Source organism: Acrocarpospora pleiomorpha (assembly GCF_009687885.1).
GTDB classification, from domain to species: Bacteria; Actinomycetota; Actinomycetes; order Streptosporangiales; family Streptosporangiaceae; genus Acrocarpospora; species Acrocarpospora pleiomorpha.
In genome coordinates, this window is record NZ_BLAF01000069.1 from 1 (window position 1) to 108,833 (window position 108,833).

Consider the following 108,833-nt stretch of genomic DNA (forward strand, 5'->3'; position numbering starts at 1 on the left):
GATCCACGGCAACCCCCGCCCCCGTCACAGCGCCCAGACACTACCCTGGGCACGTGGGCGTGTTCGATGATCTTGTAGGCCAAGAGCAGGCTGCCGTCGTCCTGAGACAGGCCGCCTCAGCCGCGGCCGAGGTGCTCGCCGGAGGCCGAGGGGCCGGCATGACCCACGCCTGGCTGTTCACCGGCCCGCCAGGCTCAGGCAGATCCGCCGCCGCCAAGGCCTTCGCGGCCGCACTACTCTGCCCCCACCAGGGCTGCGGCCACTGCGACTCCTGCCACCAGGTCGAGGTCGGCTCCCACCCCGACCTCGAGTCCGTACGCCCCCAAGGCCTCTCCTACAGCGTTAAACAAACCAGGGAACTGATCCTGAGGGCAGCAGGCCGAGCCACCCTCGGCGGCTGGCGCATCGTCCTGTTCGAAGACGCCGACCGCGCCACCGAACAAGCCGCCAACGCCCTACTCAAAGCCATCGAAGAACCCCCGCCCCGCACCGTCTGGCTCCTCTGCGCCCCCGCCGCCGACGACATGATCATCACCATCCGCTCCCGCTGCCGAGTGGTAACCCTGCGCACCCCCTCCACCCAAGCCGTCACCCACGTCCTGACAACCCGCGACAACGTCCCCCACCCCATCGCCGAATCAGCCGCCCGCGCCTCCCAGGGCCACCTCGCCCGCGCCCGCCGCCTCGCCCTCGACGAATCGGTACGGCAACGCCGCGACGCCGTACTCTCCCTCCCCAAAAACCTCACCGGCGTAGGCGAATGCATCACCGCCGCCGAACGCCTGGTCAAAACGGCCGACGAGGACGCCGCAGCCGCGACCACCGAACTCAACGAAACCGAGATCTCCGAACTCCGCGCCCTCTACGGCGAAGGATCCTCCGGCAAAGGCCTCAACAAAGGCCTGATCCGCGGCGGCGCCGGCGCGTTGAAGGAATTGGAGAACGCACAGAAATCCCGCGCCACCAGAATCAAACGCGAATCACTCGACCTCGCCCTCCTTGACCTGATGGCGCTCTATCGCGACGTCCTCGCCGTGCAGTTCGGCGCCCAGGTCGAACTCGCCAACGAGGACCGACGGTCAGACCTCAACGTTCTCGCCCGGGCAGGCACCCCGGAAGACACCCTGCGGCGGGTGGACGCGATCATGCTGTGCCGGGAACGCCTGGCCGCCAACGTCAATCCGCAGATGGCGGTGGAAGCGATGACCCTCTCCCTCAGAAACCCCCGAGGATAAACAAGCAACCTCGGCCCGGTTTCCGCGTCTCTGGAACATGCAGGCCGAAATCATGGACCTCCACAAACCCCCCGGGGAGCACGATGAGGCGATCACCGGGCTCTACGCCGAGCACGCGGTCGGCCTGGCGCGGCTCGCCCTGCTCATGGTCGGGGACCGGGAGAGCGCCGAAGACGTGGTGCAGGATGCGTTTCTCGGCCTGCACCGGCGGTTTCGCCATCTCAAGGATCCGGATAAGGCGCTGGTTTATCTGCGCAGTGCCGTACTGAACAATTCCAGGTCGGTGTTGCGGCGTCGGCGGCTGCCGTCGATGTTCGCCGGGACGTACGAGCCGCCGGTCTGGTCGGCCGAGTCGGCGGCGCTGCTCGGGGCCGAGCGCCGCGAGGTCATGGCCGCCCTGCACCGGCTGCCCGCGCGGCAGCGCGAATCCCTCCTGCTGCGCTACTACGCGGAGCTGTCGGAGGAGGAGACCGCCCAGGTCATGGGGGTCAGCCGGGGCACCGTCAAGTCCACCACGTCCCGGGCGCTGGACGCGCTCGGACGGCTGCTGGGAGAACGCTCGTGAACGACATCATCGACCGGCTGCGCGACGCGACTCGGGCGACCGGGGGGACCATTGACAGCGTCCGTCCGCTGGAGTTGGGCGCAAGCCGTACCAGAACCTGGTTCGTGCCGGTCGCGGCGGCCACCGCGGTGACGGCGGCGATCGCGGGCGGCAGCATGTTCGTCGCCGGCGGCGGGCTCAACGCGGCCGCTTCGGCGCCGGCGCCGCCGAAGTTCCTCGTCGACGCGCGGGACGGCATCGTCGTCAGAACGGTCGACGGCGGCGTCGAAACCGATCGCTATGACGATCTGGGGAAAGAGGAATGGTTCACCAGCGTTCAGGCCGCTCAGGACAATCGACTCTTCTACGTAGCCAGCTCCAAATACATGTGCGGATCCAACCTCTATCGGCTGCTGCTGGATGAGAACGGCAAAATCCTCGAGTTCGGTACGGCTCCGAGCACGCCGCCCGAAGGGAACAGGGTGAGCGGGCTGGCGGTGAGCGGGGACGGGACGAAGCTGGCGTACGCGCTGCAACCGTGCGCCCCGGGGCAGGTCGCCGGCCTCGTGATCGCGGATACAGCGACGGGGGAGAGCCGGACATGGAAGTCGCCGGACGGGTTTGGCGTGACAGATCTGTCCATGAGCGCCGATGGCAGGCATGTCGCCTTCCGACCGGGACCTCCGGCGGGGATGGCTATTGCCGAACCGCCCGTGGTTGTGGCGACACCTGTGCCTAGTTCGAGCATCGTGCCGCTTCCGAGCGGTTCGGCGCTGCCCTTCCCTGAACCGGCGGTCACGCTCACCCCCGTCCCGGGAGAGGCCGGGATTACCGTTTTCCCCCCGACGACCCCGCCGGATGCCACGGCCACGATCACGGTCATCCCCACGCCGCCCCTGCCAGACGCCTCGATCATCCCCACGCTGCCCCCGCCAGACGCCTCGATCACGGCATTTCCCGCCCCGGCTATTACGGTCACCGTTACCCCCACGCCGATGGAAGAGGGCAACCGGGAGAGCAGCAGCCTCCCTCCGACGGCGCTGCCGACACCCAAGCCGATCACGCCCTATCCGACCGATGGGCAGGTATACATGGGCACGCCATCGGGGATGTCGTCGTGCCGGTTTGTCACCCTGCCACGCACATCCGCGCAGTGGATGTGCTCGGAACCCGGGAACATCAGAGTCCTGGACACCGACGCGCCTGGCGACAATTTGGACAAAGCGCGCACGGTATCCCTGCCCGACTCCTACGAAGGTCTCTCCGGCGGGCTGTTCGGCGTCCAGCTGTCCCCGGACGGCAGCCGCCTGCTCGGAATGATGGGATTCAACGCGGTTGAGGTGGTGGACGGCACGGTTAGGCGGAAGGAAAGCATCTCAGGAATCGTCGCCTTCAGCGCCGAGGACGGGCATGCCGAGGAGGTCCTCTACCGGACCACGCAGACAGTCTTCGCGCAGCTCCTGGACCTGGACGGAACGGGTGAGAACCTGCTCGTCCAGCAGGGCGCCAAGATCGGAGCGGTCACCGAGGGCGCGTACCGTCCGCTGACCACGGGCGAAGCCGCCCCTGTCGGCCTGTTCGCCGGGGAACTCGCATGGTGATCGGACTCCACGTATGGTGGCCGTGAGGCGTACCAGATAGAGGAGGCCGGCTCGTTGGGCATGATGATGGCCGTGAGCTTCACCCGATATGGGCGGCTCTACTACCTGGATCCGGGCGACCACAGCCCGAAGGTCGGCGACAAGGTGCTGGTGCCGACCGACGCCGGCAACGAGGTCGCCGAATGCATCTGGGCGCCCCAATGGGTGAGCGAGGACGTCGGCGGGCTGCCGGTCTGCGCCGGGATGGCCGGAGACGAGCATCTCAGCCGCGACGAGAGCAACCGCCGCCGCCGCGCCGAGGCCAGAAGCGTGTCCAAGCGCCTGATCAAACGCCATGAACTGCCAATGAAGGTGATCGGCGTCGATTATGTGGACGAGGAGAATGTCTACACCGTCTACTTTTCGGCGCCGCACCGGGTGGATTTCCGGGCACTTGTCCGCGATCTCGCGCGTAACCTGCGTGCCCGGGTCGAACTCCGTCAAATCGGCCCGCGGGACGAAGCACGCCTGCAGGGCGGAATCGGCCCGTGCGGGCGCGATCTGTGCTGCGCCACGTTCCTGAAAGACTTCGAACCCGTTTCCGTACGGATGGCGAAGGATCAGGACCTTCCGGTGAATCCGCTACGGATTGCCGGGGCTTGCGGGCGATTGATGTGCTGCCTGAAATACGAGCACCCGTTGTACGGGGAGTTCCGGGCGACCGCACCCCGGACCGGACTCGCGGTCGACACGCCCGAAGGGCCCGGGGTGGTCGTCGGACATAACGTGCCGTCGGATTCGGTGATCGTTCGGTTGAACGACGGCGGAAGGCGGTGCGCGTGCTCGAAGGCGAGCGTGTGCGCGCCGCGTCAGGCGTACGAGGCGGAGTATGCGGAGCCTGTGGATGACGCGGCCGAGGACTGAGTGACCTGTGGATGACGGGGGCGAGTACTGAGCGGGGCTGGGTAGTGTTCTGAGGGTGAAGCGTCCCCTCATGGTTCTGGCTCTGGTCGCTCTGGTGGGCTCCGGGTGCAGCGGTGGAGAGACACCGCGGGCGTCGACGGCGCCCAGCTCCGGCCTGGCGGATTTCTACACCCAGCAGCCGGACTGGGAGGACTGCGACGACGATTTCGAGTGCGCGCTCGTCATGGTGCCGCTCGATTATGACGACCCCGGCGGCGAGCGCATCGAGATCAGCGCCATCCGACTGGCGGCCACAGGCGACCGTATCGGGTCATTGCTCGTCAATCCCGGCGGCCCAGGCGGATCCGGCATCGAATACGCCAGAGCGGCCCGAAGCCAAGTGAGCGAGGACGTGCGAGCCCGCTTCGACATCGTCGGCTTCGACCCTCGCGGAGTGGGCGAATCCACCGCCGTGCGGTGCATGAGCGGCGGCGACCTCGACGCGTACATGAGCATCGACATGAGCCCCGACTCCGCCGCCGAAATCGCCAAAATAGAAGAAGGCTCCCGTGCCTTCGCCACCAAATGCCAGGAAAAGTCCGCAAAACTCCTCCCCCATGTGGGTACGGCAGACGCCGCCCGCGACATGGACGTCCTCCGCGCCGTCCTCGGCGACGAAGGCCTGACCTTCCTCGGCAAGTCCTACGGCACCTACCTCGGCGCGACATATGCCGACTTGTTCCCCAAGCGGGTCCGCGCCCTCGTCCTCGACGGCGCCGTCGATCCCGCCGTATCCGCCATCGAAATGAGCGAAGTCCAGTCCAAAGGCTTTGAAGTCGCCCTCACCGCCTTCATCAAGGACTGCCTCAAAGCCACCGGCTGCCCCTTCACCAGCACCACCGTCCAGGGCGCCCTCAACGAGATCACCGCCCTACTCCAGCGCGCCGACCAGCAACCCCTCCGCAACACCCTCAACGACGGCCGCAAAATCAACGACACCTGGCTGGCCTACGGCATCGCCACCCCCCTCTACGACCGCAAATCCTGGGAAGTCTTCCGCGAAGCCCTGAAACTCGCCTTCCAGGGCGACGGCACCTACCTCCTCCGCTTCGCCGACCTCCTCCTCGGCCGCCGCGAAGACGGCACCTACACCAACCAGTCAGAAGCCAACAAAGCCGTCAACTGCATAGACCACGCCTTCCCCTCCAGCACCCCCACCTACCAGCGGGCCGCCGCCAAAGCCGCCAAACTGGCCCCCCGCTTCGGCGAGTTCATCATGTGGGACTCCCTCACCTGCGCCTACTGGCCGGTCAAGGGCCCCGACCCCGACCGCAAACTCACCGCCCCCGGCGCGCCCCCCATCGTCGTCGTCGGCACGCTACGAGACCCCGCCACGCCGTACGAATGGGCCGAAGGCCTGGCCACCCAACTCACCTCCGGCGTCCTCCTCACCTACGACGGCGACGGCCACACCGCCTACATGTCCGGCTCCACCTGCATCGACGCCGCCATAGACAACTACTTGATCAACCTCGCACCCCCCGCCGCAGGCACCCGCTGCTAACCCAGGCGCGACAACCACTCCAAACCCTGTAGACTCGACCTCGCTGTCCACAGCACCGCCGCCTTAGCTCAGTCGGCCAGAGCGACGCACTCGTAATGCGTAGGTCTGGGGTTCGATTCCCCAAGGCGGCTCCACTCATAACCAGGGCGTCTTCCCTACTGGGAGACGCCCTGCATCGTTTCCGTCGCATTCTCCGTTGCAGTTTGGCCCTGGCGTTGACAGCCAAGTTAGACAGCCTACGCAGTGCAAGATGGTGCCAGGAGGAATGTCGAGCCGGTCGCACACGACACCAGCCGGAATACGCCAGCCGCTGTTCTGATTCGGCCCATCGCTGGCTCGCTCTCAGCCGATCGAGACTCTTGTGCGGAAGAGACGCACTAAACCTGTGGCGGCGGGTAGCGGTGGATCTCCGCTCGGTGTCCCGTCGATCCGGCGAACTTGGCATCGTCGGTGAGCAGTGGCAGTTTGAGCAGTTCGGCTAGGGCCACGTACATGCCGTCATAGGCGGTGAGGTTGTTCCGCAGTTCCAGCGCGCGCGGTTGGAGAGGCAGCATCGGATGGCGGACGATCTTGAGTTGGGCGTAGCGCTCCAGCATGATTTGAGCGCGCCCCTCGGAGATGCGTACCTCCGGTTTGTTGGTGATCACGTGGCCGCGCACCACGGCAGCGATCTCGACATCGATCAGGGCCGGGGCGTGTACCTTGCGGGCCAGCCGCTGACGGAGGAGATCGTCGCCCTTCACGTTCGCCAGGAGACGGAACACGATCGAGGCGTCTACGACCAAGCTCACCGGCGCCCCTCGCGCATCGTCTCGCGTACAAAGTCGGGATCGTACGGCACCGGTTCATCGGCGGCGATCTTGGCCATCACCTCGTCCAATGCCGGGGTTGCTGCCTCCTCGTTCAGGAGGTCACGCACATAGGCCGTCAACGACTTGCCTTCTCGCTCGGCCCGCGCCTTCAACGTCCGCTCTGTTGCCTCGGGGACGTCCCGGATCTGAATAATTCCCATGCAACCACTTTAGCATGCAGCTTGCATGCATCATGGTCGGAAGTGATCTGGCGGATGAGAACTTTCTCCACGTCTTTAAGCGGCCCGCCTGCGGCGTGCCACGCGCTCGGCGGTCGCGTGCCGCGCTGCGGCTCTTCGGCCGGTCGCGGCCCGCCCCACCCACGCGCTCACGTCCACTGAGCTGGACAACTCCATGACCGGCAGAAACTCTCGGCAGCCCGGTGAACTGTCTGTAAGGCTGCCGCCCCGCTTCCGGCGCTGAGTCCTGCGCTCAGGGTTGGGTTGCCTCTGAATAAGTCGGGTGCCGCCGTATATGCCAGGCAGACTGCGCGTGGACGGCGGTCCAGAGCGAACCGGAGCCACAACCGGCGCGGTTCGTTCGCCGTGAAACAGGCGATCAGGCGACGCTCTATGGACCGATTCACTGATTATGGGCAATCGCCCGAGTTTCGCGCAACGATGATCCATCATTAAGGCATGAGCAACAAGCGGCGGGCACTGGCCTGGGCCAGCGGAGCGGTGTTTGTCCTGATCAGCACTGTGGTGGGGGTGCTGCTGTTCAAGGGGGGGCTTGAGGACGCCGACAAGTGGTCGAGTGTCATCGGCATGACCGTAACGGTGCTGATCGGCGTGCCGCTGTCGCTCTATCAAACGGTCCTTGCTCGACGCGCTCTGATGTCTAGCACACCAACGGCCGGTACTCACATCGCCGCACGCGGAAACCGCTCGATCGCCGGGCAGAACATCGGATTCGCCTCAACGGGAGACGGATCCTTTCTTGTCCATGAAACGACATCATCGGCACCTAGTCCCGCGCCTCAGGACGATCTCGCGCAAAGGTCAGACTCTGCAGTGTCCGATCCCCCCGCTCATGTACAAATCGAAGCGAGTGGTGAGCGCTCGATCGCTGCGCAGAACATCGGATCCGCCTCCACTGGTGACGCCCTTCCGACTTCTACGGCGGGTTGAACGTATGGCCGACCAGATTTCCTCCTTCGACGGGATCATCCGTGCTGTGGGTGACCGCTCGATTGCTGGCCAGAGCATCGGGGCAGCGACAGCCGGGGACCATTCACCGATTATCAATCTGGAGTGGGACACGCTGAAGGCCCCATCTCAGGTGAAGTTGGCCGGTAAAATGAAGAACCTGCCGCAAGCGCCCTCGGCGGTGTTTGTCGGAAGGGAAGACGTCCTTGCCGTAATGACGGAGACGCTTACTGGTACGTCCGTTCAGATGGCTATCGGCCAGGTGATCCACGGCATGGGAGGTATCGGCAAGAGCGAAGTGGCACGTCAGTACATCGCGAGGCATTCGCAGCGGTATCAGTTGGTGTGGTGGATCACCGCAACCAGCGACGAGGAGATCAAAGCTGATCTTGCATCGCTCGCTGAGCGCGTGCATCCACCGTTGCCGGAGGCTCTGGCGCTGTCGACGGCCCTCGGCGTCGAACAGGCGGCTCATTGGGCACTGAGCTGGTTGCAGGCTCATGACGACTGGCTGCTCGTGCTCGATAACGTCGAAGACCCCAAGCACGTGAGCAAGCTCCTGGCCCAGCTTCGCAACGGGCACATCGTCATTACCACCCGGCGTCTAGTGGCCTGGCCGGCCGAAGTCACCCGGTTGCCGCTGGACCTTTTGGCCAAGGACGCTGCCACTGAGCTGATCGCCTTAACCAGCGAACGCACCATTGATCCGCGTGAGCGATCAGCGTTCGAGGTGATCGCTGCAGAACTGGGCTATCTGCCGCTGGCCTTGGAACAAGCCGGTGCCTATATCCGCGAGTCACGGATCAGCCCGGAAGAGTACCTGTCCCTTCTGGCTGGATATCCCGCGCACATGTACGCCGCGTCTTCTGAAGGTGGCGATGCCGAGCGTACTATTGCCCGGCTCTGGCGCACGCATTTGGACGCTATCCGCGAGCGCAATGCTTATGCGGTGCGCCTGCTTCAGGTGCTAGCTTGCTACGCTCCCAACGATATCCCTCGTAGCATCCTGGGAGCTGACAGTGACAGACTCGTGGTGTTGGACGCGCTACGACTACTGTCTTTCTACAGCCTCATCACTTTGGATAAGGAAACTGTTTCCGTCCATCGACTTATACAGGCTGTGGTATCAGCCGAGGACGAGACCCGATCAGCTATCGAGGAGGATTCTGCTCCGGAACTTGCTTTGGCTTGGCTGGCCGATGCATGGTTAATCTCTACAGAGCAACCTCCCTCAGATAGGGTCGCGCGGCGGCGGATGCTGAGTCCTCATGTGGAGAGTTTGATCCGTCATTATCCGGTCACTGCTGAGTTTCGAGAGAATGCTGGCATATTTCATGCAGCTGCTGCTCACGAGCGAGACGACGGCAACTATATTCGCGCCCATAGGCTGATTTCATGTGCGTTATCTATTAGTGCTGCTGCGCTTGGTGGCGAGGATCCAAGAACGCTAGAAGAGCGAAATAATTTGGCATTGCTCTTGGGTCGCTTGGGGCGATGGAAGGAGTCCAAGGACGAACATCAGGTGGTGTTGCAGATCCAAGAGAAAGTATTAGGTAAAATGCATCGGACAACGCTTACCAGTCGATCTAACCTCGCAGTCGTGTTGGGAGATCTGGGTCAACTGGAGGAGGCTGAGGCTGAAAATCGAGCGGTGTTGCAGGCCCGAGTTCAAGTGTTGGGTGAGGGGCATCCAGAAACGCATATTAGTCGAAACAATCTAGCGCACATACTGGAGCGCAAAGGGGATCTGGAAGAGGCGGAATCGGAGTACTATTTAGCATGGCTGGCCATGGTGAGTATACGGGGTGAGGAACACCCGGAAACGTTGATCAGTCGAAATAATCGAGCGAGTGCACTTTGGCGTATGGGGCGGGTCGAGGAGGCTGAGAATGAAAGCCGTGCAGTATGGGAGGTGTCACGAAGAGTTCTGGGTGATGAACATCCGGTAACATTGGCGAGCCGTAATAGTAGGGTTGTTCTCCTGTTGGAGATGGGGCGAGCTGAGGAGGCCGAGAAAGAAGGCTATGCATTGTGGGAGGTTTTGCGAAGGGCTCGGGGTGATGAGCATCCAGAGACATTAACTGTCCGAAGCAACAGGGCAAGCGCGCTGTTTGAGATGGGGAGAACGGAAGAAGCTGAGAAAGAAGGGAGATTGGTGCGCGATGCAATGGTGCGGGTGCTGGGTGAGACTCATCCGCTGACATTGATGAGCCAGGGGAATTTAGAGCATTATGAGCGTAGCATAAAACTGTTAGCATCCACAAATATCCGCAAATCATTTGGCAATCTCGAGGCGAATTCTCTCTGCCCCTGTGGATCCAATAAGAAGCGAAAGCGCTGTTGCTGCGAGAGCTCGTAAGACGCTGATTTGGTGATGGGCTACCTGTAACGGACGTCGATTAGCCGAGCGCGGGATGTTCGCCTCCCTGCTCTCCTCCTGTGGTTTCTCCGCAGGCCGGAGCCAGTGCGAATGTGGAAATAGTAGTGGTCTTGAAAACCGTTTAGACCGGTTGGCTGGTCTTATGGATTTAATCCAACGCTCTCTGTCCGGCCTTTTTTTGATGCCGCTTGTCGAGTGATTTCTAGCACCATTAATTCCCCGTAGGAGATAGGTGCTAATTCACTCAGTAATTTGTTCCTGAGCCTTGGCCCTCGCCCCTCCGGCCATGTGTTCGGCAGCTAGCCCGACGATCTTGCTCTTGAACTCCGGTGTGAAGGAGCGTCGTGGACGTCTCTTCTTGCCTCTGCTGTCCATCATGGACACCCTTCCGGCGACGAACCCCGGATCAAAGCCCAGGTCGACCACGCGGAGCCCCATCGACACTGGCAAGACACGCTACATCTGCGTCGTCATGAACGACCGAAGGATGAATGCGTCTAAAGGTCTTCGGGAGTCTTGCCACTGTCGAGCCAGATCTCGCTCGGGACGATGCCGCCGCCCCTACCTGCGATGCGCGACCACGCAAGTTCGCTGCCGATCTGGCCGAGGCGATGCTCACAGCGCGGAGTGCTGTGGCGAAACTGCGAGGTTCATCTGCGAGACCAGCTGCGACCAGTGGATGAGAGTCGAGTTCGATCTCAAGGTCATCGGCCAGCCGCTCAGCGAGAGGACTTCGGTACGCTTCAGACAGATGGGCATCTGCAGTCAGTACGTGGAGACGCCCGGGGCGTGCCACCTTGACCAGACTCCAGATATCGAACTGGATCGGGTCAGGGTTGACTGTAGCGAAGGAATTGATGATGTCGTCGAACTCGGGACGCTCCATCAGCGCCATCGTGAGTCTCAGCAGTTCGAACCGCTGCCATGCCTCGTCGAGCGGGTCGGCGCCGATTGCAAGCGCTTCACGGAGGATCGGAACGAGCAGTCGATACAAACGGATTGAATCGCCAAAGGCGTCATCGGCTCGCAGTGCAGCGACAAGTGATTCCCGTTCGTCCTTGTAGGGATTGATCCGGCTGGTACAAAATATTCGGTACAGTAAGTCGTATCGACGGGCTGAAACGGCAGCGACCCCGGCCGCGTAGAACAGGGCCGTACCGGCCAACGTCCGTACAGCTAGAAGCTTGGTCAGCCCACCGCCCTTGGCCTGTGTAGCGAACCGCTCCAATTCATCCAGCCACCAGGCGTCCGTGCGATCGCTACCCCAGTAAGCCAGGGTCGCCACTAGTCCGCAGGAGATCTTGCTCGCCTCCTCAACGCGTCCCACGATTGCTTCATATCCGCCATAGGGATTGTCAGAGTGATAGTTCGGTAGGTGGAAGTCATCGTGTTCTTCCAGGCGGGCGAACTCCCTGCGCACAGTGTCATGGAGTCCTATGGCGACTCGTCCGCCCGACAGTTCGCGTTTGGCGGTCTCCACCGCCACTGACAGTGTCAGCGGATGGCGGGTGTTCCGTACCTTCAACGTGTCGACCGCGTCAGCGAGCCATCCGAACCCGGTGTCGGCATCGGCTGGAATCAGCACACCCTTCTTCAAGACTCTCAGTTCTGCAGCCTGGTCCGTCACTGCCCCGGGTTCGATCCACGCCAAGGTGTACCGCGTGGAGTAATGGGTGGTGATGGCTTCTCGTAGCGCAGGATCGTACTGGGAGGACCAACCAGCGATGATCAGACCATAGTCCTCAAGGATGCGGTGCAACAGCTTCAGCGTGCTGGGGTTGTAAGTCTCGAGTTCGGTAGTGGTGTTGAGCATCGATGTCGGGTTGAGGTAGTCGCCGTGCAGGTGAACTACACAGCTGTCCAGCGTGTGCAGCGGCGCCATGCCGATGACGTCGGCTGGCGTTGCCACGACGGTTGGTTCGATGCCTTCTTCGCGAAGCGCCTGCTCGATGAGGCGGTCGAAGTTCAAGGTCACGATGACCTTGACCACACCCCTCCGTACGAGGCGTGCAATCGCTCGATGCGCAGCGGTCGGCTGTCTGCGTCCCGCCTCTACATCCTCAGCCGAAGGCACGAAGTATCCCCGGAGCAGACGCTGACGCTCCAACTGACTTGGCGCGAGCTTCTCCAGCAGAGTCTCATACCGCGGCTGCTCGCCATATCGAGCCTCGTACCACTGGAGAGGATCACCATCATCGGCACCCACCATCTCGGCCAGGCGGTCGGTCAGATCCGTGAGTACACCCCAAGCGGTGGGAATCCCGCTTGGAGCGGAGACGCCGGCACCGAGGAGGAGCGCATACGCTCCTGGGCTTGAATGCAGGGAGAACGCCAGTGTTAGCAGCGTGTCTTCGTCATGCGTGGATCCCATCATGGCTGCGACACTACCGCCCGAGAGGTCGGTCTTACTCACTATGAGAACATCTCTACATAACGTTTTCGGCGTGGGTTCGCGTGCTAACGCCTCGAGTCGCCGGGGTCGCCCATGCTGGAAGTACTCGGGCCGATCTTGCTAATGCGACTGCTAACAACGATCCTGGACGGCTCTCTCATGAGTAGCCCCTGACCAGGGATTTCCAGGTCAGGGGCTCTTTGTCTATCACGACAATCTCGTGATCTTGCTAGCACCATTGCTAACAGGCGTCCGTGATGGCCTTCGCGAAGATGTCGGCGCATGACGTTTCGGCCCGATGCCGGCGTGCTCGTGACGGCCCGCTCCATCGGCCCCAAGCAGATCATCAAGGTAGAGGATTCCGGCTTCTGCCCTGCCCGCTCCCGCATCACGGTTGAGGGCTGGGCGTTAACAGTGTCAGTGCGTCGGGAGTGACGGAGCGAACAAGGGAACTTAACGTAAGGCCGTGTCGATCTCATGGCTTGAGAAGTTGCGTGCGTGGCGTCGGGCCAAGATCGCGGAGCTCGACGCGAACTCGTATGGGCGGCCTCCCAAACGTCCAGACACCTCCCGAGCGGTTCTCGGGATCATCCTCGCGGCAGCGGTGATCGTCTGGCTTCCGTGGGCCTACATCTCCCTGATCCCCCGCGACGATTGGACCTTGCTGCTCGCAGATGGCCGACCCCGACCGCCGCACCCGGGCGAAGATCCCGCCCGAGACGGCGTTCCAGACCAAGCCGCAACTACTGCGGGCGATGATCGAACGCGCACTCGCCGCCGCCGTGCCCTTCAGATGGGTCGCTGCCGACGAGGCCTACGGTGACAACGGGCCACTGCACCACTTCCTGGAAACCACGCAGATCGGCTACGTCCTGGCGGTCTCACGGGACCACCAGATCACCACCGAGGCGGGCAAGGTCCGCGCCGATGTCATGGCCACGCAGATCCCCGGCCAGGGCTGGCAACGACTGTCATGCGGAGCCGGCTCCAAGGGCGTGCGGTGGTATGACTGGGCGCTGGTCGCCACCTCCAGCCCCGATCACCGGCTGCTGATCCGCCGCTCGATCAGCGCACCCGGCCAGCTGGCGTTCTACCTGACCTACAGCCCGCACAACCCGCACAACCCGGATCACGTGCCGCTGCGCGAACTGGTCCGCGTGGCCGGGATCAGATGGACCGTGGAAGAGGCGTTCCAGGCGGCCAAGAACGAGGCCGCGCTGGATCACTACCAGGTGCGGCTCTACCAGGCGTGGTACCGCCACAGCACCCTGGCCATGCTCGCCCTGGCCTTCCTGGCCGTCACCCGCGCGGCCCATCTCCCGCCCAGCGATCCACCCGATCGCCTCACCCCAGCGGACTCGGACAGACCGCATCCCCAGCCCACACCGGATCCACCCGCGACAATCCGTCACGATCAGACGATCGTGACCTCGGCAAATGAAATCCGCCGCCTGTTCGCTCTACTGACCCGGCCACCTATCGATCTCGCACATATCCGGCACTGGTTCCGCTGGCGGCTACGCCATCAATCCCGTGCCCGACGATGCCACTACCAGCAACGACAACTCAGATGATCACTAAATGAGGCTGCCCTACTAGCAGGTCATACAGGGGCCACAGATCGACTACCACACGCCGTTCCTGGGTTGTGAACCCTGTACGTCGGTGCTGCTGAGGTCAGGTGCTGGATGTCCCAAAGGTTTCGATCACGCAGCGTGCTGCTCCGCTGCGCTCGATTCTGGCGTCACTGGTGATCAGCGGAACGCCGAAGCTCTCGGCGAGGGCCACATAGTGTGCGTCGTAGACGGAGAGGTTGTTCGACAGCTCGCGTACGCGCTGCCACAGGACCAGCGTTGGGTGAAGGTCGAGATTGAGGGCCTGGTAGTCGGTGATCGCCTTCAGCGCCTCCTTTTCCGTGATCTTCGGCTTTCCCCCTCGCTGGCCGCGGGCCAACCCGAAGGCGGCCGAGGTGATCTCGTAGTCCAGCAGGCCCGGCGCTGCGAGAGTATCGGCGCGGCCCACCCGCTCACGGATCGCGGTGCCGGTCTTGCCGTGGTCGAGGAGGACATGCATAAGGCTGGAGCAGTCAATGACGATCAACGTCGGTTCCGCCCGTCCTCGATGGCGTCGAGGATGTCGGTCGTACTGAGCTCGGTGCGGGTTTCACGCTCCAGGCGTGCGGCCATCTCCGCGAGGGTGGGCTTGGCGGCTTCCCGGGAGAGAAGGTCCAGGGCGTACGCCTGGAGCGACTTGCCTGCCTGTGCGGCGCGGACCTTCAGGGCGTTGACTGTGTCATCCGGGACATCCCGGATCGTGATCGCGGTCATGCCTTCATTTTAGCAGCAATGCAGGCGATATGCAGTCCTCGTGGGGCCTCCTCCGCGTCGCGAGTCCTGCCACCGGGGTGGGCGCCAAGGTAGAGCTGCCTCGCGGTCGCTACGCGAGCCTTCATGGCCACCCCTCCAGCTTGGGATCGAACAACGCTGATCTACCTGACGTTGGGGACCGCGTTCGGCACCCCCGGAGGTGGTTGCCGCCGGGCGGGTGCTGCCGGACCAGCTTGGCGATGTGCCGGACAAACATGTCCGTACACCTCTGGGTACCGCAGGTGGAGTTGCTGCCCACGTCGATGTGGTCGTACACGACGGTGGCAGCGCACTAAACTCGGCGAGCTCGCGGTCGGCGCCCCTCCATACAGCACACGCTCGCGCCGATCTTGCTAACGGGCCTGCTAACAACAACGCCAGACGATCACGGACGGTGGGAGACAAGTATCGGTCCAGATGCGGTGCTGACCTGGGCGGGAAGATGCGTGTGGACGCCCGTGAACGGTCCGATCACTCCTCGTAATGCGTGGGTCTGGGGTTCGATTCCCCAAGGCGGCTCCCGTTTACCAGGGCGTTCTCTCTTCAGAGAGCGCCCTGACACGTCTCTGGTTGCAGTTGCGGTTGCACTTCCGAGCCGGGGCTTCCGCAAGATGATGGACGTGTTACCGATCCGCTGATGAGTTTTGGCGAACGAGTTGATCAGTCGCTCGTCAGTGCCATTCGCCAGCTGTTGAACTGAGATCGGAGGAGGTGGATCTCGGTCTCCGTCAGGCCATAGGCCAGGAATTCACTATCTGGGTAGAGATCCAGCGCGGACAACATCTGAGCGAAGACGGTGCGGTCGAAGCCGAGGTCGCGGGATGCGGCGAGCTGCAGCAGGCGTTCGCGAGTGAACCTGCCGCTGGACAGGAATGCGTTGATATCGATGAAGTCGCGGACTTCGGCCCGGGTGAACAGGGCTTCGACCTTGCCTCCCGCGACGTCGTCGAGGTGGATGACGGGGCCGATGTCCATGGTGACCGGTGGGTGCGAGCGGAGGTCGGCGGCCAGTTCCACCTTGCTGGCTCGGTCTGTTGCGTGGTCGGAAACGGTGAGCCTGACGAACTGCGGGCTGTCGATGTCCACCTTGACTGCCAGGCCGTGTTCGGCATAGGCGTCACAGATCTTTCTAACGCCCTCCGCGAAGTCGTCGCGAACACTGGATGTGAACAGATCAATGTCCTCGCTGGGGCGCTGAAGTATGCCGTACGCCTGTACGGCATAGCCGCCGGCCAAGGCGAAACCATGGTCAGCTGCTGCCGCCAGAGCCACGCGGGCCAGACGTTGGTGGAAGTCGTCCATCAGGCCGCTTGACGTTGGAGTTCGGGGAAGCGGTCGAGCCACATCGCACGGACCCGCGGAGGCAGGATCAACTCATGCCAGAGCTTGCGCAGAAGCGACGCGTTGAGGAAGCGACGCAAGTCGTCAGGTGTGGCACTTTCCCGGATCACCCGCATGTACAGCAAGCGTGCGTCGGCGATCTGGTCGAGGTTGTAGAGCCGCTTAGGCCCCCAGTCGAGATGCTTGGGCAGCGTTATGGTGCCTGTGACGGGTCCGTTGAGCTCTTCCAGCGTCACAGGGACGACGTAAGGGCGGAGTGCTCCGTATCCCTTGGCATCCATGCCTACCAGTGTGGCCGATGCAAGGCCGATCGTCAGGTCGATCTTGCTAACACGGTTGCTAACAACAGCTTTGGACATCGTTGACATCGCTGCGCTTGGAATCCGCCGCAATGGCTCGAGACGACCTACACCAGCGGTGGCGGGTAGCGGTGGATCTCCGCTCGGTGTCCCGTCGATCCGGCGAACTTGGCATCGTCGGTGAGCAGTGGCAGTTTGAGCAGTTCGGCTAGGGCCACGTACATGCCGTCATAGGCGGTGAGGTTGTTCCGCAGTTCCAGCGCGCGCGGTTGGAGAGGCAGCATCGGATGGCGGACGATCTTGAGTTGGGCGTAGCGCTCCAGCATGATTTGAGCGCGCCCCTCGGAGATGCGTACCTCCGGTTTGTTGGTGATCACGTGGCCGCGCACCACGGCAGCGATCTCGACATCGATCAGGGCCGGGGCGTGTACCTTGCGGGCCAGCCGCTGACGGAGGAGATCGTCGCCCTTCACGTTCGCCAGGAGACGGAACACGATCGAGGCGTCTACGACCAAGCTCACCGGCGCCCCTCGCGCATCGTCTCGCGTACAAAGTCGGGATCGTACGGCACCGGTTCATCGGCGGCGATCTTGGCCATCACCTCGTCCAATGCCGGGGTTGCTGCCTCCTCGTTCAGGAGGTCACGCACATAGGCCGTCAACGACTTGCCTTCTCGCTCAGCCCGCGCCTTCAACGTCCGCTCTGTTGCCTCGGGGACGTCCCGGATCTGAATAATTCCCATGCAACCACTTTAGCATGCAGTCTGCATGCGTCATGCTCCGGAGTCCTCTGACGGATGAGAACCTCTCCACGTCTTCAAAGCGCCGACGCTTCGCGCCGTCGCGACCGTCGCCCACGGCGGGCGGGAAAGCGGTCGGGCATGCGGCCTTTCGGCCGGTCCCAGCCCGCGCCCACCCGGCGCGGACAACGGCCCGTCAGGCGTCGAGATCGATCGCCTGACCGGTGAGAAGAGCGACTACCACCGCCGCACCGAGCAGCCCTAACGATCGCCCGAGGTGGCTTGCCGGCGTGGATGGGCCATCAGACCAGGTCGCCGCCAATCTCGGTATCGATCTGCTGGCCATGACGCGGCAGATGGAGTCCGCCCAGCCGGCCGAACTCATCGAGCTGCAACGCAACATGGCTGCTCTGTCCGCAATCTACGCCAACGTCCTCATCCATCTGGCCGACCATGGCGGCACCGTCCGCTGGTGGCGTACGGCCCGACAGGCAGCGGACGCATCCGGAGACTGCTCAATGAGCCTACTCATCCGGGCAGAGGAAGCAGGCCACGGCCTCTACGGGCAAAGAGCACCCGAAGCGGTGCTTCGTCTTGTCAAGTCGGCTCAGCAACTCGCCGGCGGTCCGAGAATGGACCTGTTGCAGCACGAGACCAAAGCGCTAAGCCTGGTAGGCCGCCACAAGGAAGCCTTGACGGCTATACGCCTTCTCCACGATCTTGCGGGAACAAAGATGGATCCGATCGGCTTCTGGACGCCAGAACAGATCCATTTCGCCGCATCGTGGGTCTACGCCGCAGGGGACGAAACCCGCGCTGACATGGAAAGAAGCGCCGTTCTCGATCGAACAAGAAGCCATACATACCGCTCGAATTGGCCCTACACGGAGCCATGTGCACGGTTGCCAATGGCGGCATCGCCGAGGGCGCACGGAAGGCATCGACGGGAAGGCCGCAGCTGGCCGCCCGTCCTGGTGGCTGGAAGAGGCCTTCCGCGGCCACTGCGCCGGAGTCAGGCGACCAGACGGAAGCGCTGGTTGCGGGTACCCGGGGCGAAGCAGTCCCAGGTCTGCATGTACGCGCCATTGGCCGTGGACGCGCCGGTCACGTCCAGGCAGCGCTGGCCCACGTCAGCCTTGATGCGGTACGCGCCCATGCCAGCGTCCCAGGTCAGCCACCACTTCTGGTTGTACCCACCGGAGCAGGTCCACTGCTGCACTACGGCCCCGTTGCCCGAGTTGCCATCGCGCAGGTCGAGGCAGGCGCCGCTGTGCGCCGACACGATCGTGTACAGCTCGCCGCTGACGTGGCCCGCGCTCCGGATGTACCACTTCTGCTGCGAGTTGCCGCTGCACGTCCACTGCTGGATCCGGGCGCCGTTGGCCCGGGACCCGTTGACGATGTCCAGACACTTGCCGCTGTTCAGCGGCCGGAGCTCGTACTTGATCTCGGCCGCGCTTGCCGGTGTGGAGGCGGCGAAGATGGCGACGACGGTCACAGAGCTGATGAGGCGTTTCATCGAGGTCCCTCACTGTCCTTCGAATGGGCACTGGTGCCGATTTCCATATCCCTCGGGCTGAGTCTCGGACATGTCGGTATACGTGGGGTATAGGCCCTGCTAAGAACGCGCTTTGGCGCTGCGACGGCGGCCACCTGTGCCGTGGTGCGGTTGCCCGGCCCTTTCCGACAGAGATCATCGCGGCATGCCAGACGCTATTACCGCCGGAATGCTGAAGGCGACTCCTCGTAGACGACTGAAGGGTTGGAGAGGCTCTGCGCGAGGCTGTGATCAAATCAGGACACTTTGGCTATGCACCAGAAATTTCCGGGTCAGGGCTCTTTGTTTGTCAGGACAAATCCGCGATCTTGCTAACACCCTTGCTAACAAGCGTCCGCGATGGCCTTCGCGAAGATTTCGGCGCATGACGTTTCGGCCTGGCGGATGACGTGGGCGTACACGCGCAAGGGTGATCGCCGGGTCGGCGTGGCCGAGGCGGGCCGCGACGATGTGCACGGAGACGCCCGCGAGGAAACTGGTAGAGAGCATTGTTCTAGCTCTGCGAGTACCTCAGCGCTCCGTGCGGGCCGTAGCGGCTCCTGCCCTCGTCTAGGACACCTTGAACAGATCACCGATCAGTTCGGGATCCGGGCCAAGGTCCAGCGCTGGTCCTCCCGCCATCCGTGCGCCTCCCGTCCCTGCTCCAGCGCGGTATCCAGTGCCTTGAGCTGCCGGTCGGTCAGCTTGTACCTCTCCCGCCCGGCCCTTTGGACGCCAGCGCGTCCGTCCCGCTCTCGTCGAACGCGCGGTGGCAGCGGTTGGCCGACATCCGGCTCACCCGGAATTGCTCGGCGACCTGCCGATCGCTCGCCCCCACCGCGAACATCTCCCCGGCCGCGAACCGGACCTGCTCCCGGCGAGCCCGCGCCTGCGCGCTCAACCCCGCCGCTGTCGGGATATCTCATACTTCCGGTGTGAACCACGACCAGCCGAGTGTCATCAAGCCGTGACGATACAAATAAATAGCGTCAGCCTTTGAAACTCTCTAAACGGGCATGGCCCCTTGTGTTTAGTCATGTAGTCGAAGATTCGCGGCCAACAGTGAAAATCAGGATTAGGTCGAGGTCAAGCGTCTAGACGAGCGCAGAAATCGACTCGCATGATGGGAGGGAACGAGAGGCTAGGAAGGAGGAAGTAGAGACCTTCACAGCTCGCTTTGCCTTCATGAGATCGGCTCTCTCGAGCCATTCCCAGGCGCTATGTCCTCGGCTGGATCACCTTGGCCGAGATGGCGCCGGAAGGAGACGAAGATGCGCGGAAAACGTCTACTCTTCGCCAGTCCGCTGATCGCCGCTCTGGCGTTCGGGACGGTCGACATCGCACAAGCCTCGGCCGCTCCGACCTCGGCAAGCGCTGGCAACAGTCACCTCACGACGACCTCGAAGATGGCACCGCCCACGTGCAAGCAGAACTTCAAGGGCGACGCCAGGAAGACGTGCGCGAGCGGCTTCAACGACGGATTCACGGCAGGGAAAGCCTCGTGCAAGCCTGGCTTGCGCGCGTTGGAGCCCGCGCTTGAGGATGCGATTTACCTCCATGGCTACAACGCCGGGTTTGATGCGGGTAAGGCCAGGTGCTAGCCACTGCGGAGTCGCAGCCATACATGGCGTGCACCATCCCGTAAAGGGTCTCAAGCCTTCCAAGGTGGGCCTGTCCGGCCTACAGGCCGGACAGGCCCACCTCCCATTGAGCTATCCGCCCGACCAAACCGATCGTGCTGTCAGAGTAGGCAATCCTTGCGCCAATTGCTTCTGCGTCAGATTGCGGCCCACGCGAAGCCTGCGCAGTTCGAAACCGAGTAGCGCTGGCTCGTCAGTACTCCTGCTTCAGAACAGCGGCGCGAATCTCACAGCGACACGGAGTCTGCCATCCGACTATCCGTTGATGCCCACGGTCCTAGAAGACGCGGAGCGAGCAGACGGACGATTCATGGAGTGCCTGAGCCGTGCCAGGATCCACCGGAACCTGCGGGGCGGAGCTAGCCGCGATGTTTTTTCGCTAGGTCGGCGAACAACGTGACCGTGCGGACTTGGTCCTCGGGAAGCCCGACCGGGAAGATGATCAGCTCGGTCGCTCCGGCGTCGGCGAAATGGCGTACCGCCTGCTCGGCGGCCGCTTCGTCACCGGCGATCAAGGTGTCTGCCGGGCCCGTGGAGCCCTGCCGCTCGAGCAAGGCGCTGAAAGTGGGCAGCGTCGCGGCCTGGCGGAAGTCCGTGTTGACGCGTTCACGTGCTCCGTCCACATCGGAGGTCACGGACGCGAGTAGTCCGACGACGATGCGCGGTGCCGCTCGCCCCGCCGCCGCGGTCGTGACGGCCGGAACCACGGCCTCGGCGAGGAATCGGGGTGTCGTCCACATCGTGAGGGCGCCGTCGGCCAGTTCACCCGCGAGAGCCAGCATGCGAGGTCCGTTCGCGGCGAGTAGGAGGGAGGGCGGAGCCACGCCCGGTGCGGCGACACCGCCGGCCGCAGTGACCACTTGGCCGCGGAACTCCACGTCCTCGCCTCGCAGGACGGGGTTGAGCACGTCCAGGATCTCGCGCGTGTGCCGCACGGGCGGCTGCCACGTCAGTCCGTACCGGCTCTCGACGACCGGTGCGTGGCTCGGGCCGATGCCGAGCGTCAGCCGCCCGCCTGTGGCGGCGTGCGTGGTCAGCGCTTGGGCGGCGAGGGCGAAGGGGATGCCGCGGGTAGGTTCCCATGACAGACGTGGCCACCTGGATGTTCGGTGCGCGGTTGCCCAGTGCGGCGAACACGGTCAGCGGATCCCATCCGCCGTGCTCGCCCAGCCAGAAGCGCGAGAAGCCGTCCGCCGCCGCGCGTTCGATCTCGGTCAGAAGTCGCGGGATGGGCGCGGCGCCGTAGTTCGACAGGCCGATTTCCATGCGCTCAGCTCCCTGGTTGCGGGGGTGAGTCCGGCAGGGCCTCGGGGTTCCAGACCACAAGTCCTCCAAGCAATGTGGTAGTTATACTTCCGTTTTCCAACGTAGCGAGAAAGTGGGAGTATTGCTACCGTTTCTTTGGGAGGTACGTCACTGATGCGCTCGCCACGCAAGGACCAGATCCGGAACCGTCAGCGCCTCGTGACCGCCGCGCGTGAGGCGTTCGGCGAGCAGGGCCCCGGCATCTCACTCGAAGAAGTCGCGCGGCGCGCGGGGGTCGGGCCGACGACGCTGTACCGGCACTTTCCGGGCAAGGAGGAACTCCTTGAAGCGGTGCTGGACGACCTGGTCGAGGCGGTACGGGAGAACGCGGAACGGGTCGCCCAGATCGGGGACCCATGGCAGGCGTTCCGGGCGGTGTTCACCCGAAGCTGTGACATGTCCGAGCAGGAGGTGGCCACCTTCGCCCGGCTGGCCAACGCCGGCGGTCGCGCTGGCGAGCACGCTCAGCGCCTCATCGAGAGTGTGGTCGGGCCGGCCACATCGCGGTTGCGGGAGATCGGCGGACTGCGTCCTGGCATCACCGTCCAGGACATCGCCGTGTTCGTCCGCATGACGCTCACCACGGACAGCCCGGAGAGCCGGGTGAAGGCGATCGACACCATCCTCGACGGCCTCATGCGGGACCCGCGCGTTGGCCGGCTCTTATGAATTCGGTACGGCCAGGCCGGCCCGGATCACGGGATAGACCCGGCGCATCAACTCGCCGTCGCCGCGGAAGCGGCGCATCGCCTGCAGGCCGACGATCAGGGTCTTGATGTCGGCGGCGTCAAGGTCGGGCCGTACGGTGCCCGCGCGCTGGGCCTGGGCGAGGATCTCGGCCACCATCCCCATGAACTCGTGCTCGGCGTCAGGCAGGGCCTCCGCCAGGTCGAAGCCAACCCCCGCGAACGCGTCGGTCAGTCCGAGGTCGCTCGCGCCCTGCTCGGCCATCTGGATCAGGAACGCGTACAGTCCTTCGCCCGGGTCGGCTGCCGCCTGGGCGCGGGACCGCTCGACGACCTGGCGCATCCGGTCGGCCACGATCGCCTGGAACAGCGATTCCTTGGTCGGGAAGTGCCGGTACACGGTTCCCGCGCCCACGCCTGCCCGGCGGGCGATCTCGTCGATCGGGACCGTGGCCCCCTCCTCGGCGAAGGTCTCGTAGGCGACTTTCAGCACGCGTGCCCGGTTGCGGGCGGCGTCCGCGCGCAGCGGGCGGGAATTCTCGGTCAACGAGCCTCCTAGACAAACGGGGCGTGCGTTCCGGTAATGTCTCCATAACCGGAACGTGCGCCCCGATTATATCTGGAGGGACTTATGTCCAGACAGCGCTGGACCAGCGACGATGTACCCAGCCAGCATGGCCGTGTCGCGGTGGTCACCGGAGGCAACACCGGCATCGGCTTCGAGACGGCCAAGGTGCTCGCCGCACGGGGGGCATCCGTGGTGCTGGCCGTACGGGACGTCGACAAGGGCAAGCAGGCCGCGGCCCGGATCGCCGATGCCTACGCGGACGCCGACGTGGCGGTGCTGCACCTCGACCTGGCCTCGCTGGCCTCGGTCCGCGCGGCCGCCGCCGAACTGCGGGACACGCGGGCCGGCATCGACCTGCCGATCAATAACGCCGGCGTGATGTACACGCCGCACATGACCACCGTGGACGGCTTCGAGCTGCAGTTCGGGACCAACCACCTGGGACATTTCGCCCTCACCGGGCTGCTGCTCGACAAGATGCTGCGCGTCCCCCGCTCTCGCGTCGTCACCGTCAGCAGCGCGGGGCACCGGCAGGGCGGACCGATCGACTTTGACGACCTCGACTGGAAAACCAGCACGTACAGCCGGGTCGCCGCGTACGGGCACTCCAAACTGGCCAACCTGATGTTCACCTACGAACTCCAGCGCAGGCTCGCGGGCAAGAGCGAGACCGTCGCCGTCGCCGCGCACCCGGGGGGATCCGACACGGGAGGGTCCAGAACGTCGGTCTCGCTGCAGCCTGTGTACTTCCGCGCGCTGTTCGCCCTGGTCCGGCCATTGCTGATTCAGCCTGCCGAGATGGGGGCGCTGCCCCTGCTACGAGCAGCCACGGACCCGGACGTACAGGGCGGTCAGTACTATGGCCCTGCCGGTTTCCAGGAGAGCAAGGGGCTTCCCAAGGTCGTCAAGTCAAGCGCGCGATCGTACGACGTGGCGGCTCAGCGTCGGCTATGGACGATCTCGGAGGATCTGACCGGCGTCACCTTCCCGGTCCGATGACCCTTGCGCGAAAGAGACGGCCTACACCAGCGGTGGCGGGTAGCGGTGGATCTCCGCTCGGTGGCCCGTCGATCCGGCGAACTTGGCATCGTCGGTGAGTAGCGGCAGTTCGAGCAGTTCGGCCAGGGCCACGTACATGCCGTCTAGCATGCAGTTTGGTCTGGAGTGTTCGGTCATCGGCGATGGCCCGAGCGGCTAGGACTCGTACAGGTCCGTCTCGCTCAGGACCGGGCTGCCGTCGTCGGAGCGTCTCAGGCGGGCCGCGGAACCGAACATGGGTCCGCGAGCGCGCTGGATCCCAGCGAACCGTCCAAACCCGAGCGGCTTGGGCACGTCGTCGTAGACGGCCTCCATGCCACCCTTGACCGAGTACGTCTCGTGCCAGAAACCGGTGCCGCCCGAGTCCCGCAGGAAGCCCAACCACCAGTCCCGATGCGGCTCGGACCGGGCGAAGGCGAGCAGCGACGGCAGGTCCCGCCAGTACTGGCGCATGCCCATGTTCATCGGGAAGAACGAGTAGTACACGGGCTCGTGCAGCAACAGCCCGTCCGGCTTGCCCGCGACCGACTCACTGATTTTCCGGCCGAAGCTGAAGAAGGTCCGGATCCCGTACAGACGATTCACCCGCATGCCGAGGTACAGGACCATGAGGTCTGGGTAGGCGGACAGATCGACGGTCTGCCGGTTTACGCGAGTTGGCATCCAACGCTCCTTATGGCTCCGGTCACGCATGGGCAGCCTTAACGTACGAATGCGAACTTGACTAGCACTGAACGAAAACCCGAGAGTAGTGAACGGCGACTTCCCTGTCGGCAGGGAAGATCGTGATTCTCTGGCTCGCCTCAGCGGACTACGGTCGTGAGCGTGATCGAACACGATGCCCTCAGTGTTACCCGCGAGGCCTACGACGCTGCTGCCCCCATGTACGCGCAGCTGTTCCGCGACGATCTGCGTGACAGGCCTTTGGACCGCGCGATTTTGAGTGCCTTCGCCGAGGTCGTACGTGCGAGTGGGGACGGTCAGGTCGCAGATCTGGGGTGTGGGCCTGGCCATATCACCGCTTACCTGGATGAGCTGGGGCTGGCGGCGTTTGGCGTTGATGCCTCTCCTGCGATGATCAAGTTAGCTCGACAGGCTTACCCGGGCCTGCGGTTCGACGTGGGCTCGATGGCCGCGTTGAACATCGCTGACGGCGTGCTGGGCGGCGTACTCTCACGTTGGTCCATCATCCACACTCCGCCGCAGGAACTCCCCGTCATCGTGGCGGAGTTCCACCGTGTGCTGGCACCTGGCGGCCACCTTCTGGTCGGCTTTTCGGCCAGCGATGATCCGTCTCACTCTTCGCAGGTCTTCGATCACGCAGTCGCGCCGGCCTATCGGTGGTCGCCGGATCACCTCGCCGCGATGTTGCGTACGGCCGGTTTGGCCGAGGTAGCCCGGATGGTTCGCGAGCCTCAGCCCACCGACCGGCGGCAGTTCCAGGCGATTCACCTGCTCGCTCGCAAATCCGAGGCAGGGTCTGCCCAGTCGAACGCATGACCGCATCCAGCCTGCCGGACGGGTAACCGTTGGTCGACGGCGGGCTGGCGACTCGCTCACAGGGATAACGGTCGGTGATTTTCACAGCCGTCGGACGCGCAGCACGCAGGTCAGCATCGGGAGGGTGAACTCGCCGTCGGCGGTCTCAGGTCGGCTCGCGAGGTAGGCGCGGACCTGACCGAGCGTAGCTTCTCGTTCCTGTTCGGGCATGACCAGCATCCCCGCTCTCGTCGCGAGGGTCTCGACGAGTGAGTCGGCGGTGCGGCGCTGCCCGTGCGGGAACGCCGCCTGCTCCGGCGAGCCGAACCGGGCGGCCACGCCTGCCTTGGGAAGGTGCATGTCCGCCGTCTCGGCGTGCCAGCTGGTGGGCGTGTCGCGTGGGCCGATGGCTGCGCTCCCGCCGACCCGCGCGAGCCCGGCAACCCAGTCGACCCGGTCGTCGAGGACGTTCCACAGGCCGGCCAGGATGCCGCCGGGTGCGAGGACCCTGGCTATCTCGGGTCCCGCGACGGCCATGTCGAACCAGTGCATGGCGTTGCCGGCCAGCACCGCATCGACGGACGCGTCCGGCAGCGGTATCGCCTCGGCACTACCTGGCAGGGCGCGGACATCCGCCAGCGCGCGGTGCAGCTCGGCCAGCATCGCCGGGTCGGGCTCGACCGCGACGACGTCGACGCCCATCGCGACCAGCGTCGCGGTCAGCTTGCCGGTGCCGGCACCGAGGTCGAGCACCCGCAGCCCGGGCGCGGGCTCAAGCGCCCAGCGCACCGCGGCCTGCGCGTAGTCCGGGCGGTGCTCGGCGTAAGCGGACGCCGCTGCACCGAACGACGAGCTGAGAACTAGCTGGTCATCCTGTTCCACGCGATCACCTTATGCGTGCCGCTCGTCCTGAGTGCCGGGGTGAGCTCACTCCTGGTCTCTTTTCGGCGGGCAGGCTCCGGAATGGGAGGAGGCCCGGCCATAGGTGGTTCCGTGGCCGCGTTGCTCTCGGTCAGGCTCGACCAGCGCATCGGGTGAGCGCGTCCAGGATCCGGACGCGCTGCCCGCCCGCATGGTCGGCGGCCCCGCCCCAGCCTGACGGACAGGGTTCCCAAAATCACGGACGAATACCGGCCGATCGGGCACGCGCGGGCGCTCCGGGAGGTGAACTGGTGTTCGCAATGTCCGCGATCGAAACGGAGCAATCATGATCAGAAAGCTCGTCGCGACGACCGCCGCATTACTGGCAGGTGCGACGCTGTTCGTCACCCCGGCGTCGGCCGGGGCCGCCGCGTTCGACCCGAACCCCACCATCGGAGGCAACGGCCAGGCCGTTCCGGCGCCGCACTACGCGACGGGAGCACGTGGAGTCAGCGCACCCTCCTACCTGCCGAGCTGCCCGTTCCAGCGGGTCTGCATCGCGGTCCTCGACTACCAGGACGCCAACATCAACACCTGGAAGATCTACGACCTGTACCAGTGCGGCGACTACTCGTTCTACGACTGGCACGCCCGCGGCTGGATCCGCAACAACCAGTCGGGCGGCGCGGTGGCGGTCCGGCTGAACTCCACATGGAGCGTTCTCAGCCCGACCCACCCGGTGGACAACCGCTGGCTGGACGTGAACTGGGAGCCCGCCTACCACTTCCGCCCTTGTTGATCCAAGTCCTTCGCCGTGCCCGATAGGCGGCGACGTGCATCCGGTTCCCGCATGTACGGCTGTCGCAGTACACGCGGGACCGGTTGCGCGACTGGTCCGTAGCGGGGCCCGCTACACCCTCAGGTTTTCACTGGTCAGCAAGGGTGCCTCTCGAAAGAAGGGCACCCTTGCTGCATTCTGAGGGACTATCGCTCTGGTCACGTAAAGTCCATTGCTTCGGCGCCGCCGAGGAGCACCGGGCGGATCTGTTTCCGGTAGAGCGCCTCGTGACCGCGGTTCCGCTGTGACCGACGAGCCGGGCCTCGGCTCCAAGATCAAGCCCATCCTTTTCGGTGGACCTCGTGCCGTGCCCGTGCGTCCATGCCCGCCGCGTCGTCGTGAACCAGGCGACCCCGGCACGCGCCAGACGGTCGCGCACCCGCGCCCACTCCGGCGGACCCGCGCCCTCCTCGCCGTACCGGGCGTCGTGCTCCGCCACCGGATCCGTCACTGGATCAGCCATGCCGACCGGCCCTAGTGATGAGTTGTCGCGCCCGTACCCGTCACACCTACGACGGGACACGACGAGGCGGAAGGATGACGTGATGAGTGCGGACACGCGGCTGGAGGAACTGGGCGTGAGCGGTCTGGGTGAGGTCGACGAGCCGGCGTTTTCGGGGCTGGCGGAGCGGCACCGGCGGGAGCTGCACGTGCACTGCTACCGGATGCTCGGGTCGTTCGAGGACGCCGAGGACACCGTGCAGGAGACGTTCCTGCGTGCCTGGCGGCGGCGGGAGACCTTCGAGGGGCGGTCGACGTTCCGGGCCTGGCTGTACCGGATCGCCACCAACGCCTGCCTGGACCTGCTCGCCAAGTGCCGCCCGGAGCCGGCGACCGGCGGCGAGGTGCTGTGGCTGCAGCCCTACCCGGACCGGCTGCTCGACGAGCTGCCCGCCGGCGACGCCGACGAGCCGGAGACCCTCGCCCTCGCGCGGGAGACGATCGAGCTGGCGTACCTGGTCGCGGTCCAGCACCTCGCGCCACGCCCGCGGGCCGTGCTGATCCTGCGGGACGTGCTCGGCTGGCCGGCCAAGGACGTCGCGGAGCTCCTCGGGGACTCCGTCAACTCCGTGAACAGCGCGCTGCAGCGGGCCCGCGCCGGCATGCGGGAGCACCTGCCCGCCGAGCGGCAGGACTGGACCGGCGGGGAAGAGGACGCCGGGACGCGCGAGCTGGTGCGCCGCTATACCGACGCCAGCGTGGCCACCGACATCGACGGGCTCGCCGCACTGCTGCGGGACGACGTCCGCTGCTCGATGCCGCCCACGCCGGGCCTGTACGTCGGCCGCGAGACGGTGGTGAACGACTGGGTCGAGAGCGGCTTCTTGGACCTGAAGCACCTGCGCACCGTTCTCACCTCCGTGAACCGGCAGCCCGCCGTCGCCTTCTACCTCTGGCGGAAGCGGGAGGGCGCGTACCTGCCGCTGACGATCGACGTCCTGCGCGTCACCGGCGGGGCGATCACCGAGATCGTCACGTTCCACGACGACCAGTTCCCGCGGCTTGGACTGCCGGAGCGCCTGCCGGCGGACGGCACGGAGTAGTCCCGGTGTGGACGCTCGTGTTGCGCGGCGGCGCGCGTGTCCCGGTGGTTGCGGCGCAGTGGTGCGACGCGTTCGGCGTCGTCACCCACGGGCGGGTGCAACTGGAGTTGCGCGACGGCGAGCCCGGGCCGGTCCTCGGACGCGACGCCGGGTTCTGGCTCCGCGGCACCGGCGTCCGCGCCCTGCGCAACCCCGGCCGTCGCACGGCGAGGGTGCGCATCCTCACCCCCAGGGCCAGGACCGTCACACACCCCGTACGCCAGCCACCGAACAATGGAGTAACGACATGAACAGCATGAATGACACCGGGGTCGTCGCAGGCCCGGCATCGGGCCAGACCAGCCACCCCCATCGACTCCGCAAGCTCGCCGGCACCGGCTTCATCGCCACGCTCGCAGCGATGGCGGCCACCACCCTCGCCGCTGCGCTTGCCCAGGCCGTTGGCGTCGACTTCGAGATCCCCGATGGTGGCGAGACGATCCCGTTGCCCGGGTTCGCCGTGGTGACCGGCTTCTTCTCGGTCGTGGGCATCGTCATTGCCGTGGCTCTTCTTCGTTGGAGCGCTCGCCCCGCCGAGCGATTCGTGTGGACGGCAGTGTCGCTGACCGCGATCTCGTTGGTCCCGCCCTTCCTCTCCGGGGCGAACACCGCCACCACCATCGCCCTCCTCGGGCTACACCTCGTCCCTGCGACGGTGATGATCCCCACCCTGGCGCGGAGCCTCCGCACCCGGACCGATTGACGATCCCGCAACAGGACAACGCGCGGCGCAAGGGGCGTGCGCAAGCGCACTAACGCGCCTCCCACGTGGATTCGGCTCCTGCGCGGCGGCTTGAGCCGGGATCTGACCCTCTCTCGGGTCGACGTCAGGCTCAAGCCGCGCCAGGACGCGCTCGCAGCCGAGCCCTGACACCTACGCCCGCGGGAGGCTGCCACGCTCCTACCTGATCGCAATCACCTGCTGTTGATCATGGCGCCCAGGAATCGCATGTCGAGCATGTCCTGAGAGAAGGGAAATCCGGTGATCTTTCTTGCCAGAGCGAAGGAACGTGGGAATTCCGTACCAAGGTCTGGGTCATCCACATCCACATCCAGGTCTAGGTCCAGGTCGGGATCCAGATCAGGGTCCAGCCCGACTTCGCGCATCATGTCGACCAATCGGTCCGGATCACTGCCCGCGCGTGCATCGGGACCCAGCAGGTCGAACCATGTGACCAATTCGCCGTCAGCCGCGTAGACGAAGAAGTCCGAGGCATGGATATTGCGGTTGATCGACACGACCTCAGTCGCCTGAGAAAGTCGCATCAGCAGGTGACGATCAACGGCGATCGATGCCCACCAGAGCTGGATGAGCACTGTCCAGCCGTCCATCTCCAGTGTGCCTACGTAACTGGTGCGCATGTCGTTGGAGTCGACGCACTTCATCGTCCGTTCCTGTAGCTCTTCGAAGGTCGCTTCTTCGATCCCCCCGACCTCCGCTCCGAGACGAGTCAGCGCCTCGACCGGGGAGAGGGATCGAACGAAGGAGACGCAGGAGACGTCGGAGAACGGCCCGAACTCCGAAAGCCAGCCGAACTCCTCGTGCAGGTCTGTCACTGTGACTCCATTGATCGGTTGCGCGTCATGATGCCAGTCGTCACCGACAAGGATGGTGCCGCTCATGAGGGTGCTGACAGCGTTCGTCCGGTGGGCCTGAACCCTCGAGTTGGGCGTTCAAGGTCGACGCGCACATGGAGGTGTGGGCGGCCGGGGTCACCTACGAACGTTCCCGGGCCGTCCGCATGGTCGAGAGCGAGGGGGCGGCCGACGTCTACGAGCTGCTCTACGACGCCGACCGGCCCGGGTTCGAGTTGGCCGCCTGGCGGGTGAACGGCCACGGCGAGTCGGTACGGAACCGGGCGGACCCGGAACGGCGCAGCGTTAGTGGTACGAGTAGATGTTGGGCTCCGGGTCGTTCTCCTGGAGTTCCCGGCGGTTGCCCTCCGGGCCCCACAGTGACTTGTACGACTGGATGTTGTTCTGGTGAGCCTTCGCGTGCTGGTTGAAGATGACCCAGTTCACCGGCTGGAAGTAGGAACCGGTCTCGTCCGGCGTCGTGAGGGAGCCGGTGTAGCGGTAGGTGACGCGGCTGTCGGGCAGCATGGCCCCGAGGTCGACGCCGTAGACGCTCCTGGACTCGCCGAGAGCGGGGGGCGACTTGATCAGGCGGTCGTGCTGGGACAGGCCTTGGAAGGTCCTGGCGTCGATGAGGACTGAGAAGACCACGTAGCCCTTCGGCTCGGTCGCCCGCTCGTGGACGAAGTGGGCCTCGAGGGGAGCGAACGGCTGGCCGGCGAACTTGTGCTCGGCGTGGCCGTGGAAGTGCACGTTGTTCAGGTTGTACCGCTGGCCGCCGTAGGTGATGTACGGCTGGGAGCCCCCGGTGCCGATGATGAACCTGACGTCGTCGTGCTCGCTCACCTCGTCCAGCGGAGGTTTGTCCTGGAAGAGGAGCGTCCCGCCGACCCTGTCCGGGTAGTGGATGGCGAACGCGGACTGGGTGCCCGGGCATGCCACCGAACGGTCGATCTCGACAGGACTCTGGACCGCGCTGTCCGTGCCGGTGCCCTGGCACGGCTTGACCTGAGCCTGTACGGGAGTGGAAAGGGAAATGAACGGGAGGGAAAAAACGGCAGCCACCGCAATGGGCGCAAGACGGTTCCGCACCAGTCGCCTTTCGTACGAGGGGACGTCGAAGATGTCGTCTACGGAGAACCAAGGGGGCGATGTCCGCATTAGGGACGACATAAAGGCATTGGCGAGGATAGTCGAAAAAAGTGAACTTACACTCTGTTTTTTCTGTGGCCAAAACGACCAGAAGTAAACAATCGATTACTTGATGTCGAGACACCGCGCCCGGAGCCTGGTCGTCAGCCGCCATGGCGAGATCGCCGGATACACCGTGGTCAACGACATGAGCTCGCGCACCACATGCCAAGGTCTGCCTCGGCGGGTGCGCGGTTGCCCGGCCATCCGCCCGGCGTGGGAGGTGGCCGAGCGAGGGCGTCTACCCCGACGGGTGGGTCTGGCGACCGGCACGTGCCTGGTCCCGGAGTTGCCCTTCACCCTCCGCGAGGGCGACGAGATCACCGATCTCCATCTCCGAGGTCGGTACGCTCACCAGCACGGTCGTGGCGACCGCGACCAAGGCCCACCGCCCCCGCCGCCGCCTTCGTCGACTACTCCTCGATCAAGCCGCCCGACAACTTCTGGGAACTTCGCGGGACATGGGAGCAACTCCGAGTCCCGTCCCCGCCATCGGCGCCTTCGCCACGGTTCTGCTGTTCCAGCAGCGTGGCGAGCGCCTGCCCCGTACCCCGATCATGATGAGTACACATGATCGCTGATGAGCCGGGCCGCGCCCACGACACCAGCGATGTCCTCCAGCTCCGACAGGACAATGGGCAGGTTCCCGGTGGCCAGCGGCAACGACCGCCGGTAGACGACGCTCCGGATCTCAGCCAGCAGGACGTGGCCCAGCCGGGCCACCCCGCCCGCGATGATCACGAGCCCGGGGTTGAAGAAGCTGACGAGCCCGGCGAGCACCTGGCCGACCCGGCGGCCGCCGTCCCTTATCAGCTTGATGGCCACCGGGTCGCCCTGGGCGGCGGCGATGGCGACGTCCTCGGCGGTCAGTGATCCGGCGGCGGCAAGCCGTTCCGCCAGGTAGGGAGACGCCTCGCTACGCGCGGCCGACTCCGCCTGGGTGGCCAGCGCGGAACCGCCGAAATAGGCCTCCAGGCAGCCGGTGTTGCCGCACGGGCACACCGGGCCGTTCTCGTCGACCCCGATGTGGCCGATGTCGCCGGCGCTGCCGGACACCCCGCGATAGATCTTGCCGTCGACCACGATGCCGCAGCCGACGCCGGTGCCGATCTTGACGAGCAGGAAGTCGTTGACCTGGCGGGCCACCCCGGCATGCAGCTCCCCGAGCGCCATGATGTTGACGTCGTTGTCGAGCATCGCGGGGCAGCCGAGCTCCTGGCTGATCGTCTCGCGCAGCGGATAGCGGTTCCAGCCCGGCATGATCGGCGGCACGACCGGCACGCCCTCGGCGAAGCTCACCGGCCCGGGGACGCCGATGCCGGCCCCGATGAGCTGCGTGTAGAGCCCCTGTTCTCGGAGTTTCCCGACGAGGTCGAGCACCCGGTCGAGCACCGGGGCCGGGCCGGTTCTTATGTCACACGGCTCGCTCACGTGCCCGAGCACGTTGAGTTCGCCGTCGGTGATGGCCACGTCGACCGAGGTCGCGCCGATGTCGATGGCCGCGAACCGGGTGGTGCTCGACAACCTGACGCGGCCGGAACGGCGTCCGCCCCGTGACTCGGCGAGGCCGTCGGGTTCGACCAGGCCCAGGTCGACCAGGCGGTCAAGGGAGGCGTTGAGCTTCGAGCGCGACATCCGCCAGTTGGAGGCGCCGTAGGACTGGCCGGACGGTGCGGCGGCGTCGGAGGTGAGGTCGTTGAGTTCGGCTCGCGACCGGGGCCCGTCCCGCAGGAGGCGCAGCAGGGCTGCCTGGTGCGGGTTCTCCGGCCGGTTGGTCTTCACGTGGGGACGGTATCTCGCTTCCGCCATAACCGGGAAGAGGAACTTTTGTCCAAATCGACAAAAGTTATGTTGAGTTAGTCGTAACATCTAGACACCTCTCCTGAAACAATTTAACCTTCGATCGCTAGTGAAGCCCGGATGGCCCAAAGGGCGCGGGGGTGCGATGCGACCACAACACCGGCTCCTGCGGCCCGCGTGCCGGAGTCGCCGGCACCGGCTTCCTCGCCAGCGACCACGCCTTCGCCGAGGCGTCATGACGGCCGAATCGCCATTACCCCCTAGCCCCGGAGGTCGCCCGTACCCGAGGAGATAGGCCGGGCCGGAAGGTCGGTGCGCAGACCGACCTGTCGGTCTCGCCCGCTCGCCATCCGATGGAGGCCAGGAGGCGCCGACCGGAAGCCGAATCCACCGTCACGGCGAGCAGGCCCCTGCCAGCAGGGTCGATGGGACGGACGCCGACCGACCCACCGGCCCCCTGCCGGCCGGGTTACGCATGGTTCAAACATCCGTAATACCGGACACCCCCCACTGGCTCCGGAAGGAAATGATGAATCCTCGCCGCTGGTGGCTGACCGCCGCCGCCTTACTGCTCGTCTCGACAGGCGTTACCGCCACCGCCGCCCAGGCCCACCCCATCAACGCGACCGACTTCCAGCAGGTCACCCTCGCCAAGGGGGTGGCCGAGACGGGCGAGCCGATGTCGCTCGCGGTGCTGCCCGACCGGTCGGTCCTGCACACCGCGCGCAACGGGACGCTGCGGCGGACCGACGCCGCCGGAAACACCTCCGTCGTCGCCACGCTCTCCGTCTACACGCACGACGAAGAGGGACTCCAGGGCGTCGCGGTCGACCCCGACTTCGCGACCAACCGGTTCATCTACCTCTACTACGCGCCACCGCTGAACACCCCGGCGGGCGACGCGCCCGCCACCGGCACCGCCGCCACCTGGACCACGTGGACCGGTGTGAATCGCCTGTCCCGGTTCACCCTCAACGCCGACTTCACCGTCAACATGGCCAGCCAGGTCAACGTCCTGGACGTACCCGCCAACCGGGGCATCTGTTGCCACGTCGGCGGTGACATGGACTTCGACGCGGCCGGCAACCTCTACCTGTCGACCGGCGACGACACCAACCCGTTCGAGTCGGCCGGCTACTCGCCGATCGACGAGCGGACCGACCGCAACCCGGCCTACGACGCGCAGCGCAGCGCGGGCAACACCAACGACCTGCGCGGCAAGGTCCTGCGGATCAAGGTGAACGCCAACGGGACCTACTCCATCCCGGCTGGCAACCTGTTCGCGCCGGGCACCGCCAACACTCGCCCCGAGATCTACGCGATGGGCTTCCGTAACCCGTTCCGGATCAGCGTCGACAAGGCCACGGGCATCGTCTACGTCGGCGACTACGGCCCCGACGCGGGTACCACCAGCTCGACCAGGGGCCCGTCGGGCCAGGTCGAGTTCAACCGCGTCACCAGTCCTGGCAACTACGGCTGGCCGTACTGCACCGGGACGAACACCACGACCGAGACGTACAACGAATGGAACTTCGCCACCAACGCGACCGGTCCGAAGTACAACTGCGCGGGCACCCCGACGAACAACTCCTTCCGCAACACCGGCCAGCAGACGCTGCCCCAGCCGCGCGCGGCCTGGATCCGATACGGCGGCGACGCCGGTACGCCTGCCGCGTTCGGCGGCGGTAGCGAGTCGCCGATGGGCGGCCCGGTCTACCGCTACAACGCCGCGAACACCTCGGCGACGAAGTTCCCGCAGTCGTTCGACGGCCAGTTCTTCGCCGCCGAGTTCGGCCGTGGCTGGATCAAGCCCATCCACCTGAACGCCGACGGTTCCCCGGGCACGATCGACACGTTCCCGTGGAACGGCAAGCAGGTCATGGACTCGGCCTTCGGCCCCGACGGCGCGCTCTACGTGCTCGACTACGGCACCGGCTACTTCAACGGCGACGCCAACAGCGCTCTCTACCGGTACGACTACGTCGCCGGCGGCAACCGCGCTCCGACAGCCGTGGCCGGCGCCAACCGGACATCGGGCACGGCCCCGCTGGCCGTGACGTTCTCCTCGGCGGGCAGCAGCGACCCCGAAGGCGGTGCCCTCACCTACTCGTGGGCCTTCGGCGACGGCACGACGTCGACAGCGGCGAACCCGACCAAGACGTACACCGCAAACGGCACCTACACGGCCACGCTGACCGTGCGCGACCCGCAGGGCGCGACCGGAACCGCGAACGTCGTCATCAGCGTCGGCAACACCGCCCCGACGGTGACGATCAACCTGCCGTCCTCCGGCCAGCTCGTCTCGTTCGGCGACAGCGTGCCGTGGAGCGTCACCGTCACCGACCCCGAGGACGGCACGATCACCTGCTCCCGGGTGACGATGGCTTACGTGCTCGGCCACGACCAGCACGCCCACCAGATCACCTCGCAGACCGGCTGCTCCGGCACGATCACCGTCCCGGTCGACGGTGAGCACGACGACGCGGCCAACATCTTCCCGATCTTCGACGCGTCCTACACCGACAACGGCGGCCTGAACGTGCACGCGCAGAACATCCTGCAGCCGCGCAAGCGCCAGGCCGAGCACTTCAAGACGTCGTCGGGAGTGTCGCTGATCACGAAGACCACCGCCGAGGGCGGCCGGACCGTCGGCGACATCCACAACGGCGACTGGATCCAGTTCGACCCGTACAACCTGAACAACGCGACGTCGTTCACCGCCCGGGTCTCCTCGGCCGGTACGGGCGGCACCCTCCAGTTCCGCACCGGCTCGGCCACCGGCCCGGTCATCGGCCAGGCGACCGTCGCCCCGACCGGCGGCTGGGAGACGTTCGCCAACGTCACCGGCACGATCACCGGCGCTCCCGCCGGGACCACCTCGCTCTACGTGACATTCGCCGGTACGGGCACCGGTGCCCTCTTCGACGTCGACAGCTTCACCTTCACGACCGGCTCCGCGCCGGGCGGCAACGGCCGCATCACCGGCCTGGGCGGCAAGTGCCTGGACGTGCGCGGCGCCGCCACCGCCGACGGCACCCAGATCCAGATCTACACGTGCAACAACACGGCGGCGCAGACGTGGACCCGGACCGGACAGACCTTCCGGGCCCTCGGCAAATGCCTGGACGTGTCCGGCGGCAGCGTCGCCGACGGTGCGAAGATCCAGCTCTACACGTGCAACGGCACCGCCGCCCAGAACTGGACCGCCAACGCCGACGGCACGATCCGCAACGCCGGATCAGCCAAATGTCTCGACGTGACGGGCGGCAACACCGCCGACAGCACCCCTGTGCAGCAGATGACCTGCACAGTCGCCGCGAACCAGAAGTGGACCCTTTCCTGACCCTCCCTGGAGGATCCATGCGCAGACTCCTCACCGGCGCGGGGGCGATAGCCCTCGCCGCCTGTGCCCTGACCGCGTCCCCGGCCGACGCCGCCGACGCCCCCTACGATGTGCTCGTCTTCTCCAAGACCGCCGGCTTCCGGCACGACTCCATCCCGACGGGCATCCAGGCGATCCGCGACCTCGGCGCGGCCAACAGCTTCACCGTGACCGCGACCGAGGACGCGGGCGTCTTCACCACCGCGAACCTCGCCCAGTACGAGACGGTCGTGTTCCTGAGCACGACCGGAGACGTGCTGAACGCGGCCCAGCAGACGGCCTTCGAGAGCTACATCCGAGGTGGCGGCGGCTACGTGGGCGTGCACGCCGCGGCCGACACCGAATACGCCTGGCCGTTCTACGGCCAGCTCGCCGGGGCCTGGTTCGCCAGCCACCCGGCGATCCAGCAGGTGGCGTCCCGGACCGAGAACCGGGCCCACCCCGCCACCGCGCACCTGCCGCAGACGTGGACCCGGACCGACGAGCTGTACAACTACCAGACCAACCCGCGCTCGACGGCGCGCGTCCTGGCGACGCTCGACGAGTCGACGTACACGGGTGGGTCGATGGGGGTTGATCACCCCATCACCTGGTGTAAAACGATCGACAACGGGCGGTCGTTCTACACCGGGTTCGGGCACACCCAGTCGACGTACGCGGAGGCGCCTTTCCGGAGCCAGCTGCTTGGCGGCATCCGGTACGCCGCCAAACGGGCCGACGCCGACTGCCGTCCCGAGACGGGGTACACCACCCTGTACAACGGGTCCACCACCGGGTGGTCGCAGTCCGGGCCTGGAAGTTTCTCCAATACCGACGCGACCCTGTCTTCTGTCGGGGGGATGGGGCTGCTCTGGTACAACACCAAGCAGTACACGTCGTACTCGCTGAAGGCCGACTGGCGCTTGACCGGCGACAGCAACTCGGGCATCTTCGTGGGGTTCCCCAACCCCGGGGGTGACCCCAACGTGGCCGTCAATCAGGGGTACGAGGTCCAGATCGACGCCACCGACGCCGCTGATCGGACCACCGGGTCGATCTACTCGTTCAAGTCGGCGGACATCGCCGCTCGTGACGCGGCGCTCAACCCGCCTGGGGAGTGGAACACCTACGAGCTCCTCGTCGAGGGACAGCGGCTTCGGGTCTACCTCAACGGGGTGTTGATCAACGACTTCACCAACACCGACCCGAACCGGAATCTCGACGGATACATCGGGCTGCAGAACCACGGCAGCGCCGACCAGGCTTCGTTCCGGAACGTGCGGATCAAGGAGCAGGGGACCCCGACCGGGGACGTGACGGTCCAGGCCGAGTCGTTCACCTCAGTGAACGGGGCCGAGGCCTTCACGAAGGCCGGGGCCAACAACGGGCAGACCCTCGGGTACATCGATCCCGGTGACTGGGCGGGATACAACAACGTCAACGTCGGCGGCGCCACCTCATTCCGGGCGCGGGTCGTGTCCGGCGGGGCCGGCGGCCAGATCCAGGTCCGCACCGGCTCCCAGACCGGGCCGATCCTGGGTACGGTCGCGGTGCCCAACACCGGCGGGTGGACCACCTTCGCCAACGTGACCACCACCCTCACCGGCGTTCCCGTCGGCAGCGCCAACCTGTTCCTGACCTTCACGGGGACCGGCACCGGCTTGTTCGACGTGGACGACTACACGCTGGTCAAGTCAGGTACGCCGCCTCCATCGACTAACCTCGCCCTCAACAAGCCGGCCACGGCGTCGAGCGTGGAGTCGGCGCAATACCCGGCCTCGGCAGCCGTCGACTCCTCGACCACTACCCGGTGGTCGAGCGGCTTCTCCGACCCGCAGTGGATCCAGGTGGACCTGGGCGGGACGTACACGGTCAACCGGGTACGGCTGGTCTGGGAGGCGGCCTACGGGTCGGCCTACCAGATTCAGACCTCTCCCAACGGGACGACCTGGACCACCGTCCGGTCCGTGACCGGCGGAAACGGCGGTGAGGACGACAACACGGGGCTGAACAACTCGGCCCGGTACGTCCGCATCAACGGGACCGCCCGAGGGACCGCGTGGGGGTACTCGCTGTTCACCTTTGAGGTTTATGGCAGCTAGGAACGTCGGTAGAGCCCACTGCGGTGATCGCAGTGGGTCTTTACTGCGTACGGCGATCAGAGCTCCTTTTCATCACCGTTGACGAGGCGCCGGCCCTTCCCTGCGGAGCAAAGGGTTAGGGTTCGGCCGTCTCGTGGCCCATCTGCCATGTGGGCCCCGATTATGGGCGATGTTGCAGGTCAGCACGCCTGCGTTGCCCTCGGAGTTGCTAACATCGTAACTTAATATAAGTTACATATTTGTCAATATTTGGCAACTGGACAGCCTGAAATCCCGCCAAAATAATCGTCTCAAAGCGACATTCGTCGAAGAGAGGAAGAAATTGGTGGCACGTTTTTCGCGGGTCTTCATGATTGCTCTGATGACGGTCGCCGCGCTCGCGGTGCCGGTCGCTCCGGCGTACGCTACGTACGGATCCAACATGACGGTGAGCATCGATGTGTGGGGGCAAGGCGTCAAGCTGTCCGGGGCGTACGGAACGATCGCGTTCGACGACGGCAACACCAAGTACCGCTACTCGATCGCGATGTGCTGGCAGTCCAGCTACACCCGGCCCAATCTGTACGCGTCCGTCAACGGCGGCGCGCGAACTTCGTTGTACGTGGGCGGCGGCACCCCGGTGACGATCCCCCAGTGCCTGTACACGGCCTCCCTCATCAGCGGCGAGGTGACACCCGGCGGCACTGTCAGCAACGTGACGCTCACCGTGGACGGGGTGCGTTTCAATCCCCCAAACAGCACGTACCACACCAATTCCGCGTTCTACGACAACCCGTTCAACTGAGAGCTTTCTCGCACGTCGGCCCCTGAAGGCCTCGCCGGTCGCCCGGCGGGGCCTCCGCCGTCCCCGGCAGCAAGCGGTCATAGCGGGACACGGCCCGACAGGTCGGCTCTCTTAGCGGCTCACAACTGGATCACAAGGGCCGGTCGCGATGCTGGGTTGCTGTTGGCGAACGGTATCGCGAGAGGCAATTGCGATGAGACGAAAGATGGGCGTGTTCGCGGTCGGGGTTCTGACCGGAACGGTGTTCGGCGTTTGCGGCGTGGCGGTGGCCGCCGGAACGACCGAGCAACCGACTCAGATATACGCGTGCGTGGGCGCGGACGGAGGGGTCCGGGCAATGTCCACCGCCCAGCCCAGCCCGGGACCCACTCCGGTCCCCTCTCTGTGCCTCGCGGATGAGCAGAAGATCGTCTGGAACCAAGTCGGTCCCGCTGGTCCTACCGGTCCCGCTGGTCCTACCGGTCCTGCAGGTCCGCGGGGCGAGGCAGGTCTGACCGGTCCCGCCGGTCCGCGGGGGGAGGCAGGTCCGACCGGGCCTGCAGGTCTGCGGGGCGAGGCAGGTCCGACGGGGCCTGCCGGACAGCCGGGAGGTCTCGCCGAAATCCAGCAGGTCGGCGGAATGGTGGAGATCATGGCCGGGCGGGGGGCGTCGGTCGGGGCCACCTGTCCCGCAGGCAAGATCGCTCTGAACGGGTCGTTTCAGGCCAGCAGCGCGACCCAACTCGACTACCCCAACCTCAAGGTGGCGCGCATGGGGGTGGGGATCGGCTCGGACTCGAGATCCTGGAGCATGTACGCGGTGAATTCGGGGACGGTCACCGCCACAGTCGATGTCCTCGTCACCTGCGTGCCAGGCGGAGCGGAGACTTCTTAACCCCCATCGGGTGAAGATCGATGACCGGGCGCACCCATGCCCGCCGCGACGGCACGGATCCGCTGCCGAGGAACGACGCGTCGTTATTTCGCGTTGAGCGAGCGTGTGGAATCGACGCCCGGCATCGATGAAGATCCACGGGACACGCCCAAGTAATACAATCATGATCTTGTTTGGCCGGAGCCGGCGTTTCCAGTAGTGGCTGCGTCGCGTGCTTGGTGAGCCTGGCGGTGGTGTGACCATGCCGGCGCATGGCGGAGGGCGTGCTCGATCGAAGGGCGGACGATGCTGGTCGGGCGTGCCAGGAGACATGGTTGAGCGCGCCAGCGCGCGCCCTGACCGCTTGATGGTCGGCGACCAGGGACTGACAAAACAGGCAGCCCGCTATCGATGACACGCCATCTCAGAGGGTCGCGCGAAAGAGCTGACCCTGGAGCAGATCGGGGCGGCATTGGATGTCACCCCGGGGCGAATCCACCAGAGGAGCAAGGGTCCAACTGTTGTACCCGAGCTCGTTGCCCACCGTACGTGTGCAGCGCGCCTCGCCAACGGAGCCAAGCTACTCCCCACGCATGATGGGTGAACCCTTCCTGACCAGGCCCGGTTCCCCGTGCCCGCAGGGGTGTTTCCAATCCCGGAGCTACCCCCGTAGATTGATTGATGACGATCCGGGAAAACGAACGTTTTCCCGGAGGGCTCCCCGCGCACGTGGGGTAAACCGGCCCGGTATGTCGTCACGGCACGATTGCTCCCCGCGTCCGTGGGGGGTGAGCCCACGCCCGTGGGGATGGAGGTGAACGCATTGATGAGCGCGCACGCTGGCCACGAGACCCCCGAGCCCCGGGTACCCCGGACCGCCGACGGGATCGCCGCCGCGCTCTCCGGCAGTCGACGCATGGAGTTCTACCGCCAGCTCGGCACCGCCCCCATGGGTCAGGTGGAAGCTGTCCTGCGCCGGTGGTGGGCCGAAGCCATGCTCGATTCCGACCCGGCCGTCAAAGACGTGGAGAGGGAACTCCGGCAGGGGCGCGCCCGCGCGGGCACCCCCATCGAGGACGTCTTCCCCGACTGGAACGACCACGTGGCAAGGGCGCGAGCCCGCCGAGAATGAGCTACCGCGCCGAACTTCACCCCTTCGCCCTGGGCCAAATGAATGGACTCCCGTTCGAGGCCGTCCACGCCTTGGCCGCCAGAACAGCCGAACTGATCGACGCGCCCTGGGACGCGGTCCCGGTCTACCCCGACGACCCCTCGTTCCGCCGGACCTCTTTCGGCGACTTCGGGGTCATGGCCTTCCGCGTGGACGAGGACGCCGAGCTCATCACGATCTATAGCGTGGTCTGGGCAGGGTGAGGCCACCGGTACGCTGACCAGCAAAGAAGCTCCGCTACGCGCGGATCCAGTTACCGCATCCTTCGCTCTTGAAGCCCCCACCGCTGTAGATCCTCACCCGGGCTTCACGGGGAGCGTTCGTGATGAAGTCGTTCGCATTGATCGCGCGATCCTGGGCTCGAATCTCTGGTGCCCGCCCAGATGACAGACGACCCGGGCAGGTGATGAACCGATACGGGTCAGGATGGGGGCGAGGAAGTCTGGAAGGGAGCCAGCAGGACCGGTCTGAGCTGCCGGAGAAACTCGATCGCATCCGCCCTGCGATCCCTGCCAGGCGCCTCTTTGTAGATCTCGATGGTGAGCAGACGCGTGCCAAGGAAAGTCTGCGCGAATATGCCAATGACCTGGTCGTCGTGACTGTCTCTGATGGAGCCGCTGACGCCTTTGCCGATATCAGCGGGAATGGACGGCAACCCCTCCTTGAGACGACTGCTCACCTGCTGCTCCGCCGTATTTGTCACCGGTTCCTGAAGGTCGACGGCTAACAGCAGGTCGCCTTCGCTGACGTCATCGAGCTTCTCGTGGACCTCGCACTCCGGGAATGGCTGACCGTGGACCAGTTGCCCATCAAAACGTAGATTCTCTACACCGGTAGAGAGCCGCACGGCCTGCTCTGCCAGCAATTCGCACCCCGCGCCCCTGACGACAACGTCCCCCAAAGGCCGGTTGTCCGCCTGCTGGGTGCATGCGGCCACCAGCATCACCACAAGCCCGAATGCCCATCCGCGTCTATGGACGCTCGTAGTATTTCTCGACGTCCTTGGACCCACCGGCTATGACCCCCTCAAGGTCGAATACGGTGTCCACCTTGCCCTTGAGCTTGGCGGCTTGGCGGTGCCTGGGGGTCGGGTCGTACCGCGCTGCACGGGTGGAGCAGGATCGAGGTCGCGCTGATCGTGAACGAGGGTGGTGGCGGCACCCAGGCTCCCCACGTGCCCAGCCAACCAGTACGGGTTCCAGCTCGCGTCCCCAGTCGGTCATTCATAGATCCAGCAGACGGCTGGGCTCGTCAGCCTGTGCCGACGGATCACGCCGTGGTCGGACAGCTTGCGCAGTCGGTCGGTGAGCAGGTTCGAGCTGGAGGCTAACCGCCAACAGGTTCCGTCGGCGTGCGTTTAGCAACCTGCGTTGACTAATCGAGAATTAGTCAACTAGGGTTGCTTATGGCTGTCCGGGTGGGACGAGGCATGAAGTCTGTCGTCTCTTGGTCTGCGCTGCTATGCGCATGGGCGGCCGCATCTCATTCCGCTTGCGAGGTCGTGCCGTCATGCGCGGATTCGGCCCAACCCGAACGAAGGACAGCTTTGTGCGTACAAGAATGGCCTTACTCATCGTCGGGGCGATGGTGGCGGGGAACGCCGCGGTGAGCCCGGCGGTTGCGGCGGACCGGGGCAAGGTTCAGAGGGTGCTGGGCAAGGCCGTGACGGAAGGTGATGTTCCCGGCATACTCGCCGAGATTCGCGATCACCATCGGCGGTGGTTCGGGTCGGCGGGCGTGGCTGACACCGCGATCGGCAGCAAGCGTAGGGCGTCGCATCGGTTTCGCATCGGCAGCGCTACCAAGGCGTTTGTGGCCACCGTGATGCTGCAACTGGTAGCCGAACGCAAGGTGGGTCTGGACGACACCGTGGAGAAGTGGCTGCCTGGTCTGGTCCACGGCAACGGGCACGATGGCGCTGCCGTCACCATTCGGCAGTTGCTCAACCACACCAGTGGGATCTTCGACTATCTCCGGGACCAGGGGGCGGTCAACCAGTACCCGAACCCGAGTCCCCAGCAGCTCGTACAGATCGCTATGACCCATCCAGCCTCCTTCCAGCCGGGCGCGAGCTGGGAGTACTCCCAGACCAATTACGCCCTGGTCGGCCTGATCATCGAGCGGGCCAGCGGCGGCGCGCTGGCCGATGAGATTGCCCGGCGGATCGCCAGGCCGCTCGGTCTGGCCGGGACCTACCTGCCGGGGGGCGCCGATACGAAGATCCTTGGACCCCACTCGCGGCACTACACCAGGCTCTACCAGACCGGCCCGGACGCGCCGACTTACGACGTGACCGAGCTGAACACCTCGCCGTTCTGGGCGGCGGGCGGCATGATCTCCACAGCCGGGGACCTCAACCGCTTCTTCGGCGCGCTCCTAGGCGGCCGCCTTCTCCCGCCCGCACAGCAACGCGAGATGTTCACCATGGTCCCCACCAAGGACTGGCTCCCCGACACCACGTACGGCCTCGGCGTCTCCACGGTGAAATTGCCGTGCGGCACGACGGTCTGGGGCATGGGGGGAGCCATCTACGGCTCATGGTCGTACGCCTACGGCAGCCGCGACGGCAAGCACCTGGTCGCGACCAACGTCAACGGCGACTGGGCCAGCGGCCGATGGAAGGACCCGATCGGCATCTTCAACGACGTCCTCCAAGCGGAATTCTGCTCAGATGATCACCGCTGAGCGCCGCCACGGCCTCTGGCCATCACAGGGGGATGCGGACGGTTTCCGCCCAGGAGGGTGGCTCAGGAGGATCGGAGCCGATCAGCGCTGCGATGAGGCGGCAGGAGGCGGGCTCATCGGGCCAGGGGGTGTGGCCGTCGGTGAGGACGATCACCACGTTAGGGCGGTCGGAGAGGGCGGCGGTGATGCCGACGCGCATGTCGGTGCCGCCGCCGCCCGCGAGCGTGACCTGCTCGACCGCGGTCACCCGGGAGACGGCGTGCACGTCGGCGTCGCAGGCCAGCACCGAGACCCGGTTCCCCCGTACGCCGACCTCGCGCAGCACGCCGGTCACCTCGGCCAGGGCCGACGCCAGCTCGGGTTCGCCCATCGAACCCGAGGTGTCGACCACGATCGCCACCCGGGGCAGCGGGCGGCGCAGGCTGGGCAGGACGACGCCGCGGAGTGCCTGCGCGCGGCGGGACGGGCGCCGGTAGGTGTAGTCGATCGCGCCCCCGGCCCAGGCCACCGCCTCGCGTACGGCTCCGGCCAGCATCCGCCGCCAGTCCACGGTGGGTTCGAGCACCTGCTCGGCCCAGCGTTGCCAGCCTTCCGGCAGCACGCCACGTCCCCGCAGATGGGCACGCATGGCTTCGGCGGTGTGGCGGCGAAGGGCCTCCGCCTCGACCGGGCCGATCCTGGCGGGGCCGTCGGCGGCGTCCCAGGGCGAGGGGTGCCCGTGGGCGCCGGAACCGCAGTCGAGGGTGTGCGACTGCGGCGGCAGCTGGGGGACGTACTCCTCGAACAGCCGCCCCGGGGGGAGGCCGAACATGCGGGGCTCCAGCCGGGTGGACGGCAGGGGTAGGCGGTCGGCGATGAGGTCGTCGTTGATCTCGCAGTCCTGGGCGATGTTGACCCGGAGCCGGTCCCGCTGGTCGGCGGCGGGCAGGCGGTCGGCGCGGGCGTGGTGGTCGCGCAGCAGGTGGGCGACCTCGTGGATCCAGACGGCGGCGAGTTCGGGGACGGGGGTGGCGGCCACGAACTCGGGCGAGACGTAGCAGCGCCAGTGGGGGTCCACGCCCATCGTGGGGATGGCGGAGCTGGGGACGATCGACAGCGCGTACAGGGCGGTGGCGAAGTAGGGCCGGTCGGTCGCCGCGCGGTAGCGGGCGGCGAGGAGTTTGACCCGGTCCATGGTCAGAGCGCGCCGGACAGCTGGAGCAGGTCCAGGAAGGCGTCGATGCCGGCGGGCACGGGCCAGTCGAGGTTCCGCATCGCCGCCAGGTCCATGGCGGCGCGGGCGGCCACGTCGGGCACGCCCGCCGCCACGGCCTTGGCCAGCACCGCCCACCCGGCCTCCCAGCGCCGCTGCGTCAGCTCGCCCTGGACGGCGGCCACGATGGCGGTGAGGAAGGCGAGCTGCCGATCGCCGCGTTCTGGCAGCGCGAAGGCGTCCGGGTCGGCGAGCACGTGGTCGGGGTCGGGCAGGTCGAGTTCCTCCAGGTAGGACATCATCTCGATGCCCGCGCCGTCGCCGACCGCGCCGACCACCGCCGACGCCAGCGCTTCACGCTCGACTCCGGCCGCGTACCCGGTCGCGAGCAGCCTCAACGCCATCTCCCACGTACGCGGCGACGGCCAGGCCCCGCCCCGGCCCTCCGCGTCGGCGGGCAGATGGTGCACCAGGCCGGGCCGCGCGGTCAGGAACCCGGACACCGCGCCACGGGCCCGCGCGACCGCGCTGGAGATCTTCGCGGGGTCCACGTACGGGATGGACACCGTCGGCCAGGTGCCCGCCATGCCGCGGGCGACCGTCCGGGGGTCGTGCGTCCAGCGCAGGTGGACGAACCGGTTGGCCAGCGGCGGGCTGAGATGCCAGCCGTCGGCGGCGCTGGACGGAGGGTTGGCGGCGGCCACGATCCGCACCGGCTCCGGCAGGGTCAGGCTGCCGACCCGGCGCTCCAGCACGACGCGCAGCAGGGCGGCCTGGACGGCGGGCGGCGCGGACGACAGCTCGTCGAAGAAGACCAGGCCCTTCCCGGCCCGGTGCACCCGGACCGCCCAGTCGGGCGGCGCCATCGGCACGCCCGTCGCGGCGGGGTCGTCGCCGACGATCGGCAGGCCGGCGAAGTCGGACGGCTCGTGCACGCTGGCGATGACCGTCTCCAACGGCAGGTCCAGTCCCGCCGCCAGCTGTTCCATGCCCGCCGACTTGCCGATGCCCGGCTCGCCCCACAGCAGCACCGGCAGGTTCGCCGAGACGGCCAGGGCCAGCGCCTCCAGCTGCGCGCTGGGCGCATGTTCGGTACGGAAGGCGCGCAGCCGCCGGTTGAGCTCGTCGGCCGCCGCCAGCCGGGTGGCGATGTCGTTCACCAGTCCTCATCCTCGCTGTAGCCGAGGCCGACGTCCGGATGCTCGCGGTCGAGTTCCGCCAGCAGGAAGTCCAGGTCGGCGCGTTTACGGCGGCGGATCAGGTCCGCCAGCGACCAGCCGTCGTAGTCGACCACGTCGATCCGCGCCCCGGCGGCGCGCAGGTCCCGTACCAGCGCCGCCGACCCGCCGTCGCCGACGGCGACGTGCAGCGGCGTACGTTTGTGGTGGTCCTGGGCCTCGACGTCCAATCCCGCCGCCAGCAGCCGGGGCAGCAGCCGCTCGTGGTCGAGCAGGTGGAGCATGTGCAGCAGGGTGCGCTGCCTGCCGTCCCGTACGCGGGGGTCCACCCCGGAGTCGAGGAGCCGGAGTACACCAGGGGTGTCGCCGTGCTGAACCCGCAGGAAGAGCTCCCGCCGCTGGAAACGCAGCGCCTTCGGCAGCCGCCCGATCCCGGACGTCCACGTCTGCCGCACGGCGAAGCATCCCGCCACGGCCCCGCCCAGCGCCCGCATGGCACGCTCGCGTCGTTGCTCCTCCTCGCTGTGCGGGAGCAGGAGCGTCCCGTCGCCGGAGCGCACCTCGTGCCATTCGCCCCCGCACCGGACGCGGACGGGGGACAGCGGCTCGGGGTGGGGCCGCCCGCCGTCGACGTCGGGCCGCTCGGGGAAGAGGGCCTCCCGGATCAGCGGATGCAGGCCCTCGGGGGCCAGCCGCCCGGCGCGCAACAGGTCGAGGTCGGGCAGGCGGCGCCAGTACGCCTCCGGCAGTTCGGCGGACTCCTTCTTGTCCCGGTTGGCGAACACCCGGACCCGCAGGCTGCCCGCCTTGGGTTCGAGCAGCATCGTGTACGGGTGGCACAGAATACGGAATCGGTCACCGGCGCCCTGCTCGGCCAGCAGCCGGACCTCCGGTTCGAGCCGGGTCAAGGCCAGCGGGAGCAGAGCCAGGGCTCCGAGCGGATCACCCGCCGAGGAGCCCCAGGCACGGGACGGCGGGACGATCTCCACATTCAGACCGGCCGCCGCGAGGGCCGCCTCGAAGTCGCCTCGATCCTGTAGCGAGGTCACCCACTCGGTGTGGGCGGCCGGATCCTCGCGACCGGCCGTCGGCGGACCGGCCGTCGCGCGCGGCCTGCCGTCGGCCTCGAAGAACGGCGCGCGATCTCCGCCCCCGCAGCGTTCCCGCAGGTCAGCCGTGCGCCGTAGGTCCCACAGGTGCCGTGCCGCCGACCAGTCGGCATGGGTCGGCCAGAACGACTCCTCCTCCTCGGAAGGGGCCGGGCCGAACCGCAGGACAAGCCGCTGTGGCCCTTCGATCATCCGGGGCGTGGTCACGCGGAGGATCGCCGAACGCCCATATCGGGCGAGGATCACCTGGTGACCGACACCGATCGTGGTGCGCCCGCTTCCTGTCCGGGGCAGATGCCAGCGCAACAGGTCCGGCGCGAAATGGCGGAGGTCCTCCGCGAGCGTGGCTGCGGTCGACCGGCCATAGGCGTTCTCGACCTCGGCCAAGTCGAAGGCGACATCCACGTTGGCGGCCGAGCAGGCGCCTCGCCAATCCCCGGCAAGACGTCGCTCGGTGGCCTGCTCGATCATCCATGGGGGAACCGCGTAGCGGCGGACCCGTTGCCAGAGCGCCGCCTCGTTGATGGTCATCGGTAGAGGCTTCCGATCGCCAGCAGGTCGGGGTGGCCGGGGGTGGCGGGGCGCAGGCGGGCGGGGAAGGAGCGTTTGACCTTGCGGGGGACGCCGGGGCCGAGACCGACGTACTCCAGCGGGGTGTCGGCGGGCAGGGCGGCCAGGAGGGATTTCGCGCCCCGGCCGGTGAGGCCGGTGTGGCGGAGTTCCAGGCGGCGGAGGGGGCTGCCGGGGAGGGCGGCGGCGAGGGTGGTCGCGCCGCGGTCGCCGGTGGTGTTGGAGGGGGCGCCGAGGCTGCGTTCCGAGGGCGGGCGTCCCAGGTCGAGGGACTCGATGCCGGTCAGGGCGTCGGCCAGGGACTGGGCGCCGCGGGGGCCGATGCCGTTGCCGCCCAGGCCCAGCCGTACCGGGCGGGAAGGGCCGGTGGCGGCGGCCAGGGTGGCGGTGCCGTCGTCGCCCAGGTGGTTGGCGGGGAGGTAGAGCTCGCGGATGCCCGCGTCGCGGAGCAGGGCGGCCAGGAGGGGGGCCGCGTCGGGGGCGAGGCCGTTTCCGCCGAGGAAGAGGCGTTCGAGGGGGATAGGGCGGCTGGTCAGGGCGGTGAGTAGCAGGCGCAGGGATTCGATGGTCAGGCCGGTGTTGACCAGGTCGAGGGTGCGGAGGGCGGTGTTGCGGGTGAGCATCGCGGCCAGGGCGCGTACGCCGTCCTCGCCGACCGGGTTCCGTTTGAGCCACAGGGCCTGGACGGTGTCGTCGCCGGTGAGGCGGTCGGCCAGAGCCCGCGCGCCGTCGGGGCCGATGCGGTTGCAGCCCAGGTACAGGGTGCGGAGGCGGTGGCCGGGGGAGAGCACGTCCGCGATCGCCCGGGCGCCCGCGTCGCCGATGGCGTTGGTGCCCAGCAGCAGGTGGGACGCGTGCGGGGACGTGGTCGCCACGGGCAGCAGCCGGGTGACGCCGGCCGCGCCGAGGCCCTGCTTGCACAGGTCGACGCGGCCGTCGGGGCGGAGCGCGCCGAGCGGGAACAGCTCGTCGGCCTCGACGGGGGCCGGGTCGGCCAGCCGGGCCAGCATCGGTTCCAGGCCCGCCGGGTCGGCCGGCGGGATGCCGGGATGCTCGATCGCCGGGCAGCGTACGGGCGTCGGGTTCACGTTCACCACTCCACCGGTCGGAAGTCTTTCAGGAAATATCCGGACATAGGTTGGCCGCTGACGCCTCGGATGATCGGGTCGTACACGCGGGCTGCCCCGTCGATCACGTCGAGCGGCGGGCGGAAACCGGCCGTGCGCCGCGCCGCCTTCGCCGGATGCGGCCGTTCGTCGGTCACCCAGCCGGTGTCCACGCTGTTCATGTGGATCCCGGCGGCCGCGTAGTCGGCGGCGGCTGTCCGGGTGAGCATGTTCAACGAGGCTTTCGCCATGTTCGTGTGCGGATGGCGTACGGTCTTGTTCTCGCGGGAGAAGCTGCCTTCCATCGCGGACACCTGCACCACGTACCGATCCGGGTACGGCGAGGACTCCAGCAGGCCGCGCAGCCGCGAGGTGAGCAGGAACGGCGCGAACACGTTCACCAGCTGGACCTCCAGCCACTCGGCCGGGTCGACCTCGTGCAGCCGCAGGCTCCAGCTGTTGCGTTCGCGCAGGTCGAGCGGCTCTCCCGTCTCGTCGACCAGGCCCGCGGGGAAGAGCGAGTCCAGTTCCGCGACCGAGGCGGCGTCCGCGGGAAGCGTGGCCAGGGCGGCGGTCTCCGCCGTGCCGCTGACGCTGACCCGCGCGGCGGCGCCCTCCAGGGGGAGGCGCTCGGCGGAGCGTACCTCGCGGTAGTAGGCGGGCGGCCGGCGGATCGTCTGGGCCGCGTTGTTGACGAGGATGTCGAGATGGTCGAACCGCCGGTGCACGGCCGCCAGCAGACCGGCGACCCCGGGCAGGTCGAGCAGGTCGACGCCGTGCACGTGCAGCCGGTCGATCCAGTCGGCGTGGTCCGGCACGGCCGCGAACCTCCGCACGGCGTCGCCGGGGAACCGGGTGGTGACGAGGACCTCGGCGCCGTCGCGGAGCATCTTCAGCGCCACCTGGAAGCCGATCTTCACCCGCCCGCCGGTGACCACAGCACGCCGTCCCCGCAGGTCGCAGCGGGCATGCCGGCGGGCGAGGTTCTCCTCCGCGCAGTCCGGGCAGAGCAGGTGATAGACCGAATGCGCCTGCCCGTAGAAGACCTTGCAGACATAACACCGGCGCGTCCCGGCCAGCGCCCGCAGGCTCCCCGGCCCGCCGGTCTCCGGCGCCGGCTCGGGATTCTGCTGACGGTGGCGTTCGGCGGTGGCCAGAACCGCGTCGTCCCGCCGCCTCCGGTCCGCGTGCCGTGCCGCCTTACGCGCCTTCTTGCCCGCACGGTAGACCTGCGCGGCCGCCTCGCGTACGGTCTCCCAGCGCGGATCGCCGGGATCGGCCGCGCCCGCCTCCGCCAGCACCCGCAGGCAGGTCTCCACCTCAGGGGGGACGATCTCCACCGCCTCAGAAGCCATACGTCCCCCTCCGACAAGGTGGCACGGCTGGCCGGATTCGAACCGGCGTCCTCCAGATTGCAGCTCGGGCGCGACGACCTCTGCGCTACAGCCGTGCCGCCCGAAAGGCTAGCGCACCTTAACGACGTTCCGGATCTTGTTCAGGTATGCCGCGAACGCCCTTCCTCGTACGCGGGTCGTCGAGGGAATGTACGGCGGTTGTGATTGGTTCCAAGGCGCAGTATTTGAAATTTCAACCAGAAGGGATCGTTATGCCTGCCATCACCGCTGACACCCTGATGCTGCCACGCGTCGCCGTACCGGATCTGGCCGTCGTCGGAGCGCGACCTGTGCGGTCGGTGGCGACCGCGCCCAGCGGGTTCGAGGGGGAGGGGTTCCCCGTGCGGCGCGCGTTCGCCGGGGTGCCGCAATCCGTGCTGGATCCGTTCATCCACATGGACCAGATGGGTGAGGTCGAGTACGCGCCGGGGGAGCCCAAGGGCACGTCGTGGCATCCGCATCGCGGGTTCGAGACCGTTACCTACATCATCGACGGGATCTTCGAGCACCAGGACTCCAGCGGAGGGGGCGGCACGATCACCGACGGTGACACGCAGTGGATGACCGCCGGGTCGGGGCTGCTGCACATCGAAAGGCCGCCGGAGCATCTGGTGGTCTCGGGTGGGCTTTTCCATGGCATCCAGCTGTGGGTCAACCTGCCCCGCGCGCACAAGTTCCACCTGCCCCGATACCAGGACATCCGGGGGCGCGAGGCGGCGCTGCTGGCTTCGGCCGACGGTGGCACGCTGCTGCGGGTGATCGCCGGTGAGTTGGACGGGCACGCCGGTCCGGGTGTCACGTTCACCCCGATCACGATGGTGCACGCGACCGTCAGCCCCGGCGCCCGGCTGGACCTGCCATGGAACCCCGGCTTCAACGCCCTCGCCTACGTGCTGGCCGGGCAGGGCTCCGTGGGCCCCGAGCGACGGCCGGTCCGCAAGGGTCAGCTCGCCGTCTTCGGCGCGGGTGGGTCGCTGACCCTCGCCGCGGACACCGCTCAGCCCCAGGCCGAACCCAACCTGGAGGTGCTGCTGCTCGGTGGGCAGCCGATCCGCGAGCCGGTCGTTCACTATGGTCCGTTCGTGATGAACACCCGCGCCGAGATCATCCAGGCGATGGAGGACTATCAGGCGGGCCGCCTGGGCGTCGTCCCCGCCGAGCGGGTCCCGCACACCGACGGGCCTCTCCCCGGAAAGGAGTGACATGCTGATCGAGAAGCTGGCCGAGGAGTACGAGCGCGGGCGGTTGTTCTTCGGTCTGAAGGACTACATCGGGGCCGCGCGCATCTTGGCGGAGGTCGTGGCTGAGGCTCCCGACGACCTGGCGGCCCGGCTGCTGCTGGCCCGTGCCTACTACCACTCGGCTCAGCTCGGCCGGGCCGAGTCCGAACTCCGTCTGATCCTGGAGCGCGACCCGGTCGAGGAGTACGCCTACCTGCTGCTCGGCCGGACCTTGGAGCGGCAGAGCAGGCCGGAGGACGCTGCGCCGTACCTGCGGCTTCACGCGGCGATGACCGGGGCGGCCTGACTTGTCAACTGGCATATCGGGCTGGCGGCACCTGCCGCTGGCCCTCCCCGGACGAACACCAGACATGTCCCCTGAGGCCATGGATGCCCGAGCCGCTCGCTAGGAAATTCGGGATCGGCGGCTGCGCGAGGCATGCGCAGCCGCCCGGTGGCCTCGAACTCCCCGATCGCGGCGAAATCGTGCGGAGATGTCTACCAGCGGTTCGCGAGTTGGGGAGCGATCAGTTCGTCGTAAACGTGGTGTACGGCGCTGAGCGCTTCGTCCGACAGCGGTGGGAGGCTCGCTGCGGCCGCGTTGTCCTGGGCCTGCTTCGGGTTGCGGGCGCCGGGGATGACCACGCTTACTCCGGGTTGGTCGATGATCCAGCGGAGCGCGAACTGGGCCATGGTGGCATCGGCGGGGACCAGTGGTGCCAGCTGGCGTACCGCCGCCAGGCCGGTGGTGAAGTCGACGCCGGAGAAGGTCTCTCCGACATCGAACGCCTCGCCGTGTCTGTTGTAGTTGCGGTGGTCGTTTTCGGGGAACTCGGTGTGCTCGTCGTACCTGCCGGATAGCAGACCGCTCGCGAGAGGTACTCGCGCGATGATGCCCACACCGGCCTTCTGCGCTGCGGGCAGTACGTCCTCCAGTGGGGCGAGTCTCAGCATGTTCAGGATGATCTGCACGCTGGCCACACCGGGCCGGGCGATCGCGGCCAGGGCTTCCGCCCGTGTCTCCACGCTGACCCCGTAGGCGGCGATGCGTTCTTCCTCGACGAGGGTGTCGAGGGCGTCGAAGACTTCGTCGGTGGAGTGCACGATCGTGGGTGGGCAGTGCAGTTGGACCAGGTCGAGGGTGTCAACGCCCAGGTTGGCCCGCGAGCGGTCGGTCCACGCGCGGAAGTTGTCCAGCGTGTACACCTCCGGACGTTGCGGCACCCGGCGGCCCATCTTCGTGGCGACCGTAAGTCCCTCGGCGGATCGCGACTTGAGGAAGGTGCCGATCACCTGCTCGCTGCGCCCATCGCCGTACACGTCGGCGGTGTCGAAGAAGGTCACACCACTGTCGACGGCCGCGTCGAGTACGGCGAGCGCCGTGTCCTCGTCCACCTCACCCCAGTCGGCACCGAGTTGCCACGTGCCGAGCCCGATCACGGACACATCCTGGTTCATTCTGGCGATCGTTCGCTGTTCCACCGTATTCCTCCGCAGTGAGAGCTGTGCGTTACAAGGATCGGGGCAGGGCTCGGTCGGCGTCCAACTCGGTGATCCGACTCACCCCGCGGATCGCACGTCGAAGGCTGTTGAGCTGCCCGGGCGGGTCGAGCCCTGTTCCCCAACCGCAGCCTGGTCCGCGTACCTGAGTGCACCACCAGCACAACGCTCTCGCCGAAAAGACAGCCCGTTCACGCTCTCGGCATCCCGCACCCCCAGGACCTGGCCATCGGAAACGCCAGCCAACCCGGAAGCTCCGGAAACATCCTGGAAAGTGATCCTTGACACACATGAAACAAGGATGCAACCTTTGCACTCTGAGTTCAATCAGTACAAAGGAACGGGAGCCGGCGCGTGTTTGGACTTATCAAGTGTGGGCGGGCCGGCAGAGCGCGCTCGGCTTCGACGATCTCGGCTGTCCTGACAGCCATGGCGCTCACCGCATGCTCGGCGGGCACGCAGGAAGTCACCACCAAGGACGATGCCGGCACCGGTGCGGCGACCAACGTCGGCGTCACCGACTCCGCCGTGACCATCGCCTACATCGGCGATCTGTCCGGCCCGGACGCCGCCGTCGAGCTGACCTACTACGAGGGGATCAAGCTGGCCATCGACCGGGCCAACGCGAGCGGCGGCGTCAACGGCCGCACGATCGATCTCAAGGCCGGCGACACCCGCTTCGACACGGCTCAAGCGGTGACGCTCTTCAAGAAGTACACCAGCGAGCAGCCCTCCCTGGCCCTGCTGGGCATCAACGTCTCCTCGATGTTCGAGGCGCTGACCACGCGCATCTCCGCCGAGAAGGTGCCGGTCATCGGACCGACCGGCGTCACCAAGGTGACGCTCGCCAACCCGTACATCTACAACGCCCAGGCAGACCTGCCGACCAGCGCGGAGGCGATCACCAAGTTCATGTCCCGGCAGCTTGGCGCCAAAGCCAAGGTGGGCGTCGCCCGCATCAGCACCGCCTCCGGCGACGAGTGGTTCGACCTGTTCCAGAAGGAAGCACCGAAGATCGAGGCTGAAGTCACCGGTCAGCAGAAGATCGAACCGGCGGCGGTGGAGGCCGCAGCTCAGGTCGCCCAGTTCAAGCGGGACGGGGTCGACGCTGTCACGCTCCACGCCGGCAGCGGCGGCGCGATCGCCCTGCTGAAGTCGATGCAGACGGGCGGGCTGAACGTCCCGGTCTTCTCGACCTTCGGCGCCAGCGGGCCGACCCTGTGGAAGAGCGCCGGCACGCTGGCCGCGAGCACGTACGCGTTCGACGCCTTCGCCCCGCCGGACAGTGACGTGGCCGGACGCGCGGACCTGGAGTCCGCGATGCGGGCGGCGGGCAGCTGGGACAAGTTCCAGCAGGACAAGAACTACGCCGAGGGCTGGGTGATCGGCAATGTCGTGGTGGAGTCGCTGAAGCGGGCCGGAAAGGACCTCACCCGGGCGTCCTTCATCGAGGCGCTGCGCTCTCCGCAGGGATTCCAGACCGGCGGTTACAGCGCCGATGTGAACTGGAGCAAGAAGAACGGACTGGCTGACGCGTCGGCGGTGAAGGCGTTCACCTTCGACCCGGCCGCGCAGCGAATCGTCGAAGTGACGAGCCCTTGAGCGCGTCCGCGCTGGGAGTAGAACGATGACTGATTTCCTCAACGCCGTCTGGAGCGGTTCCGGTTTCGGCTCGCTGTACGGACTCGTGGCGCTGGGCCTGGTCGTGATCTTCAAGAGCACCGGAATCCTGAACTTCTCGGGTGGTGCCTTGATGGCCGTGGGTGGCGTCGTCGCGGCGGGCCTCGGCGCCCAGGGGTTCTGGGTCGCCGCCGGAATCGCCGTCGTGGCGGTCGCGGGGGTGGGAGCGGTGGCGAACCTCACGGTGATGCGGCCGCTCCTGGGGCGCGGGCTGTTTCCCGGTGTCATGGTGACCATCGGGTTGGCCAGCGTCATCGAAGGCACCAGCGGCATCCTCTTCGGACGCCAGCCGCGCTTCCTGCCGGATCCGATCGGAGTCGCGACGTTCGATCTCCCCTTCGGGACGTCGATGTCCAGCACGCTGGCGGTCGCCCTCGGGTTGTCGGCCGGGGCGACCGTGCTGCTGGCGATCGCGTTCAAACGGACCTCGGTCGGGCTCCAGCTTCGGGCCGCGGCCGTGCGCCCGGAGGTGGCGTCGATGTTCGGGGCGAACCCCGGTCGGATCTTCACGTACGCGTGGGCGGTCGCCGGTGGGCTGGCCGCGCTGGCCGGTGCGCTGCTCGCATCGCTGACCGTCGCGGACATCTCCATCGCGACATTCGCTCTGCGCGCTTTCGCGGCCATGATCGTGGGCGGGGTCGACAGTCTGGGTGGGGCGTTCCTGGGCGGCATCCTGGTGGGCGTCACCGAGATGCTGGCCGGGACATACCTCGGCGATGATTTCCGGCTGCCCTCGACCATGGTCGTGCTCATGGTGTTCCTGATGGTCCGACCCCAGGGACTGTTCGGCACCCCGGAGGTGGTCCGGCCATGATTCAGTCCATCGAGTCCCCGGCTCGGGCGGCTGTGCGGCCAGCGGTCCTTGCGGTGCTGGCTGTCGCGATCGTCGTCGCGCTGCCGCTGGTGGTCTCGCCGTACTGGACGACGGTCGCGACGAACGCGGTGCTCGCGTTCGCGATCGCGGCGCCGCTCAATCTGCTCACCGGTAACGCGGGCCAGTTCTCGCTGGGTAACGCGGCGTTCCTGGTCGTCGGCGCGTACACGGGCGCGTTCGTCACCTTCACGTTCGACGTCGAGCTCCCGGTCGCCATGCTGGTGGCGGCGGCGGCCGGCGCCCTGGTCGGGTTCATCGTCGGGCTCCCGTCGCTTCGCCTGCGCGGCGCCTATCTCCTCATGTCGACCCTGGCGGCGCACTACATCCTGGTGTTCGCGGCCCTGAAGTTCCAGACGAGCCAGTTCGGCGCCGCCGGGGCGATCTTTCCGCCGCTGCGCATGCTCGGCGTGGACCTCAGCGGTGATCGGTCGATGTACTTCGTCATCGCGGCGTTCGCGGCGCTGATCGGATTGATCATCACCAATATCATGCGGAGCGGCCACGGCCGGGCGATCGAGGCGGTGAAGGCCCGGGACGTGGCCGCCGCGGCCTGCGGAATCTCGGTGGCGCGCACGAAGTTGTGGGTGTGGTCGCTGTCTTCGGCCATGATCGCGGCCGCGGGGGTGCTGCAGGCGTACTACCTTGGCTCGGCCAGCGTGGAGTTCTACACGCTCAACCTGGCGATCACGTACGTCGCGATGATCCTCGTGGGTGGGCTCGGCAGCCTCGGGGGTTCGTTCCTCGGCGCGTGTTTCGTGACGCTCGTGCCGGTGGTCGTGAACCATCTCTCGGAGGCGTACGGCGGCGGGGGCGTTCTCGCGCATCCGCATGAGCTGCAGACGGTCATCTACGGGCTCATCATCATCGCCTTCGTCCTCCTCAAACCCGACGGGCTGATCGGTTTCGTCCGATCGGCGACGCGCCGGCTACGGAATGGCAGGTGACGTGGTGTTCCTTTCGGTTCGCGATCTTGATGTCGCCTACGCCAGCGGAGCCCACGCCCTGCGGGGCGTGTCCATCGAGGTGGGCGCGGGCGAACGGGTCGGAATCGTCGGAGCCAACGGCGCGGGCAAGACCACGGTGGCCCGTGCCGTGACGGGCCTTTCGGCTGTCTTCAGAGCCACCGTCCGCCAGGGCAGGATCTCGGTCGCCGACAGGGACACGACGCGGTGGCCGGCGTGGCGGGTGCTCGGCGCGGGGGTGGTCACCATTCCCGAGGGCCGTGGCGTGATCAGCAACATGACGGTTGAGGACAATCTGCGGCTCGTGCTCGCGGCGCTACCCCGTTCGCGTCGCCCCGCCGTCACCGAGGCCTACGAGATGTATCCGGTGCTCGGCGAGCGTCGCCGCTCCATGGCGGGACTGCTGTCCGGCGGCGAGCAGCAGATGCTGGCCGTCGCCCGCGCGCTCCTGGTCAGACCCCGCCTGATCGTCGCCGACGAGCTGTCCCTGGGACTCGCGCCGCGAATCGTCACGGAGATCCTCGACGGGTTGGCGGCGCGCGCGGCGAACGAGGGGACCGCCGTGCTTCTGATCGAGCAGGCGGTCGTGATGTCCCTGCGGTTCGTGGAGCGCGCGTACGTTCTCGACCAGGGCACGGTCGTCGCCCAGGGGACCAGCGACGAGCTACGGCAGGCCGGTGACACGACAGCCCGATACCTCGGGGTCGCGGACCTGAGCCGATCGGAGGAACTGCTGTGAACGGTGAACTCGTGATCGACCGGCTCGGTCTGCGCTTCGGCGGAGTGGTCGCGCTGCGAGAAGTCTCCATCCGGCATCATCCGGACGAGGTGCTCGGCATCATCGGCCCCAACGGCGCCGGCAAGACCAGCCTGATCAACGCGGTCACCGGCATCTACCCGCCCAGCTCGGGTTCGGTCTCCTACCGGGGAACGCCGCTGACCGGCCGGTCGCCGGAGTCGATCGTGGCCACCGGGATCGCCAGGACATTCCAGCACAACCAGCTCTGCGGCGACCTGACCGTACGCGAGAACGTGCTGCTCGGATGCCACCCTAGGCTCGGGTACGGGATGGGCAAGGCCGCCCTGGGGATCGGACCGGCACGGCGGGCCGAACGCCGGCTGCGCGGCGAGGTGGAGCCGCTGCTCGACCTGCTGAATCTCGCGGATGTCGCGGCTCAGCAGGCCGGCTCGCTGCCCTACGGCCTGCAGAAGAGGGTCGAGATGGCACGGGCGCTGGCCTTGCGCCCGACCACGCTGCTGCTCGACGAACCGGCCGCCGGGACCAGCGACGAGGACCGCGCCGCCCTCGTACGGATCATCAAGCACCTGCGCGAGGAAGGCTCGTGCTCGGTCGTGCTCATCGAGCATGACGTGGGCCTGGTGATGGAGGTCAGCGATCGCGTCGCCGTCCTCGACTGGGGCGAGTGCATCATGGTCGACACCCCGGAGGTGGTCGCGGCCGACGCCCGTGTCCTGGCCGCCTACCTCGGTGTCGACGACACCCCGAGAGACCTGGCGCCTTCCGAATAGACATCGACGACCGCTGGAGGTTCCATGTCCGACTCCTCCGTATTCCTCGACCGCACCCTGACCGGCATGCTGCGCAAGCAGGCGGAGGCGGCGCCCGAGAAGGTGGCCCTGACGATCGTCGGCGAGGATCTCACCTACGCCGACCTGGTCCGTCGATCCGACGCCATGGCCCGCGGCCTGCAGCAGCTTGGTGTCGGGCACGGCTCCGTGGTCGCCGTACTGGCGGAGAACTGTGCCGACCAGGTGGTCATCCAGTTCGCGACGGCCCGGCTGCGGGCCATCGAGGTGATGATCAACACCGCGTACAAGGGGACGTTCCTGTCGCACCAGCTCCGGGTGAGCGGCGCCGAGGTGATCGTGGTCGATGACGCGCTGGTGCCGACCGTGCTGGAGATACTCGGCGAGGTGCCCTCGCTCCGCCACCTCGTGGTGCGGGGTCACCAGACGCCCGGCGTTCCCGGGGTAACGGTGAGCACCATCGCCGAGCTCCGTGACTGCGACGACGGGCCGCTGTCTCTTGTGGATCCCCAGTGGACCGACCCGTCGACGATCACCTTCACGTCCGGGACGACCGGCCCTTCCAAGGGCGCCACGATGACCCAGAACTACCTGTGCAACTTCGCGGAGATCGAAGCGCAGATCTGGTACCGAGGTCCCGAGGACACCTTCTATTCCTGTGGGCCGCTGTTCCACCTCGCGGCGAAGGGCATCGCCGTGCTGGGCGCGATGCGACGCGGAGTGCGCTGCGTTCAGGACGAGCGCCTGAGCGTTTCCGGGTTCTGGCGGCGGATCAGGGAGGAGAACTGCAATGCGACCCTCATGCTCGGTTCCGTGGCGATGCTGCTGTGGACCCGGGAGCCGTCCGACGACGAGGGCATCGACACCGTCGTGGGCGTGCCCGCGCCGCCTCCTTCGCTGCAACCGGCGATGGAGGCACGCTGGAAATGCTCGTTCGAGAGCGTGTACGGCCTGAGCGAGGCGGCCCCGCTCTCGCGCACCGGCCCGGACATCCCGTTGCGGCCGGGATCGTCGGGAAAGATCGTGCGGGAGTACTTCGACGTACGCATCTTCGACGACAACGACTTCGAGCTCCCGCGGGGTGAGATCGGCGAGGTGGTCGTCCGGCCGATGCAGCCCCACTCGATCTTCGAGGGCTACTACGGCGAACCCGAGGCGACGGCCCTCAAGTTCAGAAACCTGTGGTTCCACACCGGTGACCTGGGCCGCATCGACGAGGACGACTACTTCTACTTCGAGGACCGCAAGGACGACTACCTGCGGCGGCGCGGCGAGAACATCTCGTCGTACGAAGTGGAGACCGCGATCATCCGCCACCCCGCGGTGTCGCAGGTCGGCGTGGTGGGCGTGCGGAGCGAGATGGCCGAGCAGGAGGTCAAGGCCAGCGTCGTGCTGCGGGACGGGGCGAGCCTCGGCTACGAGGAGTTCATCGAGCACTGCGTCGCGACCATGCCGTACTTCGCCGTCCCGCGGTATGTGGAGTTCGTCGCGGAACTGCCGTTCACGCCCAGCGGCAAGATGCAGAAGGAGAAGATCCGGGCGACGGGCACGGCCGGTTGCTGGGATCGGGAGCAGGCGGGGATCCGCCTCAGCGGGAAATCCCGGCAGGGTTCGGTGATCGCATGACCGGGCCCCTGGCGGGACTGCGCGTCGTCGAGATTGGGTCGATCGGACCCGGACCGTTCTGCGCCATGATGCTCGCCGACATGGGCGCCGAGGTGATCCGCGTCGACCGCCTGGATAGCGGGGGACCGGTCGGGCCGGGCAGCGACCATGCGCACGAGTTGATGAACCGTGGCCGGCGTTCGGCCGGCGTCGACCTGAAGCACCCGCGTGGGCCCGGTGTCGTGCTGCGCCTCGTCGAGCAGGCCGACGTGTTGATTGAGGGCTTTCGCCCGGGGGTGGCCGAACGTCTGGGTATCGGACCGGAGGTGTGCCTCGCCCGCAATCCGCGGCTTGTGTATGGCCGGATGACCGGCTACGGGCAGGACGGTCCCGGCGCGGAAGCGGTCGGTCATGACCTCAACTACATCGCCGCCAACGGCGTGCTCAGCCTGATCGGCCGACACGGGCAGCCGCCGACGCCGCCGCTGAACCTTGTCGGCGATATCGGCGGAGGCGGCCTCATCCTGGCGTTCGGCCTGCTGGCCGCGCTGTTCGAAAGAACAGTGTCCGGTCGGGGTCAGGTCGTCGACGCGGCCATGGTCGACGGGGCCGCCGTACTGGCGACGCCGTTCTTCGGCTGGGTGCAGACAGGCGAATGGTCGCTCGATCGAGGGACCAACATGATCGACAGTGGCGCGCCCTACTACGAGGTGTACGAGACCGCCGACGGTCGCTGGCTCAGCGTCGCCGCCGTGGAGCCGCGCTTCTACGCCGCCCTGCTGGCGTTGTTCGAACTCGACGCCGCGGACCTGCCTGACCGGGACGATCCAGCGACCTGGCCGGCGCTGAAGGAAATCTTCGCCGCCGTCGTCCGGAGCCGCACGCGCGAGGAGTGGGGTTCTCTGGCCGCCGGTCTGGACGCGTGTGTGGCCCCCGTACTGGGCCCTGAGGAGGTGGAGGCGGACGAGCACCTCAGTGCTCGGGGCACCTTCGTCCGCAAAGATGGCGTTCTGCAGCCTGCCCCCGCGCCCCGGTTCAGCCGTACCCAGGCCCGGTTGACCCGGCCGCCCGCGCGGCCCGGCGAGCACACCGCCGAGGCGCTGGCGGACTGGGGGTTCTCCGCCGCCGACGTCGCGGATCTTCAGGCAGACAAGGTCATCGGGAGCGGCCAATGAGTACCTTCGATGGTTTCGACCTCTACGACCCCGGCTACCTCGCCGACCCCGAGTCGATCTGGAGGCCGATGCGGGACCGCTGCCCGGTGGCCCACACCGACAGTCGCGGCGGCGCGTGGATGCTCTCGCGGCACCGGGACATCTGCGCAGTCGCCCTCGACCCCGAGACCTTCTCGTCCCGGGCGGGCGAGGTCACCGGGCCGGTGCCGACGCCCGGGCGGGAACTGAAGATCCCACCTGTCAGCTCCGACCCGCCGGACCACGCACGCGACCGCAAACTGCTGATGCCGCTGTTCAGCAAGGAGGCGGTCGCCGGGCTCGAACCGCTGACCCGGCGCACGGCGCGCGAATTGGTGGCGTCGATCGTGGGCACGGTCAGGACCGGCCAGCCGGTCGACGCGGTCGAGGAGTACGCGCGCGTGATCCCCGTCGTGGTGACCACGAAGATGCTCGACCTGCCCGCGGCCGACGAGGCGCTGTTCCGGCAGTGGACGCTCCGGATGCTCAAGGACGGCGCGCAAGATTACGCGATCAGGGCTGAGGCCGTCCGAGCCATCCAGAACTACTTCAGGGAACGGCTGCGGTCCCCAGGTGGGGGAGTCATGGGCCACCTGCTCCGCAAGCGGGCCGAGGGCGAGCCCCTGAGCGACGAGCGGATCGTCGGCATGTGCTTCCTCATGCTCATCGCCGGGATCGACACCACGTGGAGCGCCCTCGGTTCGGCGTTGTGGCACCTGGCCACCAACGTCGAGCATCGACGCCTCCTGGCGCGCGAGCCCGAGCTCATCCCCAACGCCGTCGAGGAGTTCCTGCGCGTGTACGCCCCCGTCACCATCGGCAGGGTCGTCACCAGGGACGCCACGCTCGCGGGCCGCACCCTCCGCACCGGCGAGCGGGTGGTGCTGCCGTGGGCCGCGGCCAACCTGGACCCCGCGGTCCACCCGGCGTCGAGCGAGGTGCACATCACGGCAGAACGCCCGCGTCACCTCGCGTTCGGGCTGGGCATCCACCGATGCCTGGGCGCCCAGCTCGCCCAGATGGAACTGCGCGTCGCGCTCGAGGAGTGGCTCACCCGGATCCCGGACTTCGAGCTGGCGTCCCGCGAGGTGTCCTGGAGCGGCGGCAACACCCGCGGGCCGGAGTCGCTTCTGGTCCGGATCCCGCCGGCCGTGCGATGAGCGGGGTGCGCGAGCACTACAACCTGTGGCTCGGCCGGCACCAGCCGCCCGGTACGGAGGATCCCGACTTCATCCGCATGGCCGACGCGGTCCGCAGGTTGCAGGACCAGTTCACCGCCTCGCGCCCGCCACCGGCGCTGGCGGCCCACGCGGCTGACACCATCGAGGACCTGGTCGCCGCGCTCGCGCGGTACCAGGTCGGGGAGCCCGACCAGGTGGCCGGCCGCCAGTTCGCCGCGGTCGGGCGCGGCCAGACGTTCGTGCCGCCGGTGGAGATCGACTCGTTCGACGGGGACTCCGTCACGGCCCGGGTATCCTTCGGGCGGTTCTACCTGGGGAGCAACGGCGCGGTACACGGCGGGGCGATCTCGCTGCTGTTCGACGACCTGCTCGGCCAGGTGGCCAACGCGCCGGGGAAACCGCGATCCCGGACGGCGTCGCTCAGCGTGGACTACCGGCGCGTCATCCCCCTCGAGACCGAGCTGACCGTCACCGCGCACACGAGCAGGGTCGACGGGCGCAAGGTGTTCGTCAGCGGAGCCCTGAGATCTGACGGCCATCTTCTCGCCGAGGCGGTGGGCCTGTTCGTACGCCTGCTGGCCGACCAACAGTGACCGTTGACACATCTAAATTCACAATGCAAAGCTGCACCCACAGTACAAAGAAGGAAGTGATGCCCGATGGACGGCGATGTGCTGTGGACGCCGCCGGCGAACGCCAGGCAGCGGACCAGGATGGGTCAGCTGATGGAGCACGTAGCCGAGCGCTACGGCGTCGACCTGGACACCTACGACGCCTTCTGGCAATGGTCGGTGGACAACGTCGGGACCTTCTACGCCGAGCTGGCCGAGTTCGCCGGGGTCCGGTTCGACACGCCTCCCGAGACCGTGCTCACGACGCTCCGGGTCCCCGACGCGGAATGGTTCGTCGGGGCCACCCTGAACTACGCCGAGCACGTGTTCCGCGGCATGCCGGCGGGCACGGTCATCCGCGCCGTGTCGGAGACGCGCGGCAACCATGACGTGACCGCCGACGAGCTGCGCGCCATGGTCGGGCGCATCCGCCGGGGCCTGGTCGAGATGGGGGTGGGCAAGGGGGACAGGGTCGCCGGCTACCTGCCGCACATCCCGGAGACGATCGCCGCCTTCCTCGCCGTGGCCAGCCTGGGCGCGATCTGGTCGGTGTGCCCGCCGGAGTTCGGCGTGAACAGCGTCGTGGACCGGCTCAGCCAGGTGGCGCCGAAGGTCGTCATCGCGGTCGACGGCTATCGCTTCGGCGGTAAGGACTTCGACCGCGGCGACCTGGTGCGCGAGATCCTGGCCGCGCTGCCGAGCGTGGAGAGCGTGGTGTGGCTGCCGTACCTGAGACCCGACCGGCGGCCGGAAGGCATCAGGACGTGGGACGACGTCTTCGCCGAGCCCGGTGAGGTCGAGTTCGAGAGCGTCCCCTTCGACCACCCGCTGTACGTGCTGTTCACCTCCGGCACGACAGGCCTGCCCAAGGCGGTCCCCCACTCGCACGGCGGTCCGTTGCTGGAGCACCACAAGTGGCTGGGCCTGCACGCCGACGTCGGCCCCGGTGACCGGTTCTTCTGGTTCTCTACCACGGGCTGGGTGGTGTGGAACATCAGCATCTCCGCGCTGACGGCCGGCGCGTCCATCGTCGTGATGGACGGCAGCCCGACCCATGGCGGGCTCGACAAGCAGTGGCGGATGATCGGCGACCTCGGCATCACCCACTTCGGAGCCTCGACGGCGTTCGTGCTGGCCTGCAAGGAAGCGGGCATGGCGCCGGGCAAGGACTTCGACCTCGCGCCGATGCGGGTCGCGCTGATCGGCGGATCACCGTTCCCGCCCGAGGGCTGGGAATGGTTCTACCGCGAGGTCCGGGACGACATCCTGGTGGGCTGCTCCAGCGGAGGCACCGACGTGGCGGGGACGTTCATCGGGGGCTCCCCGCTGGTTCCGGTCCGGTCCGGGCGTCAGGCCTGCGTGTACCTCGGCGTACGCGTCGAGGCGTGGAATGAGGCGGGCAAACCCGTCATCGGCGTGCCCGGCGAGCTCGTCGTGACGACACCGCTGCCGTCGATGCCCAAGGCGCTGTGGGGGGACGACGGGGCGACCCGGCTGCGGGAAACCTACTACCAGAACTTCCCGGACGTCTGGGACCAGCAGGATTGGGCGATCTTCTACGAGGACGGCTCGTGCGCGGTGATCGGCCGGTCCGACGCCACCCTGAACAGGGCCGGTGTACGGCTCGGCCCGTCCGAGTACTACGCCGCGCTCGAGCCGATGCCGGAGATCTTCGAGAGCGTCGTGGTGCACGTCCAGACGGGCTCCAGCAAGGACGGCGAGCTCATGCTCTTCCTCGTCCTCGCGGACGGAGTCCGGCTCGACGACTCCCTGGCGGACCGGATCAGGGCCGAGCTGGCCAGGCGACTGTCGCCGCGGCACGTGCCCGACGTCATCCAGGCCGTCGCGGACCTGCCGAAGACCCTCACGGGCAAGCGCCTGGAGGTCCCCATCCGCCGGATCCTGGAAGGCGCCGATCCGGACACCGTGACCAGCCGTGGCACGCTGGCGAACCCCGAGGCGCTCGGCCCGTTCGTGGAACTCGCCAGGCGGCGGGCCACCGCGAAGACGTCCGGGTAAACCGGTGGACCAACTCGGGTTCGAGCCCTTGACCCCGGTGGCTTTCATCCGGCGCTCGATGCACGTGCACGGCGAGAACATCGCGGTCGTCGACGGCGACCGCACCTTCACCTACGAGCAGTTCGGGGCGCGCAGCCTCGCGCTGACCGGCGTGCTCGCGGCGTACGGCGTGCGGCCGGGCGATCGGGTGGCCGCGCTGTGCACCAACAGCCACGTGATGCTCGAACTGCACAACGCCGTCCCGATGCGCGGCGCCGTGCTCGTGCCGCTGAACATCCGGCTCGCCGTGGACGAGCTGGCGTACATCGTCGAGCATTCCGGAGCGACCCTGCTGGTCACCACGGACGAACTGGTCGCCGCCGCGCGAGAGGTGTGCGAGCGGACCGGCACCCGGCTGCTCGTCGCCGGCGAGACGTACGAATCCGCCGTGGCCAGTGCCGCGCCGGCGACCGTGGACGTCGACGACGAGCGGGCCCTGCTCGCCATCAACTACACCAGCGGCACGACCGGACGGCCCAAGGGCGTGATGTACCACCACCGCGGCGCGTACCTGCAGGCGCTGGCGATGGCGTTCCACGCGGGGCTCACCTCGGACAGCCGGTACCTGTGGACGCTGCCGATGTTCCACTGCAACGGGTGGTGCTTCACCTGGGCGGTCACGGCGGCGGGCGGCACGCACGTCTGCCTGCGTGCCGTGGATCCGGCGGTGATCTGGCGCCGGTTGCGCGGCGACGGCATCACCCACCTGAGCGGGGCGCCCGCGGTGCTGCGGCTCATCTCCGACGCCGACGGAGCGGCCGGGCCTCGGCTCGCGGCGACGGTCCGCGTCGGCACCGGAGGCGCGCCTCCCTCTCCGGCGCTGCTGCGGCGGTTCGAGGCGCTGAACATGTCGGTGCAGCATCTCTACGGTCTCACCGAGACCTTCGGGCCCATCGTGGTGAACGACTGGCAGAGCCGGTGGGACGCGGGCTCCCCGGAGACGGTGGCCAGGCTGAAGGCGCGGCAGGGCGTGGGCAACGTGATCGCCACGCCCGTCCGTGTCGTCGACGCCGAGGGACGGGACGTGCCGGCCGACGCCCGGACCTCGGGTGAGATCGCCGTGCGCGGCAACAACGTCATGCTCGGCTACTACCGGGACGCGGAGGCGACCGCCGCGGCGGTCCCGGACGGCTGGTTCCGGACCGGAGACCTCGCGGTGCGCCATCCCGACGGGTACATCGAGATCACCGACCGCCGCAAGGACGTGATCATCTCGGGCGGCGAGAACATCGCCTCCGTCGAGGTCGAGCGGGTTCTCGACGGCCATCCGGCGGTGCTCGAAAGCGCGGTCGTGGGGGTGCCGGACGAGCGCTGGGGCGAGGTGCCGGTCGCCTACGTGAGCGTCCGTCCGGGGTCTGCGGTGTCAGCCGAAGAGCTGGTGGCCTTCGTGCGTACGCACCTGGCCGGGTTCAAGGTTCCGAAGGCCTTCGTCTTCGGCGAGATCCCCAAGACCTCGACCGGAAAAACACAGAAGCACCTCCTCCGAGGGCAAGCCCGCGACAAGGATTTGCACTGACAGTGTAAGTATTGTACTGTGAGCAAATGGGAATTGGGCAGGGAAGGGGTGGCCGCGTGCGACTGGAGGGGAGCGCCCTGGTCGAGCTGCTGGCTCGGCCGGCCAGCGTCGCCGTGGTGGGCGCGTCAGCCGACCCGCAGCGGTTGTCCGGTCGGCCGCTGGACTACCTCAAGCGACTCGGGTACGCAGGACGGCTCTACGCCGTCAACGCGCGGGCCGACCTCCCCGAGGTCACCACGGTGCGGACCCTGCTCGATCTCGAGCCTGGCTCGGTCGACGTCGCCCTGGTGGCCCTGCCCGCGCAGGGAGTGGTCGCCGCGCTGCGCCAGGCCGAGGAGATCGGCGTCAAGGCTGCGGTCGTCATCGCCAGCGGCTTCGAGGACCGCGACGGGCCGGCTCGCCGGGACCTGGACCGCCTGGCCGCCACGAGCACGCTGCGGATCATCGGCCCCAACTGCGTCGGGACCGTGGGGGTCGCCGCGTCGGCGTATCTGACCTTCTCCAGCGTGCTGCTGCAGGACCTGCCGCGGCCCGGCAGGGTCGGACTGGTCACCCAGAGCGGCGCCCTCGGGAACAGCCTTCTGCAGAGCCTGATCCGCCGGCACGTGGGATTGAACCAGTGGTTCAGCACGGGTGACGAGACCGGCACCGGCGCCATCGAGCTCGCCACCGGGCTGCTGGAGCTGCAGGACGTGGACGCCGTCGGCATGTTCCTGGAGGGCGTGACCGACCGGCAATGGCTCGGCCGGCTCGAGTCCGCGCTCCGCTCGACGGGCAAACCGCTGTTCGTGCTCAAGGCGGCCCACAGCGAGAGCGGGCGGATGGCGGCGGCCGGGCACACCGGTCGCGTCGTCGGATCGGCGGACGCGTCGGAGGCCATCCTCGCGCATGCGGGCGTCCGGCAGGTCGCCAGCCTCGCCGAGCTGGCCGACGCGCTCGTGGTGGCCGGGGTGAATCCCGGACTGCCGCGCACGGAGCGCCCGTCGGTGTCCTTGGTGTCGGTATCCGGCGCCGCCGGTGTGATCGGCGCCGACCTGGTCGCTCAGGACCCTCGGCTGCGCATGGCCGAGGTCGCGGGCGAGAACCTTACGTTAGACGCGCGGTTGCACCCCCAGAACCCGCTCGACGTGCCGTTCATCAATGAGACCGGGGTCTTCACCGACGCCGTCACGACGATGAGCACGAGCCGGTCGGTGGACATCGTGGTCGGCGTGGAAACCTCACTCGCGCACGACCGAGAGGAACTCGTCGCGAAGGTGGTCGCCGCCCCGCCCGCCGCGCCCGTCGTCCTGACCTCGCTGTCCGAGGACGACACCATGCCCGCGCACCTGACCGAGGCGCTTCGCGGCGCGGGCATCGCCTACCTGCCGACGGTCGACCGGGCGGTGCGCGCGATCGCGCTGTGCGCCGCCGAGAGCACCGAGCCGGAAAGCGGCCATTCGACTTCAGCGGACCTTCGCGGGATCGAGTGGGTGGCCGATTGCCTCCCCGACGACCTGCCCTGGGTTCGCTGGCGCCTGCTCGCCGATGAACCGGCGCCAGAACCTCCCTACGTCGTCAAGGCCGCGGGCAGGACGATCCTGCACCGCACGGAGCTGGGGGCCGTGCGCGTCGTGCGGACAGCCGACGAGGCAGCCGAGGCTGTCGACGCGGTCCTGGCGGTGTGCCGCCAGTACGGCGACGCCGTGATGGTGCAGGACTTCGCGCCGGACGGCTTCGAAGTCATGGTCTCCGTGGCCGACGATCCGGAGTTCGGCCCGGTGGCCTTCATCCGTCCCGGCGGGACGCTGGCCGAGCTGATGTCCGGCCAGGCGGTGATCTGGAGCGGCTGGCCGGAGCGGCGCCGCCTCGAGGTGCTGCGCGGCTCCCGGATCGGTGAGCTGCTGGAGTCCTACCGCGGCGGAAAGCGCTACGACGTCGAGGAACTGTCCCGCGTGGTGTCCCAGGCGCTCACCGCGGTCGCGGGCGACCTGGAGTTCCTCGAGCTCAACCCGGTCATCGTGCACGAGGCCGGGGTCAGTCTCGTGGACGCGGCCGGCCGGCCTCGCCCCAACAGCCCAGAAGGAGCGGCATCGGCATGACAGCGGTCAACTTCGACCTGATCTCGGACATCACGGAGGCGGAGATCGCGCGGGTCACCTCGCTCGAGGGAACGCCGATCAGGATCGAGCAGTGGAACCACGAGGCGTCCTGGGATTCGGTACGGCACTACGCCTGGGGTCTCGGCGACGACAACCCGCTCTATTGCGACCCCGCGTACGCCGAGGCGACGCCGTACGGAACGCTGATCGCGCCCCCGACGTTCCCCTTCACCGCCTTCGACGGCGCCATCGGAGCGGGGCTGCCCGGCGTCCAGCCGGTGTACGCGGGCACCGACTGGACGTTCCACCGGCGGCTCAGGCGAGGCGATCGCATCGTCGCGTCCGCCACCCTCGGCCCGGTCGTCCGCCGGTCCGGGCGCAACGCGGCCGATATGGTCATCCAGTCGGCGCTCTGCCGCTACGAGAACCAGGACGGCGAGCTGATCGCCGAGTCCGTCGCGCGCACGTTCCGAGTCCCCCGCCGCGCCGCGACCGACGGGCTGTCGTTCGAGCCCCGCGACGAGGCGGTGTGGTCCGACGCCGAACTCGACGCGATCCGGTCGGAGGCGGTGTCGGAATACCGGCGAGGGCCCGAGGATCTCAGTGGCGTGGCGGTGGGCGACGAGGTGCCCGCCGTCGTCAAGGGGCCCATCGGACGCATCGACATGACGGCGTACTACGCCGGATGTCCGGGCAGCCCTGGCTACAAGTCCGTCGAGATAGCCTGGAAGTACCGCGAATGGGCGCGCACCGACCCGCAGCGGCTGCCGTCCAACTACGACCCGTCGTACTTCTGGGAGCGGGTGCTCCCGAGCATCGGCCACCAGGACGCCACCGCCGCCCGCGAGCTCGGCATGCCGGGGGCCTACAACAACGGTCCGCAACGGGTCGGCTGGTTCGCCCACTGCGTGTCGAACTGGATGGGCGACGGCGCGTTCCTGGCCGGCTTGAACGTCAGGCTCACCCACCCGGAGATCTTCGGCGACGTGGTCCGCATCAGCGGTACGGTCACCGAAGTGGCCGGGGAACGCTACACCCTGGACCTGACGGCGACCAACCATCTCGGCGAACGGACCGCGTCCGCGACCGCCGTGGTCGTCGCCGACGACTACGGCCGGGCGTGAACCGATCCGGAAGGACGACCATGAAGGCGCTGCGCGTGACCCGGGGCGAGGCGGGTGCCCACCTCGCCGAGGTTCCCGTCCCCGTGCCGCAGGACGACGAGGTCCTCATCCAGGTCACCGCGGCCGGGCTCTGCGGCACCGACGTGCAGGCCGCGTTCCGCCCGGAGGCCCGGCTGATCACCAGGCCGGAGCTGACCCTGGGGCACGAGCCCGCGGGCCGGATCGTCGCCCTGGGCCGGGCGGTGCGCGGCTGGGCGACCGGTGACCGGGTGGCCGTCTCCTCGATCGTCATCTGCGGACGCTGCCACCTGTGCTCCCAGGGGATGAGCGAGATCTGCGCGCGCGGCTCGATCATCGGCCTGAACCACGACGGCGCGGTCGCCGAATACATGACCGCCCCGGCCGTCAACCTGGTCCGTCTGCCCGACGCGGTGACCGACGAGGTGGGCGCCATCCTGACCGACGCGATACCGACGCCGTTCCACGCGCTGTACCAGCGTGGGCGGCTGCAGCCCGGGGAGACCGTCGCCGTCTTCGGCGTCGGCGGGCTCGGCCAGCACGCCGTGCAACTGGCGAAGGCGTTCGGCGCGGCTCGGATCATCGCCGTCGACATCAGAGCCGAGCAGCTCGAGCACGCTCTGTCGCTGGGGGCCGACCATGCCTTCCGCGCCGACGACGAGAAGCTCGGCGACCTGATACGGGAGGCCAACGGTGGCCGCGGCGTCGACCTGGCGGGCGTCTTCGTCGGCTCGTCGGCGGCGATCGCCGCGGCGTTCCGCTCGGTGGGCAAGGGGGGTCGCATGGTCGTCGTCGGGCTCACCGACGACAACCTCGTCCTGCCGCCCTCGGCGGCCTTGGCCCGCCGGGAGATTTCGATCATCGGCTCGGGCGGATTCCGGCTCGACACGATCGAGCAGCTCGTGGCGCTGGTGGCGGCCGGTCGGCTGGATTTCTCCCGCTCCGTCTCGAACGTGCTAGAACTCGACGAGGCGGAATCGGCCCTCGACCTGCTCCGGGGTCACCACGGCTCGGTCCGGCGGGTGGTCGTGGCGCCGAAGGGGGAATGATGACTGACCGGTCCAGCGGCACGACCGCTGGCGCGATCAAGGCGGGCATCGAGAGGTTCCGCCTCGCCGACCGTCCGGACGTGGCGGTGCTGTACCCCGATGTGTGCTTCGCCTCGATCGAGGCGGTGGGTGAGGTGACGATCTCCCTGCTGGTCGACTCCGTGCTGACCGGCTGGCGTCCCGAGGCGCAGCTGACCACACCTGGATCGGCGCCCTTTCCGATCGCGTCGCTGGTGGTGTCGCGTGACTCCGCCGCGCGTTTCCACCCGGAGCTGAGCAACCGCGACCCGGTTGAGATCCAGGTGTGGGCGGACGGCCGGGTCACGGTCGAGGTCGAGTTCCAGGGATCCGACGTGACGATGGTCGGGGAGCAGTGGCGGTCCACCGCGCGCGACGTGCTCGCGGAGTGGGCCCGGGAATCCGGCGCCGAGCTGCTGTCGGTCTTCAACGACCGGTCCAGGTCCCTGCCCGATGTGTGGAACGCCACGTTCGCCGTACCCACTGCGGATCGGACCGTTCGCGACCTCGTCGAGCTGGGGACGCGCGCGCTGCGCACGGCCGAGCTGTCGATGACCGGGTGGGGTGCGGAACAGGACATCCGGCGGCTGCTCGCCGACGGCGATGCCCATGCGGTGCTCGGCTGGCCGCCCTCCGCCGTCCTCGAACTGCGGGCGGCCCTGCCCAAGGGCTCCGGCGAACTCGACTTCGCGGCCGACGTGTGCGCCTTCGCCAACGGGGTCCGAGGCGGGACGATCATCGTGGGCGTGGCCCGCGAGCCGGCCCGGCTGACCCCCGTCCACGGCGACGAGGGCCTCGTCCGGCGCATCATCGAGGAGCGGGTCTTCCCGGTCCCGGAACGGCTGTCCGTGCACCAGGTCGCAAACATCCTGGTCGTCCGCGTCCCTCCGCAGGACCGGCTGATCCGTCCCTTCCTGCTCCGCGTCGCCAGCGGGGGCCTGGAGGCTTTCGCGGTCGTCGAGCGGTACGGCGTCGAGACCCGGGCACGGAGCGCGGCGGCGATGCACACCGCTCTCGCGGTCGGCGCCGCGGCCCTGCTGCCGAGAACGGACGGTTAGAACGTCGGCGGCGTGATCACCCAGATCGCGACGAGGTCCTCGTCACCGACGCTCTCCCAGGAATGCGGGCGGGTGCTGGGGAAGTAGATCGCGTCACGGGGGTTGAGCACCCACTCGTTGCTGCCGACCATGAACTTCATGGCGCCCGAGATGACGACACCGCATTCCTCGCCCTCGTGGACGTGCGGATGCCCGCCGCTGCCCTGCCCCGGCGCCGCCTCGACCCAGATGATCTCCATGCTCTTCTGCAGGTTGGGCGAGAGCAGCTCGTTGGCGATCTGCGTGCCGGGATACACGATGCGTCGTCGTTCCCCGGCCCGGAGCACCGCGACCTCGTCGTCGGTGGTGGGCGGCTGGCCGGCTTTGGGGAAGGAGTTCTCCAGCAGTTCACCCACGCTGAAGCCGAGCGCGCTGACCAGGGACTTGAGGCTGGACAGGGTGGGGTTGGCGACACCGCGTTCGACCTGGCTGACGAAGCTGGTGGAGACCCCGGCCCGTTCGGCGAGCTGGGACAGGCTCATCCGCTGAGCCTGACGCCGCTCCCGGATGAGGCCGCCGAGCGCGACGGCGTCAAGGCTGTCGTCTCCCTCTTTCATGGCGGCGACGCTATCGTATGGGCGGCCGTTCGAACGCCGCGTCACCGAGCGCGCAGGGGGTGTGCTACGACTGGCCATCTCAGGCTCCGTACGCGATCGGGCCTGGCACCGAGGGCGTCAGGCGTCCGGCAAGGTGTTCGGCCAGCCGGCTCATCGGCTGGCCGGCGGCGAGGGAACGGCGACCCTGCACGGCGACCTGCGGCCAGTTGACCGTGAGCACGCCACCCAGTTCGTCGTCATCCCGCGCCCAGAGGACCGCGAACCGGTCCCCGTCTTGCACCAGATGGTGGGCGCCGGTCCCCGGAGTCCCGGCGATCTGGATCTTCCAGTCGTGCTGGTTGCTCCAGACGTAGTCGAGCGACAGGTGTTCGCGGGGTGATTCCTGGTTCAGGATGTTGTGGGCCACGACTCCCGCCTGCTCTACCGCGCTGGTCCAGTGTTCCGACCGCAGGAGAAGCTTACGCGCGGGATGCCACCAACGCGCCGTGTCGCCTACCGCGTAGACGTCTGTCGCGTTCTGGGCCCTGCCCCCGGCGTCGCAGACGACGCCCGAGTCGACGGCCAGTCCCGAGCCGGTCAGCCACTCGGTGTTGAGTTCGGTGCCGAGACCGGCCACGGCCACGTCGGCGGCGATCTCGGTGCCGTCGCCGAGGCGGGCGCGGAACCGTCCACCGCGCTCCGCGATCTCATCGAGAGTGGCCCCGAAGTGCGTGTTGACCCCGTGGCGCCGGTGCAGATCGGCGAACAGCGCACCGATCTCGGCGCCGAAGTGCCGCGCCATCGGCACCTCGGCGATGTCGATCAGGTGCACCTCGAGCCCCAGGCCTCGCGCGGCGGAGGCGACCTCGGCTCCGATGAATCCGGCCCCGATCACCAGGACCGAGCGGGCGCGCCGGAGGGCGGTCCGCAGATTCACCGCGTCCTCCCAGCACCGCACGTCCAGCACCCCGGGCCACGGCGAGGTTCTGGCACGCGCGCCCGTGGCCACCACGAGTGCCTCCTGGTAGCCGAGCGATCTCCCGTCGGAGAGACCGACTTCGCGCTCGGTCACGTCGAGGCTGGTCGCCGCCACGCCGAGGGCGAGCTCCAGCCGGAGGTTCTCCGCCTCCTCGGCCGTCAGCAGCGACGGGAAGACCGGTTCGTCCGCCAGCAGCACATCCTTGGACAGCGGTGGCCGGTCGTAGGGGAGGTGCCGTTCCCGGTCCACGATCGTGATGCTCCCGGCGTACCCGCCGGCGCGCAGCCGCTGGGCGGTGCGGACGCCGGCGACGGAGCCGCCGACGATCAGGACGCCGGTCACCTGCTCTCCAGCTGGAGCGCGGAGACCGGGCAGCTGGAGACGGCCAGCTCGACCCGCTGGAGGTCGGCCGCGGCGACATCCAGGCGGATCAGGCGCACGACGCCGTCCTCGGTGAGTTCGCAGTAGTCGTCGGCCTCGAAGACGCAGTTGCCGTAGCCCTCGCACAGCTCGAGGTCGACGTTGAGTCGGGTCACCCGTGCTCCCCTCTAATGATCATGCACTACGAGTGCTGATGGATTGAATTGCAAGTGTAATCTGTGTCACTATCCATGCCTGTTTAGCTCTGTGACGGGCGAGTTTGACCTTGACACCCTCAGCACACGAGTGAAAGCATACACCATGAGTGTAAACGATCAACGCCGTTCCACGGCGGGAAGGGAGCGTTCGTGACGACCGAGACCGAGTCACCGAACCGCCGTTCTCCCCGGCAGCGCCACTCCAAGGCGGTCGACGTGGCGCGCCGCGGCCTCTCCCTGGTGATGAACCACTCGAACGAGCAGGCCGACGCGATCTACGAGCAGCCCGCGAGCCGGTACGTCGACCTGGACCGGTTCGAAGCGGAGAAGCGGGTGCTGTTCCGCGAGCGGCCGGTCTTCGCCGGGCTCAGCGTGGAACTGCCGACCCCGGGGGCGTACAAGACCCTCGACCTGCCCGGCTGCCCGCTCGTCATCGCCCGCCAGGCGGACGGCTCGCTGCGCGCCTTCATCAACGCCTGCCTGCACCGCGGCGCCAACGTCGCGTACGACGCCGGGTCGGCGCGGACCTTCGTCTGCAAGTTCCACGGCTGGGCCTACAACCTGGACGGCACGCTGCGCAAGGTACGCGGCGGGGACAACTTCGGGCAGCTCGACCCCGCCTGTAACGGGCTCGCGCAGGTCGCGGTGGCCGAGAAGTACGGGCTGATCTTCGTGCGCGGGACGCGCCTGGCCGACGCCCCGGAGCCGATCGACGTCGACGAGGTGCTGTGCGGGCTCGGACCGCAGTTCGCTGAGTGGGGCCTGGAAATGGACCTGGCCGCGCCGGCCATCCACCCGCCGGTCGTCACCGCGTCGAACTGGAAGCTGGCCGTCGACGGCTACCTGGAGCCGTACCACTTCGCCTCGCTGCACAAGACGACCGTCGCCAAGTACAACAACTCCAACCAGGCCACCGTCGACCTCTACGGGCCCCACGTCATGAGCGGCTTCCTCGGCCGCAGGATCAGTGAGCTGGCCGAGGTCGACGAGGGCGAGTGGCCCCTGATGCGCCACGTGCAGCTCATCTACTTCCTGTTCCCCAACGTCATCCTGTCGGTCATGCAGGACCACGTGGAGTATTCGCTGATCCTGCCCGGCCGGTCGGTCGCGGAGAACGTGATGCATCACAACTACTTCGCCTACACCGACTGGGCCAACGCGGACGTGCACCACAAGCGGTTCCACAACACGCAGTGGATCCTCACCGCCGAAGACATCCCGATGGCCGAGGAGTGCCACCGCAACATCGCCCAGGGCGCCATCGACAAGTTCTACTTCGGCCGCAACGAGCCCGCGCTGCAGCACTTCCACAAGACCATCGAGACGGAGTTGGCCACCCCCCAGCACTGACCGGCCCGACCACTCCGCCCAAGGGAGATCTACGTGTCACAGCACCCCATCCCAGCGCCCCTGCAGTACGCCGACAAGCTGCACTTCGGGCCGACGACCAACGACACCCACGAGGGCATCGACACCAACCGGATGCGCGAGCAGCGTGCCGCCCGGATGCGGGCGATCATGCGCGCGGCGAACATCCCGGCGCTGCTCGTGACGGGCGCGGAAAACGTCCGGTACCTCTGCGGTTTCTTCTGGTCGGAGTTCCAGCTCCAGGCAGGCTACGCGCTGTTCTTCGTGGATCACCCTCCGGTGGTCTTCGCCCCGGCGGGCTCCTATCACCAGATGCCGGACCAGGCCCCGTGGATCCCCGAGTGGCGGATCGCGCGCACCTGGCTGGAGGGGCCGGTCCCGGAGTCGGCCGCCGAGGCCGAGGCCAAGCTGTTCGCCGACGGGATCGCCGCGGAGCTCAACGAGCGCGGCCTCGGCCGGGAACCGCTGGCCGTCAGCGAGTTCGGCGAGCGGGCGGTGTCCGCCCTGATCAACATGGGCATCGAAGTACGTCCCGGGCTGCCGCTGCTCATGGAGAGCGCCCGCGTCAAGACGCCCGACGAGATCAACTGCCTCAAGATGATCGCCTCCATCAGCTCCTCCGGCTTCCATCGGGCGCTGGAGACCCTCCGGCCGGGCGTCCTGCAGAGCACGGTCGCCAAGGAGGTCAAGCGCGCCGTCGAGGACGCCGGCGCCGAGTTCGGGGCGTCGAAGGTGATGGCCGGCCCGCTGGCGTTCGAGCGCGGCATCAGCAGCAGCGACCGGCGCATCGAGTACGGCGACCTGGCCTACGTGCTCACCTGCGGCAGCTCCTACCTCGGCTACACGGCGTGCCTCTACCGGCAGTACATCGTCGGCCGCCGCCCGACCGCCGAGGAGTCCGGCTGGTACGACACGCTGCGGGACCGGCTCGACTCGGTGATCGGCGAGCTGCGCCCCGGAGCCAGCACGGCCGACGCCGCCAGGCACTTCGCGCCCGCGAGCAAGTGGGGTTACCCGGACGAGGCGGAACTGCTCACCGTCGAGTTCGGGCACGGCATCGGCCTGGTGAACGCCGGATCGCGTTTCGTGCACTACAACCCGCCGATCATCAACCGGCAGTGGTCCTTCGAACACCCGGAGGAGATCGAGCCCGGCATGGTGATCGCGGTCGAGGGGATCGAGGGCGTGCACCGCAAGAACGGCGTACGCCTCGAGACGATGGTCGTGATCACCGAAACCGGGCCGGAGGCGATCGACTTCTACCCGCGTCACGAGATCCTGGCCGCCAGTGTCATCTGAAACGATGACGGCCGCCCGCGCGTGGTCCGAGCCGGGTGCCGAGCTGGTGGCACCCGGGGTGCACCGGATACCGCTGCCGCTGCCGGACGAGCTCGCGGCGGTTAACGTCTACGCGCTGGAGCGCCCGGACGGGCTGACGCTGATCGACGCGGGTCAGGCGCTCCGGCGCGCACGCGACGACCTGAAGGACGCGCTGTCGTCCCTCGGGTACGCCCTCGGCGACGTACGCGAGTTCCTCATCACCCACGCCCACCGCGACCACTACACCCTCGGTCCCCTGGTGCGCCGCGACCACGGTTCGCGGGTGCGCATCGGGATCCGCGAGGCTCCCGCGCTCGCGGCGGTCGGCAATCCGGACTGGCCCGCGTACGTTTCCCAGCTGGCGCTGCTGCGTGCCAACGGCGCGGAGGCCCTCGCCGACGAGATCGGCTCGGATGCCAGGGCCCAGGGGCTCGCCGCCCATCAGTGGGAAGCCCCCGACTCGTGGATCGTCGACGACGAGATCATCGAGGTCGGCGAACGACGGCTGCACGCCATCCCGACCCCCGGCCACACCCAGGGCCACCTTGTCTTCCATGACGAGCATGCGGGTCTGCTCTTCGCCGGTGACCACGTGCTCCCGCACATCACCCCGTCCATCGGCTTGGAGCCAGTCCCCGGGCGATCGCCGCTGCGCGACTTCCTCGGGGCGCTGCGCCGGGTGCGGCGGCTCCCGGACGCGCTGCTGCTGCCGGCGCACGGCCAGGTCGCGCCTTCCTCCCATGCCCGCGTCGAGGAGCTGCTGCGCCATCATGACGACCGCCTCCGCGACACGCTGGCGGCCGTGCGCGCGGGATGTACGACCGGGTTCGCGGTCGCGTCCAAGCTCTCCTGGACCCGGCGGCGGGCCGACCTCGACGAGCTGCCGGTCTTCCATCGGATGCTCGCGGTCGTGGAGACGTCCGCACATCTGGAGCTTCTCGTCGAACAGAACCTGCTCACGCAGACCTTCGACAGTGGCGTCACAGGTTATGCGGCCGTCTCCGGGGAGGCTGAGCAGTGAGCCTCCTCGACGGGATGCGGATCCTGGACCTGTCGACCTTCTCGCCGGTTCGATTCGGCACCACCGTGCTGGCCGATCTCGGCGCCGACGTCATCCAGATCGACCGGCCGCGCTCCTCCTACCCTGACGACGTGCCGATGCTCACCTCCATCGAGCATCCGCGCTGGCTCTGGCACAGCCGCAACAAGCGGAGCATCGGCCTGAACCTCAAGCACGACGGGGCACGACAGGTGCTCCTCCACCTCGTCGCGGACGCCGATGTCCTCATCGAGGGCTTCGCGCCCGGCACGGCCGCGCGCCTCGGCCTCGACTACGGTTCGCTGAGCACCGTGAAGAAAGACCTGGTCTACGCCTCCGTGACCGGCTTCGGCCAGACCGGTCCGTACGCCGGTCTCGGTGGCCACGAGATGAACTACCAGGCGATGGGCGGGGTCACCGCGGCCATGGCCGCCGCCCACCGGGGCGACCCGGCGATCCTCCCGTTCCCCTTGAGCGACTCCGTCGCGAGCCTGTACGCGGCTGTCGCGGTGCTCGCCGCCGTCCACCGTCGGGACCGCACGGGCCTCGGCGCCTGCGTGGACATCTCGATCCAGGATGCGGTGGTCTCGCTCTTCGGCTACGACGCGCAGTACTTCTGGCAGCAGGGCATCACCGACCCGTCGGAGATCGAGGAGCTGGGCGGCTCCCCGGCGAACGGCGCCTACGCCACCGCGGACGGCAAGGCGGTCGTCCTGGGCGCGGTGGAGCCCTCGGTGTGGAAGCGGTTCTGCGCGGCGGTTGGGCAGCCGGATCTCGAAACGGCGCTGCCCGAGGAGCCCGAACGGGTGCGGCGCGAGCTGGTGGCGATCTTCGGCCGACGGTCGCGTGCCGAGTGGCAAACGCTCGGCGACCAGGGCGGGCTGGGCCTCACGCCGGTGCTCTCGCTGACCGACCTGCTGACCGATCCGCATATCGACCATCGTGGCCTGGTCAACGAGGTGGAGCACCCGACGCTTGGCTTGGTGCGGCAGCTCGCGACGCCGATCAACGTGGACGGTGGAATGCCGCCCTCGCGGTGGTTCGAGGTCCCGGGTGGGCATACCCGGGTTCTCCTGGAGGAACTCGGCATCGACGAGTCCGTGCGAACCGCTCTCTACGAAGCCGAGGCGGTGTTCGACGCCGAGCAGCCGTAGTACCCGTAGTACCGCAGAGCCACCCGGGAGATGCGCTCCCCAGCGGGACGCCGACCATGAGGTGTGATCCGTAAGTTCCGGTGCCGTCAGCATGAGAATCCGGCCCGGAAGGACCCCTCCCCGTGGCGTCCCGCCTCCGCAGCATCCTGCTCTCCACGCTCGTCACCGCCTCCCTGTCCGGGCCGGTGTCGGGCGCGGCCCGGCCCTCGGCCGTCCCAGCGCCTGCACCCGCCGCATTCCCCCCATTTCGGGCCCTCGCCGATCGGTACACCGCCAGCCGCGACGGAATCCGGGCGGCCGAGCGCATGGCCGCCGCCCACGGCCATCAGTGGCGGGCCGCGATGCTGCGCGCCATGGCCGATCCGGCGCGGCAGTTCCTCTCCTTCGACGGCCGCGACGGCGGCCGCGCCGTAGAGGTCTTCGGCGACCTGTCCCAGGCCGAGCGCATCGCCGTGCTGGTCCCCGGCTCCGATACCAACCTCGACAAGTACGGACTCCTGCGCGGCGGTTCGATGCGACTGCGGCAGGCGCTCGGCGACCGGTCCGCGGTCATCGCCTGGCTCGGATACGCGACGCCGAGCACGGTGAGCGCCGACGCGCTGACCACCGGCCGCGCTGTCCAGGCCGCCCCTGACCTCCGTGCTTTCGTGCGGGAGCTGCGCTCGGCCAAGCCCGCCGCCCGCATCTCCGTCGTGTGCCACTCCTACGGCACGGTGGTCTGCGGGCAGGCCGCGCCCGGGCTGGACGTCACCGACATCGTCCTGTACGGCAGCCCGGGCGTCGGCGTCGACAACGCCGCCGCGCTGCACACCCGGGCCACCATCTGGGCCGGCCGGAGCACCGGCGACTGGGTCGCCGGCGTGCCGCACCTTCGGCTGCCCTTCGTCGGATTTGGGACCGACCCGGTCTCGCCCGAGTTCGGCGCCCAGGTCTTCGCGGCGGGCGACGGCGGCCACAGTGACTACCTGAGACCCGGCGTGGCCCTGGAGAACATCGCTCGGATCGTCTCCGGACAGGCCGATCGTGCGTGACATCATCCGGCGGATCGACGCCGCGACCCCGCCCGAGCGTGATCGCCCGACCGACGCGTTGCGAGCCCTCGCCATCCTCGGCGTGCTGCTCGGTCACTGGCTGGTGACCGCCCTGGTCGCCGACAGCGGCACGCTGCACACCGCCAGCCCGCTCCGGTCTATGCCCCAGCTTGCCCCGGTCTCGTGGCTCTTCCAGACGCTTGCGCTCTTCTTCCTGGTGGGCGGGCTGGTGGGCGCGAAAAGTCATGCGTCCACCGTCGGGACGTATGGGCAGTGGCTCGGCGTCCGGGTCGTTCGGTTGTCCAGGCCGGTGGCCGCCGTGCTGGCGGTGTGGACAGTGGCGGCGGTCGTGATGCTCGCGGCCGGTGCCGACCAGGGGACCGTGCGCACACTGGTCAAACTGGTGTGGTCCCCGCTGTGGTTCCTGCTCGTCTTCGCGGCGCTGACGGCGGCGACCCCGCTGGTCGCCCGCCTGCACCCGCTGTGCCCGCTCGCCGCCGTCGCGCTCGTGGACCTCGTCAGGTACGGCCTGGGCGGCCCCGCCTGGGTCGGCTGGATCAATGTGGTGGCTGGCTGGTTGGTGCCGTACTGCCTGGGCGCGGCCTGGGCCCGAGGCCGACTGCGGAGCCGTATGACCGGATGGGTGTTGCTGTTGGGTGGCGCAGCTGCCACCGGCGGGCTGGTTCGGTGGGTCGGTTACCCGGCTGCCATGGTCGGGGTGCCCGGCGCCAGGATCTCCAACCTCAACCCGCCCACTCTCGCGGCCGTCGCCTTCGGGCTCGCCCAGTGCGGGGCGGCCCTGCTGCTGCTTGGCCCGCTGAGGCGGGTGCTGCGCCGTCCTGCGGCCTGGGCTGCGGTGGCTCTGGTGAACCTGTCCGCGATGACGATCTTTCTCTGGCACCAGACCGCCATGATCGCGGTGACCGCGATCGCCCTGGCCGCAGGCGGGGCGCTGCCAGGTCTGCACACTGTCCCAGACGGCTCGGGCTGGGTGCTCGCCCGGCTGGCCTGGCTACCGGTGTTCGCGGCGGCGCTGCTGGTGTGCTGGGCCGCATTTCGTGGCTACGAGCAGAGACCGCCAGGAAGGCGCGGCAGCGTCCCCACACCGGCTGGGGTGCGTGGTTAGGGTGGACCTTCGCTACCAAGGGGCAATGGAGGACAAAGGGGACGTGCGGGGAGGGTCGATGGGGACACTGCCGGCGGTGCCGCGTACCCTGCGCGCGGACCTGTGGACGATGGCCGCCGATCCGCTGCCGCGCATGAACGGGCCACGCTGGCTGGCCCGGCTGCCGCACGTCCTGGTCGTGGTGCTCGCGATGCTCATGGTCTACGGCTCGGGTCAGGATCCGATGATCCGGGTGCTCGCCATGCTTCTAGCGGCGGCGCTCGTCGTCGCGATGTTCCGCCCGATTCCGGCCTGGTGGGCATCGACCGTCATCATGGTCATCGGCGCGCCGATCGTGGACCACCCTCCCGCATCCTGGGACGTTCCGGGGCACGGAGGGATGTCGTTCCCCTGGTCCATTTACTTGATCGCATTGCAGGCCGGGGTGCTGTTCCTGCTGGCCCTGCGGGTCCGTCCCCGGGTGGTGGCCGAGACGTTTGGGATCACCATCCTGGCGGGGCTGGCCTGCGTGCACTTCATCAACCCGAGCATCGGCCCTGGCGAAGTCGTGCTGGCCATTCCCGTCGTCGTGACCGTGCTGGCGGTTGGCGCCCTGATGGGAATCGGCGTCGTGCTGCGGGGCGAGCGCGTGGCCCGCACCCGGCTGTTCAGACAGCAGCAGCTCACAGCCGCGGAGCGGGCCAGACGCACCGTGCTCGAGGAGCGCAACCGGATCGCCCGCGAGTTGCATGACGTGGTCGCCCACCACATGTCGATGATCTCCATCCAGGCGCAGGTCGCCCCGCACCTGGTGAAAGACCCGCCGGAGGAGCTCAAGGAGAACCTCGCGGGCATCCGCCAGAACGCCGTCGAAGCACTGACGGAACTGCGGCGGGTCCTGGGCGTGCTGCGGTCGCCGGACGCGCCGCCGGACGCGCCGCAACCCACCCTCGACCGGTTGGCGGAACTGGCCGGTAGTGTGCGCGGCGCCGGTCTCATCCTCACCATCGAAACCATGGGCGAGCCGCGCCCGCTGTCGCCGGGCGTCGAGTTGTCGGCGTTCCGCATCATCCAGGAGGCTTTGTCCAATGCGATGCGGCACGCTCCCGGCGCGGCGGTACACGTGAAGATCGGCTACCGGACCGACGCGCTCGCCATCCAGATCACCAACGCCGAGCCCGACCGGCCTCCATCGCCCTCCGCGGGTCCCGGGCACGGGCTGCTGGGCATGCGCGAGCGCACAGTCATGCTGGGTGGCGAACTGACGGCCGGCCGCACCCCGGACGGCGGTTACGAGGTGACCGCGACGCTGCCCGCGAAGGACACCCCATGACGACCATCCGCGTGCTGATCGCCGACGACCAGATGATGGTCCGCCAGGGCTTCACGGTGCTGCTCAACGCCGAACCCGGCATCGAGGTCATTGGCCAGGCCGTGGACGGCCTCGACGCCGTCGCGAAGGTCGCCGAACTCGCTCCGGACGTCGTCCTGATGGACATCCGGATGCCCGAGCTCGGCGGCATCGAGGCGACCCGCCGCATCACCGGGGCCGTCGGCGCGGCCGTCAAGGTCCTCGTCCTGACCACCTTCGACATCGACGAGTACGTGTACGAGGCGCTGCGCGCGGGCGCGTCCGGGTTCCTGCTGAAGGACGCGTCGGCCGCCGAACTCGCGCACGCCGTGCGGGTGGTGGCGGCGGGCGACGCGCTTCTGTCCCCGAACCTCACCAAGCGGCTCATCGCCGAGTTCTCCCGGGTGGCCGGCGCTCCGCGCGTCCCGCTCAAGGACCGTGCCGGTGACCTGACCGAACGCGAAACCGAGGTCCTCTCCCTGATCGCTCAGGGCCTGTCGAACGCGGAGATCGCCCAGCGTCTGGTGGTCGCGGAACAGACCGTCAAATCTCATGTGGGCCGGATCCTGGTCAAGCTCGGCCTGCGGGATCGGACCCAGGCCGCGGTCTACGCGTACGAGACGGGACTGGTGCGTCCGGCCGGGTACTGATCCGCAGGGATAGCTTGACGGCTCCCGGTCGAACGTGCGATCCTGAGGCGGGATCGAGGTTGACTATTAGTGTATTATTGGACATTGGTTTGCATTTTGGCTTATGCTGCCTTTCCACGCTGTCCCTCGACGTCCCCATTTCCCGGTAGCCATGTGGCGTCGTCTGGCGTGCGTGTAGTCAGTCCGTGATCCCTCGGAAGGACATCCGTTGGCAGCCTCGCGCAACGCTTCCGCCATGCCCGCCGGTCCCCGTCGCGTCTCTTTCGCACGATTCCAGGAACCGCTCGACGTTCCCGACCTCCTCGCCCCGCAGACCGAGTCCTTCGACTGGCTGCTCGGTAACGAGAAGTGGAAGGCTCGGGTCGAGGCGGCTCGCCAGGCCGTTCCCGCCCAGTCGGGCCTCGAAGAGATTTTTGAGGAGATCAGTCCCATCGAGGACTTCTCCGGAACCATGTCCCTGTCGTTCCGGGATCACCGGTTCGAGCCGCCCAAGCACTCGGTCGACGAGTGCAAGGACAAGGACATGACCTACTCCGCGCCGATGTTCGTGACCGCGGAGTTCATCAACAACACCACCGGTGAGATCAAGAGCCAGACGGTGTTCATGGGCGACTTCCCGCTCATGACCGGCAAGGGCACCTTCATCGTCAACGGCACCGAACGCGTGGTCGTCTCCCAGCTGGTCCGCGCGCCGGGCGCCTACTTCGACCGCACCGCCGACAAGACCTCCGACAAGGACCTGTACGGCTGTCGGGTGATCCCGTCCCGCGGCGCCTGGCTCGAGTTCGAGATCGACAAGCGCGACAGCGTCGGCGTCCGCATCGACCGCAAGCGCAAGCAGGCCGTCACGGTCCTGCTCAAGGCGCTCGGCTGGACGACCGACCAGATCCTCGAGCGTTTCGGTCAGTACGAGTCGATGCGCGCCACCCTGGAGAAGGATCACACCTCCGGCCAGGACGACGCGCTGCTGGACATCTACCGCAAGCTGCGCCCGGGCGAGCCTCCGACCAAGGAGTCCGCGCAGACGCTGCTGGAGAACCTGTACTTCAACCCCAAGCGGTACGACCTGGCCAAGGTCGGCCGATACAAGATCAATAAGAAGCTGGGAGTGGACTCTGAGATCACTCAGGGCACGCTCACCGAGGACGACATCGTCGCCGCCATCGAGTACATCGTCCGGTTGCACGCCGGCGAGACGGCGATGCCCGGCGCCACCGGTGAGGTCGTCGTCGAGACCGATGACATCGACCACTTCGGCAACCGGCGCGCGCGGAGCGTGGGCGAGCTCATCCAGAATCAGGTGCGGATTGGCCTGGCCCGGATGGAGCGTGTCGTCCGGGAGCGCATGACCACCCAGGACGTCGAGGCGATCACGCCGCAGACCCTGATCAACATTCGCCCGGTGGTGGCGTCGATGAGGGAGTTCTTCGGCACCTCGCAGCTGTCGCAGTTCATGGACCAGACCAACCCGCTGGCCGGTCTGACCCACCGGCGCCGCCTGTCGGCGCTGGGCCCCGGCGGTCTGTCCCGGGAGCGGGCCGGGATGGAGGTCCGTGACGTGCACCCGTCCCACTACGGCCGGATGTGCCCGATCGAGACGCCGGAGGGCCCCAACATCGGCCTGATGGGCTACCTGGCCTCCTTCGGCCGGATCAACTCCTTCGGTTTCATCGAGACGCCCTACCGCAAAGTGGTGGACGGCAAGGTCACCGACCAGATCGACCACCTCACCGCCGATGAGGAGGACCGCTTCGTCAAAGCGCAGGCGAACACGAGGCTCAATCCCGACGGCTCGTTCGTGGAAGCCCGCGTCCTGGTCCGCACCAGGGGCGGCGACACCGAACTGGTCAGGGCCGAGGAGGTCCACTACATGGATGTGTCGCCGCGCCAGATGGTGTCGGTGGCGACCGCGATGATCCCGTTCCTGGAGCACGACGACGCCAACCGCGCGCTGATGGGGGCCAACATGCAGCGCCAGTCGGTGCCCCTGCTCAAGAGCGAGGCTCCGCTGGTCGGCACCGGCATGGAGTACCGCGCGGCGTCAGACGGCGGCGACGTCATCACCGCGGCGAAGGCGGGCGTGGTGGAGGAGGTCTCGGCCGACTACATCACGGTGATGAACGACGACGGAACCCACATCACCTACCGGGTGGCCAAGTTCAAGCGGTCCAACCAGGGCACCTGCTTCAACCAGAAGCCGATCGTGGCCGAGGGCGACCGGGTCGAGGTCAACCAGGTCATCGCCGACGGGCCGTGCACCGACACCGGGGAGATGGCGCTCGGCAAGAACCTGCTCGTGGCGTTCATGCCATGGGAGGGCCACAACTACGAAGACGCGATCATCCTCTCCCAGCGGCTGGTCCAGGACGACGTCCTGTCCTCGATCCACATCGAGGAGCACGAGGTCGACGCCCGCGACACCAAGCTGGGCCCCGAGGAGATCACCCGGGACATCCCGAACGTCTCCGAGGAGGTCCTGGCCGACCTGGACGAGCGCGGCATCATCCGCATCGGCGCCGAGGTCGTCACCGGCGACATCCTGGTCGGCAAGGTCACGCCCAAGGGTGAGACCGAGCTGACCCCGGAGGAGCGGCTGCTGCGCGCGATCTTCGGGGAGAAGGCGCGTGAGGTGCGCGACACCTCGCTGAAGGTGCCGCACGGCGAGTCGGGCAAGGTCATCGGGGTGCGTGTGTTCAGCCGTGAGGAGGGCGATGAGCTTCCTCCGGGTGTGAACGAGCTGGTCCGGGTGTATGTGGCGCAGAAGCGCAAGATCACCGACGGTGACAAGCTGGCGGGCCGGCACGGCAACAAGGGCGTCATCTCCAAGATCCTGCCGGTGGAGGACATGCCGTTCCTGGAGGACGGCACCGCGGTCGACATCGTGCTCAACCCGCTGGGCGTGCCCGGCCGGATGAACGTCGGCCAGGTTCTGGAGACCCATCTAGGGTGGATCGCCGCCCGAGGATGGGACATTTCGGGTGTCGACGAGGCGTGGGCCGAGCGGCTGCGTGACAAGGGCTTCGCCCATGTCGAGCCGCGCACCAACGTGGCCACCCCGGTGTTCGACGGCGCCGGCGAGGAAGAGATCATTGGCCTCCTCGACAACACCCTGGTCAACCGCGATGGCGACCGGATGGTCCAGCGGAGCGGCAAGGCCAGGCTCTTCGACGGCCGGTCAGGCGAACCGTTCCCCTATCCGATCGCCGTCGGTTACATCTACATCCTGAAGCTGCTGCACCTGGTCGATGACAAGATCCACGCCCGGTCGACTGGTCCGTACTCGATGATCACTCAGCAGCCGCTGGGTGGTAAGGCGCAGTTCGGCGGGCAGCGGTTCGGTGAGATGGAGGTGTGGGCGCTGGAGGCCTACGGCGCCGCCTACGCGCTGCAGGAGCTGCTGACCATCAAGTCCGACGACGTGCTGGGCCGCGTGAAGGTCTACGAGGCCATCGTCAAGGGCGAGAACATCCCCGAGCCGGGCATCCCGGAGTCCTTCAAGGTCCTCATCAAGGAAATGCAGTCGCTGTGCCTGAACGTCGAGGTGCTCTCCAGCGACGGCATGTCCATCGAGATGCGCGACACCGACGAGGACGTCTTCCGCGCCGCGGAGGAGCTCGGTATCGATCTGTCCCGGCGCGAGCCGAGCAGCGTAGAAGAAATCTGATTCCGATGCTGGGCGCCCACGTCCCGTCCGGGCGTGGGCAGCCTGACCAGTTGAGGTTGCGTGCTCGTTCTCGCGACGGGATCTTGTGGGGTAGCAGATTCCCCTCAGGAGACGACATGTTGCCTCTACATATGCGCCGCCAGGAATTCCACCCCGATCCCGAGCTGGCCGCCGCCCGCGAGCAACCCGGCCTGCAGCGTGTTCCCACGCCCTATGGCCCGCAGGCCTGGCTGGTTACCCGCTACGACGACGTACGCACTGTGCTCAGGAACGCCGAACTGTTCAGCTACGCCCACGGCATCAACCTGCCGCCCATGAGCGAAGAGCAGGCCAAACGACTCCGCGCGGGCGCGCTGCTGCTGATGGACCCACCTGACCACACCCGGTTACGCCGCATGCTGACCCCCGAGTTCACGATGCGCCGCATCCGCCGCCTGGAACCCCGGGTCCGCGAGATCGTCGCCGACCATCTGGACACGATGGAACATACCGGCGCGCCGGCCGATCTCATCTCCCAGTTCGCCACCCCGATTCCGTCGCTGGTCATCTGCGAACTGCTCGGGGTGCCGTACGAGGACCGGGACGCCTTCCAGGCGCGTACCAGCGCGATCCTGGACTTCAACCGCCCGCCCGAGGAGCGCGGGAAGGCGCAGATGGCGTCCGCCGCCTACATGGCCGAGCTGGTCGGGCGGGCCCGGGTCGAGCCGGGCGAGGACCTGATCGGCATGCTGGTCCGCGAGCACGGCGATGACCTGTCGACCGACGAGCTGGTCGGCATCGGCGGGTTGCTGCTGGTGGCCGGGCACGAGACGACGGCCAGCATGATCGGCCTGGGCACGCTGGCGTTGCTGCGCCACCCTGAGCAGCTCGACCTGTTCCGCAAGGACCCGGACAAGGTCGACGGCATGGTCGAGGAACTGCTGCGCTGGCTGACGATCATCCACGCGGGCGCCACCAAAGTGGCCACGGCCGACACCGAGATCGCCGGAGTGCCGATCGCGAAGGGCGACGTCGTGGTGGTCTCCCTCCCGGCCGCCAACCGCGACCCCGCGCTGACCGAGGACCCAGACCGTTTCGACATCGAACGCCCCGACCTGGCCCACGTCGCGTTCGGCTACGGCGCACACCACTGCATCGGGGCCCCACTGGCCCGGATGGAGATGCGCATCGCGTTCCCCGCCCTGTTCGAGCGTTTCCCAGGCCTGCGCGAAGCCGGCGAGCCGGAGTTCCGCTCATTCAACGTCGTATACGGCCTGTCGGCGTTCCCCGTCGCCTGGTGATCCGCGGTCACATGGGCGCCGGTAGAAGCCGGCGCCCGGTGACTGTCAAAGGGGTTAACGGAATTGTGCTCAATCGTGGTCACGTCATCGTGACGCTGACGGGGAGGGTCCAGCCCTGGCGGCAGAGTTTGCGGGCCGGGAACTTCTGGTCGCAGCCGTGTACCCAGAATGTGATCTTGAGGCCCTTGGCTACGTTGACGGCGTACCTTCCTGAGGTGCCGCCTGGCATCGGCGTTCCCAGGACAGTGCCGCCGTTGGAGAGTTCACCCGACACCTGGAAGTACTCGTAGTGGAACGGGTCGGTCGGTCCCCAGCGGAAGACGGCCTGGTTGTTCTTCTGGAACGCGGCGACGATCATGCGCTCGCCTTGTTTGGGGCTCCAGGCGATCTGTCCGTGTTCGAAGCGTTGCTTGCGTCCGGTCATGTTGGCCGGCGTGTACTCCTCGACGGTCGCGCAGCCGAACCAGCTGTCGGCTCCGCCAAGGGCGCGCCAGTAGTCGCCGATCAGCCCGTACGGCTGGATCGCGCAGGTGCCGGCAGCCGCAGGCTGTGCGGTGACGCCGACGCTCAGGAGAGCGGCTGCGGCTATTCCGGTGGCGGCGACGGTGCGGCGGATCTTCGTTGTCATGATTCCTCCTTGATTCCTCCTCGACAGTAGGAAGAATCCGGCCGGCGGGGATCATGGCTGGCCAGGCGAAACGGTAGGGACAGCCCTAGTCGCAACCGAGGGTTCAGCCTCCTCGAACACCTAATCAGGTGGCGGTGAGGCCGTCTGATTCGCGAAGCTTGCGGGCGTGCAGGCCACGTTGACCGTTACCCCGGCGCAGCTTCCTGAGGTGCTGCTGCATGTCGCCGTCGTGCGTCCGGTCTTCCTGTGGGGTGCTCCGGGCATCGGGAAGAGCTCCCTCGTCCGGTCGTTCGCCGACTCCCTCGGGCTCGACTGCGTCACGCTGCTCGGCACCCAGCTCGCGCCGGAGGACCTCATCGGCGTGCCGCAGATCGTCGGCGACCGGAGCAGGTTCGCCCCGCCGGAGGCGATCGCCAGGCATGAGCCGTACTGCCTGTTTCTCGACGAGCTCAACGCGTCCTCTCCCGAGGTGCAGAAGGCCTTCTACTCGCTGATCCTCGACCGGCGCATCGGCACTTACGAGTTGCCCGCGGGGTCGGTGGTGATCGGGGCGGGCAACCGGGCCACGGACAACGCGCTTGCCCGGCCGATGGCGTCTGCCCTGATCAACCGAATGATCCACATTCATCTGCGGGTGGCGGTGGACGACTGGCTGAGCTGGGCGGCCGGCAGCGGCATCCACCCCTGGATCGTCGACTACCTCGTGCAGCGTCCCGATCACCTCTGGAGCGCCCCGCCGAAGACGGAGGAGCCGTTCTCCACGCCCAGAGGCTGGCACATGCTGTCGGACGCCATGCACTCCTACGGCGACAGGCTCGACGACGACACCCTGGCGGTCCTTGCCTTCGGCACGCTCTCGACCACGCACGCCTCGGGTTTTCGCGCGTACGTCAAGACCGTGCGGCACGCGTACGACCTGGAGACCGTCCTCAAGGGTGAGGCGGGCTGGCCGCGCGGCGCGGAGGAGCGCGACCTGCTCTACTTCCTGTCCGAGACCTTCCGCGTCCGCCTGGTGAAGGGGCTGCCGCAGTCGAAGGAGCACGCCTCGCCGGCCGGGCGCCAGCTGGCGTTCCGGGCGAAGACGCTGCTCACGGAACTCGCGGAGATCTCGCTCGAATGCGCGCAGCTGGTGATCGCCACCGACGACGACGGCGCACCGGTCCTGCCCTCGTGGTTCCTGGTCGAGGTGAGTCGCGACCTGCCGCGCCTGGCCGCCGCGAGGAGCTGACATGAGTGGGAAGAAGAAGCAGAAGGTCGATCCGTGGCGCGAGGCCGTACGCAAGGGCTGGGAGCAGGTTCGGTCCCAGCCACTGTTCCGGCCGCTCGTCGGATACCTGTACCCGGCCGAGGACGGAGAACTGCCCAACGACCGGTGGGCCTACATCGAGCCGAAAGGCACCGTTTACCACCATCCCCAGCGGCGGGCCGAGGCGGACGAATGGGCCTGGGTGTTCGCGCACTGCCTGCTGCACGCCGGGTTCGGCCATCTCGACCCGGGCACCGCCGAGCCGGAAGACCTCCAGCGCTCGGAGGAATCGTGGTGTTCCCCGCGCCCCGCGTACCTCGCCGCCTGCTGCCTCGCCGTGGACAGGTTCCTCGCCACGGTCAAGGTCGGACGCCCGCCTGAGCCGCTGCTGGAGTTCCCCGCGGAGGACGAGAGGACGCTGGCCCGCTTGTGGGGGCGCACCAGAGTCCCCGTCGAGTTCGGAGTGCCCGCCGCCCCCGACTTCTTCGTCGGTACGGCAGAGGTGGCCAAGTTCCAGAACCACCAGCGGTCGTTCGCGATCGGGATCTCCGCCGCGGCCACCCAAGCGATCGAGGCGGCCGGGGGCAGCACAATCCGGGGCACGGCCAAGAAGCCCTGGGATGTGGCGCTCGGCTGGTTCGTCTCGTCGTACCCTCTGCTGGGCGCCCTCGCCGCAGGCATGACGATCGTCGCGGACACCGACCTCGCCCGGGGATGGGACATCTCGGTAGCCGCCGTCAACGCTCAGGCCGCGGAGATCTACATCAACCCGTTGATCTCTATGAGAACCGCCGAATGGCGTTTCGTGTTGGCTCACGAGATGCTGCACGCCGCGCTTCGCCATGGAGAGCGTGCGGGATGGCGGGAGCCGTACCTCTGGAACATCGCGTGCGACTACGTCGTCAACGGCTGGCTGGTCGAGATGGGCGTGGGCGAGATGCCGGAAGGCCTGCTGTACGACCCGGAGTTGCGGGGGCTCTCCTGCGAGGCGGTCTACGACCGAATCACCGGTGACCTGCGGCGACTGCGAAAGCTTGCGACCCTGGGCGGCCGGGGACGTGGCGACATCCTCGGGCAGCCACTGCCGCGCCCCGGCGCCGCCGGCCGCTACGTGGACCTGGACGAGTACTACCGGAACGCGCTCGCCTCCGGCTTGATCTACCACCGCGGCAGCGGCCGGGGCGATGTGCCCTCAGGCCTCGAACAGGAGATCCGCGCTCTCGACCAACCCCCGCTGCCATGGGACGCCGCACTGGCCGGATGGTTCGACGAACACGTCCCCACGGTCGAGAAACGCCGCTCCTACGCCCGAGCCTCCCGCCGCCAGTCGGCCACCCCCGACATCCCCCGCCCCGGCTGGCTACGCCCAGAGGAACTCGTCCGGCAGGCCACCTTCGGCGTCGTCCTCGACACCTCCGGATCGATGAACGTCCGCCTGCTCGGCAAGGCCCTCGGCGCGATCGCCTCCTACGCCGTGGCCAGGGATGTCCCCCGAGCCCGCGTCGTGTTCTGCGACGCGGCCGCGTACGACGCGGGATACCTCCCAGTCGAGGAGATCGCAGGCAAGGTACGCGTCCGCGGCCGAGGCGGCACAATCCTGCAACCCGGCGTCAACCTCCTCGAACGCGCCGACGACTTCCCCCAGCACGGCCCGATCCTCCTCATCACCGACGGCTGGTGCGACGTCGTAAGAATCCGCCGCGAACACGCATTCCTAATCCCCACCGGCGCATCCCTCCCGTTCCGCCCCCGAGGCCCGGTCTTCCGCATGACGTGACCGGCGTCAGCTGATCCAACGCGCTGGCTGTCCGTTCAGGCGGGAGATGGTGTCGAAGTCGGCGTCCGCATGCAGCACGGTGAGCTTGTGATGTCGAGCCGTTACCGCAATGAGCAGATCGACAGGAAAGGCGCATTGGTGCCACCCCCTGTTGGCGAGTTCGCGCTGCAGGCGGCTGGTCTCGTCCCACGCTGATTCAGGGATGACGTAATACGGAAAGGTTTCCTGGAGCAGGCTGTCGGCTTCGTAGAAGGCTGGTCGGCCGCCGACCGCCCGAAGGTACTCCTGCCTGACTGGCTCACTGATGCCAACAAGCCCGGCGGAAACTGTTTGGTCCCATTCCGGACCGACCTGACCGCGGTAGAAGCGGACCAAGGCGCTGGTATCAATGAGATAGAGCTCTGTCACGCCGTCGCCTGATGCGCGCTGGCACCCTTCTCGATGACTGAGAAGTCGATCTCTCCCTCGGCCACCATCTCACGCATGCGAGCTATGGCCGCTGCCCGTCTGCGCCGGTCGACGATCTCTCGTAGGGCGGCGTTGACGGTGTCCTTCTTGGAAGACGTGCCGAGCAGCTTCGCGGCCTCAGCCAGGGCCTCGTCGTCGAGATCGATCAGGGTCTTGGTCATGGAAGCCTCCCCGCTCATATATATGAATCCAGATTAGTATATCAGGAGGGGATGGCCAGCCGTAGCCCTCTTTCGTGGTCGACGGAAAGGAAAGCGCCCGCCCCTCTGCAGGGCGGGCGCTTGTTTGTGGGGTTACTCGTCTACTACGGGGCTGCCGGGGAGGCAGCGGGTGGGGAGGGGGTCGATGTTGCAGCCGGTGAGGATGCGGATGATTTGGGGGTCGTGGTCGCTGGCCTGGTCGGAGAATTCGGCGTTGATGTGGACGACGCCGTAGGAGTAGCCCTTGATGGCGGGGCTGATGAGGATGTGGTCGAGGACCTGGGAGTTGCCGTCGAAGATGTAGCTGTAGCGCTCGTCGGCGGGGAGGGTGTCGATCAGGGTCTTGAGGAGCGTGCCGTTCCCCGTGACGGTCTGGAGGACGGGGCTGAACTGGTAGTCGTTCAGGTCGCCCAGGACGACGACGCGGGCGGCGCCGCCGCTCTTGGTGGCGAGGTCCTGGACGAAGTCGCGGACCTCGGTGGCCTGCTTGAGGCGCTGGACTTCGCTGCCGCGGACCGGCGGCTGGACGGCCGCGCTCAGTGGGAAGTCGCCGCCCTTGGAGTTGAAGTGGTTGGCGACGACGAACAGCTGCTTGTCGCCGTCGTAGAGGAACTCGCCGACGAGCGGCTTACGGCTGGAGGCCCAGGCGTCGCTGCCCGGGTTGATCCGGCCGGGGGAGACCGACAGGGAGACCTGGTTGCTGGTCGGCCGCTCGCGGACGACGGAGACGGCCGTGTTGGCGTCGCCGCCGGCGCGGTCGACGAACGTCACGCGCGCGGGGTTGAACAGGAACACCTGGCGGATGTTGCCGCCGGGCTCACCGCCGTCGGTGCCGTCGTTCGGGTCGACGGAGCGCCAGTCGTACAGCGGGCCGCCCGCGGTCTGGATCGCCGCGATGAACTTCGCGACGGTCTCGTTGGCCGCGACGACGCCGTTGTTGGTGGCGCCGTTGTTGTCCTGGATCTCCTCCAGGGCGAGGACGTCGGGCTTGCCGAGGTTGTTGACGACCGCTTCGGCCAGCCGCGCGAACTTGGCGTCCGGGTTGGTGGCGGCGAGGTTCTCGACGTTGTACGTCGCGACGGACAGGTCGCCCTGCTTCTTCGGCGGGAGCACCTTCTGGCGCTTGAGGCCGCCCTCGGTGATCGCGCCGAGCTGGGTGGCCTGCACGACGTACCCACCGAAGGACTGGTAGTCCACCGGTCCGGTGGTGCCGGCGGCCAGGGTGGAGCCGACGTTGGCGGCGGGCGCGCCGTTCAGCGCGAGGATCATCAGCCGGCCGCTGTTCTGGTCGTCGTAGCCGGTGTAGACCGAACCACCGCGCGGGGTCGGGTTCTGGCCCGGCTTGAGCGTCACCCACAGCTCGTTGAACTCGGTGTTGACCGGGCTGATCAGGCGGGTGTCCTGGTTGACGGTGACCCGCATGCCCTCGTGGGTCTCGAGCCAGTCCAGCACGTACGAGGACGGCTCCAGCGGCTGGGCTTCGAGGGCGCCGCTCTTGGTGTACGCGTCGGGGAAGGCGACCGGGACGGCCGCGGGCAGCGCGTTACCGCTGGTGAGCTTGACGGTGTTGATCGTGCCGCCGAGCTCGGTGAGGGCCTGCGCACCGGCGGCCGGGCGGAACTCGGTGACGCGGCCGGAGACCAGGACCGAGTCCCCGATGACGACCGTCGGCGACGTCGTGCCCATGAAGACGAACAGACCCTCGCTGGTCAGGGGGTCGGCGTCGGCGCCCGGGTCCTGGAACCAGAAACCGCGCGCGTTGCCCGTCGTCCGGACGGCCGTGACGATGCCCGGGACGTTCGTGACGTTCTGTCCGACGATCGGGGAGATCCGGCCCGCGCCCTGGATGTCGTGGATGCGGACGCTGCCGGGGGTCGGGTCGACGGGGCCGCCCGGGTCGTCGGCGGTGACCGTGGTGCCGGCCGAGTTGGTGGCCTTCGGCACGCCGGCGGTGAAGTCGACGGAATTGTTGTCGGTGTCGATCATCGCGCCGCTGCGGGCGTTGGCCGTGGTGTTCGTGAGGCCGGGCGCGGCGAGCGTCTCGACGTTGGCGGTCGCGCCGTAGCCGACCAGGTCCTTGACGTTCGGGGCGGTCGAGCAGGAGATGCCGCAGCCCACGAGTGGGATCTGGGCGGTGACCAGGGCGACGACGCCGGAGGTGGCCGACATCGGGATCGAGCCGGTGGCGTCGGGGGTGGGCAGTGAGAGCGTTCCACCAGCGCCCGCGGCCTGCTGGATCAGGTACCTGCCGTGCGCGGGGATGCTGCCGCTCAGGTTGGTCATCTGGAAGACGGAACCGGCGGCCGAGGCGTACTGAATGCTCCAACCGGACACGTTGATCGGGTTGCCGGTGAGGTTGGCCAGCTCGATGAAGTCGTTCTTGATGGTCGCTCCGGAGTTGCCGCCACCGCCGTACACGGCGGAGATGACGACGTCGGAGGAGAGGGCGTTCGCGGTGCTGGGCAGTGCTGCCATGGTTGCCGCGACCGCCAGTGGCAGGCTCGCTGCGGCGATCAGCCGACGTAATCTGGGGGTTGCCACAGGCCTTTGCTCCTAGATTGATGGGATCTACCCAGGAGCATGGTGGTATGTGTGTTCGGTTGAAAAGTATCGTTATCGACTATTTGCCTATATGCCGGAGGTGTTCATTGGTTCGTTCCATAGACGTGTCCCTACTGGTGGGCCAGTCGTGATGTGTGACGATCTACGGCGGCATCGCATGGCGGACGATCTTGCCCGGGTCGGCCGTGGAAGAGGCAAACGGCGGATGTCGCGTCTCGCAGGTATCTGATTACTCTCTGTTACGATCGGCGGGTCGTACACGGAGGGGGTAACGGTGAGGGCATGGGCAAGAGTGGCTGTGATCGTCGCAGCTGGATGGGGAGCGGTGCTGGGCGCTTCCGCCGCCTGGGCTGATCCCCCGCCCGATGCGCGCTCCGAACTCGCCCGTCTCGTCGGGACCGATCTTGGCGGCCTGGTCAGCGCGCTGCCTTCCCTGCTGTGCGGCAATCGCCTGATCAGCTACAACTCCCCGACGTCCAACTCTCCGGTGAAGTGCGTCAACGGGCCGGAGAACAGCGGCAACTCCACCGACAGTGGCAACTACACCAGCCTCGGCAACCCGGTGAACAGCGGGAACTTCTCCAACACCAACGGGTCCACGGGGAGTAGCAACTCCTCCAAGAGCGGCAACACGGCCAACGGCCGTCAGGAGATCATCAGGCGGGTCGCGCGATGATGATCGTGATGTACGCCGCAGCCCTGGCCTTTGCCCCGATCGCCGCCCCGATGACGGGATGCGATCAGAGTGGCTGTGCCAGCACCAACAACAGCCGTGACACCATCAACACGGGCAACAGCAAGAACAGCGGCAATTACCGCAGCGCGAACAGCGTCAACAGCGGCAACTTCAGCACCGCCAACGGTTCCACCACCAGCGGCAATTCCTCCCTCAGCTCGAACAACGCCGACGGCCCTCAGCGCATCGTCATCGCCAAACGCATCGCCAAATGCGCCGTCAAGCGGAGATGCTGACCGGCTCGCCGGTCAGATGGAGGCTGCCGCCGTCTCCACACCATCCAGAAGGATGGCCAGACCGCCCGTGAACGCGTCTGTGGCCAGGTCTTCCCAGTTCCCTGGTGCCGGCTGCCTCGCCAGCCCGGCCGAATAAGGGAATCGCTCGGCGAAGTCGGGGACGAGTTGCCGCATGAGATCGCCGCGGAGCGTCCACCATTCCTGGTCGGGGGTTCCGGTGGTCGTGGCGGCCGATCTCGTTTCCGTGATCGACTGCGCCGAACCCCGTACCAGGCTGAACAGGGAACTGACGATCGCCCGGACGGGCAGTCCGGTCCGATCGAGAATGCGCAGGAGGGATTCCAGGACGGCCTGTTCGTGCGGTCCGAGCACCGGGCGTGCGTGGGACACCTGCAGGAGCCAGGGGTGGCGCAGGTAGCAGGCCAGCAAATCGTGAGCCCAGCACTCGGTTTCGGCGCGCCAGCCGCTGGACGGATCCACCGGCGTGGCCAGGTTCGCGTGCGCCTGGTCGTACATCAGGTCGATGAGTTCGCGTTTGGTCGGCACATAGGTGTAAAGCGACATCGCGGTACGGCCCAGCCGTTCCCCCACCGCGCGCATCGACCACCCGTCCAACCCTGACTCGTCCGCCACCGCGATCGCCGCGTCCACGATCGCGTCCACCGTCAGGGCGGGCTTCGGGCCTCGGGTCGTCCGGCCGGGATCGGCCGTCGACGCGCGCCACAGCAGGGCCATCGTGCGCTGTGGATCACCCTGACCTGCGTAAACAACCAAGGGGTGAAACTCCTTACGGCATAAGGTATTGTGCGTCTGAGCGGAAACAGTTTACGGCATAAGGAGATAGCATGGCGGTCGTGACACTGCCCGGCGGATCGAGCATCGAGGTCGAGGTGCACGGTGACGGGCCGAACCTCCTGCTTCCGGTGAACCCCAAGCCCGCCGAGGAAGGCCCGGCGGCCCAGGCGATGCGCGACTGGGGCGGGGACCCGGCGCTCGGGCATTCTCTCGTCACCGGATTGCGGGATGATTTCCGCGTCGTCGCCTTCGATTACGAGGCACACGTCATCGCCAACCCGAAAACGCTCACGCCGGACGCCGTCGTAAGTGATCTGCTCGCCGTCGCCGACGCGGTGGACGCCGATGTCTTCGGCTATTACGGGTATTCGTGGCTGGCTCTGATCGGCATGCAACTGGCTATCCGTACGAGTCGTTGCGCGGCCCTGGTCATGGGGGGATATCCGCCGGTCGGCGGGCCGTACGAGGAAATGCTGAGTGTTACCAGGGCAACCCATCGGCTGGCCGTCGAAGCGCTGGATGCGCCGCCCGCGGGGCCCGCGACGGCGGGGGATTGGGATACCGTCTCGATTTCGCTGACGCCTGAGCAGGCCCTGCAGTTCGTCACCCTCTACGAGGAACTCCAGCATTTCGACGACCTGGCCGCTCAGGAGGGGCTCAGCTGTCCGAGGCTGTGCTTCGCCGGTTCCGCCGATGTCATCGAGTATGCCCCGAAGTGGGGAGGTGTCCGGGTGGATATCGGGGGGTCGATAGTTGATCGGCGGGCCGAACTCGAAAAGCTCGGCTGGGATGTGCGGGTGCTCGACGGTCTCGACCACATGCAGGCTATGCAGGCCAATCAGGCACTGCCGATCATCCGCCCCTGGCTCACGGCGAAGCTTCTCTAGCCGTGAAATCTCGTAATTTGTGAACCGATTACCCGGTTTGAGATGACCGCAGCGGATGGTAATCGGTGAGCAAGAATTCAATAGCCACGCGATGAGGTTCTGTTTTACACTTAGCTGCCCGCGCGTTTACGTCTGACAATGATCGCCTGGTGTAAGCCTATGCGAGAACTTCTCAGCACAGACTCAAGGCCAGTCGCCAAGCGCCTCGGGCAGACGGTCCTCCTCATGGTGGCGGGTCTGGTGTTCGCCCAGTCCGCAGGGGTCGGTGACGTCACCACGTCGCAGTTCTACCTGTATACGGTGATCGGACTGCTGGCGATCGGTCTCTACTCCAGCGCCTCCGGCATTCCCCGGGAAGCCGTGCGGGACCTCCGCATCGTGTTAATCGCCGTAACCCTGGGAGTGCTGGTCAAGGCGGCGCTCATCGCGGCAGTGATGTTCATTGTCATAAGGGAGCCCATCGCCCTCGTTCTCGGCATCGCCGTCGCCCAGATCGATCCGCTTTCCGTCGCCGCGATGATTGGCAATTCGCGGATGTCGCCGCGGGCGAAGAACGTCCTGCTCGTCTGGGCTTCCTTCGATGACCCGATCACGGCCTTGCTGGTGGTTTACCTGTCGGCGCTGGCGCTGCGGTGGGAGAACGTGGGCGGATCCATCCTTGATGGACCCGGCGATTTCTGGTCGTACCTGCTCAATCTGGGGGCCAATCTGGCCTTCGCCGCCGTTTGCCTGGGTATTTGGGTCGCGGTTCGCCGCTCGAAAGTGCGCCCGGCGCAGGTTCTCGAAGTGGTGGTCCTGCTCCTGCTCCTGGCGTTCGCAGTGCGTTTCTCCCTGCTGCTGGGGGTCGCCCTGCTCGGCCTGTTCTATCGGCCGGCGCCCCGGCTCGCCGATATCGCCACCAAGGGCGCGTACATGCTGGCGACCTTCGCTTTAGGCATGCTGCTCGTCGCCGGAGTGGCGTGGGTGAACGGTTTGGCGCTGGGCGTCGCCGCATTCGGCGCCCAGATGCTCGTGGCGTACCTGATAACGCGAGGTATGCCGCGGGCGGACCGCGGTTATCTCATTCTGAGCCAGCAGAACGGGATCACGGCGATCGTGCTCGCGCTCACCTTGCAGCCGAGTTTCCCGGAAACGGTGGCCATCGTCGCGCCGGCGATTCTGATCGTCAATGTGATCCACATCGTCACCACGGAGTTCTGGACACGCCATCTGGGGGCTCCCGTGCCCGCTCCACGGGAGCCGGTCGATAGTCACAGTTGAGCGATTCTGTCCTTGAACAGGGTCGTCGCGATCGCGGCGCGGTGTGGTTCGCCCCGGAGGAACGCCTGGGCGAAGTGTTTGGCCTGCTCGTAGGAGACCCGGCCCGGCATCGGCGGCTCGTCGGGGTCGACGTCCACGTCGATCAGGGCGGGGCCGTCGTAGGCGAAGGCCTCCGTCATCGCCGAGGGCAGGTCGCCGGCCTTGGTGACCTTTGCGCCGTAGCCGCCGCAGGCGCGGGCCCAGGCGGAGTAGTCGGTGGGCGGTTCCGGGTAGCGGACGCCGTGTTCGGGGTAGCCGAGCACCATCTGCTCCCAGAGGATCTGGCCGAGCGAATTGTTGTTGTTGATCACCACCTTGATGGGAAGTCCCTGCTGGGCGGCGGTCAGGAACTCGCCCATGAGCATGGCGAAACCACCGTCCCCGACGTAGGCGATGACCTGCCGGTCGGGGTACGCGTGCCGCATCGCGAGCGCGTAGGGAAGCCCCGGAGCCATGGAGGCGAGGTTGCCCGACAGGTAGAAGCCGCGATCGCCGCGAATGGTCCAGTAGCGGGCCGCCCAGGTGGCGATCGTGCCGCTGTCGCAGGTCAGGATCGCGTCCTCGGCGGCCAGCTCGTCGATGACCGACACGACATACTGCGGCGCGATCGGGTCACGATCCGGGCTGGCCAGAGCGGCCATATCCGACCGCCAGGCCTCCATCTTCTCCTGATATTTCCTGAGATGGGTGCGGTCGGAGCGTGGCGTCAGCAGCGGCAGCAGCGCCATCAGCCCTTCCCGCGCGTCGCCGACCAGCGGCACGTCCGTCGGCACCCGCGTGCCCGCCCGCGCCGGATCCGCCTCCAGCTGCACGAACCGCGCCTTTCCCGGCTCCGGCAGATGCTTGGTGTACGGGAAGTTGGTCCCCACCAGGAACAGCACATCGACGTCGTCCACCAGATCCGCCGTCGGCCTGGTGCCCAGCAGCCCGATCCCTCCGGTGGTGTACGGAGAATCGTCGGGGATGACCGCCTTTCCGGGCAGAGTCTTGATCACTGGGCAGGCCAGCGTCTCGGCAACCGCGAGGACTTCGGCTCGTGCGTGCAGGGCACCCGCCCCCACCAGGAGCGCGGGGCGTTTGGCGGCGTTGAGCGCGTCGGCTGCCCGGACGAGATCTTCCTCGCGGGGGCGGCCCGGGGCCGACAGGTAGATCGGCGCGGTCTGCGGTGGGCGGGCGGGCACGACGTGCTGCCAGGGGTCGGCGTCCGCGTCGGCCACCTGGATGTCGTTCGGGATCGTCAGGTGCGCGACCCCACGCCGGGCGTACGCCGTTCTGATCGCCAGGTCCACCAGCGTGGGCAGCTGGGTCGGGTTGGTGATCATCATGTTGTACTCGGCGACGTCCTCGAACAGGCGGTCGAGATTGACTTCCTGCTGGTAGTTGGTGCCGAGTACGGAGGTTTCCTGCATGCCGGTGATCGCGAGCACCGGGGCGTGGTCGAGTTTGGCGTCGTAGAGCCCGTTGAGCAGGTGGATTCCGCCGGGTCCCGAGGTGGCCAGGCAGACGCCGAGCCGGCCGGTCGCCTTGGCGTATCCGGTGGCCATGAAAGCGGCCGCCTCTTCGTGATGTACCAGCACGAACCGGACGCGATCGCGATGGCGGCGCAACCCTTCCATGATCCCGTTGATGCCGTCGCCGGGGATCCCGAAGATCGTGTCGACTCCCCAGTCGGCCAGGCGTTCGACTAGCGCTTCTGAAGTCATTTGTCCCATGAGTCCGCCGTTTCCCCATCGGGCCAGCTCATACGACCTATCTGGATAAATCCCCGCAAAGTGGGGCAAATTCCTCGGTTCTTGCTGGTGTTATCTGCGTCGTTGGAGGCGCAACGCGGACAGGGCGCACAACACGCCCGTGGCGGCGCAGGTCCACCAAAGGGCTCATCTGTCGTAGAGGAACGCGCCCACCAGGGTGGGTGGCTGTCGGCAATCAGGGGTCTGGCGGCGGGCTGGTAGACGTCGGCGCTCGCGGGGGTCGGGCCAGCGCTTGCATTCGTTTCAGAGGGTGCGATCGAAGCGGACGCGTGTGGTGCCGGGGCCGTCGTGGTTCTCGTAAGGGGCGCTGACCGTGAAGCCCATCGAGGTGTGGAAGGCGATCGAACGGTGATTCTGCGGTGAAGTGATCGCTTGTACGACCGTTCGGGCGTCGGCTCGGGCCAGGTCGAAGAAACGCGTGTAAAGCTCCCGTGCCAGGCCCTTCGCCCGAAAATCTGGATCAACGGCTACGTAATGGATGTAGGCGACCGTCGGCTGCGACGGCGAGAGAAATCCCACGAGAAATCCGACAAGTCTGTCGTTGACCTCGGCGACCAGGCTGCTCCGGAAGAAATGATCCAAGAAGAGCCGGGACAGTCCGGCCGTCATGGGCCGCCCCCACCAGTCATCGACAACCGTGACGATCCTGTCGTAATCAGCTGGTACGGCCTGACGTACCCCAACGTCGTACATGCCCCCCAGCATGCACCCGCGGGCACCGCCCCGGAACACGCGTCCGGATGGCGAGGAAGATGCGATATTTCGTGCGAAGGTGATCAAGCTGTGGATATCGTCCACCGCATGAAGGGCCGGTTATGACGCAGGAGACGATCGCGCGCTGGGCTGCGCTTCCTCGCCTGGCCGCGGTTGTGCTCGTCACGGTTCCGGTCTGGTTTGATCGTTTCTCGGCGCTGATCGCCGGGCGACTTCCACTGACGATCGCCCGCCTCGCGACCAGAGAGATGATCGGCTGGTCGCTCGGCACGGCAGCCGCAGCCTGGTGGACGATCCCCTACCTCGTGGCCGCTGATCGCCGCCGCCGTCCTCATCCGGCTTCCCGCGTATTCCTGTCCTGACGAAAATTGGGATGCCCGCTCGGGAAAATGGAAGGTACCCTGCGCGAGGACCTGGGAGGGGAATTGTCGTGGGACACGTCGAGGTTGGGCACCTGACCTATGTGCTGCCGGATGGCCGGCCTTTGTTGGATGACGTGTCGTTCCGGATCGGGGAAGGCGTCAAAGCGGCCCTGGTCGGGCCGAACGGCGCCGGGAAGACGACCTTGATGCGGCTGATCTCGGGGGATGTGCAGCCGGTCGAGGGGTCGGTGGCGAGTTCTGGCGGGCTCGGCGTGATGCGGCAGTTCATCGGCAGCATCCGGGACGGGCGGTCGGTGCACGACCTGCTGCTTTCGGTGGCGCCGACCCGGGTGCGGGAGGCGGCCGAGAAGCTGCACGCGATCGAGCTGCTCATGATGGAACGCGACGACGAGAAAACCCAGATGCGGTACGCGCAAGCGATCACCGACTATTCCGACGCCGGTGGTTACGACATCGAGGTGTTGTGGGACACCTGCACGATGGCCGCGATGGGCACGCCGTACGACAATGTGAAATATCGGGAAGTGAACACCCTGTCCGGGGGTGAGCAGAAACGTCTGGTGTTGGAGGCCCTGCTGCGAGGCCCCGACCAGACCCTCCTACTGGACGAGCCGGACAACTACCTGGACGTTCCCGGCAAACTCTGGCTCGAACAAGCCCTCAGGGAAACCCCCAAAACCGTCCTCCTCGTCTCCCACGACCGCCAACTCCTCGCCAACGCCGCCGACCGCATCGTCACCGTCGAATCCGGAAATATCTGGGTTCATGGCGGTGGATTCGCCACGTACGCCGAAGCCCGCAAAGATCGAAACGAACGCCTCGACGAGTTGCGCCGCCGCTGGGACGAGGAGCATGCCAAGCTGAAGCGCCTGGTCGCCATGCTCAAACAGAAGGCGACCTACAACGACGGCATGTCCAGCGCCTACCACGCCGCCCAGACGAGGCTGCGCAAGTTCGAAGAGGCGGGCCCGCCGGAACTCGCCCCCAAGGATCAGCTGATCAACATGCGGCTCCGCGGCGGGCGAACCGGCAAGCGCGCGGTGATCTGCGAAAACGTCGAGCTCACCGGCCTGATGAAACCTTTCGATCTTGAAGTCTGGTACGGCGAGCGGGTCGCCGTACTCGGCTCGAACGGATCGGGAAAATCCCACTTCCTCCGCTTGCTCGCCGGGGAGACCATCCGCCACACCGGCGCGGCCCGGCTCGGCGCGCGGGTCGTCCCCGGCCACTTCGCCCAGACGCATACCCGCCCCGAACTCGCCAAACGCACCCCGTGCGAGATCGTCATGACCGAGCACGCCCGGCTCAAGAACGAGGCCATGAAGATCCTCGCGCGCTACGAGCTGGCCGGAATGATCGCCGATCAGCGATTCGAGACCCTGTCCGGCGGCCAGCAGGCCCGCCTGCAGATCCTCCTGCTCGAGCTCTCCGGCGCGACGTTACTGCTGCTCGACGAGCCGACCGACAACCTTGACCTGGCCAGCGCCGAAGCTCTGCAGGAAGGCCTGAACGCGTTCGACGGCACCGTCCTGGCGGTCACCCACGACCGCTGGTTCGCTGCCGACTTCGACCGGTTCCTGGTTTTCGGCGCCGACGGCCGGGTGTACGAATCACCCGAACCGGTCTGGGACGAAGGCCGCGTTCAACGCGTCCGTTAAAGCTTTCGTCCGTGACGCGCGTGTCCGCCGGACTACCCCGGCGGTCACGCGTTATCACAGCTGAGTGACGCAGCGTATGACAGCACTCATCCTGACCGCCCTGATGGTGCTGGCGGGATGCGGGCAAGACGACTCGAACAAGCCCAGGCAACTCGCCCCGCTCGCACTGAAGGAGCAGGCCTCCTCGGTGGTCAAGGCCAGCGGCGGGTACGTGGTGAACTGGGCGGCCGTTCTCGGCAACCCCAACCGCTGGCATTTCGGTGAGAACACCGTAGCCACGATCAGCGCCCAGGACGCGACCGGCAAGGAGATCGTCCGGATGGAGCAGCCGCTGGACGCAGTCCCTCCGGCGGGCACCCTGGCCTTCACCGGCGAAGCCCTGGCCGCCGCCAAACCGGTCTCCGTGAAGATCAACTACCGGCCGGCGGCGTGGCATCAGGCGGCCCGGATCCCGTCCGCGTTCAAGCCGTTCCCGGTGAGCAAGGTGGCCACCGAGAAGCTCGGGACAGGGTCGTACCTGATCACCGGATACGTCACCGACCCGTTCCAGAAACCCGCGTCGAGCCTGGTGGTGACCGCTTTGCTGCGGGACGCGGCGGGCAAACTGATCGGCGGGGGGACGGCGTTCGTGGACGACGTGCGGTCCAACACCAACCGGCGTTTCATCATCACCGTGGAGAGCGTGAGCGAGGGCGGGGAGGCCAAGTCGACGGAGGTCGTCGCCCGGACGTGGGGGGCCACGGCGAAGCCGTACGAGGATCTGGCGATGGGCGGCGCGAAACCGGTGCACACCGCGAAGCCGCAGACCGAGCCCTTCATCAAGGATCGCGGCGTTCAGGCCATGGTCGAGAAACGGCCGTGAGCCTACCGGAACCCAGATCCCCTCGCTGGATCTTGAAATCCCAATCGGGTTACGGTACAGGCATGACCACCCCCCGGATCGTCCTGTTCGGCGCCACCGGCTTCACCGGGCGGCTCACCGCCGAAGCCCTGCTGGCGCGCGGCGCCCGGCCTTTGCTGGCCGGGCGCGATCCGGCCCGGTTGTCCGCCCTCGCGGCTTCCCTCCCGATCGAACTGCCGACCGCGGTCGCCGACGTGAGCCGCCCCGACTCGGTCCGCAGGATCGTCGAATCCGGCGACGTCCTCATCTCCACCGTCGGCCCGTTCACCCGCTGGGGCGAACCGGCCATTCAGGCCGTCACCGAAGCCGGCGCCATCTACCTGGACTCAACCGGCGAACCCTCCTTCATCAAGCGCGTCTTCCAGCGCTACGGCCCACCCGCCGCCGCCCGCGGCGCCACCCTGATCACCGCATTCGGGTACGACTACGTGCCTGGCAATCTCGCCGCCGCCCTGGCCCTCCGCAAAGCGGGCACCGAAGCGACGCGGGTGGACATCGGCTACTTCGTCCGAGGCAACCTCGCCCGCCGCGCCAGCGCCGGAACCCGCGCCTCCGCGCTCGGCATGATCCTTGAGCCGATGTACGGCTATCGCGACGGGCGTATCCTTCGCGAACACGGCCGAACTCGTCTTTTCACCGTGGGCGGCCGTAAACGCCATGGCATCTCTCTTGGGGCGAGCGAGCACTTCGCGCTCCCGCGCGCGTATCCCAGGCTTCGGGAAGTCAACGTCTATCTCGGCTGGTTGGGTGGCCTCACCCGGGCCGCTGGAGTTTTCGCCCGCGCGACGCCCGTCATCGCATCCTTCCCTGGTGCTCGGCGCGTCACCGAAGCCATGGCTGACCGCGTCATTCGCTCGGGACCTCGAACCTCGTCTTCTGCGGATCCCGCTGTTTCCTCGCAAACCATCGCGGAGACGTACTCATCTGACGGCCGTTTGCTCACCACCGTGCAGCTCAACGGCGGCGACCCCTACGACTTCACGGCCCGCATCCTGGCCTGGGCCGCCACCACCGCCCTCATCGACGGAGTCGGCGGCACCGGCGCCCTGGGCCCCGTAGACGCCTTCGGCCTCAACGCACTCTCCGAAGGTTGCGCGGGCGCCGGCCTCCATATCGCCACAAGCTGACCCGCTCGCTCGATGCGGCGAATCTCGGGCAAGGTGCATCTCTTCGCCGCAGCTCGACATGAGGTTCGACCGTGTGAGAAGGGATGACCATGGTTGGCAGGCCGGTCGCTGTTTTCGGTGGTGGATACATCGGTCTGGTCACCGGTGCCGGTCTCGCCGAGCTCGGCCACCGGGTCGTGGTTCGGGATATCAACCCGGAAAAGATCGAGCTGCTCCAATCCGGCGACATACCGATCTATGAGCCGGGGCTGAGCGAGATGATCGCCCGGAACAAGGAGCGCCTGACCTTCACCCTGGATGCCCAGCACGCGCTGGCCGACGCCGAGATCGTGTACGTATGCGTGGACACGCCACCGTCGGCGTCCGGCGACGCGGACCTCTCCAGGGTCTGGGCGGTCGTGAAATCGCTGGCAGGCGCCTTCCACCTGCGAGCAGTGGTGATGAAGTCGACCGTGCCGGTGGGCACCGGCACTCGCGTGCGGGCCGCGATGGACGCGGGCGGTCTCGCCCACGTGGGGTACGCCTCGAACCCGGAGTTCACCGCTGAAGGCACCGCGGTACATGATTTCCTCCATCCGGACCGGATCGTCATCGGCGCCTTCGACGAGCAGACCGCCCGCCTGATCCAGGAACTCCACCACGGCGTGGACGGACCGGTCGTCGTGATGGACGTGCTGTCCGCCGAGATGGTGAAGCTCGCCTCGAACGCCCTGCTCGCCACGAAGATCAGCTTCATCAACGAGGTCGCCACTCTGTGCGAGAAAACCGGCGCCGACGTCGAGCACGTCGCCCGCGCCGTCGGCCTGGATCACCGCCTCGGCCACCACTTCCTGCGCCCCGGCATCGGCTGGGGCGGCTCCTGCTTCCCCAAGGACTCCGAGGCGCTGCGGCAACTGGCCAGCAACACCGGCTATCACTTGCAGCTGCTGTCGGCGGTGATCGAAGTCAACAACCTGCAGAAGCGGCGAGCCATCCAGAAGCTGAAGGACGAGCTCGGCACGCTGGCAGGCGCGCGGGTGGCGCTGCTGGGGCTGACCTTCAAACCCGGGACTGACGACATGCGGGAGGCGCCGAGCACGGTGCTGGCCGCCCGGCTGCTGGCGGAGGGCGCCGAGGTGCGCTGCTGGGACCCGATGGGTCGTCCGGGCGCCGCGGAGCCCTGGCTTTCGACGAGCCGCCACGCGACGCCTGAACTGGCGGTCGAGGGCGCGGACGCGGCGATCGTGGTGACGGAGTGGCCGCAGCTCAAGGAGGTGGACTGGGCGCGAGCGGCCTCGGTGATGCGACGGCCGGTGCTGTTCGACGGGCGAAACCTGCTGGACCCGGTCGGCATGCGCACACTTGGCTTCACGTACATCAGCGTTGGTCGCCCCTAGCGGGGGAACCACGAGCTCTTTACTGGGTCACCATGGCTCACGGGCCTCGGCGATTCACAGCTTCCCCCCGTCTCTGGGCACCTCACTAGCCCCCGGTCACGGCACCGTCCGGATGCCGCTTCATCCGAGCGACCACGGGGATGACGGGGACGGGCGGAGCCCGAGGTAAAGAAAAGGGCTGGGTGGGTGGGAGAATCCCGGCAATCTCAGCGAATTTGACGACCAAGGTGTGACCGCAGCCTTGGAGAACGCGGCTTCGCGTGACTGCGAACGTTCCTCCAGCACACCATCTCGGCTCGGCCGAATCGGGTTTTGTGTCCGGCTAATCGGTTAATTCTTGTGGTGGTGTTATGAATGCTGGACAGCCGGGTATTTCGTCTCGCGGGCGATACCCGGTTTGTCGTGCTGGCATTTCTGGAAATTTCTGTGGATGGGGGATGGTCTGGATGGGGGCGCATCGGCGGAGTGCGGTGGCCGTACGGTCGATTGGGCAGGTGGGTCCGGCGAGGGTGGACCGGCGGGCCGTGGTCTGGGCGACCAGGCTGGGCTTCGGGTCGTTGCCGCTGCTGTTCCTGGTGGGTGTGGGGGTTATTCCGGCGTTGATCGCGCTTTCGCTGCGGGCGAGGGCGCTGGCCGACATGAGGGAACAGCATGTCTCGGGCACGGATTGGGGGATGGTCCACGCCGCGATGGTCTGCGCGGTGGTGACCTTGATTCTGGCGGGGATCGCCGTGGCCGTCGCCGGGATGGTGTTGCTTTTCTGACCGGTCGGCTAACGATATTGGGCGATTTGGTTGGATAAATGAGGCGCAAGCCGTACTGAATCGAAGGTATGGCATTCGTGGGAATCGCTGGAACTGCTAGTTACTAATCCATTACCTTCGGTTACATGAATGATCGAGTCCTGGTCGAAGCGCTGCGTGACCGCGATCCAGGCGCCCTCGCCGCGCTCTACGATTCGCACGCGGAGAGCATCTATCGATTCTGCTGGGCCATGCTGGGCAGTGCAGACGGGGCCCAGGTGGCGTTGCGGGACACGCTGATCGCCGCCGAGGCCCGCATCGAGTCGCTGGCCGATCCGGAGCAGCTGCAGGCCTGGCTGTTCGCGCTCGCGCGGGGGGAGTGCGCGCGCCGCCGGATGCCGGGGTTCGTGATCACTGATGACACCGATCCGGCGGGGGTGGCCGTCCCGGCGTCCGGCGAGGCCGACGACGACCTGCGGGTCACCGCCTGGAAGGCCACCCAGGCACTGTCGGTCGACGATCGCGAAGTCCTGGAACTCAGCACCCGCCACGGCCTGTCCGGCCCCGACCTCGCCGCCGCTCTCGGCCGTCCGGTACGGCAGGCGGAGTCCTTGCGCGAAGCCGCCACCGAACGCCTGCGAGACGCCGTCACCGCCGAGGTCCTCGCGGGCAAAGGCCCGCACGACTGCGCCAAACGCGCCAAGATCCTCGAAGGCCATACCGGGGATCTCACCACCGAGACACGCGATCAGCTGATCCGGCACATCACCCGCTGCGACACCTGCAAACCACACCGCGACCGCCAGATCGCCGCCGCGAAGGTCTTCGCCCTGCTGCCGTCCGCCACCCTGCCGGACACCCTCCGCGTCCGCGTGATGAGCTGCTTCATCGACCCCGAACTCGTCCCATACCGCACCTACGTGGCCCGACGCGTCGGCACCCTCGACCCCAACGGATTCCCGATCACCGACGAGACGCCAGCCCGCCGCTGGCCACTGATCGCCCTCG

The 108,833-nt window shown here is 67.4% G+C and carries 98 protein-coding genes, 2 tRNA genes and 3 pseudogenes; 64 read left to right on the top strand and 39 right to left on the bottom strand.

All coding sequences use genetic code 11. From position 1 onward, the window contains the following. Positions 1-53: 53 nt before the first annotated feature. The 6 genes from Aple_RS41490 to Aple_RS41515 all read left to right on the top strand — a co-directional run bounded on the left by Aple_RS41490 (position 54) and on the right by Aple_RS41515 (position 5,960). Positions 54-1,235 (top strand): DNA polymerase III subunit delta', encoded by a 1,182-nt coding sequence (locus tag Aple_RS41490; protein ID WP_155350263.1) that lies wholly within the window; start codon positions 54-56, stop codon positions 1,233-1,235. Positions 1,236-1,272: 37 nt separating this feature from the next. After that, on the top strand, positions 1,273-1,800 hold the full coding sequence (locus Aple_RS41495; protein ID WP_155350264.1) for a SigE family RNA polymerase sigma factor: 528 nt from the start codon (positions 1,273-1,275) through the stop codon (positions 1,798-1,800). Further along, positions 1,797-3,380, top strand: a complete 1,584-nt coding sequence (locus Aple_RS41500; RefSeq protein WP_155350265.1) for a hypothetical protein — start codon at positions 1,797-1,799, stop codon at positions 3,378-3,380. The genes Aple_RS41495 and Aple_RS41500 overlap by 4 nt, the downstream gene beginning before the upstream one ends. 60 nt (positions 3,381-3,440) lie before the next feature. Beyond that, a complete protein-coding gene (locus Aple_RS41505) occupies positions 3,441-4,283 on the top strand; it encodes a PSP1 domain-containing protein (RefSeq protein WP_155350341.1) in 843 nt (280 codons plus the stop codon). 55 nt (positions 4,284-4,338) lie between these two features. Next, positions 4,339-5,826: an alpha/beta hydrolase gene (locus Aple_RS41510; RefSeq protein ID WP_246265116.1), complete on the top strand. Its 1,488-nt coding sequence runs from the start codon at positions 4,339-4,341 to the stop codon at positions 5,824-5,826. Between the two features lie 57 nt (positions 5,827-5,883). Then, positions 5,884-5,960, top strand: a tRNA-Thr gene (locus tag Aple_RS41515). A 243-nt stretch (positions 5,961-6,203) separates the two neighbouring features. On the opposite strand, the gene Aple_RS41520 is transcribed toward Aple_RS41515, so the two are convergent. Together Aple_RS41520 and Aple_RS41525 are read right to left on the bottom strand one after the other, a co-directional pair. After that, positions 6,204-6,617 (bottom strand): type II toxin-antitoxin system VapC family toxin, encoded by a 414-nt coding sequence (locus Aple_RS41520; RefSeq protein WP_155350266.1) that lies wholly within the window; start codon positions 6,615-6,617, stop codon positions 6,204-6,206. Then, positions 6,614-6,838, bottom strand: a complete 225-nt coding sequence (locus tag Aple_RS41525; RefSeq protein ID WP_155350267.1) for a FitA-like ribbon-helix-helix domain-containing protein — start codon at positions 6,836-6,838, stop codon at positions 6,614-6,616. Before Aple_RS41525 ends, Aple_RS41520 begins: the two co-directional genes overlap by 4 nt. Before the next feature lie 477 nt (positions 6,839-7,315). Between Aple_RS41525 and Aple_RS41530 the strand changes: the two genes are divergently transcribed. After that, the gene (locus Aple_RS41530; protein WP_155350268.1) at positions 7,316-7,807 is read left to right on the top strand and encodes a hypothetical protein; all 492 of its coding nucleotides are present in this window, start codon (positions 7,316-7,318) and stop codon (positions 7,805-7,807) included. Positions 7,808-7,811: 4 nt separating this feature from the next. After that, entirely contained in the window at positions 7,812-10,184 is a 2,373-nt protein-coding gene (locus tag Aple_RS41535; protein ID WP_170321929.1) for a tetratricopeptide repeat protein, read from the top strand. Positions 10,185-10,611: 427 nt separating this feature from the next. On the opposite strand, the gene Aple_RS41540 is transcribed toward Aple_RS41535, so the two are convergent. Then, a complete protein-coding gene (locus Aple_RS41540) occupies positions 10,612-12,618 on the bottom strand; it encodes an SIR2 family protein (protein ID WP_155350270.1) in 2,007 nt (668 codons plus the stop codon). Between the two features lie 638 nt (positions 12,619-13,256). On the opposite strand from Aple_RS41540, the pseudogene Aple_RS41545 reads away from it, so the two are divergent. Further along, positions 13,257-14,171 (top strand): annotated as a pseudogene (locus tag Aple_RS41545) (IS701 family transposase); the annotation flags it as partial. A gap of 103 nt (positions 14,172-14,274) precedes the next feature. Here Aple_RS41545 and Aple_RS41550 read toward each other — a convergent pair. From Aple_RS41550 to Aple_RS41590, 9 genes are all read right to left on the bottom strand, one after another. Continuing rightward, positions 14,275-14,697, bottom strand: coding sequence for a type II toxin-antitoxin system VapC family toxin (locus Aple_RS41550; RefSeq protein ID WP_155350272.1), 423 nt, complete (start codon positions 14,695-14,697; stop codon positions 14,275-14,277). Beyond that, positions 14,694-14,924 carry a FitA-like ribbon-helix-helix domain-containing protein gene (locus Aple_RS41555; RefSeq protein WP_155350273.1) on the bottom strand — a complete coding sequence of 77 codons (231 nt, stop codon included), beginning with the start codon at positions 14,922-14,924 and terminating at the stop codon, positions 14,694-14,696. The genes Aple_RS41550 and Aple_RS41555 overlap by 4 nt, the downstream gene beginning before the upstream one ends. 699 nt (positions 14,925-15,623) lie before the next feature. Then, positions 15,624-16,265: a nucleotidyl transferase AbiEii/AbiGii toxin family protein gene (locus Aple_RS41560; RefSeq protein WP_155350274.1), complete on the bottom strand. Its 642-nt coding sequence runs from the start codon at positions 16,263-16,265 to the stop codon at positions 15,624-15,626. Then, positions 16,265-16,663 carry a hypothetical protein gene (locus tag Aple_RS41565; RefSeq protein ID WP_218038757.1) on the bottom strand — a complete coding sequence of 133 codons (399 nt, stop codon included), beginning with the start codon at positions 16,661-16,663 and terminating at the stop codon, positions 16,265-16,267. Before Aple_RS41565 ends, Aple_RS41560 begins: the two co-directional genes overlap by 1 nt. Before the next feature lie 47 nt (positions 16,664-16,710). Continuing rightward, positions 16,711-17,124: a type II toxin-antitoxin system VapC family toxin gene (locus Aple_RS41570; protein WP_155350275.1), complete on the bottom strand. Its 414-nt coding sequence runs from the start codon at positions 17,122-17,124 to the stop codon at positions 16,711-16,713. Further along, on the bottom strand, positions 17,121-17,345 hold the full coding sequence (locus Aple_RS41575; protein WP_155350267.1) for a FitA-like ribbon-helix-helix domain-containing protein: 225 nt from the start codon (positions 17,343-17,345) through the stop codon (positions 17,121-17,123). Before Aple_RS41575 ends, Aple_RS41570 begins: the two co-directional genes overlap by 4 nt. Positions 17,346-17,644: 299 nt before the next feature. Then, the gene (locus tag Aple_RS41580; protein WP_155350276.1) at positions 17,645-17,797 is read right to left on the bottom strand and encodes a hypothetical protein; all 153 of its coding nucleotides are present in this window, start codon (positions 17,795-17,797) and stop codon (positions 17,645-17,647) included. A gap of 557 nt (positions 17,798-18,354) precedes the next feature. Continuing rightward, positions 18,355-18,861, bottom strand: a complete 507-nt coding sequence (locus Aple_RS41585) for an RICIN domain-containing protein (RefSeq protein ID WP_155350277.1) — start codon at positions 18,859-18,861, stop codon at positions 18,355-18,357. Positions 18,862-19,579: 718 nt separating this feature from the next. Beyond that, positions 19,580-19,780 carry a helix-turn-helix domain-containing protein gene (locus tag Aple_RS41590; protein ID WP_155350278.1) on the bottom strand — a complete coding sequence of 67 codons (201 nt, stop codon included), beginning with the start codon at positions 19,778-19,780 and terminating at the stop codon, positions 19,580-19,582. Between the two features lie 370 nt (positions 19,781-20,150). Between Aple_RS41590 and Aple_RS41595 the strand changes: the two genes are divergently transcribed. Further along, entirely contained in the window at positions 20,151-20,480 is a 330-nt protein-coding gene (locus tag Aple_RS41595; RefSeq protein ID WP_155350279.1) for a hypothetical protein, read from the top strand. A gap of 398 nt (positions 20,481-20,878) precedes the next feature. On the opposite strand, the gene Aple_RS53840 is transcribed toward Aple_RS41595, so the two are convergent. Next, positions 20,879-21,607: an LLM class flavin-dependent oxidoreductase gene (locus Aple_RS53840; protein WP_308805546.1), complete on the bottom strand. Its 729-nt coding sequence runs from the start codon at positions 21,605-21,607 to the stop codon at positions 20,879-20,881. Further along, positions 21,588-21,785, bottom strand: a pseudogene (locus tag Aple_RS56510) (LLM class flavin-dependent oxidoreductase); the annotation flags it as partial. The pseudogene Aple_RS56510 and the gene Aple_RS53840, both read right to left, overlap by 20 nt. 153 nt (positions 21,786-21,938) lie before the next feature. On the opposite strand from Aple_RS56510, the gene Aple_RS41605 reads away from it, so the two are divergent. After that, positions 21,939-22,493 (top strand): TetR/AcrR family transcriptional regulator, encoded by a 555-nt coding sequence (locus Aple_RS41605; RefSeq protein WP_155350280.1) that lies wholly within the window; start codon positions 21,939-21,941, stop codon positions 22,491-22,493. Here the strand turns inward: Aple_RS41605 and Aple_RS41610 are convergent. Continuing rightward, on the bottom strand, positions 22,488-23,057 hold the full coding sequence (locus Aple_RS41610) for a TetR/AcrR family transcriptional regulator (protein WP_155350281.1): 570 nt from the start codon (positions 23,055-23,057) through the stop codon (positions 22,488-22,490). The genes Aple_RS41605 and Aple_RS41610 overlap by 6 nt on opposite strands. A gap of 84 nt (positions 23,058-23,141) precedes the next feature. On the opposite strand from Aple_RS41610, the gene Aple_RS41615 reads away from it, so the two are divergent. Continuing rightward, positions 23,142-24,077, top strand: coding sequence for an SDR family NAD(P)-dependent oxidoreductase (locus tag Aple_RS41615; protein WP_155350282.1), 936 nt, complete (start codon positions 23,142-23,144; stop codon positions 24,075-24,077). Between the two features lie 195 nt (positions 24,078-24,272). Here Aple_RS41615 and Aple_RS41625 read toward each other — a convergent pair whose 3' ends face one another. Next, entirely contained in the window at positions 24,273-24,779 is a 507-nt protein-coding gene (locus Aple_RS41625) for a monooxygenase family protein (protein WP_155350283.1), read from the bottom strand. 162 nt (positions 24,780-24,941) lie between these two features. On the opposite strand from Aple_RS41625, the gene Aple_RS41630 reads away from it, so the two are divergent. Further along, positions 24,942-25,616, top strand: a complete 675-nt coding sequence (locus Aple_RS41630) for a class I SAM-dependent methyltransferase (RefSeq protein WP_155350284.1) — start codon at positions 24,942-24,944, stop codon at positions 25,614-25,616. An 81-nt stretch (positions 25,617-25,697) separates the two neighbouring features. Here Aple_RS41630 and Aple_RS41635 read toward each other — a convergent pair whose 3' ends face one another. Beyond that, positions 25,698-26,477, bottom strand: coding sequence for a class I SAM-dependent methyltransferase (locus Aple_RS41635; protein ID WP_155350285.1), 780 nt, complete (start codon positions 26,475-26,477; stop codon positions 25,698-25,700). A gap of 325 nt (positions 26,478-26,802) precedes the next feature. Here Aple_RS41635 and Aple_RS41640 point away from each other — a divergent pair, with 325 nt between their 5' ends. After that, the gene (locus Aple_RS41640) at positions 26,803-27,255 is read left to right on the top strand and encodes a hypothetical protein (protein WP_155350286.1); all 453 of its coding nucleotides are present in this window, start codon (positions 26,803-26,805) and stop codon (positions 27,253-27,255) included. Here the strand turns inward: Aple_RS41640 and Aple_RS55140 are convergent. Continuing rightward, positions 27,179-27,340 (bottom strand): annotated as a pseudogene (locus Aple_RS55140) (CGNR zinc finger domain-containing protein); the annotation flags it as partial. The gene Aple_RS41640 and the pseudogene Aple_RS55140 sit on opposite strands and share 77 nt — an antisense overlap. Positions 27,341-27,839: 499 nt before the next feature. Here Aple_RS55140 and Aple_RS41650 point away from each other — a divergent pair. The 3 genes from Aple_RS41650 to Aple_RS53855 are packed head-to-tail and all read left to right on the top strand — an operon-like array spanning position 27,840 to position 29,580. Next, a complete protein-coding gene (locus Aple_RS41650) occupies positions 27,840-28,838 on the top strand; it encodes an RNA polymerase subunit sigma-70 (RefSeq protein WP_155350287.1) in 999 nt (332 codons plus the stop codon). 5 nt (positions 28,839-28,843) lie between these two features. Next, positions 28,844-29,128, top strand: a complete 285-nt coding sequence (locus Aple_RS53850; protein ID WP_218038760.1) for a hypothetical protein — start codon at positions 28,844-28,846, stop codon at positions 29,126-29,128. Further along, positions 29,125-29,580: a DUF6069 family protein gene (locus tag Aple_RS53855; RefSeq protein ID WP_218038761.1), complete on the top strand. Its 456-nt coding sequence runs from the start codon at positions 29,125-29,127 to the stop codon at positions 29,578-29,580. Before Aple_RS53850 ends, Aple_RS53855 begins: the two co-directional genes overlap by 4 nt. A 212-nt stretch (positions 29,581-29,792) precedes the next feature. Here the strand turns inward: Aple_RS53855 and Aple_RS41660 are convergent, their stop codons facing one another. From Aple_RS41660 to Aple_RS41670, 3 genes are all read right to left on the bottom strand, one after another. Then, positions 29,793-30,500 (bottom strand): DUF6461 domain-containing protein, encoded by a 708-nt coding sequence (locus Aple_RS41660; protein WP_155350288.1) that lies wholly within the window; start codon positions 30,498-30,500, stop codon positions 29,793-29,795. A gap of 258 nt (positions 30,501-30,758) precedes the next feature. Beyond that, positions 30,759-31,517, bottom strand: a complete 759-nt coding sequence (locus tag Aple_RS41665) for a carbonic anhydrase family protein (RefSeq protein WP_170321930.1) — start codon at positions 31,515-31,517, stop codon at positions 30,759-30,761. Between the two features lie 681 nt (positions 31,518-32,198). After that, entirely contained in the window at positions 32,199-33,425 is a 1,227-nt protein-coding gene (locus tag Aple_RS41670) for an ROK family protein (protein WP_218038762.1), read from the bottom strand. Between the two features lie 544 nt (positions 33,426-33,969). On the opposite strand from Aple_RS41670, the gene Aple_RS41675 reads away from it, so the two are divergent. The 6 genes from Aple_RS41675 (at position 33,970) to Aple_RS41700 (ending at position 41,917) form a co-directional block, all read left to right on the top strand. Beyond that, the gene (locus tag Aple_RS41675; RefSeq protein ID WP_218038763.1) at positions 33,970-36,786 is read left to right on the top strand and encodes a PQQ-dependent sugar dehydrogenase; all 2,817 of its coding nucleotides are present in this window, start codon (positions 33,970-33,972) and stop codon (positions 36,784-36,786) included. Positions 36,787-36,803: 17 nt separating this feature from the next. After that, positions 36,804-38,906 (top strand): ThuA domain-containing protein, encoded by a 2,103-nt coding sequence (locus Aple_RS41680; RefSeq protein WP_170321931.1) that lies wholly within the window; start codon positions 36,804-36,806, stop codon positions 38,904-38,906. 361 nt (positions 38,907-39,267) lie between these two features. After that, positions 39,268-39,690 (top strand): hypothetical protein, encoded by a 423-nt coding sequence (locus tag Aple_RS41685; protein ID WP_155350291.1) that lies wholly within the window; start codon positions 39,268-39,270, stop codon positions 39,688-39,690. A 619-nt stretch (positions 39,691-40,309) separates the two neighbouring features. Further along, positions 40,310-40,564 (top strand): hypothetical protein, encoded by a 255-nt coding sequence (locus Aple_RS53860; RefSeq protein ID WP_155350292.1) that lies wholly within the window; start codon positions 40,310-40,312, stop codon positions 40,562-40,564. An 805-nt stretch (positions 40,565-41,369) separates the two neighbouring features. Then, entirely contained in the window at positions 41,370-41,675 is a 306-nt protein-coding gene (locus tag Aple_RS52925) for a hypothetical protein (RefSeq protein ID WP_174889949.1), read from the top strand. 38 nt (positions 41,676-41,713) lie between these two features. Next, on the top strand, positions 41,714-41,917 hold the full coding sequence (locus tag Aple_RS41700) for a hypothetical protein (RefSeq protein WP_155350293.1): 204 nt from the start codon (positions 41,714-41,716) through the stop codon (positions 41,915-41,917). Between the two features lie 218 nt (positions 41,918-42,135). Here the strand turns inward: Aple_RS41700 and Aple_RS41705 are convergent, their stop codons facing one another. Then, positions 42,136-42,663, bottom strand: a complete 528-nt coding sequence (locus Aple_RS41705; RefSeq protein ID WP_155350294.1) for a hypothetical protein — start codon at positions 42,661-42,663, stop codon at positions 42,136-42,138. A 599-nt stretch (positions 42,664-43,262) separates the two neighbouring features. Between Aple_RS41705 and Aple_RS41710 the strand changes: the two genes are divergently transcribed. Continuing rightward, on the top strand, positions 43,263-44,399 hold the full coding sequence (locus tag Aple_RS41710; RefSeq protein WP_218038764.1) for a serine hydrolase domain-containing protein: 1,137 nt from the start codon (positions 43,263-43,265) through the stop codon (positions 44,397-44,399). Between the two features lie 22 nt (positions 44,400-44,421). On the opposite strand, the gene Aple_RS41715 is transcribed toward Aple_RS41710, so the two are convergent. From Aple_RS41715 to Aple_RS41740, 6 genes are all read right to left on the bottom strand, one after another. Next, positions 44,422-45,573 (bottom strand): vWA domain-containing protein, encoded by a 1,152-nt coding sequence (locus Aple_RS41715; protein WP_155350295.1) that lies wholly within the window; start codon positions 45,571-45,573, stop codon positions 44,422-44,424. A 2-nt stretch (positions 45,574-45,575) separates the two neighbouring features. Then, on the bottom strand, positions 45,576-46,751 hold the full coding sequence (locus tag Aple_RS41720) for an AAA family ATPase (RefSeq protein WP_246265122.1): 1,176 nt from the start codon (positions 46,749-46,751) through the stop codon (positions 45,576-45,578). Next, the gene (locus Aple_RS41725; protein WP_155350296.1) at positions 46,748-48,409 is read right to left on the bottom strand and encodes an ankyrin repeat domain-containing protein; all 1,662 of its coding nucleotides are present in this window, start codon (positions 48,407-48,409) and stop codon (positions 46,748-46,750) included. The genes Aple_RS41720 and Aple_RS41725 overlap by 4 nt, the downstream gene beginning before the upstream one ends. Continuing rightward, entirely contained in the window at positions 48,406-49,536 is a 1,131-nt protein-coding gene (locus Aple_RS41730; protein ID WP_246265123.1) for a leucine-rich repeat domain-containing protein, read from the bottom strand. Before Aple_RS41730 ends, Aple_RS41725 begins: the two co-directional genes overlap by 4 nt. Before the next feature lie 2 nt (positions 49,537-49,538). Beyond that, positions 49,539-50,909 (bottom strand): SDR family oxidoreductase, encoded by a 1,371-nt coding sequence (locus Aple_RS41735; protein ID WP_155350297.1) that lies wholly within the window; start codon positions 50,907-50,909, stop codon positions 49,539-49,541. Between the two features lie 19 nt (positions 50,910-50,928). After that, positions 50,929-51,004, bottom strand: a tRNA-Cys gene (locus Aple_RS41740). A gap of 156 nt (positions 51,005-51,160) precedes the next feature. Here Aple_RS41740 and Aple_RS41745 point away from each other — a divergent pair. Then, entirely contained in the window at positions 51,161-52,150 is a 990-nt protein-coding gene (locus Aple_RS41745; protein WP_155350298.1) for a pirin family protein, read from the top strand. Position 52,151: 1 nt separating this feature from the next. Continuing rightward, entirely contained in the window at positions 52,152-52,475 is a 324-nt protein-coding gene (locus Aple_RS41750) for a tetratricopeptide repeat protein (protein ID WP_155350299.1), read from the top strand. 191 nt (positions 52,476-52,666) lie between these two features. On the opposite strand, the gene Aple_RS41755 is transcribed toward Aple_RS41750, so the two are convergent. Next, entirely contained in the window at positions 52,667-53,650 is a 984-nt protein-coding gene (locus tag Aple_RS41755) for an aldo/keto reductase (RefSeq protein ID WP_174889950.1), read from the bottom strand. Positions 53,651-54,097: 447 nt separating this feature from the next. On the opposite strand from Aple_RS41755, the gene Aple_RS41760 reads away from it, so the two are divergent. From Aple_RS41760 to Aple_RS41830, 15 genes are all read left to right on the top strand, one after another. After that, positions 54,098-55,270: an ABC transporter substrate-binding protein gene (locus tag Aple_RS41760; RefSeq protein ID WP_155350300.1), complete on the top strand. Its 1,173-nt coding sequence runs from the start codon at positions 54,098-54,100 to the stop codon at positions 55,268-55,270. A gap of 25 nt (positions 55,271-55,295) precedes the next feature. Further along, positions 55,296-56,162: a branched-chain amino acid ABC transporter permease gene (locus tag Aple_RS41765; protein WP_155350301.1), complete on the top strand. Its 867-nt coding sequence runs from the start codon at positions 55,296-55,298 to the stop codon at positions 56,160-56,162. Continuing rightward, positions 56,159-57,166: a branched-chain amino acid ABC transporter permease gene (locus Aple_RS41770; protein WP_155350302.1), complete on the top strand. Its 1,008-nt coding sequence runs from the start codon at positions 56,159-56,161 to the stop codon at positions 57,164-57,166. Before Aple_RS41765 ends, Aple_RS41770 begins: the two co-directional genes overlap by 4 nt. 4 nt (positions 57,167-57,170) lie before the next feature. Continuing rightward, entirely contained in the window at positions 57,171-57,923 is a 753-nt protein-coding gene (locus Aple_RS41775; protein WP_170321933.1) for an ABC transporter ATP-binding protein, read from the top strand. Beyond that, complete coding sequence (locus Aple_RS41780; RefSeq protein ID WP_170321934.1) at positions 57,920-58,714, top strand: ABC transporter ATP-binding protein; 795 nt, start codon at positions 57,920-57,922, stop codon at positions 58,712-58,714. The genes Aple_RS41775 and Aple_RS41780 overlap by 4 nt, the downstream gene beginning before the upstream one ends. Positions 58,715-58,738: 24 nt before the next feature. Next, the gene (locus tag Aple_RS41785) at positions 58,739-60,358 is read left to right on the top strand and encodes an AMP-binding protein (RefSeq protein ID WP_155350305.1); all 1,620 of its coding nucleotides are present in this window, start codon (positions 58,739-58,741) and stop codon (positions 60,356-60,358) included. Next, positions 60,355-61,512, top strand: a complete 1,158-nt coding sequence (locus tag Aple_RS41790) for a CaiB/BaiF CoA transferase family protein (protein WP_155350306.1) — start codon at positions 60,355-60,357, stop codon at positions 61,510-61,512. Before Aple_RS41785 ends, Aple_RS41790 begins: the two co-directional genes overlap by 4 nt. After that, complete coding sequence (locus Aple_RS41795) at positions 61,509-62,690, top strand: cytochrome P450 (RefSeq protein WP_155350307.1); 1,182 nt, start codon at positions 61,509-61,511, stop codon at positions 62,688-62,690. The genes Aple_RS41790 and Aple_RS41795 overlap by 4 nt, the downstream gene beginning before the upstream one ends. A 5-nt stretch (positions 62,691-62,695) precedes the next feature. Further along, entirely contained in the window at positions 62,696-63,304 is a 609-nt protein-coding gene (locus Aple_RS41800) for a PaaI family thioesterase (protein WP_218038765.1), read from the top strand. A gap of 66 nt (positions 63,305-63,370) precedes the next feature. Continuing rightward, complete coding sequence (locus Aple_RS41805) at positions 63,371-65,341, top strand: acetoacetate--CoA ligase (RefSeq protein ID WP_155350309.1); 1,971 nt, start codon at positions 63,371-63,373, stop codon at positions 65,339-65,341. A 4-nt stretch (positions 65,342-65,345) separates the two neighbouring features. Continuing rightward, the gene (locus Aple_RS41810; RefSeq protein ID WP_246265126.1) at positions 65,346-66,896 is read left to right on the top strand and encodes an AMP-binding protein; all 1,551 of its coding nucleotides are present in this window, start codon (positions 65,346-65,348) and stop codon (positions 66,894-66,896) included. Positions 66,897-66,952: 56 nt separating this feature from the next. Next, positions 66,953-68,977 carry an acetate--CoA ligase family protein gene (locus Aple_RS41815; protein ID WP_170321936.1) on the top strand — a complete coding sequence of 675 codons (2,025 nt, stop codon included), beginning with the start codon at positions 66,953-66,955 and terminating at the stop codon, positions 68,975-68,977. Then, a complete protein-coding gene (locus Aple_RS41820; RefSeq protein WP_155350311.1) occupies positions 68,974-70,101 on the top strand; it encodes an FAS1-like dehydratase domain-containing protein in 1,128 nt (375 codons plus the stop codon). The genes Aple_RS41815 and Aple_RS41820 overlap by 4 nt, the downstream gene beginning before the upstream one ends. 20 nt (positions 70,102-70,121) lie before the next feature. Further along, positions 70,122-71,168, top strand: a complete 1,047-nt coding sequence (locus Aple_RS41825; RefSeq protein ID WP_170321937.1) for a zinc-dependent alcohol dehydrogenase — start codon at positions 70,122-70,124, stop codon at positions 71,166-71,168. Continuing rightward, positions 71,165-72,244: an AlbA family DNA-binding domain-containing protein gene (locus Aple_RS41830; protein ID WP_155350313.1), complete on the top strand. Its 1,080-nt coding sequence runs from the start codon at positions 71,165-71,167 to the stop codon at positions 72,242-72,244. The genes Aple_RS41825 and Aple_RS41830 overlap by 4 nt, the downstream gene beginning before the upstream one ends. Here the strand turns inward: Aple_RS41830 and Aple_RS41835 are convergent. From Aple_RS41835 to Aple_RS52500, 3 genes are all read right to left on the bottom strand, one after another. Further along, complete coding sequence (locus Aple_RS41835) at positions 72,241-72,840, bottom strand: helix-turn-helix domain-containing protein (RefSeq protein ID WP_170321938.1); 600 nt, start codon at positions 72,838-72,840, stop codon at positions 72,241-72,243. The two genes, Aple_RS41830 and Aple_RS41835, sit on opposite strands and share 4 nt — an antisense overlap. A gap of 79 nt (positions 72,841-72,919) precedes the next feature. Further along, positions 72,920-74,140 (bottom strand): NAD(P)/FAD-dependent oxidoreductase, encoded by a 1,221-nt coding sequence (locus tag Aple_RS41840; RefSeq protein ID WP_170321939.1) that lies wholly within the window; start codon positions 74,138-74,140, stop codon positions 72,920-72,922. After that, positions 74,137-74,334 (bottom strand): ferredoxin, encoded by a 198-nt coding sequence (locus Aple_RS52500; protein ID WP_170321940.1) that lies wholly within the window; start codon positions 74,332-74,334, stop codon positions 74,137-74,139. Before Aple_RS52500 ends, Aple_RS41840 begins: the two co-directional genes overlap by 4 nt. Positions 74,335-74,526: 192 nt before the next feature. On the opposite strand from Aple_RS52500, the gene Aple_RS41845 reads away from it, so the two are divergent. From Aple_RS41845 to Aple_RS41890, 10 genes are all read left to right on the top strand, one after another. Beyond that, on the top strand, positions 74,527-75,726 hold the full coding sequence (locus Aple_RS41845; protein WP_155350316.1) for an aromatic ring-hydroxylating oxygenase subunit alpha: 1,200 nt from the start codon (positions 74,527-74,529) through the stop codon (positions 75,724-75,726). A 33-nt stretch (positions 75,727-75,759) separates the two neighbouring features. Then, positions 75,760-77,043 carry a M24 family metallopeptidase gene (locus Aple_RS41850; RefSeq protein ID WP_155350317.1) on the top strand — a complete coding sequence of 428 codons (1,284 nt, stop codon included), beginning with the start codon at positions 75,760-75,762 and terminating at the stop codon, positions 77,041-77,043. A 4-nt stretch (positions 77,044-77,047) separates the two neighbouring features. Next, the gene (locus tag Aple_RS41855) at positions 77,048-78,085 is read left to right on the top strand and encodes an MBL fold metallo-hydrolase (protein WP_155350318.1); all 1,038 of its coding nucleotides are present in this window, start codon (positions 77,048-77,050) and stop codon (positions 78,083-78,085) included. Further along, positions 78,082-79,257 (top strand): CaiB/BaiF CoA transferase family protein, encoded by a 1,176-nt coding sequence (locus Aple_RS41860; RefSeq protein WP_155350319.1) that lies wholly within the window; start codon positions 78,082-78,084, stop codon positions 79,255-79,257. Before Aple_RS41855 ends, Aple_RS41860 begins: the two co-directional genes overlap by 4 nt. A 122-nt stretch (positions 79,258-79,379) precedes the next feature. Next, positions 79,380-80,288: an alpha/beta hydrolase gene (locus tag Aple_RS41865; RefSeq protein WP_218038766.1), complete on the top strand. Its 909-nt coding sequence runs from the start codon at positions 79,380-79,382 to the stop codon at positions 80,286-80,288. Continuing rightward, positions 80,281-81,414, top strand: coding sequence for an acyltransferase family protein (locus tag Aple_RS41870; RefSeq protein WP_155350320.1), 1,134 nt, complete (start codon positions 80,281-80,283; stop codon positions 81,412-81,414). The genes Aple_RS41865 and Aple_RS41870 overlap by 8 nt, the downstream gene beginning before the upstream one ends. A 58-nt stretch (positions 81,415-81,472) precedes the next feature. Further along, a complete protein-coding gene (locus Aple_RS41875) occupies positions 81,473-82,726 on the top strand; it encodes a sensor histidine kinase (RefSeq protein WP_218038767.1) in 1,254 nt (417 codons plus the stop codon). Then, on the top strand, positions 82,723-83,394 hold the full coding sequence (locus Aple_RS41880) for a response regulator (protein WP_155350322.1): 672 nt from the start codon (positions 82,723-82,725) through the stop codon (positions 83,392-83,394). Before Aple_RS41875 ends, Aple_RS41880 begins: the two co-directional genes overlap by 4 nt. 208 nt (positions 83,395-83,602) lie before the next feature. Then, positions 83,603-87,058 carry a DNA-directed RNA polymerase subunit beta gene (gene rpoB / locus Aple_RS41885; protein ID WP_218038768.1) on the top strand — a complete coding sequence of 1,152 codons (3,456 nt, stop codon included), beginning with the start codon at positions 83,603-83,605 and terminating at the stop codon, positions 87,056-87,058. Positions 87,059-87,174: 116 nt separating this feature from the next. Further along, entirely contained in the window at positions 87,175-88,338 is a 1,164-nt protein-coding gene (locus tag Aple_RS41890; protein WP_246265129.1) for a cytochrome P450, read from the top strand. Positions 88,339-88,417: 79 nt separating this feature from the next. Here the strand turns inward: Aple_RS41890 and Aple_RS41895 are convergent, their stop codons facing one another. Beyond that, positions 88,418-88,966, bottom strand: a complete 549-nt coding sequence (locus Aple_RS41895; RefSeq protein WP_155350324.1) for an LGFP repeat-containing protein — start codon at positions 88,964-88,966, stop codon at positions 88,418-88,420. Positions 88,967-89,132: 166 nt separating this feature from the next. Here Aple_RS41895 and Aple_RS41900 point away from each other — a divergent pair, with 166 nt between their 5' ends. Both Aple_RS41900 and Aple_RS41905 read left to right on the top strand, forming a co-directional pair. Beyond that, positions 89,133-90,194 (top strand): ATP-binding protein, encoded by a 1,062-nt coding sequence (locus tag Aple_RS41900; protein ID WP_155350325.1) that lies wholly within the window; start codon positions 89,133-89,135, stop codon positions 90,192-90,194. 1 nt (position 90,195) lies between these two features. Beyond that, a complete protein-coding gene (locus Aple_RS41905; protein WP_155350326.1) occupies positions 90,196-91,989 on the top strand; it encodes a vWA domain-containing protein in 1,794 nt (597 codons plus the stop codon). Between the two features lie 6 nt (positions 91,990-91,995). On the opposite strand, the gene Aple_RS41910 is transcribed toward Aple_RS41905, so the two are convergent. From Aple_RS41910 to Aple_RS41920, 3 genes are all read right to left on the bottom strand, one after another. Then, complete coding sequence (locus tag Aple_RS41910; RefSeq protein ID WP_155350327.1) at positions 91,996-92,397, bottom strand: PIN domain nuclease; 402 nt, start codon at positions 92,395-92,397, stop codon at positions 91,996-91,998. Next, a complete protein-coding gene (locus Aple_RS41915) occupies positions 92,394-92,618 on the bottom strand; it encodes a type II toxin-antitoxin system VapB family antitoxin (RefSeq protein WP_155350328.1) in 225 nt (74 codons plus the stop codon). Before Aple_RS41915 ends, Aple_RS41910 begins: the two co-directional genes overlap by 4 nt. Positions 92,619-92,750: 132 nt before the next feature. Then, on the bottom strand, positions 92,751-95,198 hold the full coding sequence (locus Aple_RS41920; protein ID WP_246265133.1) for a DUF8508 domain-containing protein: 2,448 nt from the start codon (positions 95,196-95,198) through the stop codon (positions 92,751-92,753). Positions 95,199-95,517: 319 nt separating this feature from the next. On the opposite strand from Aple_RS41920, the gene Aple_RS41925 reads away from it, so the two are divergent. Further along, positions 95,518-95,895 carry a hypothetical protein gene (locus Aple_RS41925; protein WP_218038769.1) on the top strand — a complete coding sequence of 126 codons (378 nt, stop codon included), beginning with the start codon at positions 95,518-95,520 and terminating at the stop codon, positions 95,893-95,895. Then, the gene (locus Aple_RS41930) at positions 95,892-96,191 is read left to right on the top strand and encodes a hypothetical protein (RefSeq protein ID WP_155350330.1); all 300 of its coding nucleotides are present in this window, start codon (positions 95,892-95,894) and stop codon (positions 96,189-96,191) included. The genes Aple_RS41925 and Aple_RS41930 overlap by 4 nt, the downstream gene beginning before the upstream one ends. A gap of 12 nt (positions 96,192-96,203) precedes the next feature. On the opposite strand, the gene Aple_RS41935 is transcribed toward Aple_RS41930, so the two are convergent. Beyond that, positions 96,204-96,965 (bottom strand): TetR/AcrR family transcriptional regulator C-terminal domain-containing protein, encoded by a 762-nt coding sequence (locus tag Aple_RS41935; RefSeq protein WP_155350331.1) that lies wholly within the window; start codon positions 96,963-96,965, stop codon positions 96,204-96,206. A 71-nt stretch (positions 96,966-97,036) separates the two neighbouring features. Here Aple_RS41935 and Aple_RS41940 point away from each other — a divergent pair, with 71 nt between their 5' ends. Both Aple_RS41940 and Aple_RS41945 read left to right on the top strand, forming a co-directional pair. After that, positions 97,037-97,873: an alpha/beta hydrolase gene (locus tag Aple_RS41940; protein ID WP_155350332.1), complete on the top strand. Its 837-nt coding sequence runs from the start codon at positions 97,037-97,039 to the stop codon at positions 97,871-97,873. Positions 97,874-98,098: 225 nt separating this feature from the next. Beyond that, complete coding sequence (locus Aple_RS41945) at positions 98,099-99,133, top strand: cation:proton antiporter (protein WP_155350333.1); 1,035 nt, start codon at positions 98,099-98,101, stop codon at positions 99,131-99,133. On the opposite strand, the gene Aple_RS41950 is transcribed toward Aple_RS41945, so the two are convergent. Further along, the gene (locus Aple_RS41950; RefSeq protein ID WP_246265136.1) at positions 99,124-100,875 is read right to left on the bottom strand and encodes a thiamine pyrophosphate-dependent enzyme; all 1,752 of its coding nucleotides are present in this window, start codon (positions 100,873-100,875) and stop codon (positions 99,124-99,126) included. The two genes, Aple_RS41945 and Aple_RS41950, sit on opposite strands and share 10 nt — an antisense overlap. Before the next feature lie 291 nt (positions 100,876-101,166). Beyond that, positions 101,167-101,721 carry a GNAT family N-acetyltransferase gene (locus tag Aple_RS41955; RefSeq protein WP_308805545.1) on the bottom strand — a complete coding sequence of 185 codons (555 nt, stop codon included), beginning with the start codon at positions 101,719-101,721 and terminating at the stop codon, positions 101,167-101,169. Between the two features lie 17 nt (positions 101,722-101,738). Here Aple_RS41955 and Aple_RS41960 point away from each other — a divergent pair, with 17 nt between their 5' ends. The 7 genes from Aple_RS41960 to Aple_RS41990 all read left to right on the top strand — a co-directional run. Then, positions 101,739-101,999, top strand: coding sequence for a hypothetical protein (locus Aple_RS41960; protein WP_155350335.1), 261 nt, complete (start codon positions 101,739-101,741; stop codon positions 101,997-101,999). Between the two features lie 68 nt (positions 102,000-102,067). Beyond that, entirely contained in the window at positions 102,068-103,678 is a 1,611-nt protein-coding gene (locus Aple_RS41965; protein WP_155350336.1) for an ABC-F family ATP-binding cassette domain-containing protein, read from the top strand. A 76-nt stretch (positions 103,679-103,754) separates the two neighbouring features. Further along, positions 103,755-104,540, top strand: coding sequence for a hypothetical protein (locus tag Aple_RS41970; RefSeq protein WP_155350337.1), 786 nt, complete (start codon positions 103,755-103,757; stop codon positions 104,538-104,540). 62 nt (positions 104,541-104,602) lie between these two features. Beyond that, on the top strand, positions 104,603-105,706 hold the full coding sequence (locus Aple_RS41975; protein ID WP_155350338.1) for a saccharopine dehydrogenase family protein: 1,104 nt from the start codon (positions 104,603-104,605) through the stop codon (positions 105,704-105,706). Positions 105,707-105,795: 89 nt separating this feature from the next. Beyond that, positions 105,796-107,082 (top strand): UDP-glucose dehydrogenase family protein, encoded by a 1,287-nt coding sequence (locus tag Aple_RS41980; protein ID WP_218038770.1) that lies wholly within the window; start codon positions 105,796-105,798, stop codon positions 107,080-107,082. Between the two features lie 446 nt (positions 107,083-107,528). Further along, entirely contained in the window at positions 107,529-107,846 is a 318-nt protein-coding gene (locus Aple_RS41985; RefSeq protein ID WP_218038771.1) for a hypothetical protein, read from the top strand. 125 nt (positions 107,847-107,971) lie between these two features. Continuing rightward, positions 107,972-108,833, top strand: an 862-nt coding sequence (locus Aple_RS41990; RefSeq protein WP_170321941.1) for an RNA polymerase sigma factor, incomplete at its 3' end; no start/stop codon positions are given.

Bases quoted from the DNA above. Each gene is read 5' to 3' on its own strand.
- Aple_RS41495 (WP_155350264.1), top strand. From the start codon at position 1,273: ATGCAGGCCGAAATCATGGACCTCCACAAACCCCCCGGGGAGCACGAT.
- Aple_RS41505 (WP_155350341.1), top strand. From the start codon at position 3,441: ATGATGATGGCCGTGAGCTTCACCCGATATGGGCGGCTCTACTACCTG.
- Aple_RS41525 (WP_155350267.1), bottom strand. From the start codon at position 6,838: ATGGGAATTATTCAGATCCGGGACGTCCCCGAGGCAACAGAGCGGACG.
- Aple_RS41530 (WP_155350268.1), top strand. From the start codon at position 7,316: ATGAGCAACAAGCGGCGGGCACTGGCCTGGGCCAGCGGAGCGGTGTTT.
- Aple_RS41535 (WP_170321929.1), top strand. From the start codon at position 7,812: ATGGCCGACCAGATTTCCTCCTTCGACGGGATCATCCGTGCTGTGGGT.
- Aple_RS41555 (WP_155350273.1), bottom strand. From the start codon at position 14,924: ATGACCGCGATCACGATCCGGGATGTCCCGGATGACACAGTCAACGCC.
- Aple_RS41560 (WP_155350274.1), bottom strand. From the start codon at position 16,265: ATGGACGACTTCCACCAACGTCTGGCCCGCGTGGCTCTGGCGGCAGCA.
- Aple_RS41565 (WP_218038757.1), bottom strand. From the start codon at position 16,663: ATGTCCAAAGCTGTTGTTAGCAACCGTGTTAGCAAGATCGACCTGACG.
- Aple_RS41575 (WP_155350267.1), bottom strand. From the start codon at position 17,345: ATGGGAATTATTCAGATCCGGGACGTCCCCGAGGCAACAGAGCGGACG.
- Aple_RS41580 (WP_155350276.1), bottom strand. From the start codon at position 17,797: ATGGTCGGCCAGATGGATGAGGACGTTGGCGTAGATTGCGGACAGAGC.
- Aple_RS41585 (WP_155350277.1), bottom strand. From the start codon at position 18,861: ATGAAACGCCTCATCAGCTCTGTGACCGTCGTCGCCATCTTCGCCGCC.
- Aple_RS41595 (WP_155350279.1), top strand. From the start codon at position 20,151: ATGCGCGGAAAACGTCTACTCTTCGCCAGTCCGCTGATCGCCGCTCTG.
- Aple_RS41605 (WP_155350280.1), top strand. From the start codon at position 21,939: ATGCGCTCGCCACGCAAGGACCAGATCCGGAACCGTCAGCGCCTCGTG.
- Aple_RS41615 (WP_155350282.1), top strand. From the start codon at position 23,142: ATGTCCAGACAGCGCTGGACCAGCGACGATGTACCCAGCCAGCATGGC.
- Aple_RS41625 (WP_155350283.1), bottom strand. From the start codon at position 24,779: ATGCCAACTCGCGTAAACCGGCAGACCGTCGATCTGTCCGCCTACCCA.
- Aple_RS41640 (WP_155350286.1), top strand. From the start codon at position 26,803: ATGATCAGAAAGCTCGTCGCGACGACCGCCGCATTACTGGCAGGTGCG.
- Aple_RS41650 (WP_155350287.1), top strand. From the start codon at position 27,840: ATGAGTGCGGACACGCGGCTGGAGGAACTGGGCGTGAGCGGTCTGGGT.
- Aple_RS53855 (WP_218038761.1), top strand. From the start codon at position 29,125: ATGAACAGCATGAATGACACCGGGGTCGTCGCAGGCCCGGCATCGGGC.
- Aple_RS41660 (WP_155350288.1), bottom strand. From the start codon at position 30,500: ATGAGCGGCACCATCCTTGTCGGTGACGACTGGCATCATGACGCGCAA.
- Aple_RS41675 (WP_218038763.1), top strand. From the start codon at position 33,970: ATGATGAATCCTCGCCGCTGGTGGCTGACCGCCGCCGCCTTACTGCTC.
- Aple_RS41680 (WP_170321931.1), top strand. From the start codon at position 36,804: ATGCGCAGACTCCTCACCGGCGCGGGGGCGATAGCCCTCGCCGCCTGT.
- Aple_RS41685 (WP_155350291.1), top strand. From the start codon at position 39,268: ATGACGGTCGCCGCGCTCGCGGTGCCGGTCGCTCCGGCGTACGCTACG.
- Aple_RS53860 (WP_155350292.1), top strand. From the start codon at position 40,310: ATGGTGGAGATCATGGCCGGGCGGGGGGCGTCGGTCGGGGCCACCTGT.
- Aple_RS52925 (WP_174889949.1), top strand. From the start codon at position 41,370: ATGAGCGCGCACGCTGGCCACGAGACCCCCGAGCCCCGGGTACCCCGG.
- Aple_RS41700 (WP_155350293.1), top strand. From the start codon at position 41,714: ATGAATGGACTCCCGTTCGAGGCCGTCCACGCCTTGGCCGCCAGAACA.
- Aple_RS41715 (WP_155350295.1), bottom strand. From the start codon at position 45,573: ATGGACCGGGTCAAACTCCTCGCCGCCCGCTACCGCGCGGCGACCGAC.
- Aple_RS41725 (WP_155350296.1), bottom strand. From the start codon at position 48,409: ATGACCATCAACGAGGCGGCGCTCTGGCAACGGGTCCGCCGCTACGCG.
- Aple_RS41735 (WP_155350297.1), bottom strand. From the start codon at position 50,909: ATGGCTTCTGAGGCGGTGGAGATCGTCCCCCCTGAGGTGGAGACCTGC.
- Aple_RS41745 (WP_155350298.1), top strand. From the start codon at position 51,161: ATGCCTGCCATCACCGCTGACACCCTGATGCTGCCACGCGTCGCCGTA.
- Aple_RS41750 (WP_155350299.1), top strand. From the start codon at position 52,152: ATGCTGATCGAGAAGCTGGCCGAGGAGTACGAGCGCGGGCGGTTGTTC.
- Aple_RS41760 (WP_155350300.1), top strand. From the start codon at position 54,098: ATGGCGCTCACCGCATGCTCGGCGGGCACGCAGGAAGTCACCACCAAG.
- Aple_RS41765 (WP_155350301.1), top strand. From the start codon at position 55,296: ATGACTGATTTCCTCAACGCCGTCTGGAGCGGTTCCGGTTTCGGCTCG.
- Aple_RS41770 (WP_155350302.1), top strand. From the start codon at position 56,159: ATGATTCAGTCCATCGAGTCCCCGGCTCGGGCGGCTGTGCGGCCAGCG.
- Aple_RS41785 (WP_155350305.1), top strand. From the start codon at position 58,739: ATGTCCGACTCCTCCGTATTCCTCGACCGCACCCTGACCGGCATGCTG.
- Aple_RS41790 (WP_155350306.1), top strand. From the start codon at position 60,355: ATGACCGGGCCCCTGGCGGGACTGCGCGTCGTCGAGATTGGGTCGATC.
- Aple_RS41795 (WP_155350307.1), top strand. From the start codon at position 61,509: ATGAGTACCTTCGATGGTTTCGACCTCTACGACCCCGGCTACCTCGCC.
- Aple_RS41805 (WP_155350309.1), top strand. From the start codon at position 63,371: ATGGACGGCGATGTGCTGTGGACGCCGCCGGCGAACGCCAGGCAGCGG.
- Aple_RS41820 (WP_155350311.1), top strand. From the start codon at position 68,974: ATGACAGCGGTCAACTTCGACCTGATCTCGGACATCACGGAGGCGGAG.
- Aple_RS41825 (WP_170321937.1), top strand. From the start codon at position 70,122: ATGAAGGCGCTGCGCGTGACCCGGGGCGAGGCGGGTGCCCACCTCGCC.
- Aple_RS41830 (WP_155350313.1), top strand. From the start codon at position 71,165: ATGATGACTGACCGGTCCAGCGGCACGACCGCTGGCGCGATCAAGGCG.
- Aple_RS41835 (WP_170321938.1), bottom strand. From the start codon at position 72,840: ATGAAAGAGGGAGACGACAGCCTTGACGCCGTCGCGCTCGGCGGCCTC.
- Aple_RS41855 (WP_155350318.1), top strand. From the start codon at position 77,048: ATGACGGCCGCCCGCGCGTGGTCCGAGCCGGGTGCCGAGCTGGTGGCA.
- Aple_RS41875 (WP_218038767.1), top strand. From the start codon at position 81,473: ATGGGGACACTGCCGGCGGTGCCGCGTACCCTGCGCGCGGACCTGTGG.
- Aple_RS41880 (WP_155350322.1), top strand. From the start codon at position 82,723: ATGACGACCATCCGCGTGCTGATCGCCGACGACCAGATGATGGTCCGC.
- Aple_RS41890 (WP_246265129.1), top strand. From the start codon at position 87,175: ATGTTGCCTCTACATATGCGCCGCCAGGAATTCCACCCCGATCCCGAG.
- Aple_RS41895 (WP_155350324.1), bottom strand. From the start codon at position 88,966: ATGACAACGAAGATCCGCCGCACCGTCGCCGCCACCGGAATAGCCGCA.
- Aple_RS41905 (WP_155350326.1), top strand. From the start codon at position 90,196: ATGAGTGGGAAGAAGAAGCAGAAGGTCGATCCGTGGCGCGAGGCCGTA.
- Aple_RS41915 (WP_155350328.1), bottom strand. From the start codon at position 92,618: ATGACCAAGACCCTGATCGATCTCGACGACGAGGCCCTGGCTGAGGCC.
- Aple_RS41930 (WP_155350330.1), top strand. From the start codon at position 95,892: ATGATGATCGTGATGTACGCCGCAGCCCTGGCCTTTGCCCCGATCGCC.
- Aple_RS41940 (WP_155350332.1), top strand. From the start codon at position 97,037: ATGGCGGTCGTGACACTGCCCGGCGGATCGAGCATCGAGGTCGAGGTG.
- Aple_RS41945 (WP_155350333.1), top strand. From the start codon at position 98,099: ATGGTGGCGGGTCTGGTGTTCGCCCAGTCCGCAGGGGTCGGTGACGTC.
- Aple_RS41950 (WP_246265136.1), bottom strand. From the start codon at position 100,875: ATGACTTCAGAAGCGCTAGTCGAACGCCTGGCCGACTGGGGAGTCGAC.
- Aple_RS41960 (WP_155350335.1), top strand. From the start codon at position 101,739: ATGACGCAGGAGACGATCGCGCGCTGGGCTGCGCTTCCTCGCCTGGCC.
- Aple_RS41970 (WP_155350337.1), top strand. From the start codon at position 103,755: ATGACAGCACTCATCCTGACCGCCCTGATGGTGCTGGCGGGATGCGGG.
- Aple_RS41975 (WP_155350338.1), top strand. From the start codon at position 104,603: ATGACCACCCCCCGGATCGTCCTGTTCGGCGCCACCGGCTTCACCGGG.
- Aple_RS41980 (WP_218038770.1), top strand. From the start codon at position 105,796: ATGGTTGGCAGGCCGGTCGCTGTTTTCGGTGGTGGATACATCGGTCTG.
- Aple_RS41985 (WP_218038771.1), top strand. From the start codon at position 107,529: ATGGGGGCGCATCGGCGGAGTGCGGTGGCCGTACGGTCGATTGGGCAG.